Genomic DNA, 112106 nt, shown 5'->3' on the forward strand with positions numbered 1-112106 from the left:
AGGTGCGGTCGTTCGTCGGCGCGTACTTCGATTCCGCTGGGAACCAAATCTCCACCGTCGAAGTGGTTTACGAAGAATCCGGTTCGATGAGATCGTGGACTAACGGCGAGCTGGTTGACCCGGCGGCCCTTAACTGTTCCGAACGTGATGAAATCGGTGCAGATTCCTCGAAAGGTCTTGTGTCGACCTCTGCTACAAGCACTCGGGACTTTTGCTGGTATCTCAACAAGTACGCTGAAGGTGAAATCGCGCTCGGCACGTTGGTAGCGGCGGCCGGCGGCGTGACGGCGCTCTTCACGGGGCCAGTTGGTGCAGCGATCGCTGCAGCAGGCGGTCTTAAGGCCGCGTTGGGCGGCATGTATAAGTGGCTTATATCTTTGTGGTGCCTGTAAAGGTAAGCAACGGAAGCATTAGAAGGGCAATCTTATGAATCAGTCGATTCCGCGTCCTCTCCGCATTGCGCTGTGGGTGATTGGCGGCGTGCTCGCCGTCATGGCGGTGGTGATGTTCGCAGTGGTGCAGGCAACAGAACCAGAAAGTTGGTGGATAAGCGTCTGCTTGCTGGTTTCAGCAGGTGTTTGTCTCACAATCGCGGCGGTAAACCCCAAGCGATAAGTGCCACTATTTCTAGCTCCGTCGGGCAAGCGTGTTCGCTCGCCCGACGGAGCGCACCTTGGCGAGATTGCCGAGGCTGAAAGGGTTACCCGCCGTTACTGCCGCTGGCGGCCGGCGATCGCCGAAACTTTGCGAGATACCGGCGCTGCGCCGCGAAGCGCACCCAGCGGGGAAGGTGCGGGTACACCGCGCGCGTGACCCGCATGATCAGGTCAAAGCGTTTTGGATTGTGGGGGAGCGCATAGGCCTCGCGCAGTTCAGGGCTCAGCAGCCCTGCGGTCAGCACGCGAACGAGTGGCATTGACGCCCGCAGCCACCACGGGCCGCCGGTCGGATGCAGCAACTGCTGGGCAACTCGTTGGCTCGCGTCCGTGACGCGCAACGACGCCACGCTCTCGTTCCAGTAGGCAGCGAACGCCGCACGGTCGGCCGGCCACAGCGCGCGCGGAACGCCGAGCGCGGTCGCGATCACGGCGTAGTCGGCGAGCAGGGTTTCGGCATCCACGTCGCGCAGCGGCCCGAACACCAGCTCGCGCACGCGCATGGCGGTGTCGTACAGCGTGGCGGCGACCCACAACTGCAGCTGCGGGTCACGGGCGTTGTAGCTGTCGGCCCGCACTGGACGGTGAGCCGCGCCCACTCGCCGCGCAACCTCGGCAGCCTCAACCGGCGTGCCATAGACGGTGACGTAGAGATACGTGAGGGTGCCGTTCAGGCGATCCAAGGGGCGCCGCGCAAAGTCACTGTGCTCGGCGACCGCCTGCCCCACAGCAGGGTGCGCGATTTGCAACAGGATGGCCGCCCCACCGCCGGCCAACAGAGCGACGTCGGCAGAGACATCCGCAATTCTGAGAGGGGCGGATGCGGGCATGAAGCCAGTTTAGGAGCGTGTAAACACAAGATTTACTGATCTTTCGCCCTGTACAGCCCGCTATCGGAAAACCCACAACGTTAGGCACGGTAAGGTTTTCTATTGGCGCGCGACTCTGGGAGCCGACCAACTTGGCACCGTTTCGCCGCCTTCCCCACTCACCATTACGCGCGGATTGGAATGAGCAGCGTGGATCTATATGAGTACCAGGCCAGAGACGTGTTTGAGTCTTATGGCGTACCAGTACTTGCCGGCCTAATTGCCGACACCCCAGAAGAAGCCAAAGCAGCAGCCGAGAAAATCGGTGGAACCGTTGTAGTCAAGGCTCAGGTCAAGACCGGCGGTCGCGGCAAGGCGGGTGGTGTCAAGGTGGTTCACAACGCCGACGACGCATACGCCGCAGCCGAGCAGATCCTTGGTCTCGACATCAACGGCCACACGGTCAAGCGAGTAATGATTGCTGCCGGTGCTCGCATCGCGCAGGAGTTCTACTTCTCCGTGCTGCTCGACCGAGCAAACCGCTCCTACCTTTCGCTCTGCAGCGTTGAGGGTGGAGTGGAAATCGAGGTGCTTGCTGTTGAGCGCCCCGAGGCTCTCGCCAAGATCGAGATCAACCCGATGCAGGGTATTGACCTCGCCAAGGCCACCGAAATCGCTAAGGCTGCGAACTTCCCGGCCGAACTCGTTGACAAGGTTGCCCCTGTCTTCGTGAAGCTCTACGACGTGTACAAGGGCGAAGACGCAACTCTCGTTGAGGTCAACCCCCTCGTGCTCACCGAAGACGGCCAGATCCTGGCTCTCGACGGCAAGGTATCGCTCGACGAGAACGCTGAGTTCCGTCACCCCAAGCACGCCGCTCTCGAAGATGCTGCAGCGGCTGACCCGCTCGAGGCGAAGGCTAAGGCCAACGACCTCAACTACGTCAAGCTCGACGGTGAAGTCGGTGTCATCGGTAACGGTGCCGGCCTCGTCATGTCGACGCTGGATGTTGTTGCCTACGCTGGCGAAAACCACGGCAACGTGAAGCCCGCCAACTTCCTCGACATCGGTGGTGGAGCCTCCGCTGAGGTCATGGCCGCCGGGCTCGACGTTATTCTCAACGACCCTCAGGTCAAGAGCGTCTTCGTCAACGTCTTCGGTGGAATCACCGCGTGTGACGCTGTTGCTAAGGGAATTGTGGGTGCGCTCGCAGAACTCGGCAGCTCAGCCAACAAGCCTCTCGTTGTCCGCCTCGACGGCAACAAGGTCGAGGAGGGTCGCGCGATTCTCGCCGAAGCGAACCACCCCCTCGTGACGCTAGCCGCATCTATGGACGAGGGCGCCGACAAGGCTGCCGAACTCGCCAACGCCGCGAAGTAAGGAACCGAGCATGTCAATTTTCCTCAACAAGGATTCCAAGGTCATCGTTCAGGGCATCACCGGCGGTGAGGGCACCAAGCACACCGCTCTCATGCTCGCTGCTGGCACCCAGGTCGTTGGCGGCGTCAACGCACGCAAGGCTGGCACGACGGTAGTTCACGGTGACGTTGAGCTGCCCGTGTTTGGCACTGTTGCTGAAGCAATGGAGAAGACGGGAGCGGATGTTTCGATCGCTTTTGTTCCTCCGGCCTTCACCAAGGATGCCGTTGTCGAAGCTATCGACGCTGAGATCCCGCTGCTCGTCATCATCACCGAGGGTGTTCCCGTCGGTGACTCGGCTGAGTTCTGGGCTTACGCGCAGGAGAAGGGCAACAAGACCCGCATCATTGGTCCGAACTGCCCCGGAATCATCACGCCCGGTGAAGCACTCGTCGGCATCACGCCCGCGAACATCACCGGCAAGGGCCCGATCGGTCTCGTCTCCAAGTCGGGAACGCTCACGTACCAGATGATGTACGAACTCCGTGATCTCGGATTCTCGACCGCAATCGGTATCGGTGGCGACCCCATCATCGGCACGACGCACATCGACGCTCTTGAAGCGTTCGAGGCTGACCCCGAGACCAAGGCAATCGTGATGATTGGTGAGATCGGTGGAGACGCTGAAGAGCGTGCCGCTGACTACATCAAGGCTCACGTCACGAAGCCTGTTGTGGGTTACGTTGCTGGCTTCACGGCACCCGAGGGTAAGACCATGGGTCACGCCGGTGCGATCGTTTCTGGCTCCGCCGGAACCGCTCAGGCCAAGAAGGAAGCACTAGAAGCCGCTGGTGTGAAGGTCGGCAAGACGCCGTCTGAAGCTGCCAAGCTCATGCGCGAAATTCTCGAAACTCTGTAGCAAGCAGAGGCTTTAACAGGCACTTCTCGCTACTCCAAGCGCCGCTCATCTTCGTGACGAGCGGCGCTTGTTTCGTTATTGAGAGTTTTCGGATGATGCTGCCGATGCAGCTTTTCTGGTCGCGTAGCTGACTGACAGCGCGACGCTCTGCACGAAACTCAAGGTCAAGACGGTGACGCCCGAGTATGCCGCTATGTAGTAGCTCGGTGGGGTAACGATCGCGCCAAGTAATGGCTCTTCATAGAACCAGATGGTTTGCCCGGCAAACACGCCCAGCACCGCGATCAAGGCTGTCACTAGCCACGATGAAATCAAAAAATAGACTCTCATGCGATGCAGGCTATGTTCCTTTGACTCTTTTGTCGATGCCTCGCGCTAGGCGTGCGGCGCAGGGTCGAGTTCGGGCGCGGGCGTGCGAGTTCCGCTGCGTTGGGCCGCGGCTCCTGCGAGCACGACGAGGCCGATGCCGATCCACTGTACGAATGACGGAATCTGGTGCAGCACGATGAGTCCGACGAGCACTCCGAAAGCTGGTTCGAGCGCCATGAGCGTGCCGAACGCGGTGTGGGTCATCCGGCGCAGCGCCAGCATCTCAAGCCCGAATGGCAGCACGGGGGAGAGTAGTGCAAGGCCGAGCGCGATCGGCAATACGCGCCAGTCGAAGTCGGGAATGACCTGGGGTGCTCCGACGAAGGTCGCCATGAGCGCAGCAATCGGGATGGTCATTGACAGCGAGCTGATGCCCGTGAAGCGATCACCGACCTTTTGCGTGAGCAAGATGTAGCTACCCCAGCCCGCTCCGGCCAGCAGAGCGAAGCCGACGCCGATGAGGTTCGTTTCGCCCTCCCACGGCTCGGTGAGCAGCACAACGCCGACCAGCGCCAGAGCGGGCCAGGCGAGCATCCGCGCGCTACCGCTTCGAATGGCGGCGACGGCGAGCGGTCCCAAGAATTCGATGGCCACAGCGGTGCCGAGCGGGATGTGTTCGAGCGCCGAAAGGAAGGCGACCGACATCACTGCTGTAGCGACACCCAGCCCGAGAATCGGGGCTACGTCTTGACGACGGATGCGACGCACCTGCGGGCGCGCAATCATCAAGAAGATGATGCCGCCAAAGACCAACCGCAGCCACGCGGTTCCGCCGGCGCCGACCTGCTCGATGAGTCCCACCGAGAAAGCCGAGCTCAGCTGGATCATCATCATGGCGGCCACCGCCATCGACCACGCGGGCAGCGGCTCGCGCGTCTCACGCATGAGAAGTCTCCGCTCGGTGTGATGCGCCGACGCCCGGTTCGAGCACGGTCAAGACGAATCGTGTGGGCTCGGGGCTTTGGTTGTTGTAGGTGTGGTCTTCGTCGCCGGGGAACGCCAGCGAATCTCCGGTGCCGAGAACGAAGGTCTCACTGGCGACGGTCATCGTGAGCTCGCCCTCGAGCACGTGCAGTAATTCTTGAGTGCCCGCACTGTGCGCTTCACTCGAATGTGAGTCGCCGGGCATGAACGTCCACTCCCACAGCTCGAGGGCTTCGGGGGTGTTGCTGGAGGCCATCAGGATGCCGCGACCGCCGTGCTCTCCCGTCCAGAGGGCTGCGCCAGCGCCGGCGCGAGTGACTTTCGCCTTCTGGGCTGTAGGCGGTTCTACGAGGGCGGGCAGGCTCACGCCGAGGGCTTCGCTGAGGCGCAGCAGGGTTCCCACGCTGGGGTTGGCCATGCCCTGCTCGACGTTGACGACCATCCGGCGGCTGACTCCGGCATTCTTGGCGAGTTGGTCGAGCGTCAGCTTGCGCGCTTGGCGCTCATTCTTGACGCGGGCGCCGATGGTGCGTGCAAGGAGCTCGGTAGGTTCATCCATAAGTGCAGCATAGTGCACTTATAGTGCACTCCGTCAACGACGGTGCGTCGACGCTGGGATGCCATCAGGCTGCGTCCCCCAAAGAGCGGACAATATGTCACGTTAAGGTAACGCTGATCGGGAGAGACCCCCTGTAAAGGGGTAGAACGCACATATAGTGGCTCGTGGTGAGTGCCCGACCACCAGCTTCGCAAACACGCTCTGATCAGCGTGTGCACGTCAATAAGGCAAGTCCCATTCACAGAAGAATAGGAACATTCGTGAGCATTCGAAGAGTCATATCGGTGGTGGCAACGACAACTCTTGTCGCCACTTCCCTGGTTACCGGCGCCGCACTCGGCGCCACAGCTGCACCAGCATCCATTGGTGGTGGCGGCCAAACTGAATTTACCCCGGGGCGTTACATCGTCACGATGGTGGATCAGGCTGCTGCAACCTACGACGGTGGTGTGCGCGGTTTCGACGCGACAACCCCACCCGATGGCGAGCAGCTGAACCCTCGCCGCCAAGTAGTGCAGGACTACACCGAGTATCTGGAAGAGAAGCAAGAGGATGCTGCGGCATCCGTCGGCGCTGACATCGACTACTCCTACACGCTTGCGACAAACGGCTTCTCGGCCGACCTGACCGCAGCTCAAGCGGCAGAGCTTTCGGCGAACAAACTTGTTGCCTCCATCGTTCCGGATGAGCTGAAGAAGATCACCGCAGCGCAGCGGTCAACTGAATTCCTCGGCCTCGAAGGCGAAGACGGACTCTGGGCCTCCATCGGTGGCGCAGAAACCGCCGGTGAGGGAATCGTAGTCGGCGTGCTCGACACCGGATTCGCTCCCGAAAACCCGGCCTTCGCCGGTGACGCTCTCGGTAGCACGCCGGGTGTAGATCCCTACCGCGATGGTGACTCCATCGTCTTCGAGAAGTCAGACGGCCACACCTTCACGGGTGTCTGCACCGAAGGCGAACAGTTCACCGCCGCTGACTGCACGACCAAGGTCATCAGCGCTCGCTACTTCCTTGACGGCTTCGGCGCCGGCAACCTCGGTGACGCGAGCGTCGGCGAATACGTTTCGCCGCGCGACGGTGATGGCCACGGCTCGCACACCGCGAGCACCGCAGCCGGCAATCTCGAAGTTGACGCCACCGTTGGCGGCAACGCCCTCGGCTACTTCTCTGGTGTTGCCCCCGCCGCCAAGATCGCTGCCTACAAAGTGTGCTGGAGCGGACCAGACCCCACCGATACGACCGACGACGGCTGTGCATCCACTGACCTCTTGGCCGCTATCGACCAGGCTGTCGCTGACGGCGTCGACGTGATCAACTACTCGATCGGTGGAGGCTCTGCCACCAGCACCGTTTCGCCCACCGACCAGGCCTTCCTCGGCGCTGCTGCTGCCGGTGTCTTCGTCGCGGCATCCGCCGGAAACGACGGCCCGGGAGCTACGACGTTGGATAACGCGTCCCCTTGGATCACTACGGTCGCCGCCAGCACCATCCCGAACTACGAAGCCACCGTCACCCTCGGTGACGGCCAAGAGTTCCCTGGTGCCTCGATCACGGTTGACCTCGACCCTGCCTCAGAACCGCTGACAGGTGAACTCGTCTACGCTGCGGATGTCGCTCTCGAGGGCGTCGTTGACCCCGACCTGTGCCTCGCTGACACCCTCGACCCGGCTCTCGTTGAGGGCAAGATCGTGGTCTGTGACCGCGGAGTCATCGCTCGCGTCGACAAGTCGGCCGAGGTTGCTCGCGCCGGTGGCATCGGCTCGGTTCTCGTGAACGTTACGCCGAGCTCGACTGACCTCGACACTCACGTGATCCCGACCATCCACTTGGATGCTCAGTACCGCGATGCCGTTGTTGCCTACGCCTCAACCGAAGGCGCCACGGCGACCTTCACCCCGGGCAACGAAACCGCGTACCAGCCACCGACACCTCAGGTTGCTGGCTTCTCGTCGCGCGGTCCCGTCGAAGCTGACGGTAGCGACATCATCAAACCCGACGTGTCGGCTCCCGGTGTCGGTATTCTCGCGGCGAGTGCCAACGCTGAAGGCGCCGAGCCCACGTTCGCGCTTCTCTCGGGTACTTCAATGTCGTCGCCGCACGTTGCCGGTCTCGCCGCCCTGTACCTCGGGGAGCGCCCCAACGCGACACCCGCCGAGATCAAATCGGCGTTCATGACGACCGCATACGACACCGTGGATGCCGACGGAAACCCCGTCACGGACCCCTTCACTCAGGGCGCGGGCCATGTTGACCCCACCAAGTTCTTCGAACCTGGGTTGCTCTACCTGAATGACATCAACGACTGGCTGTCCTACATTGAGGGCGCTGGCTACGACGTGCTCGACCCCGCGGTCGAAGCGATCGATCCCAGCAATCTCAACCTGGCATCCATCGGTATCGGTTCGCTGACGGCTCCCGAAACGATTACTCGTACCGTGACCTCCAGCCAGGCGGGCACGTTCGAGGCATCCATCTCGGTTCCCGGCATCGACGCCACCGTCTCGCCCTCCACGCTGACCTTCGGCGCGGCAGGCGAAACTCAGAGCTACGAAGTGACAATCAGCCGAACGGATGCTCCGCTCGACCAGTTCACGACCGGTGCTCTCACGTGGACCAGCGGCGACACTGTCGTGCACAGCCCCGTGGCCGTGCGTCCGGTCACTATCGAAGCGCCCGCGGTCGCTAGCGGAACCGGAACCTACGGTGCCGTCGAAGTGACGGTCACGCCCGGAGGAGACGGCGACATCCCGCTAACCTCGACCGGGCTCACCGCTGGTGTCTTCTATGAAGACCCCACGGGCACCGAAACCGATCACTCGGGATCTGGTGTTGCCGGAGATGAGTTCCAGTACGCGGCAACCGTGCCCGAAGGCACGACCTACGCGCGCTTCGATCTCGACTCTATCGACGACACCGCAGACCTCGACCTCGTCGTGTACCTGCTCGATGATGCCGGCACGCCGACCGCAGGGTGGCAGTCGGCCACGGGGGCTGCAGACGAGCAAGTCAACCTTGCTGATCCAGCTCCGGGTAACTATCTCGTGCTCGCCTCTGTCTATGCGGCCAATCCCTCCACCGCCTTCGATGTGCGAACCTTCGCCGTTGTTCCGGGTGCCGGAGAGCCGTTGGGGCTCGATCCCGCGGTGTTGTCGGGTGTTCAGGGTGAAGCTGTGAGCTACACCGCATCGTGGGAGGGGCTGGCCCCCTTTACGAACTACCTCGGGCTGGTGAGCTACGGCGACACGGGTGCGACCACCGCAGTCGAGGTCGTGACGCAGGAAGATGTTCTACCGGGAACACCCGTAAACGCCGTCCTGCCCACGATCTCCGGCAAGCCTCTTGTCGGTAAGAAGCTCACGGCTGACCCCGGCGAGTGGGATGTCGACGGGCTGAAGTTCAGCTACCAGTGGCAGGCGAACGGCGAGAACATCGCCGGCGCCGACAAGCGCAAGTACAAGGTCACAGCGGCTGACGAGGGCAAGGCGATTACCGTCGTTGTCACCGCCAGCAAGAAGGACCTGCCGAGCGCGAGCGCAACCTCCGAGGCCGTGATGATCAACTACAGCTCGAGCGTGAAGCTGTCAGTGAGTAAACACATTGCGTTCTCGTGGAACACCGTGAGCACCACCATCCGCGTCGCTACAGGCGAGGATGCTGCCGCGACCGGAACGGTCAAGGTAACCGTCGACGGCAAGAAGGTCGACACCATCACGCTCGACGAGTCGGACAACGGAAAGGTGACGGTGAAGCTGCCGAAGCTTGATCGTGGCCTGCACCAGGTTCGCGCGGAGTTCACTCCGGCCAGCGACAATGTCACGGGCTCAAAGAGCAGTAACGACTGGGTCTGGATCGTCTTCTAGGCGGCACCCACTCAGCAACTAACCCACGACAACAACGGCTGGTCACCTCCCCACGGGTGGCCAGCCGTTGTTGTGTTAAGTGCGCTGTGGCCGGGGACTAGTCGTCGAGGGGGCGGCGCACGACGGGCGGTGGCCAGGCGGTGAAGCCGAGCTCGCGAGAGATGTTGCGCGCGGTCTCGCGGAGCACGTTCAGCACGTTGTCTTCTGGCGGCCATTCGCTCGACGGCATCACGACCGCGACGGCGGCGATGACGCTGCCATTGCGGTCAGCGATCGGTGCCGCGATAGACGATTCGCCGAGAACGGCCTCGTCTTCCTCCGTGGCAATGCCGCGATCGGCAATCTGGGCAAACTGCAGAGTGAGTTTGGAGGGGTCGGTGATGGTGTCCCCGGTGAGGCTACGCAGGGGGGTCTCAAAAAGCTGGTCCGCAGCATCCGCGTTGTAGGTCAGCAAGATTTTGCCGAGGGCTGAGGCGTGCACGGGAATCGAGAGCCCGGTTTCGGGCATTTGCTCGCTGCCATCGGGCCGGCTGTTGTGGTGGATGACGATGACTTCGTCAAACAGCTCAGCACCCAAGCGAACGGCGAGCCCCGTGCGCCGCGAAAGTTCTTGGGTCCAGCGCATGGCTCGCGCCCGTACGTCGAGGGTGTCGAGGTACACGTTCGAGAGTTTGAGTAGAGCCGGGCCGAGCATGTAGCGGTTGCCGTTGGGCTCTTTGGCGACCAGGCCGTGGGCCTGCAGCGACTTGACGATGCCGTGGACGGTCGAAGGCGGGAGTCCGAGATGGCCAGCGAGCTCGGTGATTCCGAGATGGCGCGCGCCCTGAAGTGATGAGAGCACTTGTGCTGCTCGATCAATCGATTGGATCAACGCTGTTCCCCGTCGGTAGGCCGGTATTCATTATGTCTGCAGTCGGCGTTTACTTTCGCCGCATCGCCGCTTGACAAGATGATAGTGAACGTAGCATATTCGACATTATCGAATAACGTTCCGATATTACGGAATGTGGCGACACCCGGTCGCGTGAATAAATCGAGTTCAAAGGAGAACTAATGGATGAGAACAAGCAGTGGCAGAAGCTAGCTGCAGAGTTTCTAGGAACCGCTTTTCTTGTATTCGTCGGTGTCGGCTCCGTGCCTGCGACCTTCATCCTGAATGGCGACGAGCCCTTCACGATGGCGAGCCTCGGAATCATTTCCTTCGCCTTCGGACTCATCGTTGTCGTCACGGTGTACGTGTTCGGATACATCTCCGGCAACCACATCAACCCGGCCGTCACTTTGGGTCTCGCCGTCTCCGGCAAGTTCCCCTGGCGTGAAGTTCCTGGCTACCTCGTGGCTCAGCTTCTCGGTGCTATCGCCGGTGCCTTCGCAATCGTCGGTGTTCTCGGCCAAGCCGCGGTAGACGCCGGCTTGGGCGTTGCCGCCTTCAACCCAGACACGATCCCCGTCGGCCAGGCATTCTTCGCCGAGTTCATCGGAACGTTCATCCTCGTATTCACCGTCTTCGGCGTTATCCACCGCAAGGCAGCTCCCGGCTTCGCCGGACTCGCGATCGGTTTCGTCGTCTTCGCCGCCATCATTCCTGTTGGCCCGATCACCGGCGCCTCCATCAACCCGGCCCGCACCGCCGGCCCGATGCTCGTTCAGCAGATCATGGGCGGCCAAGTCGCATGGGAGCAGCTGTGGGTTTACCTCGCCGCTGAACTGCTCGCCGGCGTACTCGCAGCCCTCGCGTTCGGCTTCATTTCGAAGACCGCCGCAGACAACACCACCCTCACCGAGGCACTCACGGAAGAGAAGGCCAAGTAATGAAGAAACTGATCAACACCCCCGAGTCGGTACTCGCCGACGCGCTCGCCGGAATCGACGCCGCGCACCCCGAGCTCAAGGTCGACCACGTCAACCGCGTGATCTACCGTGCAGAATCCACCCGCGCCGGCAAGGTCGCTCTGATCTCCGGTGGCGGCTCGGGTCACGAACCGCTACACGGCGGCTTCGTAGGCTTCGGGATGCTCGACGCTGCGTGTGCTGGCGAAGTCTTCACCTCGCCCACCCCCGACCAGATGCAGGAAGCCACCAAGGTCGCTGACTCTGGTGCTGGCGTACTGCACATCGTCAAGAACTACACCGGCGACGTCATGAACTTCGAGATGGCCGCCGAAATGGCGGAAGCCGAAACCGGAGTGAAGGTGGCTTCGATCGTCGTCAACGACGACGTTGCCGTTCAGGACTCGCTCTACACGGCAGGCCGCCGAGGCGTTGGCCTCACCGTTCTGCTTGAGAAGATCGTCGGCGCAGCAGCTGAAGAGGGGCAAGACCTCGCCGCGGTCACCGCACTGGCCCACCGCGTCAATGACTCCGGTCGTTCCATCGGGATGGCTCTCACGAGCTGCACCGTTCCCGCGGCAGGAAAGCCGACCTTCGACCTGCCCGACGACATGATGGAAATAGGCGTCGGCATCCACGGAGAACCCGGTCGCCACCGCGAAAAGCTGGCGGATGCCGCCTCCATCGCCAAGCAACTGGTCGACCCGATCCTTGCCGACATGGACTTCACAGGCTCACCCGCCATTGTGATGATGAACGGTATGGGTGGAACCCCGCAGATCGAGCTGTACATCATGTACAACGAGGTCGCGAAGCTGCTGAAGGCCGCTGGCGTTGAGGTTGTGCGCAACCTCGTCGGTGACTACATCACGAGCCTCGACATGGCTGGCTGCTCGGTCACCATCCTCAAGGCTGACGAAGAAATGTTGAAACTATGGGATGCCCCGGTGAACACCGCCGGGCTCCGCTGGGGAGTCTAAGAACTATGTCTACAAGCACCATCACTCTCGACCAACTGATCGCCTGGCTTTCGCGTTTTCGCGATCTCGTGACCGAGAAGCAGAGCTACCTGACCGAACTTGATTCGGCCATCGGCGACGCTGACCACGGATCGAACATGACCCGCGGAATGAGCGCAGTAATCGAGAAGGTTGGTGCTGCACCCGCGACCGCCGCCGACGAACTGCTCAAGTCAGTAGGAATGACTTTGGTTACCTCCGTCGGCGGCGCGAGCGGCCCCCTCTATGGCACGCTCTTCTTGCGCATGGGCGTCAACGCTGGCCCCGTCACCGAACTCGACGGAGCAGCCTTCGGCACCGCTCTGCGGGCCGGTCTCGACGGCGTCGTGGCGCGCGGCAAGGCCGAAGCGGGCGACAAGACCATGTTCGACGCGCTGTCTCCGGCACTGGATGCGTGGGATGCTGCCGTCGCTGGCGGCGCCGACATCAGTGCTGCGGCATCCGCGGCTTTCGCTGCCGCCGAAAAGGGCCGTCTTGCGACCGAGCCTCTCGTTGCCCGCAAGGGTCGCGCAAGCTACCTCGGAGAACGCAGCGCCGGACACCTCGACCCCGGTGCCACCTCGAGCACGCTGTTGCTCCAGGCGCTCGCCGAAACGGTAGCGAGCTGACCATGATCGGCATTGTGGTGGTGAGCCACAGCCCTGCGCTTGCGCGGGCCGCTGTGGATCTTGCCTTAGAAATGGTGGGGGAGACCCCGCCGCCGATCGCCATTGCGGCCGGTGCCGGTGACGGCATCATCGGTACGGATGCCGTGAAGGTTGCCGAGGCAATCGACGAGGTTGCCAGCGGAGAAGGCGTTCTCGTCTTTATGGATCTCGGGTCTGCGGTGCTCAGCGGCACCATGGCCACCGAGTTCATGACCAAGAGCGACGAAGTTCGACTGACGGATGCTCCCTTCGTTGAGGGTCTCATCGCCGCGATTGTGCTGGCTAACGCTGGTGCTTCGCTCGACGAGGTCGACCGCGAAGCCCGGGGCGCTATGGGCCCGAAGCAGAGCCAGCTCGCCGATCAGGGCGGGGCTGTGCCTGCGGCAGAAAGCGAAAATTCTGCCTCGGATGCTGCGCCTGCGGTAGCCGCTGCGGCATCCGCTGCTGATGGCCCAGCGGCGCTGACCGCGGAAGCCACACTTGTGAACCCCGACGGGCTGCACTCTCGCCCGGCCGCGGCGATCGTTCAGACGCTTGCGGGCATCGACGCGAAAGTGACGATCCGCGACGTGACGACGGGCAAGGGCCCGATTGCCGCGAACAGTTTGATCGGAATCATGTCGCTCGGCGCCAAGAAGGACGAGGTTGTCGCGTTCTCGGCAACCGGCGCCGCAGCCCAGCAGGCAATCGATACGCTGCTGGAGATGACGCGAGACGGCTTCGGCGAACTCGCGAGCTAATAGCGTTCACGCGCTCACTCACAGAAAGCCCGCCGAGATTCGTTCTCGGCGGGCTTTCTTCGTGCGGGAATCTCCGCCGTGAGATCGCCGCTTTGCGGTAGGCCGCAGCGCGCTTGTGGGTGCTGCGGGGTACTCTCGGCAACGACATGAATCGCCAGCTCACTCTCCTCTTCGCCGCCCTTGAGGCGTTGCTCGTTGTCGCTATTGGGATTGCGATTCCGCTGGTTCCGCTGACGCTGCTGTGGGGCATCCACTACGGTCTGGCGATTGACTGGACAGTGTTCTGGCGCACGGCGGTCGACATTTGGCTCGTCGGTCACGGCACCGACATTACCGTCGTGCTCGATCCGGCAGTGGCGAGTTCGGTCGGCCTTGCCGCCGCGAGCACTCCCGTCACGATCACGATGGCGCTCTTGGGCTTTGCCCTGCTCACTCTTCTCTTGGGGGTGCGCGCTGGTCGCCGCGTCGCCGAGACTTCGCATGTGCTGTTGGGCACGCTCGCGTCCCTTGCGACGTTCGGGTTAGCGTCGCTCGTACTGACGCTGTCGGCGCTGCACCCGGTGGCGCGTCCCTCGCTCTGGCAGGGCACTCTATTGCCGACCCTCGTCTTTGCGCTCGGCCTGCTGATCGGCAGCCAGATCGTGTCGGCAAGCAATCCCGTTTCTGGGGGCATCCGTCGCTGGATCTCTGGATGGCCGGCTCACGTGCGCACGATTGTCTCGACCTCCCTGCGCGGCGGCGCCATCGCAGCTGCCGGATTGTTTGCGGTCGCTTCGCTCATCACGACGGCGGCGATTGTCACGTCGTTTGCCGACATCATCACGCTTTACGAAGGGCTTCACACCGAGGTGTTGGGTGGTGTCGCGGTCACGATCGGCCAACTCGCTCTTCTCCCCAACGTCGTCATTTGGGCGGCGTCGTGGCTCGTCGGCCCCGGCTTTGCGATCGGCACCGGCTCTGCGGTCTCACCGCTTGCGACAACCCTCGGGCCTATTCCGGCTATTCCACTGTTGGGCGCCCTGCCCGGCGGAGATTTTGCTTTCGGTTTCGTGGGGCTGCTTGCTCCGATCGTGGTGGGCTTCTTGGTCGCTGCCGTTCTTGGCCCGCGCATCGCTGGCGAACTTCGTCGCCGCGAGCTGGCGATAGTGGCGCTGGGAATCGGTGTCACGGCCGCGGTGATTGTGGGCGGGCTGGCGTGGGCATCCGCGGGTTCAGCGGGTCCTGGCCGTTTGGTGGATGTCGGCCCTCAGCCCTGGATCGTAGCCGCGTGGGCTGCGCTTGAGTTCTCGGTCGCGGCGGGGCTCGGACTCATGGCAGCAGCTCGTCCGGAGCGCGCTGACGATGGGTTCACTGAGCGCTAGGCTGGGTGGGTGCTCACACTCGTTGTCTTGATCTCTGGGGGCGGGTCTAACCTCGCTGCCCTGCTCGAAGCGGCCGAGAGTGCCGACTTTCCCGCTCGTGTCATTGCCGTCGGTGCCGACCGGGCTGCGGACGGTTTTGATCACGCCGAGCACTACGGCATCCCGACCTTCTCGGTGGCGCTGTCAAACTTCGAGAATCGCGACGCGTGGGGCGATGAGCTGCTCGAGCAGATTCAGTTCTGGAACGCCGACCTCGTGGTGCTGAGCGGCTTCATGAAGCTGTTGCCGCCGCGCGTTGTTGAAGCGCTCTCGCCCAACATCATCAACACGCATCCGGCGTACCTTCCCGAGTTCCCGGGAGCGCACGCGGTTCGCGATGCTCTTACGGCGGGGGCAACCCAGACCGGTGCCAGTGTTATCAAGGTCGACAACGGTGTCGATAGCGGTCCGATCATCGTGCAAGAGCGCGTCGCGATCGAGCCGGGGGATACCGAAGAACACCTGCATGCTCGCATCAAGCCGGTGGAACGGCGCTTGCTTGTGCAGACGATCGAAGACATTGCCACCAATCGCATCAACCTAAAGGAACTCTGAATCCCATGAGCGGCCCCCGTCACAATCCTGCCGATTTCCGCGAACGTAATGTCGTTCCGATCCGCCGCGCGCTTATCTCCGTGAGTGATAAGTCGCGACTTCTCGACCTTGCCGGCGCGCTTGCCGACGCGGGCGTCGAACTCGTCTCGACCGGTTCGACTGCGAAGACGATTGCTGAAGCGGGCTACGACGTCACCGAGGTATCGAGCGTTACCGGGTTCCCCGAGTCGCTCGACGGTCGCGTCAAGACGCTGCACCCCGGCGTGCACGCCGGCATTCTGGCTGACCTCCGCCTCGAATCGCACGAAGCTCAGCTCGCTGACCTCGGCATCAAGGCCTTCGACCTCGTGGTCGTGAACCTCTACCCCTTCGTCGAGACCGTCGCTTCGGGTGCCGCTCCCGCCGACATCGTGGAGCAGATCGACATCGGCGGCCCCGCCATGGTGCGCGCTTCGGCCAAGAACCACGCCAACGTCGCCATCGTCACAAGCCCCGACAGCTACGACGAGATCATCGCAGCCGCCGCGGGCGAGGGCACGACCTTCGCGCAACGTTACGCGCTCGCTTCGCAAGCCTTTGCGCACACCGCCGCCTATGACACCGCGGTGTCGCAGTGGTTCATGACCGGCGCTCTGTTGGGCGACGACGCTGCCGCGGCATCCGTTCCCACTACGCCGGCGCACCTCGCCATTGCTGCCGACCAGCTCGCCGTACTCCGCTATGGCGAGAACGCTCACCAAGAAGCAGCCCTCTACGGTGTTGCTGCTCAGCCCGGAATCGCTCAGGCCACGCAGCTCGGTGGCAAAGAGATGTCGTACAACAATTACGTGGATGCCGACGCCGCTTTGCGCGCCGCTTTCGACCACGACACTCCCGCTGTTGCGGTCATCAAGCACGCTAACCCGTGTGGAATCGCCACTGCGGCCAGCATCGCAGAAGCCCACGTGTTGGCGCACGCCTGCGACCCCATCTCGGCCTACGGCGGAGTTATTGCGGCCAACGGAATCATCACGAAGGCTGCAGCAGAGTCGATCGCCCCGATCTTTACCGAAGTTGTCGTTGCTCCCGGCTTCGAGCCTGAAGCACTCGAAATCTTGAAGGCTAAGAAGAACCTGCGCTTGCTGCAGCTGCCCGAGGGCTACGCCCGCGACAGCCGCGAACTGCGCCAGATTTCGGGCGGCATGCTCGTGCAAGAACTCGACGCGCACTTCTCGCCGGCGTCGGCGTGGACGCTCGCTGCGGGCGACGCCGCCGATGCGGAGACTCTTACTGACCTTGAGTTTGCGTGGCGTGCAGTGCGCGCAGTGAAGTCGAACGCTATCTTGCTTGCCGACGGCGGAGCATCCGTGGGTGTCGGTATGGGGCAAGTGAACCGTGTTGACTCGTGCCAGCTCGCAATCTCGCGTGCCGGTGACCGGGCCAAGGGTTCGGTTGCCGCCAGCGACGCGTTCTTCCCCTTTGCTGACGGACTGCAGTTGCTGCTCGATGCCGGTGTTCGGGCCGTCGTTCAGCCTGGTGGCTCCATTCGCGATGAAGAGGTCATTGCGGCAGCGATCGAAGCGGGCGTGACGATGTACTTCACCGGAGAGCGCCACTTCTTCCACTAGAAGTCGGCGTTCGGCAAACGCGGAGATTGCTGCAGATAAGTTTGGGCGCATGATCAGTGTAAGAACGCGTCTCGGCGCAGCTTTTGTTTCTGGACTCGCCGTTGCCGGCACCGTGTACCTCGCAACCGGGTTGGCGTTCTTCACGGCGAACGGTGCCGCGGCCGAGAACCTTCCGGCGATTGCCGAGTACTTCTTGCCGATGGCGCTCGTGCTGTTCGTGTTGTACTCTCTGGCGGCGGCGCTGGAGATCAACCGGTTCTGGTACACCGCTGCGGTCACGGGCCTTGTGCTGGGAATCGCGGCGGCATTCTTCGGAACCGCACTGGGGATCATCGCGACAGGGGCCGAGTGGAACCCCGAGGCAGTGACTTTCATCTTGGCCAGTCTGCTGGGCACCAACCTCATCTTTGTCGTTGCCACCATCATCGCTGCTGTCACGGTTGGTCGTCGTGTCTGGCGAGCAATTGCCCGGCCTGTTCACCAGCCGCCTACCCTCACCGCTCTGGTTCGTGCGCCGTCGTCTCGTATGGCCGACGGCGAGCTCACGCACCGTGACCGTGTTCCCGTCGACGCCGAACTCGCGGATGCTCAGTGGGAAGGCTATGTCGCAGCGCTTCAGGCCAACGGCTTCGAGACCATCGAGGTACCCGCGGCTGATGAGCTTGCCGACTCGGTCTTCATCGAAGACACGGTCGTGATGTTCGGCGAGGTTGCCGTGCTCACGAGCCCCGGCGCCGAAAGCCGCCAGCCCGAGATCGATGCGGTTCGCGTCAGCGTCACCGATTTAGGTCTCGAGCTTCGCGAAATCACCCAGCCAGGCACCCTCGACGGTGGCGACGTTCTCAAGGTCGGGTCCACGGTTTACGTGGGTCGCGGCGGTCGCACGAACGCGGAGGGCATCCGCCAGTTGCGCGCGATCGTAACCCCCCTCGGCTACACCGTGATTGCGGTACCGGTGGAGAAAGTGCTGCACCTCAAGAGTGCCGTCACGGCTCTTCCCGACGGTACTGTCATTGGGTACCCCGATCTCGTCGACAATGTCGACCTCTACGATCGTTTCTTGGCCGTTCCTGAAGCCGAAGGTGCCGCTGTTGTGGTGCTGTCGGACGATGCAGTGCTGATGTCCTCGTCGGCGCCGAAAACGGCGGCGCTCATCGAGGACCTCGGATATCGCGTCGTGACTGTTGACGTGTCAGAGTTTGAGAAGATGGAGGGCTGCGTCACGTGCCTCTCCGTCCGCCTTCGCTGAGTTGAGACTCTGTCAAAAAATTAGCTTCTAACGATTGTGGTTAGGCCGGAGCAGGCATATTCTAAAAGGCTGTCTGCTTCGCGTCAGGTTGACGAATTGCAGCGGTTCACGGTCGCGCCGTAGCGGCCCGCAGTAATCACGATCACCGTTCGCGGTGATCCCTTTTCGTCAAGGAACCACGTTGTCTCACGAGTCTGTCCAGCCCCCGCGCGCTAAAGCCGTGGGTACCTTTGCGGCTATCCGCCGTGTCTACCCGTACGCCAAACCGGCGATGCCCCACATCTATCTCGGCATGGCCGCTGCGCTTGCGGCAGGCATCGTTGCGCTGCTGATCCCACAAGTGCTGCGCTCGCTCGTGGATGGTCCGCTGCAATCGGGGAACTCCGCCGAGATCTGGCCCGCTTTCTTCATCGTGCTGGGGTTGGGAATTCTTGAGGCGGTCATGATTGCGCTGCGCCGCTACTTCGTGCTCACGCCCGGAACCCACGTCGAAGCACGCATGCGCAACACGCTCTACATGACCCTGCAGCACTTGCCGGTGAGCTTCCACGATCGCTGGCCTAGCGGGCAGTTGCTGTCGCGCGCCGTGAGTGACCTGAGCCTTATCCGCCGGTGGCTGTCATTCGGGCTCGTGCTGCTCGTCGTCAACGTGCTCACGATCATCGTGGGGTTGATCTTCCTCGTCAATATCTCCTGGATTCTCGGCGTGATCTTCATCGTCACCTCGATTCCGCTCTGGATCTACGGCTACGTATTCGAAAAGAAGTACTCGATCGTGGCTCGCCGCAGTCAAGACCAGACCGGAGACTTGGCAACAGCCGTTGAAGAATCGGTTCACGGCATCCGTGTTCTCAAGGCATTCGGTCGCGGCAAGCACGCGCTCGTTGGATTCTCGGCTCAGGCCGAGAGCTTGCGCGGCACCGAGATTGAGAAAGCTCGCGCCATCGCAGGCATCTGGTTGTGGCTGTTGCTTGTACCCGACGTCATGTTCGCCCTCGGCCTGCTGGGCGGCGTCTGGCTCGTTGTTGAAGGAAACATCTCGGCCGGCGACCTTGTCGCGTTCTTCGCGACCGCGACCGTATTGCGCTTCCCCGTGGAATCGATCGGCTTCTTGCTCTCGATGACGTTCGACGCGCGTACCGCTGCCGACCGCTTCTTCGAGGTGATGGACTCCGACAACCCCATTACGGATCCGGAGAACCCGGAAACGATCCCGCACAGCGAAGGTCGCCTCGAGTTTTCGAACGTGCACTTTCGCTACCCGGATTCGCCCGCGAACGTTCCCGACCTCGTCAACGGTGTCGACCTCAGCATTGAGCCGGGGGAGACGATGGCTCTTGTCGGTCTCACCGGTTCGGGCAAATCCACCATCACGGCCCTCACGACACGGTTGTACGACGTGACAGAAGGCTCGATCAGTATCGACGGCGTCGACATCCGCAACCTCACTCTGCTGGAGCTGCGTCGTCACCTGGCAATGGCGTTCGAGGATGCCACGCTGTTCTCGTCGAGCGTGCGCGAAAACGTGCTCATGGGGCGCCCCGACTCGAGCGAAGAGCAATTGCGTGAAGCGCTCAGCATTGCGCAGGCCGACTTTGTTTACGACCTACCAAACGGCCTCGACACCCTCGTGGGCGAAGAAGGCTTGAGCCTCTCGGGCGGTCAGCGTCAGCGCCTCGCGCTCGCTCGCGCCGTTGCGGCGAAGCCCGCGGTACTCGTGCTCGACGACCCGCTCTCCGCGCTCGATGTGGACACGGAAGCGCTCGTCGAGGCAGCGTTACGCAAAGTGCTGAGCTCCACCACGGCACTCATCGTTGCTCACCGGCCATCGACCGTGATGCTCGCCGACAGGGTTGCTCTCCTCGAAGATGGCAAGGTCACCGCGGTCGGAAAGCACTCCGACCTGCTCGCGACGAGCGAGCATTACCGTTACGTCATATCCAGTCTCGAAGAAGAAGAACAGGAGGTCAGCTCATGAGCGTGATAGGAACCTCCGGCGAAGAGCGTAACGACTACACCAAGGATGAGAGCCGCCAGATTCGTCAGCGTTCGCTGCGACTGCTCGGCTCGCTGATTGCACCGCTGCGCGCCCGCGTGATTCTCACAATGGTTGTCGTTGTCGTGAGCACCGCCGCTCAAGTTGCGGGGCCCGCACTGATCGCCTTCGGCATCGACCGTGCTCTGCCGGCGCTTATCGACGGCGATGCTCTGCCCCTTGGCCTCACGGTAGGCGCCTACCTGCTCACGGGCATCGTTGGCGCCTCCATGATCGCCTGGTACACCGTGCTCAGCGCACGCGTGAGCCAAGCGATTCTGTTCGACCTGCGCAAGCGCGTGTTCCTGCACACCCAGCGGTTGAGTCTCGAATTCCACGAGAGCTACACCTCAGGCCGCATCATCGCGCGCCAGACCAGCGACCTCGATGCGATTCGCGAACTGCTCGACTCGGGCATCAACCAGCTCGTTCAGGGTGCGCTCTACATGGGGTTCATCGCCATCGCGATGTTCTCGCTCGATTGGGTCAGCGGTGTGATTCTGTTCTGCGCCCTCGTGCCGCTGGGCTTCCTCACCCGCTGGTTCCAGTTGCGGTCGCAATTGCACTTCCGCGAGACGCGCACCACCTCGGCCAAACTGATCGTGCACTTCGTTGAGACCATGACCGGCATCCGTGCGGTCAAAGCCTTCCGCAAGGAAGAGCGCAACCGCGAACAGTTCGGTGGGCTCGTCGAGAACTACCGGGATGCCAACGCCCGCGTCATCCAACTGTTCGGAATCTTCGACCCGGGCCTCGTTCTCATCGGAAACGTCGCCCTCGCAATGATTCTGCTCGTGGGTGGACTGCGGGTGTCGACCGGAGACCTCGCGATCGGTGCCCTGCTCGGTGCGCTGCTGTACGCGCGTCAGTTCTTCGCTCCGGCGCAAGAGATGGCGATGTTCTACAACTCGTACCAGTCGGCGGCTGCCGCGCTCGAGAAGATTTCGGGAGTGCTCGAAGAGCGCCCGACGGTTGCTGACCCCACGACGCCCATCGATCTGCGCAAGGCCAAGGGCACCGTGAAGTTCGACGGCGTGGAGTTCGCCTACAACTCAGAGAAAGTAATTCTGCCGAAGTTCGATCTTGAGCTGCCGGCCGGTCAGACGGTCGCGATGGTGGGAACAACGGGTGCGGGCAAATCTACGCTCGCGAAGCTCATCTCGCGGTTCTACGACCCCAGCCAGGGCACGGTGTCGCTCGACGGCGTTGATCTGCGCAAGCTGCACCCGAAAGACCTGCGCCGCGCGATCGTCATGGTCACACAAGAGGCGTACCTGTTCTCGGGCAACGTGGCCGACAACATCGCCCTCGGTAAGCCCGATGCCACGCGTGATGAGATCGTCGCGGCCGCAAAGGCGGTTGGCGCGCACGAGTTCATCGAAGCGCTACCCAACGGCTACGACACCGACGTGAACAAACGGGGAGGTCGCGTGAGCGCGGGGCAGCGACAACTGCTGTCGTTCGCGCGCGCGTTTATCGCCGATCCCGTGGTGCTGATTCTGGATGAGGCAACCGCGTCGCTCGACATCCCAAGCGAGCGACTCGTGCAGGCCGGTCTTCAAACGCTGCTCGCCGATCGCACCGCTGTCATCATTGCGCACCGTCTCTCGACGGTCGCGATTGCTGACCGCGTGCTCGTGATGGAACATGGTCGCGTGATCGAAGATGGCAGCCCGCAAGAACTCATCTCGGGCTCCGGCAAGTTCGCGCAATTGCACGCGGCCTGGCGTAACTCGCTCGTTTAGGGGTGGTGCCGCGCTAACCGCAGGTTGACGCGGTACCCGCCGTCGGGCATCCATCTCAGCGGCGTTGATTCGGCCTCGTAGTGCACGAGTGCTCGATCTTCGTGACTGACGGGTGGATGCCCGCCCGAACGGATGACGCGCCACCACGCCACCTCGGAGCCGTAGCGAGCCATCACGGTGCCGACAGCGCGCGCGGCTCGCGAGCCGATCGTGGCAGCCACTTCGCCGTACGTCATCACGCGCCCGGGTGGGATGGATTCAACAACCTCGAGCACGCGGCTCACGAAATCGTCGCTGGGAGCGGGCATCGTGAGCGTTCAGTCACCGAGCGTCAGGGTGGCGAGCGAGAGTGCGGGAAAGAAGCAGGGGAGAGGTCACGCTCTAGAGCGTGTACTCACCGAGCTTCTCGCCGTATTGGGTTTCGCCGACAATCTTGAAGCCCACCTTGAGGAAGAACTGCTCGGGGCCATCGTCGCCCTCTTCCCAAATGGCGGTGATGCGGTCGAAGCCGCGACTACGAGCTTCTTCGGCGAGAGCCTTGACCGCGAAGCGGCCGATGCCCTGACCCTGTTCATCACCGGCAACATTGACGCGCCAGATGCAGCTGCGGAACTCTTCTTGAGAAGCGTTGGGGTCGAAATTGCCGCGAACGAAGCCCACGACCTTGTCGCCGTCAACGACAACGCGAGGCCACGAGGTTAGCGGATCGATGAACGCATCCGCGATGGCGTACGAGGGCGGCGTGACGAATTGCTCTTGCCCCCGACGCAGCGAGAGGTTGTTGGCAGCCACGATGGTGCTTGCCGATAATTCTTCAAGTCTTAGCTCACCCATGAGTACAGGCTAACCCGCGGTAGACAGATGCGCCAAGGTATCTCGATGTCGAGATACTTGGGAAAAAGAGTAAACTGGAGGCGGCCACTAACTAAGGAGCAAAGCTTGTCCAAGATCAAGGTAGAAGGCACCGTCGTCGAACTCGACGGCGACGAAATGACGCGAATCATTTGGCAGCGGATCAAGGACACCCTGATCCACCCCTACGTCGACGTTAACCTCGAGTACTACGACCTCGGCATCGAAAGCCGTGACGCAACAGACGACCAGATCACCATCGATGCGGCTCACGCCATCCAGAAGCACGGTGTTGGCGTCAAGTGTGCAACCATCACCCCCGACGAAGCCCGCGTTGAAGAATTCGGCCTCAAGAAGATGTGGCGCAGCCCCAATGGCACCATCCGCAACATCCTTGGTGGCGTTATCTTCCGTGAGCCCATCATCATCTCCAACATCCCGCGACTGGTTCCGGGCTGGAACAAGCCGATCATCATCGGCCGTCACGCCTTCGGCGACCAGTACCGCGCCACCGACTTCCTCTTCAAGGGCAAGGGAAAGCTGACCGTGGAGTTCGCTCCCGAAGACGGCTCCGAGCCGATGAAGTTTGAGGTTTACGACGCCCCCGGCGACGGAATCGCTCAGGTTCAGTACAACCTTGACGACTCGATCGTTGATTTCGCTCGTGCAAGCCTCAACTACGGTCTCTCGCGCAACTACCCCGTGTACCTCTCGACGAAGAACACCATTCTCAAGGCCTACGACGGTCGCTTCAAGGACATCTTCGAAGAGGTGTTCCAGACGGAGTTCAAAGAGAAGTTCGACGCTGCCGGCCTCACCTACGAGCACCGCCTCATCGACGACATGGTCGCCTCGGCCATGAAGTGGGAGGGCGGGTACGTCTGGGCCTGCAAGAACTACGACGGCGATGTTCAGTCCGACACCGTAGCTCAGGGCTTCGGCTCGCTCGGCCTCATGACCTCCGTTCTGGCCACGCCAGACGGAAAGGTTGTTGAAGCAGAGGCTGCCCACGGCACCGTGACGCGTCACTACCGCCAGCACCAGCAGGGCAAGCCCACCTCCACGAACCCGATCGCGTCGATCTTCGCCTGGACGCGTGGATTCGCTCACCGTGGCAAGCTCGACAACAACCAAGAGCTCATCGAGTTCGCGGCAACGCTCGAAGATGTTGTCATCAAGAGCGTCGAAGCCGGTCACATGACCAAGGACCTTGCGCTGCTCGTCGGACCGGACCAGACGTGGGAAACCACCGAAGAGTTCCTCGACACGCTCGACAAGAACCTCGCTGCTCGACTCGCGTAGTCCGCGTAGTCTGCGTAGTCTGCGTCTCACGCGGTAACTGACTGGCGTACGCCACGACGTTCACGAAGGGCCCGAAAGCTTCGGCTTTCGGGCCCTTTGCGTTGGCACACACGCGGGAAAACACCCAGCTCGCTCTGGCTATTCTTGAGCGGCGGGTGCTGTGCGGTGCTCGCTTGTGCACCACGCGGCAGCGTGCCGCGTGGTGCATCGGGAGGAGACAATAGTGACCGTAGTCATGGCCGGATGTGGTGACTTAGGGATCGAAGCAGGGCTCCGCTTTGCAGCGTTGGGGCACTCTGTGCTGGGCCTACGGCGTTCGATCGAGAAGTTGCCGCCCGAGATCACTGGGCAAGCGGTCGATTTGTCTGCGCACGTGCCCACGCTTCCCTCGGACACGAGCATCGTCGTGATTGCGGTCAGTCCCGATCAGCGTACGCGCGAGGGCTATCGCGCGACCTACGTCGACAGTGTGCGGAACATCGCCGCTGCTATCGAGAGAGACTGCGCGGCTGCACCGAGAGTCATCTATGTCTCGTCGACCGCCGTTTATGGTGTCAGCGACGGCTCCTGGGTCGACGAATCTACACCGGCGACGCCGACGACGGAGACAGGGACCGTGTTGCGGGAAGCCGAAGAGTTGTTGCTCGAGAGCGTCGCTAATTCGACGGTTCTTCGCTTGGCAGGCATCTACGGGCCCGGCCGCACCCGACAGATCGACCGCATCCGTGCCGGGGTTGAGACTTCAACGCCCACCCCCTACTTCACCAATCTGATCCATCGGGATGACGCCGCAGCGGCCATCGTGCGCCTCGCGACAATGTCCTCCTCGCCCGCCAGTATCTATATCGGCGTCGATGATGAGCCGGCCGATCAGCGCGAGGTCATCGAGTTTCTCGCTCGCAGTATCGAGCAACCCATTCCGCTCGAACGTGCAGGCGGAACCACCGATGGCAAGGGCAGCGGTAAGCGCTGTCGCAACGCGCTACTGAAAAGCACAGGCTTTTCGTTTACCCATCCGAGTTACCGCGACGGGTATGCGGCAGTGCTCGCGGGGGAAGGCACTCGTCATCGTTGACGTCGCTCGCAGAAAAGGAACTCGTCGCTCTCATCTAACGTTCGGCTAGCACTCGGCCAGTGTTGAGGATCGCTCCCTAGCGTCGAAGCGCAGCACAACTGCGCAACCGTCGACGAATTGGAGACACAATGTCATCTCACAGCCACGCAACAGCAGACCAGCTCGACACCATCCGCTCCATCATGAAGAGCACGCGAATTGCGATGCTGACCACGGTCGCCGCGAGCGGTGCTCTGCACAGCCACCCCATGACGGTTCAGCAGGCTGAGTTCGACGGCGACTGCTGGTTCCTTGCCTCCGACACCGCGGATGCCGTGCAGCAGCTTCAGGCCCACCCTCACGTGAACGTCTCCTACTCGGGCTCCTCGCAGTGGCTGTCGCTCGCCGGCACCGCCGAAGTCGTGCGCGACCAAGCGAAGAAGTCGGAGCTGTGGGGTTCGTTCACCGACGCGTGGTTCGAGGGCGGAGAGACCGACCCCTCGGTCGTCTTAATTCACGTCAAGAGCGAATCGGCTCAGTACTGGGAGAGCCCGGGCAAGGTCGCAACTCTCGTTGGCGTCGTTGCCGCGAAGGTAACCGGAGACGAGCCTCAGACTGGCTCCTCTGAGTCGGTCACGGTCTAACTTTCTCAACCGCACCCGCAAGAAACGAGGATCCGATGAAACGACTGCCCGTATTACGAAACGTTGATCGCCTCGAGGAGGCGGCGTCGCTTGATCCCGCCGTCGAAAAGACGCGCGGCGTCGTCGATGCAATTCTTCGCCCGCGGTGGTTGCGAGATGTACTTCATGGCGTGCCGATGGGGCACCCCGTGCATCCGCTGGGCGTGCATGTTCCCCTCGGAGCGTGGATCTCGGCCGGAGTGCTCGACGCCGTGCCCGGCACCGAACAAGCATCGCGTGCCTTAGTCGGAGTCGGAGTGCTGGGCGCAAGCGGCACGGCCGTCGCTGGCTTTGCCGATTGGTCGCAGCTGGACGAGAAACAGCAGCGCGTGGGCATCGTGCATGCCGCGGTCAATGTCGTGGCCACGGGTCTCTTCGCGGCGTCCTTCGTGCAGCGCTCCCGCGGAAAGCACACGAGCGGCAAAGTGCTGAGCTATGCCGGGCTCGCGATCGCTTCGGGTGGCGGCTACCTTGGTGGGCACCTGACCTATCGGCAGGCCGCGGGCGTCAGTCACGCGCCGGATGTCGAAGCCACCTTCCCCAGCGGCTGGCAGCAGTTAGCGCCCCTCACTGATTTGCCCGAGGGTGCTCTCGAGAAGCGCGTCGTTGCCGGCACCGAAGTTGTGGTCTTCCGTCGGGGTGAGCGGGTCTCGGTGCTCTCCAACACCTGCAGCCATCTCGGGGCCGAGCTTCACGATGGCTACGTCGTCGAGGACGATTCCGCTCCGGGCGGTGCGTGTGTGGAATGCCCCTGGCACCAGAGCGCATTCTCGCTCGACACGGGTGAGGTCATCCACGGTCCGGCGACGAGTCCGCAACCGCGCTTTGAGAGCCGCGTCGTCGACGGCACGGTCGAAATTCGCTTGCCGCGCTAGTCGAACCGAATGCCCTCAGGGGCTGAACTGCGCAGGGCGAGCCCCAGCACAATGATGGCTCCCAGCGGGAAGAGGGCAAAGAACGCCCACCCGCCGGAAAGGTTCGAATCGTGGAGGCGCCGAACAATAATCGCGATTCCCGGGATCGCGGTCAGCAGCACCCAGCCTCCCACTATGAAAGCGAGAGCGACGAGCACCGGCGAATTCGCGGTCGTAGCGTCGCTCCAACTCGCGATGCTCAGAGTGGGATAGACAAGCGAGCCGAAGGGGCCAAAGTTGAACGCATCACTCAGCGGACGACCTACGATCATCAGCGGGGCGACGACTTGAAGGGTCGCAACCACGACGATGTTCACGAGCATCCACCACCAGTATTCGCTGCGACTGGCACGACCGCGCATCCGGAACGATCGATCGAAGAACCGGCGCATCGCCACCCGCATCGACGCTCCGGGCAGCGGGGCGCTCTCGGGGTCTAGCGTGAGCGCTGCCGCGGCGGTGGAGGTCATGCCCTCAGCTTAGGTGAGCGGTTGTCGTTGTGAAAGGGGAGCGATGCCGAGGCCGCCTACGTCGGCGACGCGGGCGCTGGCATGTGCCGCAACTCGTGTCACAACTCGCTCTCAACGCTGTGCGGGCGCTGAGCCTTAAGCGTCGTTTACGCGGCTCACCACGCTCAACCGCGGAGCGCGTGCAGGCGCCGAGCTAGTAGCCCGAGAAATAGTCGGTGTGGATGCGGCGGGTGCCGTGTGCTCGCAACGTCGCCTTCAAGTCGTTGACGAGCGCGGGCGGGCCTGAAAGGTAAGCCCGGCGGTCGGCCAGATCGGGCACGAGTGCGGAGAGAGCATCGCCGTTCAGGCGCCCCTCGCTGCCGAGAACCCAGCCCGCCGGAAGGGCATCGGCGGGCTGCGGCCCGAACACGATGACGCGCACACCGGCCTTGGTGAGAACATCGGTGAAGGGCAGCGGTGCCGAGCTCGAGGTGGCGTAAATGACCACAATGTCACGCTCTTCGTCGTGACGGTGAGCGTGCGCGATCTGGCTCGCAAAGGGCGTCATGCCGATGCCGCCCGCGACGAGCAAGAGCGGCTCGCTCGCTTTACGGGGGAGTACAAAATCGCCCCAGATTCCCGTCGCGTTCACTTGAGAACCCCGCGGCAACGCCACGAGGGCAGCCTTGAAGCTGCTGGATTTCTCGGCGACCGTGAACGTCACCGACAGGGTGGCCCCGGCATCCGGTGCTGACGAGATCGTGAAGTAGCGGCGCACTCCGCGGAAGTCCGGAGAGGAGTGCGGCAGCGACAGCTCGATGTACTGGCCCGCCCGAAAGAGGATCGGGCGGTGCGGGGCAAAAGTGAGTTGCCACGTTCCGGGAGCGATCTCGTCGGTCTCGGTGAGCGACATCCGAATGGTGCGGCGCTGGGTGAACGCGAACGCCACGAGGTTGCCGATGAGCAGCGCCAGCAATGGGTCGCTGTAGAAGTTACCGATCGAGAACGGGATGGCGAAGAGCAGGGCGATGAGCACAGCGAGGCTGAGGCGTTGCCAGCGTCGCGGCGGCAAAGTGAGTGGTTCGCTCAGCATGAAGCCGGCGAAGAAGATCATCTGAGATGACAGGAACGTGAAGCTGAGCGCCTCGGTCAGGTCGCCACCGTTAGCGAGCGTGAGCGCAATGCGGATGCCAGCCGCGACTACCACGAAGGTGAGCCCGAGATCGAGGCGTTGCGTGCGGTAGAGGATGAGGAATGCAGCGATCAGAACGACCGGCTGTAGCCACGGGGTTCCGACCCACCACGTCGGAAAGCCGAGCGGCACAAAGAGGAACACGTACGCGCCCAGTGCCGCTGGGTTGAAGATATGGCGCCCACGGAATGCAAGGAGAAACTTGGATGCCGCGGCGATAGTTGAGGCCAGCGCAATGGCGAGGAGCCCAGCCAGTTGCAGGCTTGGCGCCATGATGAAGAACACGAGCAGCCCCGTGATGAGCGACGATTCGAGGTGCGCTCGCTGACCCACGATGCGGGCGCCGAGCCAACTGGCGCCGTAACTAAACGCGACCGCAACCGGCAAACTGGCGAGCAGCGCGAAGGGGTCAGGCGAGACGAGGCCGACGAACGCGAGCGCGACCGACACGACAGCGAGTACGGCGAGACTGCCGAGCACCAACTTGTACATGGCGACGGCGCCGAGGGTTCGATCGAGCCAACGTTTCATAGAAATACTTCTCCGGTGAGGTATGCCGAGTGCTCGACTCGGCCGGTTGAGTGCATCCGCACCCACTGAAAGTCGAACTCGGCTTCGAGCTCCGCCGGCTCGGCAAAGAACAGTGCTGTGGCGAGGCCGTCGGCCTCAAGGGCAGTGCGGGCGATCGCCCACGTTGCGATAATGCGGTCGGTGGGCAGTCCGGTGCGGGCATCCAGAATGTGGTGCAGCCCGGCCCACGCTCGGCGGTTGGGGGCCGAGGCGCAGATCGCTTCGTTGCTCACCGTCACCACGCCAATCGCTTTGCTGGTGTCGAGCGGATGCTCCAGCGCGACCCGCAATTCGCCAGCGCCGCGATGCAGAATATCTCCGCTCGCATCCACCGTGCTGGTGGTGACTCCGTACTCGGCGAGCACCTCGGCCACGAGATCGACGAGGTAGCCCTTGCCCGCGGCGCCCACATCGAGCACGGCCGGGGTGAGTGTGGTGAGCGCACTGCCGGTCCAGCTGATGGCTTCGCTCCAGTCGGGAACGCGCGTGCGAGTGGAGGCAGGCTGCAGCGAGTAGGTGCGGTCGTAGCCGAGCTCTTCCAGAGCGCGGCCCACGAGCGGACTGAGGGCACCGTTCGTCGCGTCGTAAAGACGACGGTAAAGCTCAAACAGCGGGGGAGCATCCGCCGGAAACGTGTAGGTGCCGGGCGTGCGTGCGATCGCGGCGACGAGGGAGTCGTCGCGAAACCGTGAGTAGGTACGGTCGAACAGCTCGATTCGGTGCGCTACGGCAGCCTCTACGTCAGAGCCGAGGGGCTCCGCGGTGTCGATCTGCCAGGGCGCACCGATGGCATCAAACTGTTTACTCGGCGAGGGCATCAGCCTTGATCGCGTCGACAGCCTTGTTGAAGCCACCGCTCGTGAGCGAGGAACCGGCTACCTTGTCGACGGAAAGCTCGTCGATGTTCTTGCCCACGACTTCGTCGGCAATTCCGTCGATGAACTCGCCCTGAAACTGGATCGAGTTGGGGTTCTCGCCGTAGCCGACGACCGTGACGTCGGTGACGGTGTTGCTTTCGAGGGTGAGGGTGACATCCACCTTCTCGGCGCCGTTGGGGGAGGTGTAATCGCCCGACTCCGTGTAGGTGCCATCGGTGTAATCGGTGCCGGTTCCGGCGTCGGGGACTGTGGCATCCGTTGTGCTGCTGCTCGTGCTCGGCGACGAGCAAGCGGAGAGTGCACCCACGAGGGTGACACCGGCAAAGAGGGCTACGGCGGTCTTGTTGTCGGTGAGGTTACGCATGGGGCTCCCAGAGGTTGTCGAGTGTTCAGTATGCCCGAGTATCCCTGACGAGAAGCTGGAATCTCACGGGTTTCGACGCTCTCAGCGACGATTGCCAGACGCTAGTCGTTGCGCGAGCTGGTGTCGTCGGTGTCGAGAGGATCGCGGGTGGTCGGAACGTTCGTGGGCTGCGCGGTGTCGTCTGCGACAGCTCCTTCTCTCTCAGCCCCTTCTGTCTCGGCGTCGTCGAATTCGGGTGCCGCATCGATAGCCTGCTCGAGTTCGTCGACGAGCAGCGAATGGGGCGCGATGATTCCGCCTCGGTAGCCGGCGCGAGCGATCATGTGAGCCGAAACGGGCGCGGTGATCATCTGGAAGATCAGCAGAAAGAGCAATAGGAGAATCGTTGAGAGCTGGAGGTTCTGCAGGGCGATGGCTAAGAGTACGAACGTGAGTCCCAGAATCTGGGGCTTGGTGGTGGCGTGCAGTCGCGCGATCGCATCGGGAAAGCGTAAGAGCCCCACCCCGGCCGCGGCCGAGAGGAAGCCGCCGAGCAGGAGGAAAATGCCGGTGAGAACGTCGAGGATCGTGTCGAGGGTCATGAGTTGGTCCTCCGCGACACGTAGCGCGCGACCACGACAGAACCGAGAAATGCGGTGGTGGCAAGCACGAGCATCGCCGGCAGGCTGCGGGTGTGACCGTTATAAACCATCTCCGCGCCGAGCGCACAAATGATTGTCGTGAGCAGCATGTCTGAGGCGATCATGCGGTCAAGAATCGAGGGGCCGCGGATGATGCGGTAGAGCGCCAGAAGGGCCGCGAAGAGCAGCATCAGCCCGACGGCGATGAAGACCCATTCGTTCATCGGGTGGCCTCCGTCTCGTGAATGCGGGCAAGGTCATCTTTCGATCCGATGGCGCGAACGATGCGCGCTTCAACGACGAGCACCTTGGTGCGCATCGCTTCAACATCGGCGGCGGTAGTCGTATCGAAAGTGTGGAAGTACAGGATGGCGCGCTCGCGGTCGACCTCAACGACGATCGATCCGGGAACCAATGACATCGCAATCGCGTCCAACGTCATGACGAAATCCGAGCGCGTGCGTAGTTGAACGGCGATAACGGATGATGTGGGAATCGGTCGCGGGTTGAGCGCTTGGAAGGCGACCGTGAATGACGCCACCGTGACATCCACAATGAAGTGCGCAAGAAAGACGAGCGAGTACCAGATGTTCAGTCGCCCCGAGATATCGGCCGGGGGCAGGTAAAGCACTCGAGTGACCAGAATCGCGACGACGAAACCGGTCAGAATGTTCAGCCACGAGAACTGCCCCCAGAGAACAGCCCACAGCACCACGAGACCGAGCAGCAGCGGTAGCTGCTGCCAGACCCGGCTTCGCACCTCGGAGCGCGATGCTCGGTGTTCGGTCACGGGTTGGTTCACGGCGGACGTAGGGGATGCTGCCGCAGAAGTGGGCTGGCTGTCGTGGGCGCTCATTCGAGACCTCCCGGGAAGACGGTATTCACGTAGTACGCCGGGCCGTCAATGTTCTCGCCGGCATTCGCGCTCAGGTCGAAGAGCGGAGTCGCGAACACGGTGAGCGCAACGCTCACGGCAACCATCGCTACCGTCGCGCCGACCATGATGCGCGGCGTCGTGCGTACGGATTCGACCGTGGCTGAGCTGCTGTTTTCGGAGGACATCGCGAGCGGGTTTTCGTAGTCGGCGACCTCTTCGGCGTCACGCCAGAAGATCATGCTCCAGGCACGAGCGAGGGCATACAACGTGAGTAGCGATACGGCCGCACCACAGCCGATGAGCACCCACGCGAGCGTGGAGCCGTTGTTGGCGCCCGCCTCGAACAGGGCGAGCTTGCCGAGGAATCCGGAGAACGGAGGGATACCACCGAGGTTCAGCAGAGGGATGAAGAACAGCACCGCTATGAGGGGACTGGCCTTGAGCATCCCACCCAGTTTGTTGATGCCGGTCGTGCCACCCTGTCGTTCCACGAGCCCGGTGGCCAAGAACAGGGTCGTCTGCACGGTGATGTGGTGGACGATGTAATACGTTGCTGCCGCGAGCCCCGCCGCGGTATCAATGCCAATGCCGAACAGCATGTAGCCGATGTGACTGATGAGCGTGAACGACAGCAGTCGCTTGATGTCGGACTGCGCTACCGCTCCTAGGATTCCGACCACCATGGTGAGCGCGGCCACAATCAGCAGCACAGTATTGAGTTCGCCATCCGGGAAGATGATCATTTCGGTGCGGATGATCGCGTAGACACCGACCTTGGTGAGCAACCCAGCGAAGACGGCCGTGACGGGGGCTGGCGCCATCGGGTAGGAGTCGGGCAGCCAGAAGGAGAGCGGGAAGACGGCCGCCTTGATGCCGAATCCGATGAGCAACATGACGTGCAGCGTGAGTTGGACGTCGGCGGGAAGCTCGGCGAGGCGCACGGTGAGTTGAGCGATGTTGACGGTGCCGGTTGCGCCATAGATCATGGCGATCGCCGCGAGGAAAATGGCGGACGACACCAAACTAACGACGATGTACACCGTGCCCGCGCGGATGCGGGGTTCGGTGCCGCCCAGCGTGATCAGCACGTAGCTAGCCACGAGAAGAATCTCGAAGCTGACATAGAGGTTGAACAGGTCACCCGCCACGAAGGCGTTGAACACGCCGGTCGCCAAGATCAGGTAGGTCGGGTAGTAGATCGAGACGGGGGTTTCTCGGTCTCCGTCGGCAAGACCCTGACCCACGGAGAATACGAGGACGGCCAACAGTACGGCTGCGGACACCACGATCATGAGCGCTGAGAGTCGATCGACCACGAGCACAATGCCGTAGGGCGCGGGCCAGCCGCCGACCTCGACCGCGATCGCTCCGTTGGTGTCGACGGCCACGAGCAGAGCGGCACCGATCGCGAGAACGGCGGTGAGTACGCCGACGGTGATGAGCGTTTGCACCCGGGGGCGCTTTGCTTGGGTGAGAGCTGCTGCCGCACCGAGCAAGGGCAGGAGAACGACGAGGGTGGTGAGGGCGCTCATGCGTCTCCCTCCTTCTTGTCGAGTTCCTGTTGTCGGCGTTCGGCAGCGAGGCTCTCTTGCTCTTCGCGTTCCTCTTGTTTTTTGAGGTCGACGGCGGTGGAGATGGCGGCGGCTGCGCGAGTACCGAATTCGGTGTCATCCCCGTCAACCGGGCGGTCGGTCGTGACCGAGGTGCGGCGGCGGCCCATTGCGAGGTCTTCCGTGTCGTCGTAGACCACGTCGGCATTGGCCAAGCGCCACGAGCGGTAGATCAGTGCAAGCAAGAACGCGGAGACGCCGAACGTGATCACAATCGCCGTCAGGATGAATGCCTGCGGCAAGGGGTCGGCGGTAGCGGCATCCTCACCATAGAACGCAGCGGCGCCGGAGGGGCCCGACACGATGAGGATCAGTAGGTTGGTTGCGTTGCCCACGAGCAAGAAGCCCAAGAGCACGCGGGTCATGCTGCGCTCAAGAAGAAGGTAGACGCCTACCGAGTAGAGCATGACCATGATGATCACGAGGGTGAGAGAGGCGTTCATATGGTGCTTCCGCTCTCGAGAGATTCAGAGGACTCTTCGCGCTGACGATCGATCTCGGCACCCAGACTGCGAAGGACATCGAGCACCATTCCGATGACTACGAGGTACACCCCGATGTCGAAAATGGTCGAGGTGGAGAACTCAACGTGCCCGAGCAGGGGGATGGTCGTTTCGAAGAACGTGGAAGTGAGAGCATCCGCCCCCAGCAACAGTGGCACGGTTGCAGTGCCGGCGGCCAGCACGAGACCGACACCCAGGATACGCCCGGCGTCGAAGGGAGCGGCGGCGCCGAGTTCGTAGCGTCCGCCAGCAAGGTAACGACCGGCCAGCGCGAGACCCGCAACGAGCCCCGCAGCGAAACCGCCGCCGGGGAGGTTGTGGCCGGCGAACAAGAGATAGAGCGAAAGCACGATCAGCGGGTGGAAGAGCAAGCGAATGACAACTTCGAGCAGGATCGACCGATTTTCGGGAGCCAGCTTGCGCCCCGCGAGCAACCACGCGTTGCGAGTGGAGGGGTCTTGAACGCCCGGCACGTACTCGGACGAGACGATCTCGCGCGACGGCTTGAGGCGGGCGCGGATCGTTCCGCGGGCACGGGCCTCTGAGACGCGCGGCAGGTTGTCGGTGCGGCTGCGCAAGAACACGAGGCTCGCAACACCGGTTGCGGCGGCGACGATCACGGAGAGCTCGCCGAGAGTGTCCCAGCCGCGGATGTCGACGAGCACAACGTTCACGACGTTGCGACCGTGACCAATCTCGTACGCGAGGTCGGGCAGCGACGCCGAGATGGGGTCGGCGCTTCGGGCGCCGAGCGCGACGATGGCGACGATGCCCATGAGCAGCCCCACCGAGAGGCCAACGGCAGCACGCAGCACGCGGCGTGAACTGCCGTGGGCCTTGCCGAGGCGAGCGGGCAGACGACGAAGCACCAACACGAAGGCGATGAGAGTGACGGTCTCGACCAGAACTTGAGTGAGAGCGATATCGGGCGCACCGTGGAACGCGAAGAGCGCCGCCATTCCATAGCCAACGACGCCGACGAGAACCGCCGCTTGGAAGCGCTTCTGGGCTGCCACAAGTGCGAGCGCGGCCACGATCATGACGGCACCGATCGCGAGTTGGCCGGCACTATCGAAGAGTCGGATGGAGTCAGGCCAGCTGCGATTGAGCGCGAGCGTGCTGCCTACCGAACCCACCATCACGAGCAGGATCACGGTGAGGTAGAAGGGCAGCGAACCACGCTGCGTGGTCGCCGTCACGCGCAACGCGACGCGGTCGAGCGTGCGCAGCGTGGAGCGATACAACTTGTTCGAGTCGACGATCGCCGGCACGAGCGACTGCAGCGCGAAGACCTGCGTGCGAGCCCAGAACAGCGCCAGACCGACGAGCAGCGTGGCGGCAGAGATGAAGAACGCGGCATCAAAGCCGTGCCAGAGCTTGAGCGAGTAGTCGTAGCCCTCGGAGACGAATTGCGTTGAGTACCCCTCGAGCACGGTTCCGACAGCGCCAAAGAATGGTGCGAGAACCAGGCTGCTGGCGGCGAGAATGGCGGGCGACGACAGGAACCACACGTTCTCATGTAGCGGCCGCACGGTTTCAACACCGTTCTTGCTCGCAAACGCACCCCAGACGAAGCGGGCGCTGTAGGCGACCGTGAGGGTGGAGCCGACGGCGACGCCGGCGATGGCGATCCAGCCGAGCGCTGAGCCCGCGCTCGCGCTCTCGATGAAGCTCGCGAGCACCGACTCTTTGGCCACGAAGCCAGCGGTGAACGGGATGCCCGCCATGGATGCCGTGGCAATAACCGCAATAGTCGTGAGGAAGGGAGCTTCCCGGCCCAGCCCACTGAGCTTGGTGAGGTCACGGGTTCCGACGCGGTGGTCGATGAGGCCAACGACCAAGAACAGGGCCGCTTTGAAGAGGGCGTGGGCAAGAAGCAATGCGACTCCGGCAAGAGCCGCGGTACGCGTGCCAAAACTCACGACCGTGAGCAAGAACCCGAGCTGGCTGACGGTGCCATAGGCAAGCAGAAGTTTGAGGTCGACCTGCGTGAGTGCGCGCCATCCGCCCACCAGCATCGTGAACACACCCAAGCCGAGCAGCAACGGTTGCCAGCCCGGGGTCTGGGCAAAGCCGGGCGCGAGTCTGGCGATGAGGTAGATGCCGGCCTGCACCATCGCGGCCGCGTGCAGGTAGGCGCTCACGGGAGTGGGGGCGGCCATGGCGGAAGGCAGCCAGAACTGGAACGGAACGATCGCCGACTTGCTGAGCGCGCCGACGAGGATCAGCATGATCGCGATCGTGACGGCGGTGCCCTCGGGGGCGAGGGCGATGAGCCGCGCCAAGCTGGCAGTGCCGGTGCGCTCGGCGAGCATCACAAGACCGACGAGCATCACGAGCCCACCGGCGGTCGTGACGATCAGGGCCTGCATCGCAGCAATGCGACTCGCGAGTCGACCGGTGTTGTGGCCGATGAGCAGGAAGGAGAACACCGTCGTGGCTTCCCACAGGATGAAGAGCAAGTAGACGTTGTCGGCAATCACGAGGCCGTACATCGTGCCGGTGAAGGCGAGGAAGACCGCAGCGAAGCGACCAAGGCCCTCTTCGGAAGCGGCGAAGTACTTAATGCAGTAGAGCATCACGAGCGTGCCGACGCCGGTGACGACGAGAGCAAGCAGCCACGAAAGGGTGTCTACACGGAAGCTGAGATCGAGGTTCAGCTGCGAGATCCAGGGGATGCTCTCGGTCGGTGGGGTATCCGCGAGAACAGCGGGAGTCTGCAGCAGGGTGTAGATAAATGCCGCAGCAGGAATGAGAGCCGTGACAAAGAAGACACGAGTGTGCAGGCGACGCGTGAGCGCAGGGATCACCAAGGACACGAGCGCAAACGCTGCGAGCAGCACTATCACGGGGCTCTCCGCTTCGAGCTGGGGCTGGAACCTTGCGGATTCAGTGCAGTTCTCCCTTAGGGGTGCTCGATCTGGTGGTCGAGTGCTGCAGCACAGCCAAGGCGAATGGCGTTGCGACAGAATGGCGAGATGGTCGGTGTCTTCGTCACGAACATTCTACCGGACGGATATCTGGACAGCTCGTGAAGATTCGGCCCCGAATGTGTGGAGCGCTAAGACCACTTCGGCAATCTTCCCTCGATCGCGCCGGAGCGCTCTACAGTCGATGGCATGGCAGAAGTAGTTATCGTCGATTCACCAGAGGCGGCGGGCGAAGTCGCTGCCGACCTCATCGAAGCGCTCGTGCGTCGGACCCCGGATGCCGTACTCGGCCTAGCGACCGGGTCGACGCCCTTAACAACGTGGGCTGCGCTCGCGGCTCGAGCCCTCGACCTCTCTGCTGTGCGGGGATTCGCTCTCGATGAATATGTCGGATTGCCTGCCGGGCATCCCGAAAGCTACCGCTCGGTCATCACGCGCGAAGTCGTTGAACCGCTCGGCTTGACGCCCGAGCTCGTGCAGGTGCCGGCCGAGAGCGGTCCCATCGAAACGGCGGGCGACGACTATGAGCGCGCGATCGTCGCGGCCGGTGGTGTCGACCTGCAGATTCTCGGGATCGGCTCGACGGGGCACATCGGCTTCAACGAACCCGGATCCTCGTTCGCATCACTCACCCGCGTCAAGACCCTGACCCAGCAGACCCGGCTCGACAACGCGCGCTTCTTCGATTCACCCAATGACGTACCTAAGCACTGCATCACGCAGGGACTCGGCACCATCCAACGTGCGGGGCACCTTGTCTTGCTCGCTTTTGGTGAAGCAAAGGCAGCGGCGCTCGCGGGCGCAGTGGAAGGGCCGGTCACGGCTAGCCTGCCGGGATCGGCAATCCAGTTGCACTCCACCGTCACGGTCATTGTGGACGAGGCTGCGGCATCCGAGCTCAAATTCGCCGACTACTACCGCTACTCCTGGGAGAATCGTCTCGATTGGGAACGGCTGCGCTAAGGCTCCCGATTTCGCTAGCAGCGACGCCTCGTGTCGGTACTCCGTGCCATCGTTAGCTCATGACGAACTACGTAGCGCTGCTTCGCGGCATCAATGTGGGCGGCTCGAACGTGATCAGCATGGCGGCGCTAAAGGAGTGCTTTACCGATGCCGGCTTCGCGGACGTGCGCACGTACATTCAGAGCGGCAACGTCGTGTTCACCTCAGACGCGTCGGGCAGCGCCGAGCTTGAAGTCGAAATTGAGCGGATGCTGCGCGAGCGCTTGGGCGCCGCTATCCTCGCTGTCGTGCGCTCCGGCGACGAATTCGCGGCCACCGTCGCGGCGGCCCCGAGCGATCACGGTTCCGCGGAGCTACTGAGCGATGTGCTCTTTCTCAAACGCCCTCTCACCGCAGCGGAAGCGCTCACTCGCGTGCCCGAACTCAACGAACGGGTTGACTCTGTCTCAGCAGGCCCAGGCGCGCTCTACTTTTCGCGCACGGTCATCGACTCAGCGGAATCGCGCATCGACCGCCTGCGCGCTAATCGCCTCTCGAAGCGGATGACGGTGCGCAATTGGCACACGACGCTGAAGCTGCGCGACTTGCTTGAGTAGGAACGCTGACTCGAAATGGGGACTGCTCCGATTGGTGAGAATTAGTTAACCTGTGAACGAGGCCGCGTGGTCAGTTCGAGCAGAAAGAGCGCAATCGTGAAGAGAACCGCCGGGATCGGGATCTCGCTCATTGCTGTGATCGCTTTGGTGGGGTGCAGCCCTAAGGGCATTGATATCAGTCCAGAGGACAGGGCTTTGCAGCCCTGTGTGGGTATCGACAGCGTGACGGTCGAGGAACTCGCTGCGCTTGCCCCGGTGGACTGTGATTGGAGCGAGGTGACCGTGGTGTACCCTGACGGGTTCACCAAGGTTGCGCCATCAATCGGCGTGACGTCCGGATCCAGCTCTGGGGATATCGATCTTGACGAGTCGGTCACTTACTCGATGTGGAACTTGGGGCTCGATGGGGTGATTGCGGCCCGTACTGCGCCACGAGGGGTCACTACGGAATGGTGGGGCAGTGCGCGAGGAATCGAACGTGTTCAGGAGGTCGAAGGCGTCGACATCCCGGCGATCGTTCAGTAGAAACGGGCGATTCAATACACTGCGATCCGACCTAGCGGAAGATAATCGTGCGCGCCCCATCGAGCAGCACGCGATCTTCGGCGAACCACTTCACGGCCTGCGTGAGGGTGCGGCTTTCTTCGTCTTGACCGATCGACCGGAGTTCGCTTGCCGTGCTCGCGTGATCCACGCGCACGACGTTCTGCTCGATGATCGGGCCCTCGTCGAGGTCGCTCGTCACGAAGTGCGCGGTAGCACCGATGAGCTTCACGCCGCGCGCGTGAGCCTGCTTGTAGGGGTTCGCACCCTTGAAGCCGGGCAAGAAAGAGTGGTGGATGTTGATGATCTTGCCGCTCAACTGTTCGCACAGTTCGGGGGAGAGAATCTGCATGTAGCGCGCAAGCACGACGAGTTCGATGTCGTGCTCTTCGACAACTTCGAGGATGCGCTCCTCAAAGGCCAACTTGTGGCCGGGCGTCGTGACCGCGTGCGACTCGAACGGCACCTCATAAAACTCCGCAAGCGAGCCCAAATCGGGGTGGTTGCTCATGATGAGCGGCATCTCGATGGGTAGCTGGCCAGCACGCTGGCGGTAGAGAAGGTCGTTGACGCAGTGTCCGGCCTTGGATGCCAACACGAGGGTGCGCAGCGGACGCCCTACAACGTCGAGCTGCCATTCCATCGCGTACCGCTCGGTCACGGGGGCGAGGGCTTGCACGAAGACTTCGCGCGGAGCATCCGACTCCACTTGAAGGCGCATGAAGAAGCGCCCCGTGTCGTCGCTGGAGAACTGTTGCGACTCGGTGATATTGCCGCCGGCCTCAACGATGGCGCCACTGATGGCGTGAACGATGCCGGGCTTGTCATCACAAGTGAGGGTTACGATCCAGTGCATTGAGGTGGTCACTGATTTAGCGTACCGGTGCTGACGGTAGAGTTAGTCAAACATGAGCACGCCACATACTTCTTCGCCCACCTCCTCTCAGGCTTTTCCGTGGGCGGGTCTCTTCACTCTTTCCGCGCTGATCTTCACTTCGGTCACGAGCGAATGGTTGCCCACCGGTTTGCTGCCGGAGATCGCCGCTGAGTTGTCGGTGTCAGAGTCGCAGGTGGGGTTGCTCATCACGATCTTCGCCGCGACTGTCGTTATCTCTACGGCTCCGCTCGCTGCGCTCACGCGTAATCAGCCCCGCAAGAAGCTCGTCATCATCGTGCTTGTCGTCTTTGTGATCGGCAACCTACTTGCTGCCGTCGCGCCCAACTATGCGGTGCTCGTGATCGCGCGAATCATCGGTGGACTCTCGCACGGACTGTTCTGGGCCGTGGTCGGCGCCTACTCAGCTCACCTCGTTCCCCCTCACCAAGTTGGCCGCGCCGTTGCCGTCACGAGTGCCGGGGCAACTGCCGCCTTCGTGCTCGGAGTCCCCGTGGGCACCGCCCTCGGTCACGCCCTCGGCTGGCGCCTGGCCTTCGTCGTGATCGCGATCATCATCGCGGCCCTCACGATCATGGTCGTGCGGATTCTGCCGCCGGTCGATCACCAGCAGCCCCTCGCCACCGGCGAGATCTCGATCCCGTTGCGCAAAGACCGGTCCGTTCCCGGCGTCATTTACGTGTGCATCTTGGTTGCTCTCGCGATGCTCGGACACAACCTCTTCTATACCTACATCGTTCCGTACCTGATCGGCCCGGCTGGCATCGACACCGGTGCCGTCGCCGGGGTACTGCTGATCTTCGGTGCCGCCGGTGCGTTCGGTCTCGCGCTCGCCGGAATGCTCGTCGACCGGTTCCCGCGCAGCATCCTCCCGGTCACATTAGCGCTGGTCGCGATCTGTGCCGTGCTGCTCGCCATGTTTCCCGCCGAGCCCGCGATCATGTTCACCGTCGTGGTGGTATGGGGAACCGCCTTCGGCGGCGTTCCTGCCATGATGCAAACACGACTGTTGCAGCTAGCTTCCCCGCGTATGCGCGACGTCGGTTCGGCCTACCTCACGACCTCGTTCAACATCGGTATCGGTGGCGGCGCGCTCGTGGGCGGCATCCTGCTCGACAATTACGGAGTCATCTCGTTGCCCTACGTTGACGCTGGCATCCTCGGCGTCGCCGTGGTCTTCGCGATTATTGGTGGCGAACTACTCAGGCGCCGGGATGCTCGGGGCGCGGCAATTCGCGACCAGCAGCCCACACCGCCCGCACCCTAAAGTCGGCGTCGAGCAACACGGCATCGGCGGCGAATCCGGGAGCAAGTGAGCCTAGGTCGCTCTCGCGCCCCATGGCCCGGGCAGGAACAGCGGTGGCCGCGGCAACAGCCTGCGGCACGCTCAAGCCCACTTCGGTGACAGCGCGGCGCACCGCGGCATCCATCGTGAGGGTCGAGCCGGCGATCGAGCCGTTGTCGCTGAGGCGCGCCACACCGTTGGCGACAGTGACGTCGAGCGACCCTAGCTCGTAGTGGCCGTCGCCAGCGCAGGTCGCGGCCATGGCATCGGTTATGAGCGCGACGCGGTGGGGAGCCGAAGCGAAAAGCATGGCGACGACATTCGGATGCACGTGCACGCCGTCATTGATTACTTCGAGCGTCACCTCTGAGGCGGAGAATGCTGCTGCTACCGGACCGGGAGCGCGATGGTGGATTTCGCGCATTCCATTGAACGCGTGAGTGAGAATGCTCGCCCCCGCATCGAACGCCGCACTGGTGTGAGCGTAGGTGGCGGCAGTGTGTCCTACTGCCACGCGAACTCCAGCGGCCACAAAGGTCGCGATGGCCTCGGTGCCGCCAGGTAGCTCTGGCGCCAGCGTGATCTGGCGCAGCGTGCCGTCGGCGGCTGCGAGAAGATGGTCGATTTCGGCAGCGGACGGCGATCGCAGAATGGCGGGGTCGTGAGCGCCGCGGAACTCCTGATCGATGAAGGGCCCCTCAAGGTGGCTGCCCAGAATCAGAGGATCGTGCTGAGCCAGTTCTGCCACCGTTGCAAGACTGGTCAGCAGCTTCCCGGGTGAGGCGCTGATGAGGGAGATGACGGACCGCGTCGTGCCATGGCGGCGGTGCGCCTCAAGCCCCTGAGCGATAGCGGCGGGGCCGTCATCAAAAGCTGCTCCTGCCCCTCCATGCGAGTGGATGTCGATGAAACCCGGGGCGAGATAGTCGCCGCCAGCATCGACAACGTCAGTCGCGGCATCCGCTCGGGAACGCCACGAGTCGCCCGTGCCGGTGGCTGCCACCGTTGCTCCGTCGAAGCCAACCCATGCATCCTGCTGCGAGGCGCCGTCGCTCACGAGGTTTGCGGAGTGAATCAGGCGGGTAAACATGGGGTCCGTTCGACGGGCTGGGAGCGCTCTACCGCGCGCGTTTCGCGCCGCTGGTGTAGTCCAAAGTCTGACAGAAACAGCGGGGCTTTCAAGGGTGCCTTAGACCACTTGGGGTGCAGACCTTTTTCCGCCCCTGCGGAAACCTTGGCACCTCGGGCTGACGTTATCCAGCGTTCAGGCGGTATCTTGGGAGTATCCACCCCTGTCGCAAGGAGATCATCTGTGTCCTCGTTCCTTTCGCCTCTTTCTGAGGTAGACCCCGAGATCGCTGCGGTGCTCGGCCAAGAGCTCGACCGCCAGCGCAATACGCTTGAGATGATCGCGAGTGAGAACTTTGTTCCGCGCGCTGTTCTCGAGGCGCAGGGCTCGGTTCTCACCAACAAGTACGCCGAGGGTTACCCGGGGCGTCGCTACTACGGTGGTTGCGAATTCGTTGACGTTGCAGAGAAGCTCGCTATCGAGCGCGCCAAGAGCCTGTTCGGTTCGGCGTACGCCAACGTTCAGCCTCACTCGGGAGCATCGGCTAACGCTGCAGTGCTGTCGGCTATCGCTCAGCCCGGAGACCGCATCCTCGGCCTCTCGCTTGACCACGGCGGACACCTCACGCACGGCATGCGCTTGAACTTCTCGGGCAAGCTCTACGAAGCTCACGCCTACGGTGTGAACGAAGAGACCGGCGTTCTTGATATGGCGGATGTTCGTGCCAAGGCCCTTGAGGTCAAGCCTCACGTCATCATCGCTGGCTGGTCGGCGTACACCCGCCAGCTCGACTTCGCTGAGTTCCGTTCGATCGCCGACGAGGTTGGAGCCGTGCTCTGGGTCGACATGGCGCACTTTGCCGGACTCGTTGCCGCAGGCCTGCACCCCAACCCCGTTCCCTTTGCGGATGTCGTGTCGTCGACCGTTCACAAGACCATCGGTGGTCCCCGCTCGGGCTTCATCCTCACCAACAACGTTGATATCGCTAAGAAGATCAACTCCAACGTGTTCCCCGGGCAGCAGGGTGGACCGCTCATGCACGTGATCGCCGCCAAGGCGACCGCGTTCATGCTCGCGGCATCCGACGATTTCAAGGATCGTCAGGAGCGCACCCTTCGCGGCGCCAAGATTCTCGCTGAGCGTCTTGTTCGAGACGACATGACCTCGCTTGGCGTAGACGTTCTCACGGGCGGCACTGACGTGCATCTTGTGCTCGTTGACCTGCGCAAGTCGGAGATCAACGGTCAAGAGGGTGAAGACCTGCTGCACGCCGTGGGCATCACCGTGAACCGCAACTCGGTACCCGCTGACCCGCGCCCGCCCATGACCACCTCGGGGTTGCGCATCGGTACGCCGGCGCTCGCCACTCGAGGTTTCGGCGACGTTGAATTCACCGAGGTTGCCGACATCATCGCCGAGGCTCTCAAGCCCGGTGCCGACACGGCCGCGCTCAGCGCCCGCGTTCGCGCGCTCGCCGACGCCTTCCCGCTCTACGACGGTCTCGAAAGCCCCGGTAGCTGGGCCTAAAGAACCCAGAACCGGACTGAAACAGTCTGAAGCTCAAGAGCCCATCACCGTGTGAACACGGAGGTGGGCTCTTTAGCGTTTAATGGAGCTGGCAGTTGTGTAGGTGGCCGATCAGCGCATCGGCCCGATTCGAACGGAAAACGATGACCGCAGTAAAGCTTGATGGTGTCGCTACGGCCACCGCCGTAAAGAACGAACTGCGCGAGCGCGTGGATGCCCTGAAGGCTCGCGGCATCACTCCGGGCCTCGGCACCCTTCTCGTGGGCGATGACCCCGGAAGTCGTTCCTACGTGGCAGGCAAGCACCGCGACTGCGCCGAAGTGGGCATCGAATCTATTCGCGTCGATCTGCCAGCCACGGCATCCGCAGACGATGTTCGGGATGCCATTGTGGCGTTGAACGAGAACCCTGCCGTTACCGGCTACATCATTCAGCTGCCGCTGCCGGCCGGTCTCGATGAGAACGCGATGCTCGAACTCATGGACCCCGCTAAAGATGCGGATGGCCTGCACCCCACTAACCTCGGTCGTCTCGTGCTGGGCGTGGGCACGGAGCTCGATTCGCCACTGCCCTGCACCCCGGCGGGAATCGTCGAAATGTTGGAGCGGTACAACGTGCCCATCGCGGGCAAGCACGTTGTTGTTGTCGGTCGCGGCCTGACAGTCGGTCGGCCGATCGGTCTGCTCCTCACGAACAAGGGACTGGATGCCACCGTCACCCTCACCCATTCCCGCACCACCCAGCTCGAAACTCATGTTCGCCAGGCAGACATCGTGGTTGCCGCAGTCGGTTCCGCCGCGCTAATTCGCCCCGAGTGGATCAAGCCGGGCGCTGCCGTGCTCGATGTCGGAATCACTCGCGTGATCGACGAGGCAACCGGTAAGGGCCGTCTCGTCGGAGACGTCGACCCCGCTGTTGCCGAGATCGCCGGCTACCTTTCGCCGATGCCCGGCGGCGTTGGCCCCATGACGCGCGCGATGCTCGTGAAGAACGTCGTCGACGCTGCCGAACGGCTGTAGCGGTGGCAGACGAGTCAGCGGCGAACCGTGCGTCAGCGGACGCCGCGCAGAAGCCTGCGGCCCCGAAGCTGCAGCACGTGTCGCGACCGCAGGGTGTGCAGCGCAAACCGCGCAAACGTCGCTTTCCGTGGCCCCGCGTGTGGGTCTGGGCAGGCGTGATCGTTGGTGCTGCGTTTGCCGTTGCGCTCGTTCTGAAGCTGGCCGGATAGCTGCTGACTGCCGCTTGCCGCTAGCGGTCGCGCAGAGCGCCCATCGACGGTGACACTGCGGTGACGGTGGGCTGGCCCCACGCGTGTTCGGCGAAGGCTCCATCGAGAGCTACTCGCACGCGAGATGCCGTGTCGGTATCGACGAGAGCGACGGCCACTCCGCTGAAGGGGCGGCCGAGCATCCGCGCGCCTAAAGCACCGGCGGCCAGAGCTGTTTCAACGGCGAGGTCGACCTCTGTGGTCGAGATTCCGTAATCGTCGCGCAGACTCGCGTGCGAGGCATCGAGCAGGGCACCGAGCAGTCGAGGGGTCTCGTCGCGAATGGCGAGAGCCGCGTCGCGCACCCGCTGGTTTTCGGTGACGGTGTGAAGTGTGCGGCGCACTTCGTCATCCGCGATCGCAGTGTCGAGCGCATCGGCGGTGGGAGCGTCGGTGTCAATCACAAGAAGTTCGAGGCCGGCGGTCTGCCAGTCGAGGGGGAGTGGCTCGGGGCGCGTTTCACCCTCCAAACGCACGAGGGCGTGGTCGTCGAGAGCGAAGACGCTCGCGGCGACATCGGGGTGCTCGGCAAGGTGAGCGGTATGCTCGCCGAGGTTCCAGAGATCGCTGAGAGCGAGTGCCAAGGCCGCCTCGAGTGCGGCCGACGAGCCGAGACCAGATCCGACAGGCACGGTGGTGTCGATGAACACGTCGACGCCGGTGAGCGACGCCGCCGTGTCGGATGCCTCCAGCACCTCCTGCACGATACCGAGCGCGATACGACTCCAGCCCTGCACCTCGGTGGAGGCCAGCTCGTCGAGCTCGATTGTGACGAGTTCATCCACGAGGGCACTCGCGATGCGCACGGTGCGGTCGGAGCGAGTGGAAGCCGCCAGCACCGTTCGGCGGTTGATGGCCACCGCGAGTTCGGCATCCGTCTCGGGGCTATCGGCTGTGCCGAGCAGTGTGAGGCGGCCGGGAGCCGACCAGACGCCATCGGCGGGGTGACCGAACACGGCCTCGAAGTCGTAGAGAACGTCATCGCGAATATCTGACATGGGTGCTTCCTTGGTTGTGGCCGGTGCGCCGGTAGGCTGTTGCGGTGAGCACGCCTACAGGAAACCAGTACATCATCACTCGCGCCACTGAGCAGGGCGAAGCGCGAGCGACCATCACCGAACTTGCCGCCTCGTTGCGTGAGTTCAGTATCGGCGGGGTCGATCTTGTGGAGTCCTACGCTGAATCGGCGATGCCGCCCTTCGCTGACGGCATCGTGTTGGTGCCGTGGCCGAACCGCATCGAAGACGGCACGTGGATGCTCGATGGTGAGCCGCAGACTCTCGACATCACGGAGCGCGACCGCAACAACTCCATTCACGGACTGCTGCGCAACATCGGCTACTCGCTGATCGAACGCACGGAAGGCTCGGTCACCCTCGGCGCGACGATCTTCCCGCAGCATGGTTACCCCTTCCACGTGCACACCACCGTGCGCTACGAACTCGTGGAGGGTGGACTGAGCGTCAGCCACACCGCTACCAACCTTTCGGATGCCGCAGCCCCGTATGCGCTCGGAACCCACCCGTTCTTCAAGATCGGTGACACTCCCATTGCGGAATTAACTCTCACGATGACCGCCGCCACTCGCTTCGAATCGAATGAGCGCCTCATCCCGACGGCCGAAGTTGCTGTGCCCGGAACGGACTTTGACTTGAGTGCTGGCCGCCCGGTCGGCGAACTCGACCTCGATATGGCATTCGCCGGCGTCGAGGTTGTCGATGGCATCGCCGCTCGCCTCACTGCGCCTAATGGCAGCGAAGTGCGCGTGACCGTTGACGAGAACTTCGACTTCGTTCAGTTGTTCACGCCGCGCAACTTTCCGACCCTCACCGGCATCGGCCAGGTCGTCGCGATCGAGCCTATGACGGCCGCCCCCAACGCGTTCAACACGGGCCGCGGTCTTTTGTGGCTTGAGCCCGGTGTCGAGTTCGCTGCAACCTGGGGCGTCGAGTTCTCTGCCTAAGGAGTCTGTCGTGAGTTCAGCACCCCGAGCCCGCGATGTGCGCCGGTGGCGACGCTATCTCGCCGCCGAACGCGCCGAAGCGGCCGTCTATCGCGATCTGGCATCCCGCCGCACCGGCGAAGAGCGCGAGATCCTGTTGGCGCTTGCCGCCGCCGAGAAACGCCACGAAGATCACTGGTTGACCTTGCTGGGGGAGCAGGCCGGTCGCCCGCTTCCCACCGACCCGCGAACTCGGATGCTCGGCTTCCTGGCCCGACGGTTTGGCTCTGTCTTTGTGCTCGCCCTTGCCCAGCGCGCCGAGTCACGGTCGCCGTATCTGGATGACGACGACGCGACCGACACAATGGCCGCCGACGAAGCCGTGCACGAGGAAGTCGTTCGCGCGCTCGCAACCCGCGGGCGTCAACGCCTCTCGGGAACGTTCCGCGCCGCCGTGTTCGGAGCAAACGACGGCCTCGTCTCCAACCTCGCCCTCGTGCTCGGCATGAGCGCCGCCGGGCTCCCCAACGCTGTCGTTCTACTTTCCGGTGTAGCTGGGCTCCTCGCCGGAGCCCTCTCGATGGCCGCGGGTGAATACGTCTCCGTGCGCTCCCAGCTTGAACTGGAAGCAGCAGCAGCGCACAGTCCCGTTGCGGTGGACTCGGTCACCCACCTCGACGTAGACGAAAACGAGCTGGCGCTCGTCTACCGCGCTCGCGGCATGAGCACGCACGAAGCCGAGCTGCACGCCGCCGAAGTGCTTGCCGGGCGCACCACGGAAGCCGCGACGGCGACACCGGAACACAATCCGATCGGTTCGGCTCTGGGCGCTGCGGCATCCAGCTTCGGTTTCTTTGCTTCTGGTGCGGTGATCCCCGTGGTGCCGTATCTGATCGGCGCGGAGGGTCTCGTTGCGGTGGTGATCGCAGTGCTACTTGTGGGGCTTGCACTGCTCGTGACCGGCTCCATTGTTGGCTTGTTATCGGGCGCTTCGCCACTCAAGCGGGCGCTTCGTCAATTGGCCATCGGGTATGGAGCCGCTACCGCAACGTACTTACTAGGACTACTATTCGGGGTAACTGTCGGCTAAACCCCGGAGGTCGCAATGGCTGCAGCACTCATCGTTGTCGATGTACAGCAAGGCTTTGACGACGCCGCCTACTGGGGGCCACGCAACAACCCGAACTGTGAATCGAACATCGGGATGCTCATCGGGCACTGGCGCCGTGAAGGCTGGCCCATCGTCTATGTGCGGCACGATTCCGACGACGAGACCTCACCGCTGCATCCGAGTTCTGCGGGCAACGCCTTCAAGGAGCTGCTGTCGGGCACTCCCGATTTGCTCGTAACCAAGAGTGTGAACTCGAGTTTTCATGGCAGCCCCGACCTCAACGAGTGGCTGAAAGCATCCGCTATCGAGTCGATTGTCATCTGCGGAATCACCACCAACCACTGCTGCGAAACCACGGCGCGCGTGGGCGGCAACCTCGGCTATGACGTGACATTTGTGATTGACGCAACGCGCACCTTCGACAGAGATGGCCCCTTTGGGGAAGAAGTCGCTGCCGACGAGCTCTCGCGCATCACGGGCGTAAACCTGCACGATGAGTTTGCGACCGTCGTACTGACTCGCGACCTGGTCGGCCGCGGGTCTCGAGCGGGTCACGGCGGAGTGGTGATCTAGAGCGGTTTTCTTTTGCGCGCTACGCGACCGATTCTCAGTGGTTCGGGCTATCCTCAAAGCAGCTAACGGCATCCGTTTTCGGATGTTGGGCATTTCAGCCAGGCTCGAAAATTGGGGCCACCATGATTGACCATGTTTCTTCTCCCGCCGTAGTAGGTCGCGACGATGTCGTGGTGCACGATGGGCTGCTTGCTCTCAGCAACAGCACCCTCACGCCGCGTGAAGCCGTGCGCGAAGACTTACTGTTTGTGCGCCGTGTGCTCGACGCCGCCGAGATCCCCTTTTTGATGGTGCGTGGTGAAGACGAAACACCCGTACTGGCGATTGATGCCAAGGACCGCAAGGGGCTGCGCCTCGCGCTCATCGCCGCCTGCCAGAACGAACCCTTCTATGTGAAGCCCGCGCGCATCAAGGCCAACGGCAAGCGCCTTGCGTCCGATAAGCGAGACACTCCGGTGCTGGTCGCGGATGGCGTACTCACGCCGGTAATCAAAGCGAAAGCGTTCGTTATTTTTCGACCCCGTGTCGAGCCTGCCGGCCGCCTGCGCTTTGACGAGCCTTTTGGTGTGCGCATCGAACTGTGGGAGTACGTGCGCAACGAGGTTGTTGCTCCGAACCCGAACGCGCTTATGCGCCGCTGGCTGCCAAGTAACGAAGCCATCAACGACACCGTTGAGTTGCACGGTGAAAGCTGGCCAACGCTTCGGGGCATGTTTGACCGGCTTGCCCACGATATCCCGTTCGAAATCGACATCGTCTTCTCGTGGGTCGATGGTGCTGAAGTGGAATGGCAGAAGGCGCGTGCTGCCCGCATGGCTAACTTCGTGGTCGGCGAGGGTGATGATTCCGAGGCGCGCTTTAGGCAGCTGGACGAGCTCAAGTACGCCCTGCGCTCGGTGCACCAGTACGCCCCCTGGATTCGCAACATCTACATCGCCACTGACTCACCGCGCCCCCAGTGGCTAGCCGAGCACCCGCGCGTCACGCTCATGCGCAGCGAAGACTTCTTTGAGCGCCCCGAAGACCTGCCCACGCATAACTCGCACGCGGTTGAAAGCCAGTTGCACAACATCCCGGGAATCAGCGAACACTTTCTGTATTCCAACGACGACATGTTCTTTGGTCGTCACGTGAGCCCCTCAATGTTTTACTCGCCGGGCGGCATCTCCAAGTTCATCGAGGCACGCACCCGTATTGGTCTTGGCGAGAGCAGCCTGCAACGCTCTGGTTTCGAAAATGCGGCGCGTGTTAATCGTCGACTGCTGCAGCAGAAGTTTGGTGCGACCATCACGCGTCACCTCGAGCACGCGGCAACCCCGCTCCGCGTGTCGGTGATGCGAGAGCTCGAAGCAGAGTTTCCCGACGACTTCGCACGCACGAGTGCCAGCGCGTTTCGCCAGGCGACCGACATCTCAGTCACCAACTCGCTGTACCACTATTACGCGCTGCTGAGCGGAAAAGCGATCGTGCAAACGGATGCCACAGTGAAGTACGTCGACACGACATCCATTGAAGGGCTGCGCAAGATGCGGTCGTTGCTGCGCAAGCGCTCGAGCGACTTCTTCTGCCTGAACGATGGCAGCTTCCCCGAGATCTCAGCGGAAGACCGTGCTGCTGCGGTGCGCTCGTTCCTCGATGAGTACTACCCGATTCCGGCGCCGTGGGAGTTGCCCGAAGCCGAGTAGGGTGACGCACTGTAGCCGATCTAGCAGCCCGACCGTCAGTCGAATGAGGTTGGCTAGGCGCTTTGTGGGCTGGGTACGACGTGAGGGTTGAGCGGCGGCGGAATCGTGATTCCTTCACGCTCGAGAATCGCGGCTGTCTCTTCTGGCGTGACATACGAGAGGCTCCCGTAGTCTCCGAGAGGCACGACCGAGTGCATCACTGTTTCGTCGTAGACGTGCACCAGGTTGAATGACTGGGCACCATCCCGACCCCGCGTTCCGCCGACGGGCACGTTGAGGTCTTGCGTGTAGCAGGTGGCTGAGGCGACGGACACGGGGATGCCCGCGAACGTGGCGGTCGTTGAGTAGTGCAGGTGACCGGCGATGATGCTGCGGATGTCGCTGCCGCGGATTACAGCGGCGAGTTCCTTTTGAGAGCGCAGTTCGACCGTCACGGCAAGATCGAGCACGGTGGGCACCGGCGGGTGGTGCATTGCGAGAATGGTGCCGTGGGGTGCCGGGGTAGCGAGTTCGTTCTGCAACCACAGCAGTTGGGCATCCGAAATATCGCCATGATGTTCGCCGGGAACAGTCGAGTCGAGCGCAATGATGCGCAAACCGTTGACGTCGATTACGCGGTCGATGGGCGCGGTGGTGGCGGGTTCATCGAGAAGAGTAGTGGTGAAGGTGCTGCGGTCGTCGTGGTTGCCCATGACCCACACCACTTGTGCTCCGAGGCGATCGGCGACGGGCTCGACGATCTCTCGGAGGGCGCGGTAGGCGTCCGCTTCCCCTTTGTCGGCGAGGTCGCCGGTGACGATGATCGCTTCGGGGCGAGAACCGGATGCCTCCAATTCAGAGAACAATTGCCGCAGCTTGGTCTCGCTGTCGAGGCTGTCATAGAGGCGTCGCCCATCGGCGAGCAGGTGCACGTCGCTGAGGTGTAACACGTAATGGTCGGGTCGAGGATACTGCGACACGTAGCCGGTCATGGGCGTAGTCCAGCACTCGAACATGGATGCGTGGTGAACATCCTGCGGCAAGTTGCGCACCGTCCCCCGGTTTCTGCGGATCGGGGTCGCCCAGCGTGACCCGGTTTGGGGGCGTGCGTGACCGCAGTCGCTCAAGTGAAATTCTGCGTCAGCAGAACCCTACCCAGAGCGCGTCGCGGGCACGGGTGGTCGCTACATATCGTTCGCGCAGCTGGCGTGCTGTGCGTTCATCGTCGGCGGCAGGCGGGTGCTTCGGCGTCCACGGCAGAAGCACCAGTTTGAACTCGAGGCCTTTAGCCCGATTGATCGTTCCAACTTTGACCGCGTCTACTGGCACCCCGGCGTAATCCACAAGGCTCATCGAAGCCAGTCCCGCTTCGGCCAGCAAACGCTGAGCTATGTCGACTTGTCGGTTGGTATCGCACAAGATCGCGATGTCGCCGATTCCGATCTCCGCCGAAACGGCTGCCGAACGGATGTGCTCAACCAATGCTCGGTCGTGCTCGTCCTTTGACGCAAACGTTGCAGAGACGGGAGGGCGTCCGTGGCGCCCCGTGGCACTGACGGCATTGTTGTGACGGTCACTGACTACGACAGAAGAAACGTCATCCTTTCTCCCGCGAGCTCGTCCTGAGATTGCGGTAGGCGAATCATCGATGTCCGCGAAATCGTTGTCTTTGATGAAAGCGGATGCGAACTCTTGGATTTCAATAGTGTTCCGGTAATTCCTGTCGAGGACGACGCCGCGCCCCGATAGGGAAATGCCGGCTTCGCTGAGTACATAACCACCCGGATAGATGCTCTGTTGTCCGTCGCCGATGAGAGTGAAGGCGTCGGGGCCATCGCCCACCAGTGAGTGCAACATTCGAACCATGGACAGGGAGAGGTCCTGTGCTTCGTCGACAACGACCGCAGCGTATTCAGTGAGAGGACGCTCCTGTAACGCCTTCTCCGCAAGAAGAATCTGGTCTTTGAAATCGTGAATCCCAGCGGCCCGCATGAGTTGCTCGTAATCCTGGAACAGTCTCCACACTGCTCGACGGTCTTCGACATTGAGGGGAATCATTCGGCCCGGGCGCGCACAATCTGCATATTGCTCGAACGACGTGAGCCCACGGCCTTTGATGACGGCGTCGACTTCCTCTTTCCAGTATTCGAAACCAGCGACGGGAGCCCGCGCAGAAAGTCGAGTTCGAGAGCTCTCGTCGAGCGCAAACCACGCCTTTTTCAACAGCAAGCCTGCGCGACGCGAGTCTATCTTGAGTCGTACGCCTCGTTCTGAAAGTGCGCGCGACGCGAAAGAGTTGACGCCGACGAAGTCAACCCGATCGGCAGCCTCAGGCGCCAGCCGAGTGAGTAGGTTGCTCATGACAGCGGGGAGCGTCTTTACGAATGTGGTGAATAAGATGCGGCCATGGGGGTGCATGCGTGCGAGGTATGCAGCTCGATGCAAACCGACGACGGTTTTTCCGGTTCCAGCGCTTCCGCGTATGCGAGACGGCCCGTTGAAGCTGCGGCGCACGAGCGTGGCTTGACTGGGGTGGAGAAAAGTCATCCAATCCTCGACCGGTGAAGCGAGTTCCGCAGCGCTGAGGGCTTCCAAAACTTCGTCTTCGCTCAGCAACGCGCCGTCTTCGAGAGCGTGGTTCGGGGCTTCCGAAAGCACCGGCTCAGGAACGGCTTTAATGGTTTGCTCGAGCTGCGGACCTGAGTAGGCGGGGAAGTGCTGCATCGCCGCGAACAGCACTTTCTCGACTTGTGACGGCGTGAGTCTTCGTCCGCGGGCGGCAAGATGTTTGTGAACGTCATGCTCGCCGACGACCTCGACTGGGCCTACCTCGCCAAGCCGCCCTTTGTGCCCGTGCATTACTAGTGCGACGCGCACTTCGCCGGGAGCGAGGCCCACGTCTGCAAATACCGCTTCTGCCGAGTTTGCGACGTCGGCAAGTCGCAGTACATCATCCGTGACGTCATCTTGCCCGCGGTACATCGAGCCCGCTGCAACGCTGAAATCATTCCAGTGCTTCGAATCGATGATCCACACACCTGAAGGGCCGACCACGATGAGGTCGAGCTGCGCGTTCCGCGAACCAGGCCACTTGCGGTCTGCCAGCAGATAGTAGCCGTGAGCGGTTAATGGCGACAGACGCTGTGCGAGCTGACGTTCGGCAACGGCTGCTGCTGCATAGCGACCAGCTTCATCCGCTGCGAGAGTAGCTTCACGCTGATAGCTTGACGCGAGCGCACTCAAACGCTGCGCCTGCTGTTCGGCAGACGATCCCGCTGACATCCTGATCCCCCTATCGGATATCCATATTTTGGCAGTAATTCTCAATTACGGATGTACCGCACCCAGGGGGTCTGAAATAGCGCGGCGGAGAATATCGGTTGCTCTCGGCGCGCTAGTCGCGCCAGCTGTGCTGCGGCACCCAGCCGAGAAGGCGCTCGGCCTTGGCAATCGAGGTTAGTGACGTGTTGACGCCGAGCTCGCCGCGAATGTCGACGCCGGGGAACACTTCCGCCACGAGGTCCGCATTGGGGCGGGTCATTACGGTATCGGCGGCAAAGATGTTGAAGACGTCGTAGCCGGGGCGGGAGGTCTCCAAGGCCAAACGAATGGCGTCGGCTCCGTCACGGGAGTCGATGTAACCCCAGAGGTTCCAGGACCGCAGCCGGGCATCCACATCGAAGCTTGGGAATTCGGCATAGTCGGCAGGCTCCATCACGTTGGAGAACCGCAGCGCGCTGATGCTGAGCGTGGGGTCCCAACGCACAAACTTTTGCGCCATCTCTTCCTCAAGATGCTTCACCATCGAGTAGGTCGATTCGGGGCGGGTTTCGTACTCCTCATCGAGCGGGATGTAGGGCGGGGGAGTCTCGAACGGCAAACCCAAGACGGTCTCGCTCGAGGCGTACGCGATGGTCTTGATGCCGAGTCGTTTGCACGCTTGGAAGACGTTGAAGGTCGCGTTCATGTTGTTGTGGAACGTGGCGGCGTCTGACCAGAGGCCCGGGGCTGGGATCGCGCCGAGGTGAGCGACGGCATCCACGCCGTCGTTGCGATCATTGATGCCGGCGAGAGCATCCACGACCTGTCCGTAGTCGGTGAGGTCAACGTAGGTGAACTGGCTGCGGTCGGGGCCAGCCATATCGAGCACGGTCACCGTGTGGCCTGCGGCACGCAAGCCGGCAACGGTCGCCCGCCCGAGCTTGCCGTTTCCGCCAGTGACGGCGATGCGGAGAGGAGTGGATGACATGGCGAGCTCCTTTGCTGCGGCGCGAATGAATCGTTTTAGGTGGCCGCGCACCATGTTATCTCTATCGCGCGGAATGAAAGATGCTAGCGCACGGGGAACTCGGCGAGCTCCTGCTCCCACGCCGCAACAGCATGCCTGATGTCCTTCGTCGCGATCGTGAGATCCAGGAAGAATTCCCTCTCACTCGTCACGCTCGGAGGCTGTGACTCAAGCCAAAGGAACACACGGATGACAACCGCAGACGGCTCGAAGCTCACGAGACTGAATCCGAGGTTCGGTTCGACGAACTCCCGCGTGGGAAGCAGCTCGCTTTCGCCGCTCAGCTCCATCGGCTCAACAAGCCCGCGGGCGGCCCGCAGAAGCCACGTGCCGAGGTCGCGTGCCTCGTCCACGAGCAGGCAGGGTTCGAGAAAGTTCCACTCTACGGCGCCCCAACGGGCTCGCCCATCGATCAGGAGCCAGTTGGCGTCGTAAGGATCGACCCGTACATCTTCAAACTGGTAAGCCATGGGCTCGATGCTGAGATAGTTCGTTCCGCCAGCATCCCATAACTCCATGGTGAGGAGCCTAATCGTGGCGCGCTTCTAAGAGCGCACAAGAACCGCAAGAAAACGCCTCAAAGGCATTCACGAACGCCTCGAAGGCTGACTAAGATGTGGGCCCGGCCGGGCTCGAACCGGCGACCCGCGGATTAAAAGTCCGATGCTCTACCAACTGAGCTACAGGCCCTACATGTTAAGCGTACCGTGATCTTATGGCCGAAAATTTCCAAAAGCCCACGCAATACTCGACAGACAAGTTTGACACATTTGAGGGCGGACAAGATCCGGCTCAAATAATGCGCGCCGCCCACGATACCGCCCATGCCCTCATTGAGGGTGCACGCAACACGGATGACCCTGCCGTCGTCGACCGTATCGTGGCTTACACCGACAAAAACGGTATCGATGCACTCGCCGAGCTGTGGTCGCGGTCGAGCCCCAGCAGCCTGCCTGGAGCGCTGTGGCGCATCTATCTCTTACGTGCCGTCATCCAACAGGATGCAGTCGGCACGAGCCTGCTCTTCCAGCGCGGTACTGACACACTGACGACGATTGATGCGGCGGTCACGGGCGCAGTAAACCCGACAGGGCCAAACGAAATCAAGACGCTGGCGGATGAGGTGCTGCGCGGTCTGTTCCGTGGCGATTTTGGTGTGGCGCTCGATCGTGCTGCCTCCTTCAGCCGCATTCTGGCTTCAGGTGCAGGAAGTGTCGCTGATGACCAAGAGCTGCTGAACCCGGAACGGGCGAGCGAACTCACCACCCGAGCCGATCGCTACTCGCGAATGGCGACGGAGTTCGCGGCCTGCGCCAAGCTCTTTCGGGCGGGCGCGCTCGACTAGCACGGAGCCGTTCACCTTCGCTGCCCGCGAACACCGCCCTCAAGCTCTCGCTCCAAGGTGGCGTACAGCGAGGCCTTTGCTACACTTTTCTTCGCCGGGCCACAGTAACCCCGGGCTCCAAAATTAGCCGCTGCGAGCGGCCCTGCGTCGTGAGGCGTTCTCTGTGGCCCGGCTTTTTAGTGCCCGCTGGCCGCCTCAGCAACCGAATCCGCCCTCGCCGCCTCGACTACTTTTTGCCGTTCTGCCGGCCCCGCGAGGCAACGCTGAGATTCCGACACATTTCGACCAAACCTTTCTCGCTAGGGCCCCGAATCACCAACCAGTGAATGAAACTGACGAAAACCATCGTCGGCCCCGCATCCACTGACTGAAGATTCGCTGCTGAACCACACGAACTGCGATGAAGGAGCACAGGAACCTGTCATGCTTGTCCTTATGTCTCGTGAAGCTGATGTCGGCGCAACGCCCGAAGAACCGGGTGTGCCTGCCACAAGCCCGCAAGACCTATTAGAGCGTGTCGCCACTGGCGATCAGGCCGCATTTAGCGAACTGTACGACCAACTGGCTCCTCGAGTTTTTGGACTCGTCAAGAGGCTCCTTCGCGACCATTCGCAGTCCGAAGAAGTGACGCAAGAGATCTTCTTGGAGATCTGGCAAACCGCAACCCGATTCGATTCGAATAAGGGTGCAGCGGTGAGCTGGATTCTCACCATGGCTCACCGCCGAACCGTTGACCGTGTACGTGCATCGCAGTCGTCCCGCGACCGCGACGTTCGTATCGGCATCCGTGATCACAACCCGGACTACGATCACGTCTCAGAAACCATTGAAGTCCGACTCGAACACGAAAGGGTAGAGAAGGCCATGTCACGACTGACTGAACTCCAGCGCCAAGCTGTCTCCCTTGCGTACTACGGCGGCTATAGCCACAGTGAGGTGGCGACCATGCTTAAGGTTCCCGTCGGCACTGTCAAAACCCGACTACGTGATGGAATGATCCGCTTACGCGACGAAATGGGGGTGGCATCATGAACAACCGCAACGACGACCTCGCAGCACAGTCTGGCGCCTACGCTCTCAACGCGTTAAGCCCTGAAGAGCGCGAGGCTTTCGAGAAGCACTTGGCTGCTTCCGATGAGACCCGCACCGAGACCACCGAACTCTCCGACACGGCAGTGGCACTCGGAATGGCCATTGACCCGGTCACTCCGCCTCCTGCCCTCAAAGCCAACCTCATGGCGATGATTGCTCAGACGCCGCAATTACCGCGCGAAGCAGATGTCGCTGTGGCGGCCGAGGAATCAAGCACCTCGTCGCCTGCCCCGGCGACTCCCGCGGAGACCAAGGCTCAAGCTCGCTGGTTCACCCGTCCGGCTACCGCTTTGGCGGCTGTCGCTGCCGCAGTGGCGCTCATCGTTGCCGGTGGCGTGGTCGCCGATTCCATCGGTCGCACCTCTCTCGAACAGTCGACGTTTGCTGCTGCACAGGCCGACCAGCTCGCGGCGATCAATGCCGCCAGCGACTCGCAGCGTCTGGTCTCGACGGTCGCGGGGGGAGCCACGGCTACCTTCGTGTGGTCGGGCGAGCTCGCGTCATCCGCTGTAATTGTGGACGGTCTTGAGCCGCTTCCTGCCGACCAGGTTTACGAGCTCTGGTACATCGACGAGTCAGGTGCTCGCCCGGCTGGCCTCATGAGTGCTGCCGAGGACGGCCCAACGTGGCGCGTGCTCGATGGCGAAATGGGTGTCGGAGACATCGTAGGCGTCACGATCGAACCCAAGGGCGGTTCGGATGCACCCACCACCGACCCGATCGTGGTCTTCGAAAGCGCGTAGCGCCGTCTGACGTAATTAATGGAAAAGCCCCCGGCCGATAAGGCGCGGGGGCTTTTTCGTGCCGCGGGATAGCGACAGCGTGCTCGAGCGGTTCGTTACCCGAACTTGCCGGAGACGTAGTCTTCGGTTGCCTGAACGCTGGGGTTCGAGAAGATCGTGGTGGTGTCGTCGTACTCGATGAGCTTGCCGGGGGCACCGGTACCCGCGATGTTGAAGAAGGCGGTTCGGTCGGAGACGCGCGAGGCCTGCTGCATGTTGTGGGTCACGATCACGATCGTGTACTCCTGCTTGAGTTCCTCGATGAGGTCTTCAATGGCGAGGGTGGAGATGGGGTCGAGGGCCGAGCAGGGCTCATCCATCAGCACGACGTCAGGCTTCACGGCGATGGCGCGGGCGATGCAGAGTCGTTGTTGCTGACCACCAGAGAGGCCCGATCCGGGCTTGTCGAGGCGGTCCTTGACCTCGTTCCACAGGTTGGCACCTACGAGCGATGACTCAACGAGATCGTCGGCGTCGTTCTTGGTGATGCGGCTGTTGTTAAGTTTCACTCCGGCCAGCACGTTGTCACGAATCGACATCGTGGGGAAGGGGTTGGGGCGTTGGAACACCATGCCCACCTGGCGACGCACGTTTACGGGGTCGACGCCGGGGCCGTACAGGTTGTTTCCGTCGATGAGAACTTCACCCTCGACGTAGGCGCCCGGGATGACCTCGTGCATGCGGTTGAGAGTGCGGAGGAAGGTCGACTTGCCACAACCGGAGGGGCCGATAAAGGCGGTAACCGTACGGGGCTCAATCGTGAGCGAGACACCTTCTACAGCGCGAAACTTGCTGTAGTAGACGTTGAGATCATTGACTTCAATGCGCTTAGACACGAATTAGGGTTCCTTCGGTTATCGACCGGTTTTGGGGGCGAAGATCTTGGCGATGATGCGGGCAATGAGGTTGAGCGCCATCACGATCAGGATGAGAGTGAGCGCTCCGGCCCACGCCCGATCGATGTACGCCTGAGCATCGGTGCCTTGGGAGATGTACGAGCTGTAGACGAATACCGGCAGGCTTTGCATCCGGTCGCTGAACAGCGAGTAGTTGAAGTTGTTGGTGAAGCCAGCAGCCACAAGGAGGGGTGCGGTCTCGCCGATGACGCGGGCGATGGAAAGCATCACACCGGTGGTGATTCCGGCGATGGATGTCGGCAGCACAACTTTCAGAATCGTCAGCCACTTGGGGACACCGAGGGCGAAAGCGGCCTCGCGCAGCTCGTTGGGTACCAGTCGCAGCATTTCTTCGCTCGAGCGCACGACGACGGGGATCATGAGCACCGACAGGGCGAGGGCTCCGGCGATTCCGACGCGTACACCGGGGCCGAAGAACAGCACGATGAGGGAGTAGGCGAAGAGGCCGGCGACGATCGAGGGGATGCCGGTCATGACATCCACGAAGAAGGTGATGGCCTGGGCGAGACGGCCGCGACCGTATTCGACGAGGTAGATCGAGGTCATGAGTCCGATGGGTACCGAAATCACGGTGGCCGCCAATGTCATCTGCAACGTTCCGACGATGGCGTGAGCTGCACCGCCACCGTCGCCGACGACGTTGCGTAGAGAGAGCGTGAAGAAGTCGAGGTCGAAGCGAGCGGAACCGTTGACGATAACGGTGTAGAGGAGCGAGACAAGCGGCAGCAGCGCCAAAACGAAGGCGAGCGTCACCAGAGTCGTCACGAGACGATCCGTCGCGCGTCGGTGCCCTTCGACGAGGCGCGAGACAGTGACGAGCACGACGCCGTAGAGCACAACTCCACAGAGCACCGCTCCAACGATGTTGAATTCGCTGGCCGGTTGCCCGGCTTGGATGAACAGGAAGATTGCGACGAAGGTAGCGAGGCTGCTCACCAGGATGAGCACGGGTGCCCAGCGGGGCAGCTGGCCGGCGGCGTACGCGTTCTGAATGGGGCGCGCTGGTGTGGTGGTAGTCATCAGTTCGCTCCCGAGAATTCCTTGCGGCGGTTGACGATATAGCGCGCGATCGTATTGACGATCAACGTGATGGCGAAGAGGATGAGGCCGGTCGCGATGAGCACATTGACGTTCAAGCCGTAGGCCTCGGGAAAGCTCAGCGCGATATTCGCCGCGATCGTTGATGGGTTGGTCGAGCTGACGAGGTTGAGAGTGATCACGTTGCTTGCTGACAGCACCATTGCGACGGCCATTGTTTCGCCGAGCGCCCGACCAAGGCCGAGCATTGCGCCTGAGACGATTCCGGCGCGAGCAAAGGGGAGCACAGCCGTTCTCACCATCTCCCATCGAGTTGCCCCGAGGGCGAGGGCTGCCTCTTCGTGCAGCACCGGAGTCTGCAGGAATACTTCGCGACAGATCGCCGTAATGATCGGCAAGATCATAACGGCAAGAACGATGGAGGCGGTGAGGATCGTGCGACCTGTTCCCGAGGCCGGGCCTGCAAAGAAGGGGATCCAGCCGAAGTTGTCGACGAGCCAGGAATAGAAGGGCTGTACCCCAACGGCGAGAACGTTGCCGCCCCAGAGGCCGAAGACGACCGAGGGAACAGCGGCGAGTAGATCAATGATGTAGCCAAGCGTTGCGGCGAGAGGCCGCGGCGCGTAGTGCGAGATGAAGAGAGCAATTCCGATAGCGACGGGAACTGCCATGAGGAGAGCCAAGCCGGCAGACCAGAGCGTGCCAAAGACGAGGGGCCCTACGTAGGACCAGAAGTCGGTTCCTTCAAGAAGCGTGGTTTCCTCGGGGTCTGCGGTGATGCCGGGAACACCTTGGAGAACGAGGAAGGCGGCGACGGCGGCGAGAATCGCAAGGATGAGGGAGCCGGCGGTGAGCGCAGTGCCGGAGAAGAGGCGGTCTCCGGGGCGCTGCTTCGCGCGGATACGGGGGGCCGCAGTCGAGGTCATGTGTCGAGTATCCCTTATCCCTGGCTTGGCTTGTTGAGTCGTGAGGTTGTCGTGGTGGTGTCTAGGCACATGAATTCACGCGACCCAGAGGAAAGTCTGCCCGACCCCGCTGCGGGGAGCAACGGGGTCGGGCAGACTCGGTGTTACTTGATGGCGTCTACCGCAGCTTGTGCCTTTTCGAACAGCGCCGAGGAGATCGGGGCCGAGCCGGCTGCTGCTGCTGCAACATCCTGGCCCTCAGGGCTGATGATGTACGACATGTAGGCCTTCACGAGGTCGACGTCGTCGCTCGAGGCGTACTCGTTGCAGCCGATGAGGTAGCTGATCAGAACGACCGGGTAAACGCCCGAGGCGTCGGATGCGCGGTCGAGCTCTACAGCAAAGTCGGTCTCGCCGCGACCTTCTGCGAAGGGCGAGGCGTCAACGATTGCTGCTGCAGCTTCGGGGGAGTACGGAACGTACTCGTCGCCCACCTTGACGGCGACGGTTCCGAGGTCGCCGGCGCGTGAGGCGTCGGCGTAACCGATCGTTCCCGTTCCGTTGGTGACGGCGTCAACAAGACCCGAGGTCTGAGGAGCAGCCTCGCCACCGAACTCGGTTGGCCAAGTTTCGATTGATCCGACGGTCCAGACCGAGGGAGCGGCAGCCGACAGGTAGTCGGTGAAGTTCGCGGTCGTTCCCGAGTCATCGGCACGGTGTACAGCGGTGATGTCGAGGTCGGGAAGATCTACGCCATCATTCTGCGAAGCGATCGTTTCGTCGTTCCACTTGGTGATGGAGCCGGTGAAGATTCCGGCGATCGTGTCGGCGTCGAGGTTGAGCGAGTCGATGCCGTCGAGGTTGAAGATGATCGCGATCGGCGAGATGTACGCAGGGATCTCAAGGATGCCGGTGCCAGGAACACACGATGCGAAGTTGTCTTCGTCAATTTCTTCGCTCTTGAAGGCACGGTCGGAACCTGCGAAGAGACTGCCGCCACCGATGAACGTGTCGCGTCCACCACCGGAACCGATGGGGTCGTACTCGACCGTAACGTTCTCGTTTGCGGTCTGGAATCCAGCAACCCACGCCTCTTGAGCTGCTTGCTGCGATGATGCGCCGGCGCCAACAAGCGTGCCGGTGAGGTCGGACATGTTCTCGTCGTCGCTGCCGCTGTCGGCTGCTGTTGCGCACGAGGAGAGGAGGATGGTGCCTGCGATAGCAATGGCACCGATGGTGCCAAGACGCTTGAAGTTCACAGTTTTCCCTTCGGGATGTTGATTTCAGGTTTCAGGCCGGTGCGACCCAAATAGAAAACCTAGGCAGCGCAGGTAGCCACCTTTACCCGGTTAGGTGAACGGGAGGTAAACGACCCGTCAACACCGCGAAGAGCTCTCCCGGGATTCCGAGGGAGAAGAGCTACTTGATTGCGCTCACGGCGGCGAGAGCTTTCTCGTAGAGTGCGTCAGAAATCGGTGCCGAACCGGCAGAAGCAGCCGCGGCCTGTTGCCCCTCAGGGCTAATCACGTAGTCGAGATAGCCGCGGATGACGTCCACGCGTTCTTTGTCGACATACTCGTTGCACGCGATGAGGTAGCTAATCAACACGACCGGGTACACGCCATCCGCCGTCGAGGCGCGGTCGATTTCTACCGCGAAGTCAGTCGCTCCACGGCCTTCGCCGAAGGGTGAGACGTCGACAATCGCTGCCGCGGCTTGCGGGGAGTATGGAACGTATTCGTCGCCAACTTTCACGGCAACGGTTCCGAGGTCACCAGCGCGCGAAGCATCGGCGTAACCGATGGTGCCTGTTCCGTTCGTGACGGAATCGACGACGCCGGACGTTTGGGGGGCAGCCTCCCCGCCGTAGTCGAGAGGCCATTTTTCGATTGAACCGACAGTCCACACCGTCGGGGCTGCTGCTGCGAGATAGTCGGTGAAGTTGGCGGTGGTTCCGGAGTCATCCGCACGGTGGACGGCAGTGATGTTGAGACTAGGAAGATCGACGGAGGGATTCTGGTCGACGATGGCCGCGTCATCCCACTGATCAATCTCGCCGGTGAAGATGCCGGCGATCGTGTCGGCGTCGAGGTTGAGCGAGGTGATGCCATCGAGGTTGAAGATGATCGCGATCGGTGAAATATAGGCAGGAATCTCGAGGATGCCGGTGTCGGGAACGCACGAGACGAAGTCGGCTTCAGCGATTTCCTCGACCTTGTAGGCGCGGTCCGAGGCGGCAAACGCGGCACCGCCACCGATGAAGGTGTCGCGCCCTCCGCCCGACCCGATGGGGTCGTATTCGACCGTCGCGGCCACGTTCGCGAGCTGGAAGCCGCGAACCCACGCCTCTTGAGCGGCCTGCTGCGAGGACGCTCCGGCACCGATAATCGTGCCGGAGGGGCCCGAGACGTCACCGACGGGAGCAGGAACGCATCCCGTGAGAGCGAGTGCGCTTGCCATCGCGAGTGCGGTGGCGGTGCCGAGGCGGGTGAACTTCACAGGGATCCCTTCGAGAAACTGACGTGCACGTCATTCTCTCGCGAATTCGGCAGGATTTCACCGCCCGGCAACCTTCGCCGGTCTCAGCGCTCCGGATCCGGCATCAGGATTGGTGCGTTTCCACCGCCACGAGGCGCACTTTCTTGGTGTCGCGCGCAAAATGCAGCACCGAAAAATCTCCCGTGCTGAGCATTGCCGCGGCTCGCAAATTGGCATCCGGTGTGGTGTGCGAAGCTTCGGCGAGAGCGCCCACAATCTGCGGGAGTACGGGACCGTGGCTGCACATCACGATTGACTGCTGCTTCTTGAGGCGCTTGGTGACGAGAGCGGTCACGGCGGCACCGTTGCTGCGGTACGCGTCTTGGCTCAGGTCATCGGTTGCTTTGATCTCAAGCTCGGTGCGTTGCGACAGCGGCGTGATCGTAGCGAGGCAGCGGGCAGCGGTGCTGCTCAGGATGCGGTCGGGGGCGAACGCGGCGATGCTGCCGGCGATCGTGGCGGCCTGGTCTGTTCCGCGATGCATGAGCGGTCGCGTGGCATCCGGCCCGTCCCAGGTCTCCCCGGGAACTGCTTTACCGTGACGCACGGCAATCATTGCGAAGGTTCGAGCGTTGCCGGCCTCGTAGATGGCGGCGAAGCGATCGAGAATGTCGACGTCGTGCTCGTAGCTCACCTTTTTGCGCGCTTTAGAGAGCGAGAGCCATTCCAGTGACGAAATCTCCTCGTTGGGCGTGAACTTGGCACGTTCGAGCGCATGGTCATTCACTTCGGCAGCCCAGTAGTGCACAAACTTCTCGCGACCATTGCCGAGCGTGTAGTGAACCTTGCCGAGTGGAACTCCGAGTTCGACGCTCAGGCCGGTCTCTTCGAAAATCTCGCGTACGGCAGTCTCGGGCAGCATTTCACCGGGATCGAGTTTGCCTTTGGGCAGCGAGACGTCTTTGTGCACGGTGCGGTGCACCAGCAGCACGCGCGGCTTGCCATCGACTACACGCCAGCAGACGATGCCTGCGGCAAGGACCGGTGTGGTCGCCGCGGTCACCGGCGAGCTCCGCCTCGTTTGCGCTGCGTAATTCTCTTCATAAGAACATTCTGTAGGTCTTCAAGCGGTTCGCCGTCCTCTGAACGGCCGTGGCGTACCCAATCGCCTTCAGAATCGAGCCACCACGAGGCGGTGGTGTCGGCAACAGCGCGGTCGAACATGTACTCGAGTTCCTCGATGTGTTCGGGTTCCACGATGCGCACGAGGGCCTCGACGCGGCGGTCGAGATTGCGGTGCATCATGTCGGAGCTGCCGATGAAAACCTGAGGGTCGCCGTTGTTGTGGAACGAGAAAACGCGCGAGTGCTCGAGGTAGCGACCGAGCACCGAACGCACCCGAATGTTCTCGCTGAGCCCCGGAACTCCGGCGCGCAAAGAGCAAATTCCGCGCACCACGATGTCGATCGGAACACCCGCATTGTTGGCGCGGTAGAGAGCGTCGATGATCGCTTCATCCACCATGGAATTCAGCTTGATCCGGATGCCCGAGGGCAGGCCAGCGCGAGCGTTCTTGGCTTCGTTCGCAATCTGCTTTACGAGGCCCTTGCGCAAATGACGCGGAGCCACGAGAAGTCGCTTGAACTTTTTCTCGATGGCATAGCCAGAAAGTTCATTAAAGAGTCGGGTGAGGTCTTTTCCGACCTGGTCGTCGGCCGTCAGCAGCCCGAGGTCTTCATACAGGCGGCTGGTCTTGGGGTTATAGTTTCCCGTGCCGATGTGCGCGTAGTGGCGCAGCTTGCCCTCTTCTTGGCGCACCACGAGCGCGAGCTTGCAGTGCGTCTTGAGCCCGACGAGGCCATAGACCACGTGCACGCCGGCCTTTTCGAGCTTGCGCGCCCACGAGATGTTTGCGGTTTCATCGAAGCGTGCCTTGATTTCCACGAGCGCGAGCACGGCTTTACCGGCCTCGGCAGCGTCAATCAGAGCCTCAACAATGGGGCTGTCACCGCTCGTGCGGTACAGAGTCTGCTTGATCGCCAACACATCCGGGTCGGCGGCAGCCTGCTCCAAGAACGCCTGAACGCTCGTCGAGAACGACTCATAGGGGTGGTGCAGCAGGATATCTTTGCGAGCGATCGCCCGGAAGATATCCGCCCGCTCGTTGCCTTCGGTGGGCATGAGGCTCGGGCTCGTGATGGGTACGTGGCGCGGGTACTTGAGCGCCGGGCGATCGATGCGGGTGAGCTGAAAGAGTCCGCCGAGGTTAAGCGGGGCGGGCAAGCGGTATACCTCTTGCTCGGTGATCTTGAGTTCGCGTACGAGGAGGCCGAGCGTCACGTCATCCATGTCGTCGGTGATCTCGAGACGAATGGGCGGCCCAAACCGGCGGTTCAAGATCTGCTTCTCAAGCGACTTAATCAGGTTTTCGGACTCGTCTTCGTCGACGTTCACATCTTCGTTGCGAGTAACACGGAACTCGTGGTGCGCCAGAATCTCCATGCCGGGGAAGAGCGCATCGAGGTGGTTGGAGATCAGATCTTCGAGCGGGATGTAGCGCAGTTGATCGCTGCCGTCATCCGGCAATTGAATGAACCGCGGCAAGACGCTCGGCACCTTCAGGCGCGCGAACTCTTCCTTCTGTGTCTTCGGGTTGCGCACCCGAATCGACAGGTTGAGCGAGAGCCCCGAAATGTACGGGAACGGATGCGCGGGGTCGACCGCCAGTGGCATGAGCACGGGAAAAATCTGGCTCGAGAAGATCTCGTCAACGCGCTCGCGGTCTTCGGGGCCGAGGTCAGACCACGACTCAATGTGGATGCCTTCAGCATCGAGCGCGGGCTTGACGCTGTTGCGGAACTCGGCTGCGTGGCGCTCTTGCAGCGCGTGAGCCGCAGCGCTCAATTCTTCGAGCACTTCGGCGGGAGGGCGCCCCGTGTTTGTCGGTACGGCGAGCCCAGTGTCGATGCGGCGCTTGAGGCCAGCAACGCGCACCATAAAAAACTCGTCGAGGTTGCTGGCAAAAATGGCCAAGAAATTGGCGCGTTCCAGCAGCGGGAGCGACTCATCCTCGGCAAGTTCGAGCACTCGCTGATTAAACGCAAGCCAACTCAGTTCGCGGTCAAGATAGCGGTCGTAAATTAACGTGCCGTCATCAACGCTCGATGACTCATCGATGTCGTACTCATCGAGAGAATCGGTAGCGGAGCTGGGGTCGGCTATCGCACTGTCGTTGTCCATCTGATCATCCTGCCACTGGGTGATGAACAACTGATTAACTCGCCCCGCAATGGGGAGAAAACTGACGGCGCTTGGTCTAGACCGCGACGCTCTCTGGAAGAGAGTCCGCACCAGCATCGACCGCGCCCACAGCATCCGGGGCGGGAGTAACGGCTTCACGCTTGGGCGCTTTCTCGGCTTCCTCCGCAACGTTGAAGCAGTAGCCCACGTTACGTACGGTGCCGATGAGCGATTCGAGGTCGCCGAGCTTGGCCCGCAAACGTCGAACGTGAACGTCGACGGTGCGGGTGCCTCCGAAGTAGTCGTAGCCCCACACTTCGCTCAGTAGCTGTTCGCGCGTGAACACGTGCCCGGGGTGCGATGCCAAGAAGCGCAGCAACTCGAACTCTTTGAAGGTGAGGTCGAGCGAACGGTCTCGAGCCTTCGCTGAATAGCTTGCTTCGTCGATCACGATTCCGGATGCGCGAATCTTCGATGCCGAACTCTCACCTTCGCGGCGCGCCAGGGCCAAGCGGATGCGGGCATCCACTTCGGCGGGGCCCGCGCCAGCAACGAGGAGGTCGTCGATGTGCCACTGGTGATTGACGGCAGCGAGCCCGCCGTCGGTGACGATCACGAAGAGCGGAACCGAAATGCCGCCGGAATGAAGAACGCCGCACAGCCCTTTGGCTGCGGCAAGATTGGTGGTCGCGTCGACGACGATGAGGTCGGTAGTTGGCGCGGCAACGAGGGTTGCGGGCGCGGCGACGACTACCTCCACCGTGTGACTGAGCAAACCCAGGGCGGGTAATGGATCAGCGTCGGGCGCAGAGCTAAGCATCAAGATGTGTGCCATATGGCCTCCCCACTGCGTAAAAGTGATTCTACCGTGCGACGCCGCGCGCTCGTGACGGCCCCCGAATCGTGCTCTTCTCGCTACGATGGGGCAATGACTTGGCAAAAGTGGAGCGTCGTGCCCGTGTGGGCCTTGAGCCTCGTGGGCGCGGTCATTATCGGCGCGGTAGCTGCGCCCGAGTCACGGGTCACGTGGTTGGCGATTGTCCTCGCGGCCTGCGTCATCTTTACGTTCGTTGTTCAACTGCTCATTCATCGCAAAGAGGGCTTCGTAGCGCGCGCAACCGCCAGCATGGTTGGCGCCCTGGTAGTTGTGGCTGCGGCCACAGCGATTTTCGCTTTCATTTAGTGCTGCTGGGCCGCACAGGGATAGGATTAGTACATGCTTCTCGCACTTGAGCTCTTCTTTGTTGGCCTTTTGGGTCTCGCGACGCTGTCGATCGGCTACGTCTCGGTCGTCGTCGTCTACAACCTCTTTCGCGGCCAGCGCTAACCGCGCGCCATGGTTATTGAGCTCGACGCTTCCGGCCCTGCTGAATTAGCGCCACTCTCGTGGCTCGTTGGCCTCTGGGAGGGCACGGGCATCGTCGACTACAAGATCGGCGACGAAACGCGCAGTGTCGAGTTCGGCCAGCGCATTAGCTTCACCCACGACGGGCTTCCGCACCTCAACTACAACTCGTACACGTGGTTGCTCGACGACGAGCAAACTCCTCATGTGACCGAGACCGGCTATTGGCGCCTTCGCCGTGCCGCCACAGAAGGCGACCCGGGCCCCGGGTTATTGCCGGCGCTGGGGGAGCGCCCCTTCGGTTCCGCCGAAGAAGTGGAGAAACTGCGCACTTCGAACGGTGGCTTCGAGATCGAAGCGTCCATCGTGCATCCGGGTGGCATCAACGAGTTTTACATCGGTGAAGTGACGGGGCCCCGCATCGACCTCGCGACCGACGCCGTCATGCGCACGCAAGGTGCTAAGGAGTACACCGCGGCGACGCGCATGTACGGCCTCGTCGAGAACCACTTGCTCTGGGCGTGGGATATCGCCGCGCTGGGTCAAGATTTGCGCACACACGCATCGGGACGGCTCGCTCGTGTCGAATAGTTTGTTTGCTGCACGCCCCGGTGCGATCGGTGATCCGCCCGAGCACTATGGCAACCCCTTTGGGGAACAGCGCGCGCTCACCGAGGGGCGTTCGGTGGTGGAGCTTGCCGACCGTGCCGTTCTTACCATCACTGGTCCCGACCGGCTGACCTGGCTCGACTCGCTCACCACGCAGTCCCTCATGGGGCTGACTCCCGGCGAGAGCGCCGAAACGCTGTTGCTCAACCCCAATGGCCGCGTCGAGCACGCCATGCGGCTTGTTGACGATGGCGAGTCCCTCTGGTTGCTCATCGACGGAACCCAGCGCGAACCACTTGCGGCCTGGCTCAACCGCATGAAGTTCATGCTGCGCGTAGAGATCGCCGACCGCAGCGATGACTTTGTGACGATCGGCAGCTTTGGCGAAGCGCTCGAGGTTCCCGCCGCCACGTCTCAGAACGTGCCGCTCGTCTGGGTCGATCCGTGGTCGTCCGTTGTGCGCGGCGGCCATCAGTACGCCGCTTCAGCGACGCACCCCGCCGCTACGTGGAATTACCGCGAAACCCTCGTCGCCGTCGATGCCGATCTGTCGGCCTTCGACGCTGCCGGCTCGCTCGCGTTCGACGCCCTGCGCATCGCTGCGTGGCGTCCCCGCTTCAGCTCCGAAGTCGATGACCGCACGATTCCGCACGAACTCGACTGGATGCGCTCCGCCGTGCACCTCAACAAGGGCTGCTACCGCGGGCAAGAGACCGTAGCGAAAGTGCACAATCTCGGGCATCCGCCGCGTCGCCTCGTGATGCTGCACCTCGATGGCTCCGAGGGCGCACTGCCCGAGGTCGGTGCCGAAGTTCGTCTCGGTGAAAAAACCGTCGGCACCGTCACTGCTTCCGCGCGCCACTTCGAACTTGGCCCGATTGCACTGGCCGTCATCAAACGGGGAGTGGATGCCGCAGAAACGTTGGCCGTCACCTCCGACATCGGTGAGATTGCCGCCGCGCAAGAAGTCATTGTTCCCACCGACGCCGGAGCCGAAGCAAACGTGCCCCGCTTGCCCCGCCTCGGAGCCGTTACTCGCGGCTAGCAGCGGCATCCCATCAATCTCGGTACTCTTGAGTTATGACTCACACCCTGATTTTGTTGCGCCACGGCAACTCCGAATGGAACCAAAAGAATCTCTTCACCGGATGGGTGGATGTCGGGCTCACCGAGCAAGGTCGCGGCGAGGCCGCCCGCGCCGGTGAACTGATCGCTGCTTTCGATAAGCAGCCCGACGTTCTCTACACGTCACTGCTCAAGCGTGCGATCCACACCGCCAACATCGCCCTTCAGGTCGCTGACCTCGATTGGCTGCCGGTCAAGCGCTCGTGGCGCCTCAACGAGCGCCACTACGGTGCTCTTCAGGGCAAAGATAAGGCGCAGACTCTCGAAGAGTTTGGCGAAGAGAAGTTTATGACCTGGCGCCGCAGCTTCGATGTGCCGCCGCCCGAGCTCGCGGACGACGCTGAGTACAGCCAAGTGCACGAACGTCGCTATGTTGGTATCGACGGCGAGGTGCCCCGCACCGAGAGCCTCAAGATCGTTATCGATCGCATGCTGCCTTACTGGGAGTCAGACATCACCAAGGATCTTGCCACAGGCAAGACCGTGCTCGTCACCGCTCACGGTAACTCGCTGCGCGCGCTCGTGAAGCACCTCGACGGCATTTCGGATGACGACATCGCGAGCCTCAACATTCCCACGGGTATCCCGTTGGTATACGAGCTCGACGATAACTTCATGCCGGTCAAGCCTGCGTACTACCTCGACCCCGAAGCTGCCGCTGCCGGCGCTGCTGCGGTCGCCTCGCAGGGTAAGAAGTAGCCTTCAGCCGCACGCACCTCTAGCGCACAAAGCCCCGACGAGTTCGAAGCTCGTCGGGGCTTTGTTACGCGTTAACGACTGTTAGTCGTCGGCGGGAATCCAATCGCCGGTGGCCAGGTACTGAACCTTCTTGGCGATCGAGACCGCATGGTCGGCGAAACGCTCGTGGTAGCGCGACGCAAGAGTGGCATCCACTGTGTCGACCGCAGCGCCCTTCCAGGTCTCGCCGAGCACCTTATCGAACACGCTGAGGTGCAGCGCGTCGATCTTGTCGTCGTCGTTGCGAATCTCTTCGGCAACGCGCACGTCTTCATGCTTGAGCAGTTCCACAAGCTTGTTGGCAACTGCGACATCGAGTGCTCCGAGTTCTGCGAACGTTGCTCGCAGCGACTTGGGCACCACCTTGTCGGGGAAGCGGTAACGAGCGAGTTGAGCGATGTGCTCGGCCATGTCACCCATGCGCTCGAGCGATGCGCTGATGCGCAGGGCGCTCACGACGATCCTCAAGTCGCGGGCGACTGGTTGTTGACGAGCGAGGATGTTGATCGCAAGCTCATCGAGTTCGGCCGCCGCTGCATCGATCTCATCATCGTCCGCGATCACTGTCTCGGCGAGTGATACGTCTGATTCGTTAAATGCTTTTGTGGCGTTCTCTATCGAGACCGCCACCAGGCTGGCAATTTCCACGAGGCGGTCTTGCACCTCGCGCAGTTCTTGTTGAAATACTTCGCGCACGCTATCTACGTCCCTTCGATACGGGCATGACGAAGCCCGCACGGCTTAGGCCACCCTGCCTGCGTTAGGTTAACAACAGGTGTTGGCGGCCTGAACTTTATCTGAAGTGAGCACTCGTCGCGAACTTGCGGCAAGCGGATGCTCCAGATGTAACTAATCTAGTCGTTATGGACTCTGCGTGGCTCGTGCCTGCCGCCCTCGCTTTTGGCGTATTTCTTGGCGGCGGTATGTCCTTCATCATTTACGCAGCCGCGAAACGGGGTCAGCGAGCGGCTCATGTAGTCTCTGCTGCCGTTCCGGATGGCGTCGATCAGGTCATTGATGCGCTGGAATCCGCGGGTATCGTCCTCGATCCTTCGAATAACATCATGAAAGCGTCGACGGGCGCCTTAACGTATGGCCTCGTCTGGAATCACGCGCTCGTGCATCCAGAACTTGTCGAGTTTGTTGATCAAGTGCGCCGAACTGGTGAACCAATAGCGCAAGAAGTGCACCTCTCACGCGGGCCTTTTGGTGACGCCAACATTTATCTCTTTGTTCGTGTTGCGCGCCTCGGCACGCGATATGTTTTGCTGTTGGCCGAAGACCGCACCGAGTCCTACCGTCTTGAGGAAGTGCGTCGAGACTTCGTTGCCAACATCAGTCACGAACTCAAGACCCCCATTGGGGCGGTCGGACTACTCGCCGAGGCACTCGTGAGCGCCTCTGATGAACCCGACCAAGTGAAGCGGTTCGCGAAGCGCCTCACTAAAGAGTCGCACCGGCTTGCACGCATCACGCAAGAGATTATTGAGCTGTCGCGGTTGCAATCCGCCGACGGCCTTGCGGAGGCAGAGCTGGTCGATATCGACAATGTGGTTTCGGTTGCGATTGATCAGAATCGTGCTGTCGCTGAATTCAACAAGGTCGTTCTCGCGAGCGGCGGCCCCACGGGGTTCGAAGCCTTTGGCGACGAGACCTTGCTTGTTCTGGCTCTCGACAACCTCATCTCGAACGCTGTGCAGTACTCGCCTGAGAATACGCGGGTGGGTATCGGGGTTCGACATCGCGACGGAGCCATCGAGATTTCGGTCACTGACCAGGGCGTCGGAATCCCCGAGGACGAACTAGACCGCGTCTTTGAACGTTTCTACCGCAGCGATCCTGCTCGAAGCCGTCACACTGGTGGCAGCGGGCTTGGCCTCAGTATCGCAAAGCACGTTGTACAAAATCACGGGGGAGATATTCGTGTGTGGTCGCAGCTGGGCCACGGCTCGACCTTCACGATTCGACTGCCCGAGATCGACCCCGAAGTAACTAACTCAACTGGAGACAAACAATGACCCGCATTCTGATCGTCGAAGACGAAGCGTCGTTGAGTGAGCCTCTCGCATTCTTGCTGGAGCGCGAAGGCTACGAAGCGACTATCGCCGAAGACGGCCTCGCGGGGCTCGCTGAGTTCGACCGCAACGGTGCCGATCTCATCTTGCTCGACCTTATGCTTCCCGGACTAGCCGGCACAGAAGTCTGCCGTGAGATCCGCACGCGCTCTAATGTGCCCATCATCATGCTCACCGCCAAAGACAGCGAAGTGGACATCGTGGTGGGGCTTGAGCTGGGAGCCGACGACTATGTCACGAAGCCATATTCCACTCGGGAGCTCTTGGCACGCATTCGCGCCGTGCTGCGTCGCCGCGCGGAGGACGTAGAAGAGACGGATTCCGTACTGGAAGCGGGTGGAGTGCGGATGGATGTCGAACGCCACACTGTCTCGGTCGACGGAGTCGACGTAACCATGCCGCTGAAGGAATTTGAATTGCTCGAACTGCTGTTGCGCAATGGCGGCAGAGTGCTTACGCGCGGTCAACTCATCGATCGTGTGTGGGGTGCCGACTACTTTGGCGATACCAAGACACTCGATGTTCATATCAAGCGTATCCGCACGAAAATCGAGAAAACACCGTCGCAGCCCAAGCTTCTCGTGACGGTTCGTGGGCTCGGCTACCGCTTTGAGGACTAGGCGGCGAGGGCTCCGCTGGGGCCTCGCAAGCTCGCGTTAGCGTGAGCAGAGGCTATGCGCTGAAAGTGCTGCTATTGCCCGAGAGCACTCTCGGGCGCAAGGTCGGCGTAAATTGCATCGTCGCTCGACATGACTGGGACCAGTAGCTCTTCGCCACTGTCGTTGCCGAACTGGAAGTAGATCGGGAACAACTGGCCCGCACGAACGTCGGCATCGCTGATCACGATCATGTCGCCGTCAACCTCAGTGCCGTAGCTCTTGACTTCGTTGGATGTCACGGGCTTCGAGATGTCTACGCGCTCGCCATCGGCCGACTCGTACTGCAAGCGAAGGCTGCCGCTTGAGGCGGTGGTGTTAATGATTGTGACCATCAGGCTGACAGCGGACTCGTCTTCGTTGCTGATGGCGAGAACGTTGCGCACCTTAACGTCACCAACCTCGGCGCCGATGCCGTCGCTGGGATCGTAGTGGTTCAACGTCGCGGTAGGCGTAATGAACGAACAACCGGCGGTGCCCACGAGGAGGGCTCCGGCGATCAGGGCGGAGGCTGTGGCGCGTGTCGCGCGAGTGCGTACTGTCACAGCTCCATCCTAATAGATAGCCACACGGGGTGGTTTACTTAGGTAACCCTTACCATGGGTTTACTGTGATAAACTGGGTTTTCTTCGAGAGGACCACTATTCATGTTGTTTGAGGTCGGCGAGACTGTCGTTTATCCCCACCACGGTGCTGCAACCATCACCGAGGTTAAGAAGCGCACCATCAAGGGCGAAGAGAAAATTTATCTCAAGCTCAATGTTACTCAGGGTGATCTCACCATCGAAGTCCCCGCAGAGAACGTCGATCTCGTGGGTGTTCGCGACGTTATCGGTCGCGAGGGGCTCGACGCGGTGTTCGACGTGCTTCGCGCGCCGTTCACTGAAGAGCCCACCAACTGGTCGCGCCGCTACAAGGCCAATTTGGAGAAGCTTGCTTCCGGCGACGTCATCAAAGTTTCTGAGGTCGTGCGTGATCTCTGGCGTCGCGATCAAGATCGCGGCCTCTCCGCCGGTGAAAAGCGCATGCTCGCCAAGGCACGTCAGATTCTCATCTCTGAGTTGGCGCTCGCAGAGAAGACTGATGAAGACAAGGCTTCGCTCGTTCTCGATGAGGTTCTTGCGTCTTAGGCCGCAACGCTGACTGTGTATTCACAGGCGAGCATGGGTAGGCTAGTTCGCTACGTCTTTTTGGCGGAGGAGTATTTCCTCGCCCATCGATTTGGAGATACCCGCCTCATATGACCCAACAGATTTCCCCGCGCGTCGCCGTGATTCTTCTCGGTGCCGGAAACGGCACTCGTCTTGGGCGCAACGAACCAAAAGCATTTGTGCACCTCGCGGGCCGCCCCACGCTGAGTCGTGCTCTTGAATCGGTTTTCGGAATGGTGGAGCCGACTCAGGTCATCGTGACCGTCCCCAAGTCGTACGGCCCTATTGCCAAGCAGCTCGCACGCTCCGTACCTGGTGGTCGTGACCGCGAGGCCGTGATTATTGTGGGGGGATCAACCCGCCAAGAGTCGGTTGCGCAAGCGTTGAAGCATCTGGAGCCCAGCATTGACGTGGTGCTTGTCCATGACGCAGCTCGCCCGCTCACGCCCAGTCTGGTGTTTGACTCCGTCGCGGCGGAAGTGCGCGCCTCGGGCGCCGGTGTAGTTCCTGGGCTCCCCGTTGCCGATACGATCAAACGCACGGATGACGCGAGTCGAATCGTCGAGACGGTCGACCGTTCGGTGCTTATGGCGGTGCAAACTCCGCAGGGATTTCCGCGCGAACAACTCGTCTCTGCCCATGAGGCGGCACGCGAGGAACACACCGATGACTCGGCGCTCGTCGCAGCTGCGGGCTTTCCGGTTTCTATCATCGCGGGTGACCCGATGGCCTTCAAGATCACCACCGCGTGGGAGCTGCGCCGCGCCGAGCAGCTCTTCACCGAGTCGGCGGCGACGAGCATCCGCGTGGGCACGGGCACAGACGTGCACGCCTACGACGAGACCAAGGAACTCTGGCTCGCTGGTCTTCACTGGCCAGACGAAATTGGTCTTCGCGGTCACAGCGATGGAGATGTGGTCGCTCACGCCATTTGTGATGCGATGCTGTCGGCGGCGAAGTTGGGCGACCTTGGCAGTGTGTTTGGTACAAGCGACCCCAAGTTCGAAGATGCTCATGGCGATATCTTTTTGCGCGAAACGTTATTCCTCATCCGGGATGCGGGTTTCGAAGTGGGAAACGTCTCCGTTCAGTTGATCGGTAATCACCCGATGGTCTCCCGCCGTAGAGTCGAGGCCGAGGAGTTCCTGAGCGGGATTCTTGGTGCCTCCGTCAGTATTGCGGGTACGACCTCCGATGCACTTGGCTTTACGGGCCGCGGGGAGGGAATGGCTGCGATTGCCACCGCGCTCGTGCACGCCCGCACCGTTGCCGAAGCAGTGCATAACCGGGAATAGCTTGCGTCATGCGTCTCTCGCGCGCATGACATCACTTGTCTCGTTTCGCTGCTTTCGCGGCGGAGTTCCTCTCTCTCACGCTGCCGGTCGCCGCTCGCTGGGGTGCCGGATGTGGAGTTCACGGGCGTTACGGCTGTGATTCTCGTTGAGCGCCGCTGAACGTGAGCCGTAATTTCTTTCCTTGTCACCTTGGTTGATTGCGTGCGAGCCTGATATACCTGTTACTACACGACTGTGAGTCCAATACTCACAAATGTGCAAATGTAGTACCAGGGTCGATGGGGACACGCACCTCACGTCACGCCAGCGGCCCTGACAGGCGCCGACAACGAAGTTGCGGCTGGAGAAAGGTGTGAGATGCAATCTGTTCTGGACACGATAATTTGGGCGGCTGATTCGCCGCCTGTGCCGGCCAGCGACAACCCGATCATTCAGGCCCTCACGTGGGGTGCTACGCACTTCATTGGCCTGTTCAATGCATCGGGTGAAGCTCTCGTTGGTCTCGCAACCGGCATTCTGCCGACGCTGATTGTGCTGCTTACCTTCATGTACGCGATCACCACCTGGGTGGGCGAAGCACGCATGACTCGCGCAGTGCAGTGGTCAGCTCGTTGGGCCATCACTCGCTACACCCTCATGCCCATCATTGCGGTCATCGTCTTGACCAACCCGATGGCGTACTCCTTCGGCATCTATCTACCCGAACGACAGAAGCCGGCGTTCTACGACTCTGCAGTGTCATTTGTGCACCCTGTTACCGCTTTCTTCCCGCACGCTAACGCTGGCGAGATTTTCGTCTGGGCTGGTGTCTCGGCTGGAGTGCTCTCCATCGCTCCCGAAAAGTACCCGCTGCTCGCGCTGCTGTACTTCGGTACCGGCATCGTCGTGATCTTCATTCGTGGAATCGTCACCGAGTGGATCACCAAGCTGCTCATCCGTCGTCAGGGTCTTACGGCCGTATTCGACGAATACGACCGCGAATTTGCCCGTGCAAGCGAGCGTTTCATCGAGGCAAAGTCGACCAAGAAAACCGGATCCTCGGTTTCCACTGAAGGGGCGGTGTGATCATGAGCGAGAACACCTACAGAAACGTATTCGTCAAGCCCGGTAACGGCGGTTGGGGCAAGGGCCTCCTGCTCGAGCCGAGCGCAGAAAAGAACGTGGTTCTCTCGGTAACCGGTGGTGGAATCCACCCGGTCGCAGCGCGGATCGCCGAGCTCACCGGAGCGGAAGCTGTCGACGGCTTCACCAACAGCATTCCCGAAGAGCGCGTTGTCGCCGTCGTAATCAACTGTGGTGGAACCGCCCGCATCGGCGTTTACCCCAAGAAGCGCATGATGACCGTTGACGTCTTCCCCGGAGAGCCCTCGGGGCCCCTCGCGAAGTACATCACCGAGGACGTATTTGTCTCGGCCGTCGGAACCGACAACGTTGAACTCGCCGACGGTGAAGCTGCCTTCGCGACTCACGCGGATGAAGCTGCAGCGGCATCCAGTGCGGCGATCGGCAGCGAGGCTCCCCAGGGCGCCTTCGGAACGAGCAGCGTTCAGCACTTCAGCGCTGAGACGACAACGGGCGGCGGCTTCATCGGCTTCTTCTCGAACACGGCGACGCGCTTTGGTTCGGTCATCGGAAACATCATCAACACGCTGCTCTCGTCCGGTCGACAGACCGTTCAGCTCGTGCTGCAGACGATCCTGCCGTTCATGGCCTATGTGAGCCTCTTGATCGGTTTCGTCACCTACTCGGGACTCTCGGATCTCATTGCGCAGGCCGTGACTCCCTTGGCCTCGAACCCGATCGGACTGATCCTGCTTGGCGTGATCACGGGACTACCATTCCTGTCGCCCATTCTGGGACCAGGCGCGGCGATCGCTCAGGTCGTCGGTGTACTCATGGGTACACAGATCGCCGCTGGAGCACTGCCGGTGCAGTACGCACTGCCGACGCTCTTCGCCATCAACGGTCAGGTCGGTTGTGACTTCGTTCCCGTGGGTCTTGCCCTGGGAGAAGCTAAGCCAGAGACGGTCGCAGTGGGCGTGCCTGCCGTGCTGTTCTCTCGCCTGATCACATCGCCACTGGCAGTCTTGATCGCGTGGGGCGCAAGCTTCGCGCTGATCTAAGCACTACCGCCAGTACAACCACCACACGCAACAGCAGAGAAAAGCGAGACAGCAATGACTACCTACTACCGCAGCGAGGTCACGTCCATCGGAACGGACGCCACCGAAATGTTCGACGGAGGAGTGGTGATCTTCTTCGGAGAACCCTGCCCCGCCGAGCTGGCTGAGGTAAGTGTCGTCCACGCTGTCACGCACCACCACCCGCAGCGCGACCCCCAGCCGGGAGACGTGCTGCGGGTGGGGGACTCTGAAGTCACCATTACGGAGGTTGGCGAGATCGCGGCCAACAACCTCCGCACGCTCGGCCACTTTGTGGTCTACAGCGACCCAGAAGACAGCCAAAAGATTCTCCCCGGCGCCATCCACGCGAAGGGCACGCTCTCGTTGCCCGAGGCTGGCGTCACCATCGAGCTCATCGAAGGTAGTTGACATGGACACCGGTTTCGCACTCCTGCTGATCGCAGCGCTCGTCCTGAGCGTTGTATTTAGCCTCCTTCAACAGCGCACGTACTCGCGTGCCACCAAACGTCTCGGATCGAGCTACCTTGGCGCAAAGGACCACTTCCTGGTCTCCGGTCGCGGTAAGCACTTTCTCCGTGGCGCCATCGTTCTCTTGGTTGTTGATGCCTCAACAACACGCATCGTGGCTGCTGAAGCCATGGTTGGCAGCACAGTTCTCGCGCGGTTCAAGCCGCGCCCCGAACTGATCGGCGACCTCGACACCGCCACGCTTCGCACTAAAGAAAAGATGATGACGGCAGCCGTGGATTACGCCACTAAGCAGTACTGGGTGACGTATAAGCGCAACGTCGCAGCGGCAGCCCGCAAGTAGCGACATCACTCGTTCGGGTGTTTCGGCATCCGACATTGCATCGTCGTTCCCGGCGGGGCATACTAAATACACATACTTGATTAACAAACGCACATAAGTGCACCAACGTGGTTTCAAAGGGGTAGTCATGGGTTACACAAACAAACTGCTTGCGCGTCAGCGTGAGGTCGGTCGTCCCGTTCGCATCGGTCTCGTCGGCGCAGGTCAGATGGGCTCCGGCTTTATCGCCCAGATTGCCCGCCAGAAGGGCGTGGACATCACCGCCGTCGCGGACATCGCTATCGACCGTGCCGTAGGTGCTCTCGCTAACGCCGGCATCACCGACGTTGACCAGTCAGCAGACCTCGAGACGCTCGCCGCCACGATCGAAAACGGCGGCCACGTGGTCGTCAACGACGCTCTTGCTCTTCCGAAGCTCCCCATCGACATGGTCATTGAGTGCTCGGGTGTTCCCGAGATCGCCGCTAAGGTCGCCCTCGCGTCGCTGCTTGGCGGCAAAGATGTCGCCCTCATGACCGTGGAAGCTGACGTTACGGTCGGTCTCCTCCTGGCTCGTATCGCCGCTCAGACCGGCAGCATCTACACGGTCTGCCGTGGCGATGAGCCCGTTGAGTGCCTCAAGCTCGTCGAGTACGTCGAGGACATCGGCCTTGACGTAGTTCTCGCCGGTAAGGGCAAGAACAACCCTCTCAACGAGACGGCTACCCCCAGCAGCCTCGAAGACGAAGCGAAGACCAAGGGGATGAACCCGCGGATGCTGTGCAGCTTCGTCGACGGAACCAAGACCATGATTGAGATGGCTGCCCTCGCTAACGCGGCAGACCTCGAGCTCACGAAGCGCTCGATGCACGGACCGGCCGCAACGGTGCCGACGCTACAGGACATCTTCAAGCCTAGCGAAGACGGCGGAATCCTCGACCGCAGCGGTGTTGTCGACTACGCCACTGGCCCGGTTGCTCCCGGTGTCTTCGTTGTTGCTAAGGCGACCGACCCCGTGGTGCACGAGGAGCTCAGCTACCTCAAGCTCGGTGACGGCCCTTACTTCGCGTTTTACCGTCCGTACCACCTCGCGAGTGTCGAGGCAGTGCTCTCGATCGGTGAGGTCATGATCGACCGCCAGCCGTCGCTTGCTCCGATCGCCTGGAACGCCGACGTTTCTGCCATGGCGAAGCGCGACCTCAAGGTCGGCGAGAAGATCGACGGCATCGGTGGCGAGCACGTCTACGGTGACGCTGTTCCGGCAGCCGAGGCCAAGGCCGGTCGCGAGCTGCCCATCGGTCTGGCATCGGCCGGCACGCTCATCCGCGATGTTGCTAAGGGAACTGCCGTCACGTACGACGACGTGCAGCTCGACGAAACCAAGACCATCGTGATCTTGCGCAAGCTGCAGGATGCCCTTCTGGCCGATGGCCAGTTACAGGTTCCCGCTCTCGCTTCGCTGCTCTCCGCCTAAGAAAGGTGACAACCATGAATACGCAGATCGTTGCGAACCGTGAACTCGCGGCAGCCAGCCTCGCCACCATGTGGAAAATCCGCCGCTTTGAAGAGGCAGTGGAAGACCTCTACGGCCGTGGACTAATGCACGGCACAATGCACCTCTCGATCGGTCAAGAGGCTGTACCGACCGGCGCGTGCCTCGCCCTCAACAAGGACGACTACATCACCTCGACCCACCGCGGCCACGGCCACTGCATCGCCAAGGGCGCCGACATGGAGCGCATGATGGCTGAGCTTCTCGCGAAAGAGACCGGCTACTGCCGCGGTCGCGGCGGTTCGATGCACATTGCGGATACCGCAACCGGAAACCTCGGCGCCAACGGCATCGTGGCTGGTGGCGTTCCGATCGCTACCGGCGCAGCGCTGTCGGCCAAGATGCGCGGTACCAAGCAGGTTGCTGTCAGCTTCCACGGTGACGGTGCGATGGGTGAGGGTGCCTGGCACGAGGGCGTCGTGCTCGCGGCCATGTGGCAGCTTCCCGTAGTGTTCCTGTGCGAAAACAACCTCTACGGCATGTCGATGTCGTCAGAGAAGGCCTTCAATCTCGACCAGCTTTCTGACCGCGCGAAGGGCTACGGCATCCCCGGAGTGACCGTTGACGGCAACGACGTTCAGGCGGTCTATGACGCCACGAAGGAAGCGGTTGACCGGGCTCGAGCCGGTGGGGGACCGACCTTCATTGAAGCCAAGACGTACCGCTGGCGCGGCCACTCCAAGTCGGACAAGAACCTGTACCGCACTCGCGACGAGATTGATGAGTGGCGCGGCAAGGACCCGATTCCGCTGTTTGAGGCGCAGGCTCTCGCCGCCGGTGGCCTCACGCAGGCTGACATCGATGCCGTTCGTGACAACGTACGCACCGAACTTCGCGGTGCTGTACAGCGCGCAAACGCAGCGCCAGACGCGACCGCTGACGACCTTCTTTCCGCCGTCTACGCAAGGTAACGACAATGACTATTGAGACGACCGCGGCACAGACCGCAGCGCCCGCGACGGGCGAAACCGTAACCATGACCTACTCCGAGGCTGTTCGCGACGCTCTGCGTGTTGCTATGGCCAAGGATCCCAACGTTTTCATCATGGGTGAAGACGTCGGAACGTACGGTGGCGCCTTCGGTGTCACCGGCGAGCTCATCAACGAGATCGGCCCCGACCGCGTTCGCGACACCACCATCAGCGAGCTCGGCATCATGGGCGCCGGTGTCGGTGCCGCGATGACGGGCATGCGCCCGATCGTCGAGATTCAGTTCTCTGACTTCACGGCTCAGGCTATGGACCAGATCGCTAACCAGGCAGCGAAGATTCACTTCATGCTCGGTGGCGCAGTGAACGTTCCGATGGTTATCCGCGCGCCGGGTGGTTCGGGAACGGGTGCTGCCGCGCAGCACTCCCAGAGCCTCGAAGCCTGGTTTGTTCACATTCCCGGACTCAAGGTTGTTATGCCAGCAACGGCGGATGACGCCAAGGGCCTGCTGCTCTCGGCCATCGACGACCCCAACCCCGTCATGGTCATCGAGCACAAGCTGCTCTACAAGACCTCGGGCGAGGTTCGCACGGGCGACATCCGCACACCGCTCGGCGTCGCTGCGGTTCCCCGCGAGGGCAAGGACCTCACGATCATCGCCACGGGTGTTGAAGTGAGCCGCGCGCTCGAAGCAGCTGAGATTCTTGCGGCCGACGGCATCGAAGCGACCGTGGTTGACCCGCGCACGCTCAAGCCGCTCGACAGCGACACCATCCTGCGCACCGTCAAGGCCACCGGCCGCGTTCTGCTCGTGCAGGAAGCGGTGCGCACCCTCGGCTTCATGTCTGAAGTGTCTGCCATCATCTCCGAGTCGGATGCCTTCGGCTACCTTCGCGCGCCGATCAAGCGTCTTGCTGGCCTCGACATCCCGATCCCGTACGCTCCCAAGCTCGAGCGTGCTTCGGTGCCGCAGGTCGAAGACATCGTAGCGGCGGCCACTGATCTCGTTCGGAAGTGGTGACATGTCTGAGCTGCCTCTGACAATGCCCAAGATGTCCATGACCATGGAAGAGGGCACCATGGTCGCGTGGCTCAAGCAGGAGGGTGACTCGGTTCGTTCTGGGGAGCCAATCTGTGAGGTCGCGACCGACAAGGTTGACATGGAAGTGGAGTCGCCCTTCGACGGCGTGCTCGCTCGGATCATCGCCCAGCCCGATGAGGTGTACGCGGTGGGCGACACCATCGCTTTCATCACGACAGAGGCCGATGACCTGCTCGGTGGACTTTTTGACGAGCCCGCCGCTGACGCTCCCGCTGCTGCTCCGGCCGCTGCGGAAGTAGCTCCGGCTGCCGTTCCTGCCCCCATCGAGACCGGGTGGATCCCCGCTGTTCCTGCCGCTCGCGGTGCCGCCGCCGAACACGGCGTTGACCTCTCGTCGGTCACGCCGACCGGGCCGGACAACACCGTTCGTTTGTCGGATGTTGAAGCAGCTGCTGCCGGAACCTCCGCGGCGTCTGCTGCTGCTCCGGTCGCGGCTCCCGCTGCACCGGCTGCGCCTGTTGCTCCAGCCGCGGTAGCGCCTGCTGCTCCTGCAGCTACTGCTCCCGCTGCCGCTGCACCGGCCAGAGCTGTCGACCCGGTGGAAGCTCGCCGTCTGCGCACCCGCAAGCAGGTTGCCAAGGTGATGACGGCATCCGCTCTCGTTCCGCAGTTCACCGCCTATGTTGACCTTGACCTGTCAGCGTTGGCTGCCGTGCGCAAAACCACGCTCGGTGGCGCAAGCTGGACCGCACTCTTTGTGCGGGCTCAAGCAATCGCTCTGGCCGAGAACGCTGCGCTCAATGGCACCTGGACTGATGAGGGAGTCGTTGCCAACGAGCACATCGGAATCGCCCTCGCGATCGATTCACCGTCGGGGCTGCTCGCGCCGGTACTGAAGAACTCGCACGAGGGAACGCTTGCTGAACTGGTTGCTGAGATCGCCGGTGTCGTAGACGAGACGCGCAAGGGCACGCTGCCTCCTGCACGCCTCGGTGGCGGAACAAGCGTATTCTCGAACCTGGGCGGATTCGGCGTGGAATCGTTCAACGCACTATTGACCCCACCGCAATCGACGGCTCTGTCGTCGGGCGCCGTCAAGCCGCGCATGCGCGTGTTCGACGACGAGACCTTCGGTGTGCGGTTGAGCTGCACGATCGGTCTCACCGTCGATCACCGTGTAGCGGATGGTGCTGATGCCGCACGCATGCTCGCGACCATCACGAACCTCGTCGCGAATCCGGAGCGTTTGCTCTAGAGTCGCAACCCGCCCGCGGGATACCCCAGCCGCGTCCGTCAAGGGGCGTAGTCCACCACGTCTGAAAAACAGGTACACAATGTCAGAACGCACAGCCACAATCGTTTCCCCCTCGGGTCTTCACGCTCGCCCCGCAGCACTCTTCACGCAGGCGGTTAGCAAGAGCGGCTTGGCGATCACCGTTGCTAAGGATGGCAAGGCTGTGAACGCCGCCAGCATCCTCGCCGTGATTTCGCTCGGTGTCGCTCAGGGTGAAACCGTCACGCTGGCTTCCGACGATGAGGGCGCTGACACGGTGCTCGACGAGCTCGCAGAATTGCTCGCTACCGTCGAATAGTAACCACCACAGAAGGCCCGCACCGATTGGTGCGGGCCTTCTGTGCGTTAACGGGTGGGGACACGGCGAGCGGCGTGAGGACAACGGCTCCGTGGCGAGCCCTGTGCGCTGTTTTGAGAGTCCAATGCGCCCGTCAATGGCCCTGTGACGCTCGAGAGGTTGGTTCGCGCGTCTTCGACACGCACAAAGGCCCCGCTCCTTCCTGGGGGAGCGGGGCCTTTGGCGGCGAGGCTAGACCTGGTTTAGGCCTTAGCTGCTTCTTCGTCGGATGCTGCTGCGGCATCCGCTTCGACCTGAGCGCGAACGATGTCGCGCTTCTTCTCGAGGCGGCTCACCCAGTAGGCGAATCCGAGGGCGAGGACGCCCAATACTGCGATGGTCCAGCCACCGAGGTTCGCGACCCCGAAGAATAGACCGGTGAGGGGGTTGGCTCCGTCGACGAGCGACGAGATGAGCTGCGAACCCTGCGTGTCGGTGAAGCCTGAGGCTTCGGCAATAGCGGTGAACTGCGGTGCGGTTGCGGTCGCGATAAAGAGGCCGATTCCGATCACGATGGCACCACCGATAACCGAGCGAACGATGTTGCCGCGGAAGATCGGAACCATCATGGCCACGATGAATGGCAGGGTTGCGAGGTCCACCAGCGGAAGTACCTGGTTGCCGGCGGGAGCGAGCGCGATGGCGATGAGTACCGTAACAGGGACCAGTACCAGTGAGGTGGCGAGTACGGCGGGCTGGCCTACGGCAATTGCGGTGTCGAGACCGATGTAGAACTTGCGACCGGGGAAACGCTTCTGAACGAACTCGCGAGCGGAATCGGAGACCGGGATGAGGCCTTCCATGAGGATCGAGACCATGCGCGGCAGAAGCAACAGAACGGCAGCGAGGCTGATGGCGAGTACGAGGATCGCGATGGAGTCTTCACGAGGGTTGTCGAAACCGAAGCCGGCGAGACCGATGATGATTCCGAGCACGAGACCCAAGATCATCGATTCACCGAAGACTCCGAAGCGCTTCTCGATGGTCTGCGGGTCTGCCTTCAGGTTGCGGAAGCCGGGGATGCGATCGAAGACCCAGTTGAAGGGGATCGCGAACAGGATGTACGGCGCGCTGGTTCCGTGGGGAAACGAGATGTCGGGGAAGTTGAAGTACTTCTGAATCAGTGGAGCTGAGAGGTCGGCGAGAGCCAGAACGATCACCATGTGTACGGCCGCCGCGGCGATACCGATCCAGAAGTTATTTGTGACGGCTCCGACAAGAGCGCCAACGAGCGCGAAGTGCCAGAAGTTCCACAGGTCAATGTTGAACGTGCGGGTGAGGCCCGACCACAGCAGCACCATGTTGACGAGGATGCCGACAGGAATAATCACCGCCCCGACAGTCGAACCGAAGGCGATGGCCGCACTCGCGGGCCATCCCACATCGAGAACTGTGAGGTTCACCCCGAGGTTGGTTGCGAGAGCTTGAGCGGCAGGACCGACGGTACCCGCCATGAGGCCGATCACGAGGTTGATGCCGATGAAGCCGATACCGATCAGCACGCCGGCGCGCAGCGCTTGGCTGAACTTTTGGCCAAGGATCATACCGAAGATCGTGATGAGGATCGGCAGTGTGACGGAGGCTCCGAGAGCCGTGAGGTAGCTGGTGATATTTGTCAAAATATCTTCAATGATGTTCAACGTTGAACGTCCAATTCTCTGAGGTTTGTCGAGGCTGGGAGATGAGCTCGGCGCAGTGCTGCGCGGGCGCTCGTGAAGATGATGCTCTGGCGGACCGTGCGAGAGGCGCGAGCCGCCGTGTTTCGCGGGTTAGGCGAACTGTTCCTCGATCTCGGCATAGGCCTTATCGAGGCCCATTCCGGTGAGGAAGGGGAGGCCAGCGATGACCGGGATTCCGACGGAATCGGGCACTTGGGTGGTGGCCACGATGAAATCTGCGTCGAGGTTGCCGCGCAGAGTGTCGGCTACTTTGCCCTGCGTAATTGTGGCGTTGAGTCCTTTGGATTCGCAGAAGGTGCGAATCTTGCTGACGACCACGGTGGATGTTGCGACTCCAGTGCCGCAGATAACGAGAATGCGTTTTGTGGCCATTTTCCAATACTCCAATGTATTCGCGGGGCGATAGCGTCGTGACAATTATGCACCTTTGATATACAAATGTGTACACAGCAAGATCTTTTTGACTAACACTGGCGCCCGGAAAGACGAGAAATCATGAGCGAGACCCCGACTTCGGTACCCGTGGTGCCCCGCGCCGACCTCAGTATCGTGGGGCTCGAGGCGAGAACTAGCGGCGAAGTGCTCTCCGCTTTCGCGCAGCAGGCCTTAGCGGTCGGCGCTGTGCGGCCCAGCTACGAAGCGGCACTTCTCAAGCGCGAACTCGCCTTCCCCACTGGTCTACCCACGGTCATCCCGGTAGCAATTCCCCACGCTGATGTCGAGCACGCCATTGAATCAGGGCTCGGAATCGCCACCCTCGCGCATCCCGTCGAATTCGGCGAGATGGGCGGAGCGGACTCGACCGTGGCTGCTCGCGTGGCCGTTCTCATTCTCGTGACCGAACCACATGCGCAAGCTGAAATGTTGTCGCAACTCATCGGGGTCTTCCAGCTCGACGACTGGCACGACACTCTAAGCGCGGCGACAACGCCAAAAGAACTCGCGGCGACATTCGCCGACCTTCTCGCTTCCGCCGCTGGGTAGCGGTTGCACTCGCTAGCGCTGGTTGAGCAGGGCTAGTGCGAGCTCGGAGTCGACGACGAGAACGTCGAACAGTCCGCCGGTGAGGGCTGCATGGGTGCCCTCGACCTTGTGTGCGCCTGCGGCGACGCCCACTACGGTGGGGATGCTGCCGAGTTCGTCAAGGTCGATCGCGATCACACGGTCGTTGACGACCGACTCCACAAGTTTTCCTTCGTGGTCGAAGAAGCGCGTGCAGCAGTCACCCACTGCTCCGGATGCCGCGAAGTCGCTGCGTTCGCTGCGGCTCAGGTTCATCGACTCGATGATTGCGCTTGAGGCGCCCTTGCCCACATTTCCGACTCCGACGATCGCGATTGTGGCGCGGCGGGAAGCGTTGAGCACGCCCGTGATCGATGGCTCCCTGAGGAACGCTTCGCGAGATTCGAGCGATTCGACAACCGCTGGGGCATACAGGCGGCGGTGTTGGGCTCCGAGTTTGGTGGCCAAAAGGCGCACCAAGACGTTACCGTCGCGAGCGGAGTCGACGATGGAAAGCCCGCCCACGAGGGGGAGAATTTCGATGTTCTCGTGGGAGGCGTCATCCGGAATCTCGTCGACAACAGCCTGAACGCTGGAGCCCCAGGAGAGGGCCACCCCGCCATCACGGGGAAGGTTGTCGATGAGCCACTGAGCGCCGAGGGCGCCGACGCGGGAAAGCTGGTTGTCAGAACCCGTGCTGGGGGCGACTCGGCATTCGCGCAGACCATAGCGAGCAACGAGCTGCGCTTCGAGGTCTTGGGCGCGACCGAAGGGGTCGTTGATGCGAATTTCAACAATGCCGTTCTTGCGGGCGTCAGCGAGAACGCGAGACACGTTCGATCGCGAAACGCCGATCTCTTGAGCGACTTCGGCCTGCGATTTGCCCTCGAGGTAATAGAGGGTGGCTGCTTTGACAAGCATGGCTTGGTTGCGTGGACTGGGTATGGGTCCGTCCCTCTCTCGTGCTTCGTTGCTGATTTGCACTCATTCTACGGCCGTTTACACACTCGTGCGCATAACTTCCAGCGTTCTACGAGAGAAGCCCCGCATTGGTAGCGGCGGTCGCTAAACTTGCTTAGTGACTATTCGCCTGTATGACACCCGTAGTGCCAGCCTCGTCGACCTCGAACCTCGCGAACCGGGCAAGGTGGGAATGTACGTGTGCGGTCCCACGGTGCAGTCGGCCCCGCACATCGGTCACTTGCGCTCAGCGCTCGTCTACGACATTTGGCGTCGTTGGCTCACCTACCGCGGTCTCGATGTCACGCTCGTGCGCAACGTCACCGACATCGACGACAAGATCTTGAGCAAAGCAGCGGATGCCGCAGCCGAGGGCTCGACGGAACAGTGGTGGGCTCTGGCCTACCGAATTGAACTCGAATTCACTGCTGGCTACAACGAGCTCGGCATTCTCCCGCCGAGCTATGAGCCGCGCGCGACAGCCAACATCTCCGAAATGCGCGACCTGATTGCGCTGCTCATCGAGCGCGGTCACGCCTATGCCGCCACCGATGGCTCGGGCGATGTCTACTTCGACACCCAGTCGTGGCCCTCCTACGGTGAGCTCACTCGTCAGAAGCTCGACGACATGGTTGCTGCCGCAGACGCCGATCCGCGCGCCAAACGCGATGCGCGCGACTTCGCCCTCTGGAAGGGCAGCAAGCCCACCGAGCCCGCGACGGCATCCTGGTCATCGCCGTGGGGCGATGGTCGCCCCGGCTGGCACATTGAGTGCTCCGCCATGTCGCGCCGCTATTTGGGTGGTGCGTTCGACATCCACGGTGGTGGCCTCGACCTGCGGTTTCCGCACCATGAGAATGAGCTTGCCCAGTCGGCGGCGCTCGGCGATGAGTTTGCACGCCACTGGGTGCACAACGGAATGGTCAACGTCAACGGCCAGAAGATGTCAAAATCACTCGGTAATTCGGTGTTTGCCCGCGACCTTTTGGATGCAGCCCGCCCGATAGTGGTGCGCTATCTGCTCGGTGCTGCACATTACCGCTCCACAATCGACTACACTGACACGTCGCTTGCAGAAGCTGAGGCCGCCTTTGAGCGCCTTGAGGTGTTCATCGAGCGGGCGTCGCGCCGACTGCGTGACACTCGCTTTGATACTGCGAACACCAACGAGGTGCCCGAGGCATTTGGCGAAGCGATGGATGACGACCTTGCGGTGCCGCAAGCGCTCGCGGTAGTGCACGAAACGATTCGTTCGGGCAACGCCGCCCTCGACGATGGGGATCTTGCAACGGTCGCCACGGCGCGTTCGCAAGTGGTCGCTATGGCAGCTGTATTGGGTATCAACCCACTTGATCCACGATGGGGTTCTGATCGTTCAGAACCAGCTGTTGCTGCACTGTCAGCACTGGTTGACACGCTCATTGAGGATCGCAATAAAGCCCGCGCGGCGAAAGATTTCGTTGTCGCGGATCGAATCCGTGATGAACTATCAGCGGCGGGAATCACTCTCGAAGATGACTCGACCGGATCACATTGGAGCTTGCCGTGACTGAGCGGCGCTTCCGACAGGAGCAACACTCGTGAAAAACCCAGGTAACACCCCTCGCGCCGGAGCGGTGCGCAAGAGTCGTAAAGGTCCCCAGGTCGGGTCGGGAGGCCAGGGGCGTCAAGCTCTCGAAGGTCGCAAGCCCACGCCTAAGGCTGAAGACCGCCCCTACCACCCCGCAGGGAAGCGCAAAGCGGCCGCAGAACGCTATGAAGCGGCGGGCGGAACACGGCGCAAGGGCGGAAAGCCGTCCGGAGCTCAGCAGCAGCCTTCGAACCGTGGCGGACAGTCTCGCGTTGCGAAGTCGGCGGATGAGTCGGAGATCGTCACCGGCCGCAACTCCGTGCTTGAGGCCCTGCGTGCCAAGATTCCTGCTCACACTCTCTACATGGCAGCGCGCATCGAGTTCGATGACCGCGTGAAGGAGATCGTGAAGCTCGCTACCGCGCGCGGCATTGCTGTGCTCGAAGTGATGCGTCCAGAACTCGACCGCCTCGCCGGATTCGACTCCGTGCACCAGGGCGTCGCCCTTAAGGTGCCGCCGTACGAGTATGCGCACCCGATGGAGCTTCTCGACAAGGTCGAGTCGCGCGGCCACGTTCCGCTACTTGTCGCTCTCGACGGCATCACTGACCCCCGCAACCTCGGAGCCATCGTGCGTTCGGTTGCCGCGTTTGGCGGCCAGGGTGTCATCGTTCCACAGCGTCGCTCGGTCGGTATGACGGCATCCGCATGGAAGACCTCGGCCGGTGCTGCTGCTCGCACGCCCGTTGCTATGGCGAACAACCTCACGCAAATGATCAAGGAATACAAGAAGCGCGGCGTCTTCGTGCTCGGTCTCGACGGAGACGGCGACCTGTCGCTTCCCTCGTTGCCGCTGGCGAAAGAGCCCGTGCTGATCGTCGTCGGTAGCGAAGGTAAGGGCCTTTCGCGGCTCGTTACCGAGAACTGCGACGCCATTGTCTCGATTCCGATCAGCGCTTCCACCGAGTCGCTCAACGCCGGTATCGCAGCCAGTGTCACGCTCTACGAAATCTCGAAGCTGCGTGCTGCCGCTCGCAAGAAGAAGTAGCACCGTCTTAAGAAGTAGCACTGTCTCAGGCCCAGCCTGAGCTGCACAGCCAAAGAGCCGCTGCCCCCTCGGGGACAGCGGCTCTTCGCGTTTCAGCGAGTGACGCTAGTTGCTGGTGACAGCGTCGAGCGCTGCCGTGATGTCGTTCATCAGATCATCCACGTGCTCAAGGCCGACCGAGAGTCGAACAATGCCAGCGCCGGGCTTCGCCTCGGAGGCGACGGGGCGGTGCGTGAGCGATGCCGGATGCTGCACGAGGGTGTCGATACCGCCCAGCGAGACGGCGTGGGTGATGAGCTTTACTGCCTCCGTGAACTTCGCCGCGGCCTCGTAGCCACCGGCAAGGTCAAGCGCGATGAGCGAACCAGCGCCAGCGGACTGAGTGCCGATAAGGCCAGCGGGGTCCTGGCCGGGTAGGCCGGGGTAGAGAACGCGAGCGAGTGCGGGGTGGCCGTCGAGGCGGCGAGCGAGTTCGCCGGCCGTCTCTTGCTGAGCGCGCACGCGCAGGGGCAGAGTGCGCAGGCCGCGGTGCAGCAGGTACGCCGCGAAGGGGTGAAGGACTCCGCCGGTGAGCGCGCGAACGTTACGCAGGGCCTTGGCGTGCTCTTCGCTCGTGGCGATGACGCCGCCCATCACATCCCCGTGACCGCCGAGGTACTTGGTGGCGCTGTGCAGCACCATTGCGGCTCCGAGTTCAATCGGGCGCTGCAGCACGGGAGTCGCAAAGGTGTTGTCGACAAGAACGGGCACGGCACCTGCGGCGTCAACGACCTTCTTGATGTCGACGAGTTCGAGGGTGGGGTTAGCGGGGGACTCAATGACGATGAGGCCGGTGTTGGGCTGGATGGCGTTGACGATCGAGTCGGCATCGGCCCACGTCACGGTAGTGCCGAGCAGTCCGTTGTCGAGTACGTGGTCGGTTCCGCCGTAGAGCGGTCGAACGCCCACCACGTGCGGTCGACCGGCCGACGCGATGGCAATCAGTACGGCAGAGAGCGCTGCCATTCCGCTGGCAAACGCCACGGCTGCTTCTGCGCCTTCAAGAGCGGCGAGCCCGTCCTCGAAGCGAGCAACGCCGGGCTGCCAGAGTCGCTGGTACACCGCGGAGTGACCGTCGATGATGGGGTTTCCCGTGGCGAGGTTCTCGTAGGAGTCACCGCCGACTTCAACGCTGGGTAGGGGGTTTGTCGTCGAGAGGTCGATAGAGGGAACGTGGGCACCAGATTCCTGCACGCCCTCCATTCCCGCGTGAACAGCAAGGGTTTCGAGATGGATGTCGTGAGGCAGCATGACTAGATAACAACAGAAAGTGCGCCCCTAATCAACTCGCGTTGCAGGTTCTTCACGAAATGTGACATTTTTCGCATAAGCTGCGACGAAGGAGGATCCCGTGACCGAACCCCACAGCTTGCCCATCGACTCTGTTGACCGCGCGATTCTGGCCAGTTTGGCCACCAACGCGCGCCGCTCGGGCTCGGCGCTCGCCGCCGATGCCGGCGTCTCGGAATCCACCGTCTCCCAGCGACTGCGCCGCCTTCACGACGAAGGCTACTTGCGCGGTTTTCACGCCGATATCGATGTCGCCAAGCTCGGAATGAGCGTGCAAGCGCTCATCTCGATCAAGCTCGTCAAGCACGTGCGGGAAGACGTGGATGCGTTCCGGAGTGCCGCGCCCCGCTGGCCTGGCGTCCTTGCCTTCTTTCACACCGGCGGCGGAGACGACTACTTGCTGCACGTCGCGGCGCGCAGTGCGGCAGAGCTCAGAGACTTCATGCTGACCTATCTGGCCAGTCATCCGGCTGTCGCTCATACCGAGACCAATCTCGTGTTTGAGCACGTGACCGGGCGCGGGCTGGAACAACTGCTGTCCGACTAACAGTCGCCGCGGCAATCGCGTCCGGCTAATGGCCGCCGCAGCAATCGCCCGCTGAAAGCAAGCTAGACCTTGAGCCGCCAATCTTCCCCGTCGTCGCCACCGTCGTGATCGGTTTCGCCATCCCCGGGCAGCGTAATCGGCATCGTGAACGCCCCCGTTGGCGGGTTGATCATGGTGGCTTCGTCGCGACGGAACTGCAACACGTTCTCGACATAGCTGCTCACCGCCTCGGCGAGGGGGATGTCGTGGCCGGAATCCTGCGCCAGTTGACGACGGTGGTCGAGCAGCTGGTGGAAGGCTTCGGCGGGCTCGAGCTTGCCGCGCAGTTCTTTGGGGATAGCTCGGATGACCGGCTCGAACACACGCGCCGCCCACTCGTGAGCCAGCATTTCTTCGTCCATGTCTTGCTTGTCGAACGCTGCGCGGTATGAATCCATATCGTTGAGCAAGCGGCGGGCTTGATTCTCCTGGGCGTCGAGCCCGGTGAGGCGCAGCAGGCGGCGAGAGTGGTGTCCGGCATCCACGACTTTCGGCTGGATGCGCACGCGTGTGCCCGAGTCTTCCGTTTTGATCGCGAGTTCTTCAATGTCGAAGCCGAGCGCGTTGAGGCGTTCCACACGCTGGTTGATACGCCAGCGTTCGGAATGATCGAAGCGCTCCGACCCGGTGAGCTCTTTCCAGAGCGTGCGGTATTGGGCGACGATTCCGTTGCTGATTTCTACGGGATCGATGTCTGCTTCGAGACGTCCGCCTGCCTGCAAGTCGAGGAGTTCGCCGGCAATATTGACGCGACCGATCTCGAGGTCGTTCTCGCGCTGGCCGTTGGAGAGCCGGTCGTAGAGCTGGCCGGTTTCGGCATCCACCAGATAGGCGGCAAAGGCGCCAGCATCCCGGCGGAAGAGAGTGTTAGAGAGCGAGACGTCGCCCCAGAAGAAGCCAACGATGTGCAGGCGAACGAGCAATACTGCCAGGGCATCGACGAGGCGTCGGGCGGTCTCGGGGCGCAGGCTCTGCGAATACACCGCGCGGTAGGGGAGCGAAAACTTGAGGTGGCGGGTGACGAGCACCGACTTCAGCTCTTCGCCGTCGGCTGCGGTGCGGTTCGTGACGATCGCGAGCGGATCGACGCACGGCACATCAAGTTTTTGAAGCGTGCGCAGCATCTCATACTCGCGTCTCGCGAGTTCGCTGGACGTCTCCTTGATTGCCACGACGAAGCCGCTGAGGTTGGCGAAGCGCACGAGGTGGCGCGAAATGCCCTTGGGGAGAGTCGCGATCGCATCATCCGGCCACAACTCCAGCGGCAGCGACCAGGGTAAGTCGAGCAGAGCCGGATCGGCGGTTGCCGCGGTGATAGTGACAGAACCAGTCATTCACATGTCCTTAACAAGAAGGAGCCCGCCGAACATCCGAACTGGGTTCGACGTCGACGGGCTCGATCGTAAAGCGAAAGTTAGCTTGCGACTACAGGCTTCTTGGTGAGGCGGAGGCCCGACTCGGTGTCAAACACGTGAACGTGGTTGGGCTCCGGGGTGAGGAACACCTTTTCGCCAGCGTTCGGGTGCGAGCGGCCATCAACGCGAGCAACGATGTCCACGCGCTCCCCGTTAATCTCAGCGTGACCGTAAAGGTAACCGTCAGCACCGAGCTCTTCTACGAGGTCGACGTCGACCGGAAGTCCGCTGCCCGAAGTCGACACGATGACGTCTTCAGGGCGGATACCGATGGTCACGGTCTTAGCGTCGGTTCCACCGAGCGTCTCGGAGTCAACCGCAACAACAGCATCGCCAAATTGCAGACCACCGTCGACGATGTTGACGCTAAAGAGGTTCATGGCGGGGCTACCAATGAAGCCAGCAACGAACACGTTCTGAGGTGATTCGTAGAGGTCGCGAGGAGTACCAACCTGCTGGAGGAGGCCGTCTTTGAGAACGGCGATACGGTCACCCATGGTGAGAGCTTCGGTCTGGTCGTGGGTCACGTAAACCGTGGTCACTCCGAGGCGGCGCTGCAGGCTCGCGATCTGCGTACGTGTCTGCACGCGCAGCTTGGCGTCCAAGTTCGAAAGCGGCTCATCCATGAGGAAGACCTGGGGCTGGCGAACGATAGCGCGACCCATGGCTACACGTTGGCGCTGACCACCCGAGAGCGCCTTGGGCTTGCGGTTGAGGTAGGGCTCGAGGTCGAGCAACTTTGCGGCCTCAAGTACGCGCTCGGCGCGCTCTTCTTTGCTGACGCCGGCGATCTTGAGCGCGAAGCCCATGTTCTCGGCCACCGTCATGTGCGGGTACAGCGCGTAGTTCTGGAAAACCATCGCGATGTCGCGGTCTTTCGGCGGAACATCGGTGACGTCGCGGTCGCCGATAAGGATGCTGCCATCGTTGACCTCTTCGAGGCCGGCGAGCATGCGGAGGCTGGTGGACTTACCGCAACCCGAGGGGCCGACAAGAACGAGGAATTCGCCGTCTTCTACGTGAAGATTCAGCTTGTCTACAGCCGGGACCGTTGATCCCGGGTAGAGGCGGGTTGCGTTGTCAAAAGTTACAGACGCCATTGTTCTATTTTTCTCCTTCACCGGCAGGTACGTGCCGGACGATCCGTTGTGATGGACAGCGGTCGAAACCGCGTTGCGTCATTATTGCACCTTTTTGGGGGTCAGCCGACCACATAGTTCGCCCCCGCCGCCTGGCCATCTTGGAATTCAGTTGGGCAATTCCCAGTGATTCCTCCTAGAATTCGACGGGTGCGCCGTCATTTCTGAGCGCGCGACACAGCGATATATACGGCAAATGAGGTTCGATTGAGCAACGGCAACTCCGGCGATAGCCGACTCACCAAAAATGAGCGTCGCGAAGCAGCGCGGGAAAAAGCGCGCATTCAGCGTGACGAGCAGAAGAAGAAGGACCGCCGCACTAAGTGGATCCTTCAGGGCAGCGTCGGTCTCGCACTCGTAGCGATTGTTGCCGTCATCGCATTGGTTTTGGTGAACTCCAACCAGCCGGCTGGTCCGGGCCCACGCAACTTCGCCAGTGACGGCATCCAACTCAATCAGGGCTTCATCGCAACCCCTGCCGAGGCGCAGCCCTCCGATGCAGAGCCGACTCCGAACGTTCGCGACGAAGAGTCCGGCGTGCTCGATATCCAGATCTATGTTGACTACTTGTGCCCCATCTGTGGCGCCTTCGAGCAGACCAATGCGGAGTACATTGAGAGCCTTGTCGAGAACGGCGCGGCGACCCTGGAAGTGCATCCGATCACCATTCTCGATCGCCTTGCACAGGGCCAGCGTTATTCCTCGCGCGCCGCGAACGCAGTTGCCTGCGTAGCCGACACCTCACCCAACGACTTCTACAGCTACCACAACCTCTTGTTGTCCGAGGGCGTCCAACCAGAAGAAAACACGGCGGGCCTGGGCGATTCTGACCTCATCGACCTCCTTGATGTGGCCGGAGTAGAAGATTCCGACGTTATTGCTGAATGCATCGACGACGAAACGTTCAAGACCTGGGTCAAGAACTCCACTGCTCGCGCGCTGACCGAAGACATTCCCAACTCTGACGTTGGCCCGGTTACCGGAACCCCCACGGTTCTCGTCAACGGGGTGAAGTACGAGGGGGCAGTAAATGACCTCGCCAGCTTCCAGGCCTTCGTTATTCAGGTCGCTGGAGATAACTTCAACGAGAACTCAACGCCGACCCCGACTCCCACCCCGGAGCCGTAACCGGCGATCACTCTTCGCGAACATCGCCTCGTAGCGCGGTGCAGCTCGCAACGAGACGCTCCTCGCAGCACAAAGGGCCCCCATCCAGTTGGATGGGGGCCCTTCGTGTTGTGCAGAGGAGTGTTGGCTAGCCGAAAGTGTACGAGTACGCTTCAACGCCCTCGCTCACGGTCACCTCCAACGTGCCCTTCTCGATCGAGTCGCCCTTGGGGACGATGGAGTAGGAGTTCGGCGTGCCTGAGACCTTGATGGTCTCCGTCTTGCCGTCGCGCTTCACGGTGATCGTGCCTTCTCCACCGAGAACCATGCGAACTTCACTGGCGGTGTAGTTCAGCTTGATCGAGCTCTCGCCGTTGCGGGGTGTCGCGTTCTGGAACGTGAGTTCCCAGTCGCCCTCGAGGGCGAAGCTGTTGTCGGCAAGCTCCGAGGGGAAGCTGTACGTGTTAGTACCCGACGAGTACTTCTCATCGCCGCCGTAGTTCACTACCTTGCCGAGGCTGAGGTACGTCTCGGGAGTGGTGGTTCCTGCTTCGGGAGTGTCGTCGCTGACCTCAGTTGCTGGGGGCAACTGAACGTCAGGGTTGGCATCCACGAGCAGTTCACGAATGAGCTTCTCAGTGGTCTGGTAGCTACCTTCACCGAACTTGATGTGACGAACAACACCCTCAGCATCGACGAGGTAATGTGCCGGCCAGAAGCGGTTGCGGTAGTTCGTCCAGGTGCTGAGGTTGTTATCGAGAGCAACCGGGTATTCGATCGCGTAGTTCTCGGCGCCAGCCTTGACGTTGGCGGGAACCTTCTCAAAGGCGTACTCGGGGGAGTGGACGCCGATGACGTTCAAACCGAGATCCTTGTAAGCGTCGTACCAGCTGTTGATGTGCGGAACTGCGCGCTGGCAGTTGATGCAGGAGTACGCCCAGAAGTCGATCAAAACGACTTCGCCGCGGAGCTCATCCAGAGTGATTTCTTCGTTGTTCTCGGTGTTGAACCACTCTTGGATGCCCTGGATATCAGGAGCGATACCGCAGCTCTCTAGCTCGGTGCCGCCGTTGCTGCACTGGTCGAGATCCTTGTTCTGCTCGTTGACGAGACCACCCAGGTTGAGCTGTTCTGCAATCTGCTCAGAGTTGCTGAACTGGTCTTGCAAAGCGCTCGTGTAATCAGGAACGAGACGCTGAAGTGCCTGCGGCAGGTTGAAGACGAGGCCGATAGCGAGAGCGATCATGAGAACGCCACCCGTGACGCGAATCTTCTGCTGGTGCTTGCGGAAAGTCTTGACGCGCTCGGCGACGCGGCGGCCGGCGAGAGCGAAGATCAGCAGCGGAAGAGCGGCACCAATAGCGAAGGTGATCGTGAGCACGATGGTCTCGGGCCCAATGCGTCCGGTTGAGCCAGCGACCGTGATAGCCGCCAAAACTGGTCCTGCACAGGGGACGTAGACGGCACCGAGAGCCAGGCCGAGCACGAAGCCGCCCTTGTCTGTTCCGACATTCTTCTGCGGGATCCACGAGAAAGGCTTCTCCAGAATGTGCTGGAACGCGGGAATGATGAGGCCAAGGCCGATCAAGACGAGAACGACGATGCCGGCCCAGCGCAGGAAGTCCTGGGGGAGGTTGAGCAGCGCGAGAATGAGCGAACCGATGAGCGTGAAGACGCTGAACGCGACAACGAGGCCGGCGATAACGAAGTAGGGGCGCCACGGTGAAACCTTGGGGGCGGCATCCTTCTCAGCGGTTGCTGTTGCGGTAGCGCTGTCGCTGATGGCGGCGGCATCGGATGCGGTGGGCATCGTGCGGCGAGCGAAGCGACGCTTTTTGGTTTCCCCTTCGCCGCGGGCGCTCATGGCACCACCCGACAAGAAGATGACCGGCAGAACCGGCAAGATACACGGGGATATACCCGTGATGATGCCTCCTAGGAAGCCGATAAGGGCGAGACTGAGCATGAGGTTCCTCCACAGAACTGTGTGACGCCCGGGAGCCCGGGCGGCTGCACTGAAGTTCGGAACCGTGGCCCGTAAGGGTTGGTCTGAGGTTGCTATGCCGTCTCCGGAGGGCGGTCGCTGGTTGGTGGGGGAGCAGAGGTCTCTCCTCCCTATAGGCAAAAGCCCTCTCAAAAAACTTTGGAAAAGTTCCAAACCCTTTTCGGGGGTGCCCCGAATAGTCCTGTGTAAGCCGGCAGAGAGTCGGCAAGCCGGGTCCATTCGGGGGCCACCAACTTTCATCAAGGAGATTCACATGCGATCCATTAAGCGCAACACCTTCGCCGCCCTCACGTTCGCTGCTGTAGCAATGGTCGGCCTCGCCGGTTGTTCCACCGGTGCAACAGAAGACACCGCAGCACCCGCACCCGAGGAGAGCTCGCCGTCGATGGAGATGGACTACACGGCTGACCTCGTCGGTTCCGGCTGTGCTGCCTACGCCGAGACTGTTCCGGACGGAAGCGGCTCGATCGTCGGAATGGCTCAGGACCCGGTAGCAGTAGCCGCGTCAAACAACCCGCTGCTCACCACGCTCACCGCCGCAGTTTCCGGTGGCCTCAACGCCGATGTCGACCTCGTTGACACGCTCAATGGTTCAGAGTTCACCGTCTTCGCTCCGGTTGACGACGCCTTTGCAGCACTTCCTGCCGAGACCGTAGAGGCCCTCATGCAGCCCGAGAACGCTGAACTGCTCACGAGCATCCTCACGTACCACGTTGTTCCTGGCCAGATCCTTCCGGATGACATTGCTGGCGAGCTCACCACTGTCAACGGTGAAATGGTCACTGTTGCCGGTAGCGGCGACAACATCACCGTCAACGACGCCAACGTCATCTGCGGTGGCGTTCACACGGCCAACGCAACCGTTTACCTCATCGATGGTGTACTCACCCCCGGTGCATAATTTGTAGCAACACTGACGGGGATCCGCGCCTAGCGCGGGTCCCCGTTTTTGCGTTTCCCGGCCCGTGCTTCCGGGGTTGTTGGCAAGAGCATGTGGGGTAGACGAAGGCCCGACGATATTTTCTAAAGTTTTTTGCAGCGCACGTGTCGATTCGGCACGTGCGCTGCGTCATGTCAGTGAAGGGCAGGGAAATCCCCGGCCCCGAAAGGACATGATTATCGTGGAGTACTCGCAGTTCTCATCGTCATGTCCGTTGTCATCGGCCTCTTCGGCCACACTTCACAGATCGGCTAGGGAAACAACATGCAGTACATGATCCTGATTCATTCTGAACCTTTCGATGGCCCAGAACCGGGCACGGACGCCTTCGACGAGATGATGGCGCCGTGGATGGCCTACAACCAGAAACTCATCGATGGCGGCCACTATGTCGCTGCCGATCAGCTCCAGGGCGTCGAGACCGCGACCACGATTCGTCGGGCGTATGGTGCCGGCGACACGATCGTCGATGGACCGTTCGCTGAAACCAAAGAGCACTTCGGCGGCTTCTACATTGTGGAAGCCAAAGATCTGGATGAGGCACTTGCGCTTGCTGCGGAGGTTCCGATTCCGGCCGGCTCGCTCGAGGTTCGCCCGGTGGTGCCCTCGTAGCGTGCCGGATAACTCAGAGGCGGTCACCCGCCTGGCGCGTGAGGAGAGTGGGCATGTGCTCGCTCTTCTCACGCACCGCTTCGGCCTCGACGTTGCCGACGATGCGGTGCAGGATGCGCTGGTTGAGGCTCTGAACTGGGCCGTAGTGCCTGACAACCCCGCGGCCTGGCTTTACACGGTGGCGCGCAATCGCGCGGTCGACCGGGTGCGGCGCGATGCTGCCGCCGCGCGACGTCTTGCGCGGGCAGCCCCCGATCTTGTGGCTGTCGCCGAGCACAACAGCGATGGCTATGGCCCCGATGGTAACGGCGAGGAGGTGCCCGCCATGATCGATGATGCTCACTATTCGGGCGACGAACACCTGCGGTTGCTGCTGCTCTGCTGTCACCCGGCACTGAATCGAGACGCCCAAGTGGCGCTGACCCTCCGGCTCGTCGGCGGCCTCACCACAGCGGAGATTGCGGCCGCATTTTTGCTGCCCGAACAGACGCTTGCGCAGCGGATCGTGCGGGCCAAGCGCAAGATTCGTGATGCGGGCATCCCGCTCAGCATCCCGGAAGACCTCACGTTGCGAGTGGATGCCCTGCTCACCGTGGTGTACCTCATTTTCAACGAGGGCTATCTCTCACGGGGGAGCGCGACCGGCGCCCGAATCGACCTCGTTGAAGAAGCGATTCGCCTCACGATCACCACGCGCGAGCTGCTCCCCGGCAACCCCGAAGTCGAAGGCCTACTGGCGCTGGAGCTCTACGCTCGCGCCCGCCACGACACGCGTTTTCGCGGCGACGAACTTGTTCTTCTTGAGCACCAAGATCGCACCCGCTGGGACGGCGAGCTCATCGAGCAAGCGAACGGGCTCCTGCACAGTGCGCTCGCACGCCGACAGCCGGGGCCGTTCCAGACCCAAGCGGTCATTGCGCGCCACCATGCCACCGCGCGCACTGCCGCTGACACCGACTGGCCGGCCATCGCATCCGCCTATGCCGTGCTGCTGGCCATGACGGGTGGATCGCCCGTGGTGGCACTCAATCGTGCGGTCGCGGTGTCAATGGCCGACGGCCCTGACGCGGGGCTGCGCTTGCTCGCCGAAATCACCGGCCTTGAGAACTATCACCTGTATTGGGCTACTCGTGCCGAGCTGTTGTTACGTGCGGGCGATGCGGATGCCGCGGCGAAAGCCTTCGCCCGAGCGCGCGAACTGGCCACGAATGCCGCCGAACAGCAGCATCTCGATCGGCGTATCGCGCAGCTGCCCGAATAATTCCGCCGGAGTCCCACTCGCCCTGCTGCTACGGCCGTTTCGCCGGAGGCTTGGGCTGCGCGTAGTGGTGCTCGCCGATTGCACCCTTCTCGACGATGTCCCGGATGCGAGCGGCGCGCACTGTTGGTGTTTTGATCCCGGTGAGCCGCGCATAGATCTGAAAGCGCTCACTCTTGGTGAGGCTGGCGTGAAACTCTGCCGAGGCCGGGTTCGCGTCGAGGGCGGCCTGCAGGTCTGGGGGAGTCGTCATGTTCTTCTGGCTGTACGCGGCATCCCAGCGACCGTCGGCCTTGGCGCGCTCGACCTCGGCAAGGCCTCCTGGCCGCATCTGGCCCTCCTCGATGAGTCGCGCAACATGGTCACGATTTACTTGAGACCAGGGGCTGTTTTTGCGGCGCGGGGTGAACGCTTGCAGCGTGTAGTCGTTGTCGAGGCGTGCCATCTGGCCGTCGATCCATCCGAAGCACAGGGCGACGTCGAGGGCTTCGCTCCAGGTGATGCCGGGGGCCTTCGACAGTTTCTTTCGGAGCTTGAGGCGCACGCCGTCGGGTGACGGCTCGTTCTCGAGGTAGTCCGTCCATTCGGCGATGCTGACGTCGAGGATGGGTTTGTCGGCGAAGCTGGCCACGGTCTGGTCCTCCTTGGGTGCTCTACGTTCAAGCATCGCACCATCCACTGACGACTACTCCCGCTCGCTGAACAAAGACTGATTCGTCACTCGGGGTCGCGCAGGCGTTGAATAGGGTCATGCGAGCTACTTACATTTACGGCGCCGGCGATGTCCGTGTCATCACTGCCCCTGACCCGAAGCTCATCGAGAGCACTGACGCGGTCGTTCGCATTACTCGCGCGTGCGTGTGTGGCAGCGATCTGCACCCCTTCCATTCCATGCCGGCGGATGCGGATGCTCGCCCCATCGGTCACGAGTTCATCGGCGTCGTCGAGGAGCTCGGCAAGGATGCCGCCACACTCAAGATCGGCGACTTCGTCATCGCGCCCTTTGCCTACTCCGACGGAACCTGCGAGTTCTGCCTCGAAGGGCTCCAGACTTCGTGCATCCACGGTGGGTACTGGGGCAATGGTGGAATCACCGGCGGCCAGGCCGAAGCCGTGCGCGTGCCCTTCGCCGACGGCACCCTCGTGAAGGTTCCTGGCACCGTCGACGAGTCGCAGTATGCCGACCTCCTCACGCTTTCTGATGTCTACGCCACCGGTTGGCACGCGGCTTACAAGGCTCGCGTGGCTCCCGGCCAGACCGTTACCGTCATCGGCGATGGCGCTGTCGGTCTCCTCGCTGTGCTCTCCGCCAAACAGATGGGTGCCGAGCGCATCATTCTCATGGGCCGCCACAAGGCGCGTACCGACCTTGGCATCCGCTTCGGAGCCACGGATGTCGTCGCCGAGCGCGGCGAAGAGGGTATCGCCCAAGTGCGCGAACTCACCGGCGGCACGGGAAGCCACGCGGTTCTCGAAGCTGTCGGCTTCATGCCCGCCTACGAGCAGGCCCTCGGCGTTGTCCGTGCGGGCGGAGTGATCAGCCGTGTCGGCGTTCCCCAGTATGAGGATGCCCCGGTCGGCCGGCAGAGTCTCTTCGGCAAGAACGTCGGCCTCGTCGGCGGTGTGGCTCCCGCTCGCGCGTACATCGAACAACTGCTCCCCGCCGTGCTCGACGGAACGGTCAACCCGGGGCTGGTCTTCGACCAGACCGTGAAACTCGAGCAGACCCCCGACGGCTACACCGCGATGGACGAGCGCACCGCTCTCAAGGTGATGGTCGACCCGACGTAGCCGTCGCACGGCATCCCATCGCGTTACGGAGAGCGAAGCATCACGATCACAGGAGGTGGATGCCCTGCCCGAATTCAAAGATTGCCCCGTGTACTGTGGTGTCGTCAGCTGGTCGCGCGCTCGCGGAATCCCGGGCAGCACGACCTCCGCCGCAGGTTTAGTGTGTGAGGAAACCCTATGAAGGCAGCATTTCTGTACAGCGCCGGCGACGTGCGAGTGGAAACCGTTGCCGATCCGGTGATCGAGCAGAAGACCGACGCCATCGTTCGGGTGGTACGTGCCTGCGTCTGCGGTTCGGATTTGCACCCGTTCCATACCCGCAAAGCCGGCCCGACGGCTGCTCCGATGGGCCACGAAATGGTCGGAGTTGTCGAAGAAATCGGCTCCGAGGTTTCCCGCGTGAAGCGTGGAGATTTGGTCGTTGCCACCTTCACCTACCAAGACAACACGTGCGTTTACTGCCAAGAGGGGTTCCACACGTCGTGCCGCCACGGCGGTTTCTACAACAAGCCAGAGGTCGGCGGCTTCCAAGCGGAATACGCGCGAGTTCCGCAGGCTGACGGAAGCCTCGTAGCGGTACCGGGCGTCGACGAGAACAGTGAGCTACTCCCGTCACTGCTCGCGCTCTCCGATGTCTACCTCACTGGCTATCACGCCGCGCACATGGGGCGGGTGGGGGCTGGGCAGACCGTCACGGTGATCGGTGACGGTGCCGTGGGGCTGTCGGCTGTGCTGGCCTCCAAGAGGCTTGGTGCCGAGCGGGTCATCCTTATGGGGCGGCATCAGGCGCGCACCGATCTCGGCCGTGAATTTGGAGCAGACGAGATTGTGGCCGAGCGAGGCGAAGAGGGCGTTGCCAAGGTTCGCGAACTCACCCGCGGCGAGGGTAGCCATGTTGTAGTCGAAGCGGTTGGTCATTTTCCGGCGTACCAGCAAGCGCTGGGGTCGGTTCGCGTGGGCGGCACCATTTCGCGCGTTGGTGTTCCGCAGTATTCCGAGGCTCCCATTGGATGGGGGTCACTCTTCAGCCGCAACATCACGCTTACGGGCGGGCCGGCTCCCGTGCGCGCCTATTTCGAGCCAGCGATTTCAGAGGTGCTCGATGGCTCGATTAACCCAGGGCGTGTTTTCGACCGCGTCGTTGGTATCGACGATGTACCGCAGGCCTATAGCGCCATGGACTCCCGCGAAGCGCTCAAGGTAATGATTGCTTTCTCCAGCGCCAATTGATTTCAGGTCAGCGCGACCACAGTTGGAGCGCGCTGATGGCCCGGTTGAGGTACTCATCTCGAACGGTAACGGCGAACCGCACGAACTCAGCACCGCTGGGGCCGTAGAACTCGCCGGGTGACACGAGAACGCCACTATCTGCGAGTTTCATCGCGGTATCGACCCCGTTCTCGCCACGGGTCGCCCAGAGGTACAACCCACTTTCGGAACCGTGAATAGTGAAGCCGGCAGCCTCGACGGCGGAGCGCAGACGCTCGAGTCGGGAACTGTACAGGGCGCGCTGTGCCGCAACGTGGTTATCGTCGGACAGAACCGCGCCAAGTACCTGCTGCACGGGTGCCGGAACGATGAGGCCGAGGTCGCGACGACGTGCTGCAATTTTCGTGATCAGTTCCTCGTCCCCGGCTACCATGCCGGCACGGTATCCGGCCATATTTGACTGCTTGCTGACTGAGTAGGAGACGAGTACCTTGCTCATGTCGTTGCCGACCACGCGCGAGTCCAAGATGGACGGGATTCGCTGCCCATCGACTTCGTTCAGCACGGCGTAGCATTCGTCGCCGACAATTACCGCGCCGAGATCGCGAGCTCGTTCGACGGCACGGCGCAACTCATCAACGGTCAAAGTCTGGCCATCGGGGTTGCGTGGGGAGTTCAGCCAGATAAGTTTGGTTGCCTCCGGCCACTGGGCTGGATCGTCTTCGGCGACAACGCTGGCACCTACGGCAAGAGCCCCGGCTTCGTAGGCAGGATAGGCAAGCGCGGGGCGTACGACAACATCGTCTGGCCCCAGCCCGAGCAGGAAGGGCAACAGGCCCAGTAGCTCTTTGGACCCGATCGTGGGCAGCACCCCTTCGGGAGTGAGAGTGACACCGCGCACGCGATCGAACCAGCGAACCATTGCGTCACGCAGTTCGACGAGACCAACGGTCAAGGGGTAGCCGGGAGCGCCGCCCGCAGCGGCTAACGCATCGACGAAGACTTGCGGAGTCGGGTCGACGGGGGATGCTGTGGCAAGGTCAGCAAAGCCACCGGGCTGGGCGACGGCGCGACGGCGCAGTTCCGCCGAAATGTCTCTCGCCGAAGGAGGGGCAGGATGCAGGGGCGACTCCGCGGCGCTCATGCGTGTACTCCGGAACGCTGAATCGAGAGAGTCGATACCGCCCCGAGGCGTGGTGACCGGGCGCCGGAAAGGCTGAAGAAGGTATCCATGTTTCCTATGGAATCAACCATTCCTATGAAACGTATGGGCGCAGGCGGGCAGGCGGGCGCCGAAGTGCCTCGTCGCGCGGAGAGCGCGTAGGTCAGGCTCCTGCCGCTGTCGCAATCGCTGTGGGGGCGCGGTGCTTCTCTTGGTACTCGAGCATTGCGTCGAGCGTTGCCGTGCGATGTGCCCGGGCCGCTAACTCAATGTCGAGTGGGTCCGCGTGGGAATCGATGAGATCCAGAATGGTGTCGTGCTCGCGAACTGACTGACTGGCTCGGCCCGGAATGAAGCTGAAGGTCGAGTCGCGGAGCACGGTGAGTCGTTTCCAGCCGCGATGAACCAGCTCCAGAATATGCGGGTTCGGGCAGTTTTCGAATAGTACGGAATGAAATTCAAGATTGAGAGCGGTAAACGAGTGCGGGTCAAAGTCGTCGAGCGATTTCCGCATGAGTTCGTTGATGGCGCGAGCACGTTGAACCTGATCGGGGGTGATCGTGGGCGCGCTGAGCGCAGTAGCGGAGCCTTCAACAATGCTGAGGGTCTGCATGGTGAATTGGTATTCAGTTTCGTGAACGAGGGCAACTTGTGCCCCCACGTTGCGTTCGAAGGTGACGAGTCCTTCAGCTTCGAGACGTCTGATTGCTTCTCGTACAGGAACGACGCTAACGTCAAGTTCCGCGGCAATCTGACCTAAGACAAGCCGGTAGCCGGGAACGTATCGACCGTTGTCGATTTGCTCTCTGAGGTAGGCGTAAGCTCGCTCCGACTTGCTTTCACTCACTGGGCGTCTCCGGAGGAGGCCCCCGCCTCCTGCTCGTAGCGGGCCCGCCATGCTGCGTTCATCGGGAACAGCCCATCGACGCTTTCACCATTCTTCACCTGTGCCGCCACAAACATATCTTCGTGTTCCTGAGCGACTGCTTCCTCAGCGATTTCTTCTACAAGGCCAGCCGGGATGACGATAACGCCGTCACCATCACCCACGATGATGTCACCGGGCACGACTGCTGCTCCACCACAACTGATGGCAACATCCGTTTCCCACGGTACATGGCGGCGGCCCAGAACTGAAGGATGCCCGCCCTGGCCGAAGGTGGGGATGTCGAAACCTGCGACCTGTTCAAAGTCGCGGATGCCGCCGTCAGTCACGATTCCCGCAGCACCTCGAGCGAGCGCGCGCAACGCAAGCACATCGCCGACGGTGCCCGTGCCACGCTCACGCCGCGCATCGATCATGATCACTTCACCGGGGTTGACGCTATCGAAGATCTTCTTCTGCGCATTAAAACCTCCGCCGTGCGAGGCAAAGAGGTCGGGCCGATGCGGAACGAAACGTAGTGTTCGTGCGACTCCAACCATGTGGAGGTCAGGTCGTGTGGGATAAGCCCCTTCGACGAAGATGTCGACATAGCCGCGGGCGCGGAGGCGAGCGCTGAGCGTCGCTGTGCCTACGGCGTGCAGCTTGGCGCGCAACGCGGGGGAGAGGCCCTGTGGCTCGTCCGAAGTAAGCCCCGCTGCTTCGGCTGATCCCCACGCCTCTTCGCGTTGAACATCGTCAACGGAAGGCTTTGTGCCGATATCGCTGAATGGCGTGGTTCCTTGAGTGACGGTGGTGGAGAGCCGACCGCTTGTGAGCGAGCCGAGTGCGCCCGGCGCGTCTACTTCAACTTCGACGGTATCGCCGGGCCCAACCACTGACGATCCGGCGGGGGTGCCCGTCAGGATGATGTCGCCAGGGTGCAAGGTCATGTGTTGCGACAGGTCTGCAACGAGTTGTCCGAAGGGGAAGAGCAGAGTGTCGGTGGTGTCATCTTGCACAAGCGTTCCGTTGACCCAGGTTCGGAGGCGAAGTGCATCCGGGTCGATTTCGCGCGCATCGAGCACGCGCGGTCCCAGAGGAGTGAATCCATCTCCGCCTTTGTTGCGTACGTTTGACCCTTTATCGGCAGCGCGAAGGTCGTAGAGTCCGAAATCGTTGGCGGCCGTGACCCCCGCCACATGGCTCCACCCAGCGTCGGCAGAAACCCAGCGCGCTGGTGTTCCGATGATCAGCGCAACCTCTCCCTCGAACGCGAGAAGCTCTGTTCCGGCTGGCCGCTCGATGTGGGCTCCACTCGCTGAGACCGAAGAAGCGGGCTTGAAAAAGTAAGAGGGGGTCTTCGGTGTGCGTCCACGCTGCTCAGCGCGAGAGCGATAGTTTAGGTGTACTGCGATAATCTTGCTGCCCGGGCGAAGTTCAAACGTGGTCATCGGCATCCTTGTTCATCGAGGTAATGGCTGTTCTCAGTGGTGTCGGCATCACGGGGCGCTGCCGTTAGTAACTTGCACGGCCAGTTGCGGTCGTAGCGGGCATAAATTTCTCTGCAAGTTGTTCGGATCCCCGAGCAAGCAGCGACACATCGGCTCCCACGAATACAAAACTTGCACCGCTAGCCAGATAGTCTTCCGCCACTGTGGGGTCGAAGGCGTTGACTCCTACGGGCTTTCCTGCCTTGGCTCCGGCCTCGATGCATCGTTTCACTGCCGCGACTACGGTCGGATGGCTTTGTTCGCCGAGCTTGCCCATCGACGCAGCGAGGTCGGATGGGCCAACGAATATCGCGTCGACCCCGTCAACGGCCACGATGGAATCGACATTCTCCACGGCAGTTGCTGACTCGATTTGAACCGTAAGGGAGACCGTGTCGTGAGCGGTGGCAAGGTAGTCGTCTACGCGATTCCAGCGTGCCGCCCGCGCAAGCGCACTCCCGACTCCACGGTTACCGAGAGGGGGATACCGTGTAGCGCTTACTGCGGCCCGAGCTTGTTCAACGGAGTCCACCATCGGGACGATAAGGTTCTGCGCACCGAGATCGAGATGCTGCTTGATGATTGTGCGGTCGTTGGTGCTCACGCGCACAAGCGGGGTGACAGCGTACCCGGCGGAAACCTGAAGCTGTAGTTGAATGCTCTCTAGCGTGTTCGCAGAGTGCTCCGCGTCGATTAGAAGCAGATCAAGGCCGCTCCCGGCCGCGATCTCAGCAGCAACCGGGCTGCCTGAAACAACCCACATGCCGATGAGTGGCCGGTGTGCCGTGTCGAGTTGGCGTGAAAAAGTTGGCGGCAGCGTCATTCGAACTTGCACGTCACGGCCCCCAAGCTTCCGTACTCAGCGTGGATGGTGTCTCCGCGTTCCACCCACAGCGGTCTCGTGAATGAGCCGGCCAGCACGATCTCCCCCGCATCGAGGGTGGTTCCGTGCTGAGCGAGCTTGTTAGCGAGCCAGGCTACTCCCAGTGCTGGGTGCCCGAGAACGGCTGCGGCGACTCCGGACTCTTCGATCGTTTGATTTCGGTAGAGCACGGCAGAAACCCAGCGCAGATCGATCTCAGACGGCTTGACCGGTGTGCCGCCAACAACCATTGCCCCCAGCGCAGCATTGTCGGAGATCGTGTCGACGATTGTCCGTCCTTCCATCTCAATGTGAGAGTTCAAGATCTCCAGCGCAGGCACGACGTAGCTTGTTGCGTCGAGAACATCAAAGATGGTGCACCCGGGGCCCGTGAGGGGTTTCGCGAGCACGAACGCCAGCTCGACTTCGACTCGAACATTGGAGAATGCGTTGAAGTCGACGGTAACCCCCGACTCGAATGTCATGTCATCGAAGATCACACCGTAGTCGGGCTCTGTGATGCCGGTTGCGACCTGCATCACTTTCGATGTCAGGCCAATCTTGTGACCAACGATGCGATGGCCGGCTTGCACGCGCCGCTGAGCCCACGCACTTTGGATGGCGTAGGAATCCTCAACCGTCATATCAAGACCGCGCTGGGTAAGTAGTGGAACGATGGAGTGAGTTTCGTGCGCGTCGACTAGCTCATTTGCGAGCGTCGTAATTTGGTCCGGCGTCAGCATGCTCGGCACCTCCTCGGTCTGTACACCAAATCGTATATCATCTGCTGGCTGGAGTACATGGCGAGGTTATCGAGCGAGAGGGCACACACTTCGAGCGGAGCGGCGTGCGGTAGCGCCGCTGGTTAAATGGCGATGTCGAAGGCCGCTAGGGTTAAAGCAACCCCGACGGCCCCCGACATTCTGCTGGGCCTCCTGTCGGATTCGAACCGACGACCCCCGCTTTACAAGAGCGGTGCTCTAGCCAGCTGAGCTAAGGAGGCTTGGGCCAACGCCCTATTTTAGACATGACTAGCCCTATGCTCCCAACCAGCCCTCGAAGTCGCCGCCGCGCGCTCGCCGGAATCTTCGCCGCAATCGTTGCTGGCGGTCTTGTCGCAGCTCAAAGCCGCATCAACGGAGAGCTCGCCGTGGAGCTTCACGACTCCACGCTCGCGGCGCTCATTTCCTTTGGCTCCGGACTGATCATCCTCACCCTCATCGTGCCATTTGTGCCCACTGCGCGAGCAGGATTTCGTACCCTCCGCACTGAAGTGGGCAGTAAACGACTGCCCTGGTGGTACCTCAGCGGGGGAGCCTTCGGTGCGTTCTTCGTGCTTACCCAGGGTCTCGCCGCTACCGCTCTCGGCGTCGCTCTCTTCACCGTGGCGGTCGTTGCGAGCCAAACCATCAGCTCCGCCGTGATCGACCGGGTGGGTATCGGCAGCCTCCAGAAGCGACCCGTCACGGCATTACGGGTAGCGGCATCCGCCCTCGCAGTGGGGGCAGTAATTTTTTCTGGCCTCGCCGATTTACGCCTCGACGGTCCGTTCTTGCTTGTGTTTCTGCCGCTAGCAGCCGGATTCGGGATCGGGTGGCAGCAAGCCATCAATGGGCACGTACGTCACGTGACGCGTTCGCCGCTCACCGCCACCTACGTCAACTTCATCGTCGGCACGACAGTGCTGGCGATTGCCGCGATCTCCTACGGCTTCGCTGGAGGCTGGCACCATGACTTCCCCAGCGATCCGACGCTCTACATCGGGGGAGCGATCGGAGTCATCTTTATTGCCGTCGCCGCCGTGCTTGTGCCAATCACGGGCGTGTTGTTTTTTGCGCTCGGATCGATTGCAGGTCAGCTGATCGGCGCGCTCGCGCTCGAGGTTTTCTTGCCCACAGATGGCGATGGGGTGGCACCGACCACCGTACTCGGTGTAGTGCTCACCCTCATCGCTGTGGCAATCGCATCACTTTCTAGTCAACAACCACCCAAAATACCTCTCGCGAACTAGTCCTTCTCGTCGAACTCCAACGAAGAGGAGTTCAAGCAGAAACGATCACCGGTAGGCGTTTGGTGGGCATCATCGAAGAGGTGTCCGAGGTGCGAACCACAGGTGGCGCACACCACTTCGGTGCGAACCATACCGAGCGACCGGTCTTCGCGCAGCTCAACAGCATCCGGGTTGATCGCTTCGTAAAAGCTCGGCCAGCCCGATCCAGAATCAAACTTCGTGTCGCTCGCAAACAGCTCAGCGCTGCAGGCGCCACAGCGATACACCCCGGGACGCTTCTCATCAAGAAGTGCACCAGACCATGGCCGGTCGGTGCCGGCCTCGCGGAGCACCGAATACTTGATTCCGAGCTCTTCGCGCCACTGCTCTTCGGTCTTGGTCACCTTGTATGTCATCGTGGTCTCCTTAAGTTGCCAGCTCTCGCTGCTCAATACATTAAACTCGTGGTTGTGCCTAATGATTCCGTGATCGCCAAGTCTTGGGGCGAATTAACAACAACCGAGCTCTACTCGATCATGAAACTGCGCACCGACGTGTTTTTTGTTGAGCAAAAAGTCGACGAGACCGAACTTGACGACCGCGACCAAGAAGACACCACACGGCATTACTGGATTGCTGATGACCTCGGAGTCGCCGCCTACATCCGCGTTCTGCACAACGAAACCGCCGAGTACCGTGATGGCCACTGCGTCATCGGCAGGGTCGTCGTTCGCGAAGATCGCCGGGGCGAAGGTCTCGCGCAGACCATCATGAAACGTATCGTCAACGATTACAGCGATCAGGCGATGTTGCTCCACGCGCAGGAATACATCGTGCCGTTATATGCCAAGTTCGGTTTCGAAGCCTTCGGTGAGCTCTACGAAGAAGCCACCATCATGCACCAATCGATGTACCGCCCTGTGCAGTAATGCGTGGCCTCAACGTCTGCGTGCTCGGCCCCGCCGCGCTCATCATCACAGCGGTCGCCATTGCGCTCACTCCGATAACAAGCAACGCCGCGGTTCCGGATGCCCCGGGCACGGGCCTCCTGCACGCGGACGCTGCCCCCGCGAGCCTTACCGTCGCTGCCGACTCCGACGTCTGCGACGTGACGGATGCCGCGATCACGTGGGGCGTCAAAGAGTCGCTCCGGTCGTACATCAGCGGCACGATCGCCAATGGCGAATGGGCGGTGAGTGACGGCGCCACCTACGACACCCCCAACTTCGGTTGGACGGCAGGTTCCGGCCAGCTCGACGCGGGAGAAGGCACCATCGCGTTCGACGGAACGCTGCGCTTCATGGGGCACGACGGCATTCTCGACACCACCCTCAGCGGCCTCGAGATTGTTTTCGACGCCAGCACGACAGCAACCCTCGTCTTCGACGTGACGGGAACCACTCAAGAAGGTGTACCCGTGGATGCCCAGAACGTCGATTTTGCCACTATTGATGTCTCCGGTATCACTGTCGAAGACGGCACCGCGCTGCTCGCAAACGCCCCCGTCACCCTCACCGAAGCCGGGTCGGAAGCATTTGGAACGTACCCGCCCGATTCTCAATTTGACCCCATCATGGTGAGTTTCAGTGTGACGCCCGAGTGCATGCCCGAACCTCGCCTGCGCGACCCCGTTCTGGCCCGCAACCTCGTTGTGATGGCCTCGGTCATCGCGCTCGTCTGGGGAATCGGAGTCGTGTTCTACGTCAGTCGACGTCGCGGAACCGCACGCGCACGGGGCGCTAAGGCTGGCAACGTCGCAGACTCGCCCGACAGCTCAATGAAGCCTGACAGCTCAACGAAGCCCGACAGCAGCGACAGCTAGGCGAGGCCTATGAACCCGAGGTTGGCGCGTAGATCGCACGCGCGAGCGCATCCAACACCGCTACGGTGCGGGGACCGAAGCTCAAAATTTCGCCGTCATCCATCTCGACAAAGCGCTGATTGATGCCGGCTTCGGTGAGAGCCACCGCGGGACGAGCTTCGAGCAAGCCGCTCACACCGCCGACACTATCGAGACCGCCGGTCATCACCAGAATGAGGTCGGGGTTCGCCGCGACCATGGCCTCGTCCGTCATGGGCCGCATTCCTTCGAGGCCAATCTCGGCCGCGACATCCACGCCACCCAGCGCGTTGATCAGCACATCAGAGCCCGACTCTTGCCCGAAGAGGTAGTACACGCCCGAGGTTCCTCGCACGTAGAGGAACATCATGCGCAAGCGATCACCGGCAGGAACAATCTCGGCGATCTCGGCGACCTTCGCCTCGATCTCCGCACTCAACTGCGCGCCCAACTCGTCGCCGGCGGCGGGGGTGCCGAGCGCGGCCGCGGTTTGGCGAGCAAGGTCAGCGACACCCTCGACTGACGGGTCGGTCTCCACAAAAACCACCGGGATTCCCGCATCAC

The 112106-nt window shown here is 61.9% G+C and carries 112 protein-coding genes and 2 tRNA genes (2 of these 114 running past the window's edge); 63 read left to right on the forward strand and 51 right to left on the reverse strand.

The annotated features are described in order from the left end of the window. Together ACR3YK_RS07975 and ACR3YK_RS07980 are read left to right on the forward strand one after the other, a co-directional pair. Positions 1-392, forward strand: the 3' portion of a protein-coding gene (locus ACR3YK_RS07975; RefSeq protein ID WP_486174370.1) for a hypothetical protein. Its footprint begins 235 nt before the window's first position; the window shows 392 of its 627 coding nt (coding positions 236-627); the start codon falls outside the window, past its left edge; it ends in the stop codon at positions 390-392. 34 nt (positions 393-426) lie between these two features. Continuing rightward, the gene (locus ACR3YK_RS07980) at positions 427-615 is read left to right on the forward strand and encodes a hypothetical protein (RefSeq protein WP_486174371.1); all 189 of its coding nucleotides are present in this window, start codon (positions 427-429) and stop codon (positions 613-615) included. 85 nt (positions 616-700) lie between these two features. Here the strand turns inward: ACR3YK_RS07980 and ACR3YK_RS07985 are convergent, their stop codons facing one another. Then, the gene (locus tag ACR3YK_RS07985; protein ID WP_486174372.1) at positions 701-1486 is read right to left on the reverse strand and encodes an oxygenase MpaB family protein; all 786 of its coding nucleotides are present in this window, start codon (positions 1484-1486) and stop codon (positions 701-703) included. A 189-nt stretch (positions 1487-1675) separates the two neighbouring features. On the opposite strand from ACR3YK_RS07985, the gene sucC reads away from it, so the two are divergent. Both sucC and sucD read left to right on the forward strand, forming a co-directional pair. Continuing rightward, positions 1676-2845: an ADP-forming succinate--CoA ligase subunit beta gene (sucC, locus tag ACR3YK_RS07990; protein WP_100388268.1), complete on the forward strand. Its 1170-nt coding sequence runs from the start codon at positions 1676-1678 to the stop codon at positions 2843-2845. A 10-nt stretch (positions 2846-2855) separates the two neighbouring features. After that, positions 2856-3743, forward strand: coding sequence for a succinate--CoA ligase subunit alpha (gene sucD / locus ACR3YK_RS07995; RefSeq protein WP_100388269.1), 888 nt, complete (start codon positions 2856-2858; stop codon positions 3741-3743). A 75-nt stretch (positions 3744-3818) separates the two neighbouring features. On the opposite strand, the gene ACR3YK_RS08000 is transcribed toward sucD, so the two are convergent. Genes ACR3YK_RS08000 through ACR3YK_RS08010 form a run of 3 tightly spaced genes read right to left on the reverse strand, consistent with a single transcriptional unit; the run spans position 3819 to position 5595 of the window. Beyond that, positions 3819-4073, reverse strand: coding sequence for a hypothetical protein (locus ACR3YK_RS08000; protein ID WP_486174373.1), 255 nt, complete (start codon positions 4071-4073; stop codon positions 3819-3821). A 45-nt stretch (positions 4074-4118) separates the two neighbouring features. Beyond that, entirely contained in the window at positions 4119-4997 is an 879-nt protein-coding gene (locus ACR3YK_RS08005) for an EamA family transporter (protein ID WP_486174374.1), read from the reverse strand. Beyond that, positions 4990-5595: a helix-turn-helix domain-containing protein gene (locus tag ACR3YK_RS08010; RefSeq protein WP_486174375.1), complete on the reverse strand. Its 606-nt coding sequence runs from the start codon at positions 5593-5595 to the stop codon at positions 4990-4992. The genes ACR3YK_RS08005 and ACR3YK_RS08010 overlap by 8 nt, the downstream gene beginning before the upstream one ends. A gap of 260 nt (positions 5596-5855) precedes the next feature. On the opposite strand from ACR3YK_RS08010, the gene ACR3YK_RS08015 reads away from it, so the two are divergent. Next, positions 5856-9455 carry a S8 family serine peptidase gene (locus tag ACR3YK_RS08015; RefSeq protein ID WP_486174376.1) on the forward strand — a complete coding sequence of 1200 codons (3600 nt, stop codon included), beginning with the start codon at positions 5856-5858 and terminating at the stop codon, positions 9453-9455. Positions 9456-9552: 97 nt separating this feature from the next. Here the strand turns inward: ACR3YK_RS08015 and ACR3YK_RS08020 are convergent, their stop codons facing one another. Next, complete coding sequence (locus ACR3YK_RS08020) at positions 9553-10326, reverse strand: IclR family transcriptional regulator (protein WP_486174377.1); 774 nt, start codon at positions 10324-10326, stop codon at positions 9553-9555. 182 nt (positions 10327-10508) lie between these two features. Between ACR3YK_RS08020 and ACR3YK_RS08025 the strand changes: the two genes are divergently transcribed. The 10 genes from ACR3YK_RS08025 to ACR3YK_RS08070 all read left to right on the forward strand — a co-directional run bounded on the left by ACR3YK_RS08025 (position 10509) and on the right by ACR3YK_RS08070 (position 22282). After that, entirely contained in the window at positions 10509-11267 is a 759-nt protein-coding gene (locus tag ACR3YK_RS08025) for an MIP/aquaporin family protein (protein ID WP_486174378.1), read from the forward strand. Further along, complete coding sequence (gene dhaK, locus ACR3YK_RS08030) at positions 11267-12265, forward strand: dihydroxyacetone kinase subunit DhaK (protein WP_486174379.1); 999 nt, start codon at positions 11267-11269, stop codon at positions 12263-12265. The genes ACR3YK_RS08025 and dhaK overlap by 1 nt, the downstream gene beginning before the upstream one ends. 5 nt (positions 12266-12270) lie before the next feature. Then, on the forward strand, positions 12271-12912 hold the full coding sequence (dhaL, locus tag ACR3YK_RS08035) for a dihydroxyacetone kinase subunit DhaL (RefSeq protein ID WP_486174380.1): 642 nt from the start codon (positions 12271-12273) through the stop codon (positions 12910-12912). Positions 12913-12914: 2 nt separating this feature from the next. Beyond that, entirely contained in the window at positions 12915-13691 is a 777-nt protein-coding gene (gene dhaM, locus ACR3YK_RS08040; RefSeq protein ID WP_486174381.1) for a dihydroxyacetone kinase phosphoryl donor subunit DhaM, read from the forward strand. Positions 13692-13837: 146 nt separating this feature from the next. After that, complete coding sequence (locus tag ACR3YK_RS08045; protein ID WP_486174382.1) at positions 13838-15052, forward strand: cell division protein PerM; 1215 nt, start codon at positions 13838-13840, stop codon at positions 15050-15052. 9 nt (positions 15053-15061) lie between these two features. Further along, positions 15062-15646 (forward strand): phosphoribosylglycinamide formyltransferase, encoded by a 585-nt coding sequence (purN, locus tag ACR3YK_RS08050; protein WP_486174383.1) that lies wholly within the window; start codon positions 15062-15064, stop codon positions 15644-15646. Positions 15647-15651: 5 nt separating this feature from the next. Further along, positions 15652-17253 (forward strand): bifunctional phosphoribosylaminoimidazolecarboxamide formyltransferase/IMP cyclohydrolase, encoded by a 1602-nt coding sequence (gene purH, locus ACR3YK_RS08055; RefSeq protein ID WP_486174384.1) that lies wholly within the window; start codon positions 15652-15654, stop codon positions 17251-17253. Positions 17254-17302: 49 nt separating this feature from the next. Beyond that, positions 17303-18502 (forward strand): dimethylargininase, encoded by a 1200-nt coding sequence (ddaH, locus tag ACR3YK_RS08060; protein ID WP_486174385.1) that lies wholly within the window; start codon positions 17303-17305, stop codon positions 18500-18502. 271 nt (positions 18503-18773) lie between these two features. Next, complete coding sequence (locus tag ACR3YK_RS08065; protein ID WP_486176395.1) at positions 18774-20480, forward strand: ABC transporter ATP-binding protein; 1707 nt, start codon at positions 18774-18776, stop codon at positions 20478-20480. Beyond that, entirely contained in the window at positions 20477-22282 is a 1806-nt protein-coding gene (locus ACR3YK_RS08070; protein WP_486174386.1) for an ABC transporter ATP-binding protein, read from the forward strand. The genes ACR3YK_RS08065 and ACR3YK_RS08070 overlap by 4 nt, the downstream gene beginning before the upstream one ends. Here the strand turns inward: ACR3YK_RS08070 and ACR3YK_RS08075 are convergent. Continuing rightward, on the reverse strand, positions 22279-22590 hold the full coding sequence (locus tag ACR3YK_RS08075; protein WP_486174387.1) for an MGMT family protein: 312 nt from the start codon (positions 22588-22590) through the stop codon (positions 22279-22281). The two genes, ACR3YK_RS08070 and ACR3YK_RS08075, sit on opposite strands and share 4 nt — an antisense overlap. 73 nt (positions 22591-22663) lie before the next feature. Beyond that, complete coding sequence (locus tag ACR3YK_RS08080) at positions 22664-23116, reverse strand: GNAT family N-acetyltransferase (RefSeq protein ID WP_486174388.1); 453 nt, start codon at positions 23114-23116, stop codon at positions 22664-22666. 105 nt (positions 23117-23221) lie between these two features. Here ACR3YK_RS08080 and ACR3YK_RS08085 point away from each other — a divergent pair, with 105 nt between their 5' ends. From ACR3YK_RS08085 to ACR3YK_RS08100, 4 genes are all read left to right on the forward strand, one after another. Continuing rightward, a complete protein-coding gene (locus ACR3YK_RS08085; protein ID WP_486174389.1) occupies positions 23222-24436 on the forward strand; it encodes an NADP-dependent isocitrate dehydrogenase in 1215 nt (404 codons plus the stop codon). 223 nt (positions 24437-24659) lie between these two features. After that, on the forward strand, positions 24660-25511 hold the full coding sequence (locus ACR3YK_RS08090; RefSeq protein WP_486174390.1) for an NAD-dependent epimerase/dehydratase family protein: 852 nt from the start codon (positions 24660-24662) through the stop codon (positions 25509-25511). Between the two features lie 128 nt (positions 25512-25639). Continuing rightward, positions 25640-26134, forward strand: a complete 495-nt coding sequence (locus ACR3YK_RS08095; protein WP_486174391.1) for a pyridoxamine 5'-phosphate oxidase family protein — start codon at positions 25640-25642, stop codon at positions 26132-26134. Positions 26135-26169: 35 nt separating this feature from the next. Beyond that, a complete protein-coding gene (locus ACR3YK_RS08100) occupies positions 26170-27048 on the forward strand; it encodes a Rieske (2Fe-2S) protein (RefSeq protein ID WP_486174392.1) in 879 nt (292 codons plus the stop codon). Here the strand turns inward: ACR3YK_RS08100 and ACR3YK_RS08105 are convergent. The 10 genes from ACR3YK_RS08105 to ACR3YK_RS08150 form a co-directional block, all read right to left on the reverse strand. Beyond that, positions 27045-27557, reverse strand: a complete 513-nt coding sequence (locus ACR3YK_RS08105; protein ID WP_486174393.1) for a DUF805 domain-containing protein — start codon at positions 27555-27557, stop codon at positions 27045-27047. The genes ACR3YK_RS08100 and ACR3YK_RS08105 overlap by 4 nt on opposite strands. Positions 27558-27750: 193 nt before the next feature. Next, entirely contained in the window at positions 27751-29259 is a 1509-nt protein-coding gene (locus tag ACR3YK_RS08110) for an FAD-dependent oxidoreductase (RefSeq protein ID WP_486174394.1), read from the reverse strand. Further along, entirely contained in the window at positions 29256-30116 is an 861-nt protein-coding gene (locus ACR3YK_RS08115) for an FAD:protein FMN transferase (protein WP_486174395.1), read from the reverse strand. The genes ACR3YK_RS08110 and ACR3YK_RS08115 overlap by 4 nt, the downstream gene beginning before the upstream one ends. Continuing rightward, on the reverse strand, positions 30100-30540 hold the full coding sequence (locus ACR3YK_RS08120) for an FMN-binding protein (RefSeq protein WP_486174396.1): 441 nt from the start codon (positions 30538-30540) through the stop codon (positions 30100-30102). The genes ACR3YK_RS08115 and ACR3YK_RS08120 overlap by 17 nt, the downstream gene beginning before the upstream one ends. Positions 30541-30641: 101 nt before the next feature. Beyond that, positions 30642-31121 carry a monovalent cation/H(+) antiporter subunit G gene (mnhG, locus tag ACR3YK_RS08125; protein ID WP_486174397.1) on the reverse strand — a complete coding sequence of 160 codons (480 nt, stop codon included), beginning with the start codon at positions 31119-31121 and terminating at the stop codon, positions 30642-30644. Beyond that, entirely contained in the window at positions 31118-31384 is a 267-nt protein-coding gene (locus ACR3YK_RS08130; protein ID WP_100388298.1) for an MrpF/PhaF family protein, read from the reverse strand. The genes mnhG and ACR3YK_RS08130 overlap by 4 nt, the downstream gene beginning before the upstream one ends. Continuing rightward, positions 31381-32016, reverse strand: a complete 636-nt coding sequence (locus ACR3YK_RS08135; protein WP_486174398.1) for a Na+/H+ antiporter subunit E — start codon at positions 32014-32016, stop codon at positions 31381-31383. The genes ACR3YK_RS08130 and ACR3YK_RS08135 overlap by 4 nt, the downstream gene beginning before the upstream one ends. Next, a complete protein-coding gene (locus ACR3YK_RS08140; RefSeq protein ID WP_100388300.1) occupies positions 32013-33569 on the reverse strand; it encodes a Na+/H+ antiporter subunit D in 1557 nt (518 codons plus the stop codon). Before ACR3YK_RS08140 ends, ACR3YK_RS08135 begins: the two co-directional genes overlap by 4 nt. Next, entirely contained in the window at positions 33566-34090 is a 525-nt protein-coding gene (locus ACR3YK_RS08145; RefSeq protein ID WP_486174399.1) for a Na(+)/H(+) antiporter subunit C, read from the reverse strand. The genes ACR3YK_RS08140 and ACR3YK_RS08145 overlap by 4 nt, the downstream gene beginning before the upstream one ends. Next, on the reverse strand, positions 34087-36999 hold the full coding sequence (locus tag ACR3YK_RS08150) for a Na+/H+ antiporter subunit A (RefSeq protein ID WP_486174400.1): 2913 nt from the start codon (positions 36997-36999) through the stop codon (positions 34087-34089). The genes ACR3YK_RS08145 and ACR3YK_RS08150 overlap by 4 nt, the downstream gene beginning before the upstream one ends. Before the next feature lie 270 nt (positions 37000-37269). Between ACR3YK_RS08150 and ACR3YK_RS08155 the strand changes: the two genes are divergently transcribed. From ACR3YK_RS08155 to ACR3YK_RS08165, 3 genes are all read left to right on the forward strand, one after another. Then, a complete protein-coding gene (locus tag ACR3YK_RS08155; protein ID WP_486174401.1) occupies positions 37270-38043 on the forward strand; it encodes a glucosamine-6-phosphate deaminase in 774 nt (257 codons plus the stop codon). 59 nt (positions 38044-38102) lie between these two features. Then, positions 38103-38639: a DUF1697 domain-containing protein gene (locus ACR3YK_RS08160; RefSeq protein ID WP_486174402.1), complete on the forward strand. Its 537-nt coding sequence runs from the start codon at positions 38103-38105 to the stop codon at positions 38637-38639. 96 nt (positions 38640-38735) lie between these two features. After that, entirely contained in the window at positions 38736-39164 is a 429-nt protein-coding gene (locus ACR3YK_RS08165; protein ID WP_486174403.1) for a hypothetical protein, read from the forward strand. 31 nt (positions 39165-39195) lie between these two features. Here the strand turns inward: ACR3YK_RS08165 and purU are convergent, their stop codons facing one another. Further along, positions 39196-40038 (reverse strand): formyltetrahydrofolate deformylase, encoded by an 843-nt coding sequence (purU, locus tag ACR3YK_RS08170; RefSeq protein ID WP_486176396.1) that lies wholly within the window; start codon positions 40036-40038, stop codon positions 39196-39198. Positions 40039-40090: 52 nt separating this feature from the next. On the opposite strand from purU, the gene ACR3YK_RS08175 reads away from it, so the two are divergent. Further along, positions 40091-41344, forward strand: coding sequence for an MFS transporter (locus ACR3YK_RS08175; RefSeq protein WP_486174404.1), 1254 nt, complete (start codon positions 40091-40093; stop codon positions 41342-41344). Here ACR3YK_RS08175 and nagA read toward each other — a convergent pair. Then, complete coding sequence (gene nagA / locus ACR3YK_RS08180) at positions 41280-42452, reverse strand: N-acetylglucosamine-6-phosphate deacetylase (RefSeq protein WP_486174405.1); 1173 nt, start codon at positions 42450-42452, stop codon at positions 41280-41282. The genes ACR3YK_RS08175 and nagA overlap by 65 nt on opposite strands. Before the next feature lie 222 nt (positions 42453-42674). Here nagA and glyA point away from each other — a divergent pair, with 222 nt between their 5' ends. From glyA to ACR3YK_RS08195, 3 genes are all read left to right on the forward strand, one after another. Continuing rightward, positions 42675-43958 (forward strand): serine hydroxymethyltransferase, encoded by a 1284-nt coding sequence (gene glyA, locus ACR3YK_RS08185; RefSeq protein ID WP_486174406.1) that lies wholly within the window; start codon positions 42675-42677, stop codon positions 43956-43958. 143 nt (positions 43959-44101) lie between these two features. Further along, entirely contained in the window at positions 44102-44977 is an 876-nt protein-coding gene (locus ACR3YK_RS08190) for a bifunctional methylenetetrahydrofolate dehydrogenase/methenyltetrahydrofolate cyclohydrolase (RefSeq protein WP_486174407.1), read from the forward strand. A gap of 2 nt (positions 44978-44979) precedes the next feature. Continuing rightward, positions 44980-45186: a hypothetical protein gene (locus ACR3YK_RS08195; protein WP_486174408.1), complete on the forward strand. Its 207-nt coding sequence runs from the start codon at positions 44980-44982 to the stop codon at positions 45184-45186. A 20-nt stretch (positions 45187-45206) separates the two neighbouring features. On the opposite strand, the gene ACR3YK_RS08200 is transcribed toward ACR3YK_RS08195, so the two are convergent. Next, a complete protein-coding gene (locus ACR3YK_RS08200) occupies positions 45207-46223 on the reverse strand; it encodes a galactokinase (protein WP_486174409.1) in 1017 nt (338 codons plus the stop codon). 44 nt (positions 46224-46267) lie between these two features. On the opposite strand from ACR3YK_RS08200, the gene ACR3YK_RS08205 reads away from it, so the two are divergent. The 4 genes from ACR3YK_RS08205 to ACR3YK_RS08220 all read left to right on the forward strand — a co-directional run bounded on the left by ACR3YK_RS08205 (position 46268) and on the right by ACR3YK_RS08220 (position 50536). Continuing rightward, positions 46268-47188 (forward strand): aldose 1-epimerase family protein, encoded by a 921-nt coding sequence (locus ACR3YK_RS08205; RefSeq protein ID WP_486174410.1) that lies wholly within the window; start codon positions 46268-46270, stop codon positions 47186-47188. Between the two features lie 10 nt (positions 47189-47198). Next, positions 47199-48257 carry a VIT1/CCC1 transporter family protein gene (locus ACR3YK_RS08210; RefSeq protein WP_486174411.1) on the forward strand — a complete coding sequence of 353 codons (1059 nt, stop codon included), beginning with the start codon at positions 47199-47201 and terminating at the stop codon, positions 48255-48257. Positions 48258-48272: 15 nt separating this feature from the next. After that, a complete protein-coding gene (locus ACR3YK_RS08215; protein WP_486174412.1) occupies positions 48273-48851 on the forward strand; it encodes a cysteine hydrolase family protein in 579 nt (192 codons plus the stop codon). Positions 48852-48973: 122 nt separating this feature from the next. Then, entirely contained in the window at positions 48974-50536 is a 1563-nt protein-coding gene (locus ACR3YK_RS08220) for a stealth family protein (RefSeq protein ID WP_486174413.1), read from the forward strand. Positions 50537-50589: 53 nt separating this feature from the next. On the opposite strand, the gene ACR3YK_RS08225 is transcribed toward ACR3YK_RS08220, so the two are convergent. The 5 genes from ACR3YK_RS08225 to ACR3YK_RS08245 all read right to left on the reverse strand — a co-directional run bounded on the left by ACR3YK_RS08225 (position 50590) and on the right by ACR3YK_RS08245 (position 55493). Beyond that, positions 50590-51507: a phosphodiesterase gene (locus ACR3YK_RS08225; protein WP_486176397.1), complete on the reverse strand. Its 918-nt coding sequence runs from the start codon at positions 51505-51507 to the stop codon at positions 50590-50592. Between the two features lie 148 nt (positions 51508-51655). Then, positions 51656-53797, reverse strand: coding sequence for a nuclease-related domain-containing DEAD/DEAH box helicase (locus ACR3YK_RS08230; RefSeq protein WP_486174414.1), 2142 nt, complete (start codon positions 53795-53797; stop codon positions 51656-51658). Positions 53798-53909: 112 nt separating this feature from the next. Further along, positions 53910-54764, reverse strand: a complete 855-nt coding sequence (locus ACR3YK_RS08235; protein WP_486174415.1) for an NAD-dependent epimerase/dehydratase family protein — start codon at positions 54762-54764, stop codon at positions 53910-53912. An 83-nt stretch (positions 54765-54847) separates the two neighbouring features. Beyond that, a complete protein-coding gene (locus ACR3YK_RS08240) occupies positions 54848-55321 on the reverse strand; it encodes a WapI family immunity protein (protein ID WP_486174416.1) in 474 nt (157 codons plus the stop codon). A gap of 99 nt (positions 55322-55420) precedes the next feature. After that, positions 55421-55493 (reverse strand) — tRNA-Lys (locus ACR3YK_RS08245). Between the two features lie 25 nt (positions 55494-55518). Here ACR3YK_RS08245 and ACR3YK_RS08250 point away from each other — a divergent pair. From ACR3YK_RS08250 to ACR3YK_RS08260, 3 genes are all read left to right on the forward strand, one after another. Continuing rightward, on the forward strand, positions 55519-56148 hold the full coding sequence (locus ACR3YK_RS08250) for a DNA-directed RNA polymerase subunit beta (RefSeq protein ID WP_486174417.1): 630 nt from the start codon (positions 55519-55521) through the stop codon (positions 56146-56148). Positions 56149-56571: 423 nt separating this feature from the next. After that, on the forward strand, positions 56572-57180 hold the full coding sequence (locus ACR3YK_RS08255) for a sigma-70 family RNA polymerase sigma factor (RefSeq protein WP_189621839.1): 609 nt from the start codon (positions 56572-56574) through the stop codon (positions 57178-57180). Further along, positions 57177-57983 carry an anti-sigma factor gene (locus ACR3YK_RS08260; RefSeq protein ID WP_486174418.1) on the forward strand — a complete coding sequence of 269 codons (807 nt, stop codon included), beginning with the start codon at positions 57177-57179 and terminating at the stop codon, positions 57981-57983. The genes ACR3YK_RS08255 and ACR3YK_RS08260 overlap by 4 nt, the downstream gene beginning before the upstream one ends. Positions 57984-58078: 95 nt before the next feature. Here ACR3YK_RS08260 and pstB read toward each other — a convergent pair whose 3' ends face one another. The 8 genes from pstB to ACR3YK_RS08300 form a co-directional block, all read right to left on the reverse strand. After that, positions 58079-58858: a phosphate ABC transporter ATP-binding protein PstB gene (pstB, locus tag ACR3YK_RS08265; protein WP_486174419.1), complete on the reverse strand. Its 780-nt coding sequence runs from the start codon at positions 58856-58858 to the stop codon at positions 58079-58081. Positions 58859-58876: 18 nt separating this feature from the next. Continuing rightward, a complete protein-coding gene (pstA, locus tag ACR3YK_RS08270) occupies positions 58877-59959 on the reverse strand; it encodes a phosphate ABC transporter permease PstA (RefSeq protein ID WP_486174420.1) in 1083 nt (360 codons plus the stop codon). Next, positions 59959-60903, reverse strand: coding sequence for a phosphate ABC transporter permease subunit PstC (gene pstC / locus ACR3YK_RS08275; RefSeq protein ID WP_486174421.1), 945 nt, complete (start codon positions 60901-60903; stop codon positions 59959-59961). Before pstC ends, pstA begins: the two co-directional genes overlap by 1 nt. Before the next feature lie 143 nt (positions 60904-61046). Next, positions 61047-62141, reverse strand: a complete 1095-nt coding sequence (locus ACR3YK_RS08280; RefSeq protein WP_486174422.1) for a phosphate ABC transporter substrate-binding protein PstS — start codon at positions 62139-62141, stop codon at positions 61047-61049. 160 nt (positions 62142-62301) lie between these two features. Beyond that, positions 62302-63381: a phosphate ABC transporter substrate-binding protein PstS gene (locus ACR3YK_RS08285; RefSeq protein ID WP_486174423.1), complete on the reverse strand. Its 1080-nt coding sequence runs from the start codon at positions 63379-63381 to the stop codon at positions 62302-62304. Between the two features lie 103 nt (positions 63382-63484). After that, entirely contained in the window at positions 63485-64423 is a 939-nt protein-coding gene (locus tag ACR3YK_RS08290) for an NUDIX hydrolase (protein WP_486174424.1), read from the reverse strand. Then, positions 64420-66600, reverse strand: a complete 2181-nt coding sequence (locus ACR3YK_RS08295) for an RNA degradosome polyphosphate kinase (protein ID WP_486174425.1) — start codon at positions 66598-66600, stop codon at positions 64420-64422. The genes ACR3YK_RS08290 and ACR3YK_RS08295 overlap by 4 nt, the downstream gene beginning before the upstream one ends. A 76-nt stretch (positions 66601-66676) precedes the next feature. Continuing rightward, on the reverse strand, positions 66677-67435 hold the full coding sequence (locus ACR3YK_RS08300; protein WP_486174426.1) for a winged helix-turn-helix transcriptional regulator: 759 nt from the start codon (positions 67433-67435) through the stop codon (positions 66677-66679). Between the two features lie 93 nt (positions 67436-67528). On the opposite strand from ACR3YK_RS08300, the gene ACR3YK_RS08305 reads away from it, so the two are divergent. From ACR3YK_RS08305 to ACR3YK_RS08320, 4 genes are all read left to right on the forward strand, one after another. After that, the gene (locus ACR3YK_RS08305; RefSeq protein WP_486174427.1) at positions 67529-67783 is read left to right on the forward strand and encodes a hypothetical protein; all 255 of its coding nucleotides are present in this window, start codon (positions 67529-67531) and stop codon (positions 67781-67783) included. A 153-nt stretch (positions 67784-67936) separates the two neighbouring features. Beyond that, the gene (locus ACR3YK_RS08310) at positions 67937-68536 is read left to right on the forward strand and encodes a nitrobindin family protein (RefSeq protein WP_486174428.1); all 600 of its coding nucleotides are present in this window, start codon (positions 67937-67939) and stop codon (positions 68534-68536) included. Continuing rightward, a complete protein-coding gene (gene ygfZ, locus ACR3YK_RS08315; RefSeq protein ID WP_486174429.1) occupies positions 68526-69599 on the forward strand; it encodes a CAF17-like 4Fe-4S cluster assembly/insertion protein YgfZ in 1074 nt (357 codons plus the stop codon). The genes ACR3YK_RS08310 and ygfZ overlap by 11 nt, the downstream gene beginning before the upstream one ends. A 35-nt stretch (positions 69600-69634) precedes the next feature. Then, positions 69635-70378, forward strand: a complete 744-nt coding sequence (locus tag ACR3YK_RS08320) for a phosphoglyceromutase (RefSeq protein ID WP_486174430.1) — start codon at positions 69635-69637, stop codon at positions 70376-70378. Between the two features lie 81 nt (positions 70379-70459). Here ACR3YK_RS08320 and phoU read toward each other — a convergent pair whose 3' ends face one another. Next, positions 70460-71113, reverse strand: a complete 654-nt coding sequence (gene phoU / locus ACR3YK_RS08325) for a phosphate signaling complex protein PhoU (protein ID WP_486174431.1) — start codon at positions 71111-71113, stop codon at positions 70460-70462. Between the two features lie 167 nt (positions 71114-71280). Here phoU and ACR3YK_RS08330 point away from each other — a divergent pair, with 167 nt between their 5' ends. After that, complete coding sequence (locus ACR3YK_RS08330; RefSeq protein WP_486174432.1) at positions 71281-72435, forward strand: sensor histidine kinase; 1155 nt, start codon at positions 71281-71283, stop codon at positions 72433-72435. After that, on the forward strand, positions 72432-73112 hold the full coding sequence (locus tag ACR3YK_RS08335; protein WP_486174433.1) for a response regulator: 681 nt from the start codon (positions 72432-72434) through the stop codon (positions 73110-73112). The genes ACR3YK_RS08330 and ACR3YK_RS08335 overlap by 4 nt, the downstream gene beginning before the upstream one ends. A gap of 71 nt (positions 73113-73183) precedes the next feature. On the opposite strand, the gene ACR3YK_RS08340 is transcribed toward ACR3YK_RS08335, so the two are convergent. Beyond that, positions 73184-73693 (reverse strand): hypothetical protein, encoded by a 510-nt coding sequence (locus ACR3YK_RS08340; protein ID WP_486174434.1) that lies wholly within the window; start codon positions 73691-73693, stop codon positions 73184-73186. 102 nt (positions 73694-73795) lie between these two features. Here ACR3YK_RS08340 and ACR3YK_RS08345 point away from each other — a divergent pair, with 102 nt between their 5' ends. The 11 genes from ACR3YK_RS08345 (at position 73796) to ACR3YK_RS08395 (ending at position 83644) form a co-directional block, all read left to right on the forward strand. After that, positions 73796-74278 carry a CarD family transcriptional regulator gene (locus ACR3YK_RS08345; protein WP_486174435.1) on the forward strand — a complete coding sequence of 161 codons (483 nt, stop codon included), beginning with the start codon at positions 73796-73798 and terminating at the stop codon, positions 74276-74278. Between the two features lie 110 nt (positions 74279-74388). Further along, positions 74389-75594: a 2-C-methyl-D-erythritol 4-phosphate cytidylyltransferase gene (gene ispD, locus ACR3YK_RS08350; RefSeq protein ID WP_486174436.1), complete on the forward strand. Its 1206-nt coding sequence runs from the start codon at positions 74389-74391 to the stop codon at positions 75592-75594. Between the two features lie 357 nt (positions 75595-75951). Then, positions 75952-76659: a PTS glucitol/sorbitol transporter subunit IIC gene (gene srlA / locus ACR3YK_RS08355; RefSeq protein ID WP_100388341.1), complete on the forward strand. Its 708-nt coding sequence runs from the start codon at positions 75952-75954 to the stop codon at positions 76657-76659. Between the two features lie 2 nt (positions 76660-76661). After that, on the forward strand, positions 76662-77717 hold the full coding sequence (gene srlE, locus ACR3YK_RS08360) for a PTS glucitol/sorbitol transporter subunit IIB (RefSeq protein ID WP_486174437.1): 1056 nt from the start codon (positions 76662-76664) through the stop codon (positions 77715-77717). 54 nt (positions 77718-77771) lie between these two features. Further along, the gene (locus ACR3YK_RS08365) at positions 77772-78146 is read left to right on the forward strand and encodes a PTS glucitol/sorbitol transporter subunit IIA (protein WP_486174438.1); all 375 of its coding nucleotides are present in this window, start codon (positions 77772-77774) and stop codon (positions 78144-78146) included. 1 nt (position 78147) lies between these two features. Then, positions 78148-78549, forward strand: coding sequence for a transcriptional regulator GutM (locus ACR3YK_RS08370; RefSeq protein WP_486174439.1), 402 nt, complete (start codon positions 78148-78150; stop codon positions 78547-78549). Positions 78550-78676: 127 nt separating this feature from the next. Then, on the forward strand, positions 78677-80002 hold the full coding sequence (locus ACR3YK_RS08375) for an NAD(P)H-dependent oxidoreductase (RefSeq protein ID WP_486174440.1): 1326 nt from the start codon (positions 78677-78679) through the stop codon (positions 80000-80002). 14 nt (positions 80003-80016) lie between these two features. Beyond that, the gene (locus tag ACR3YK_RS08380; protein WP_486174441.1) at positions 80017-80991 is read left to right on the forward strand and encodes a thiamine pyrophosphate-dependent dehydrogenase E1 component subunit alpha; all 975 of its coding nucleotides are present in this window, start codon (positions 80017-80019) and stop codon (positions 80989-80991) included. A gap of 5 nt (positions 80992-80996) precedes the next feature. Next, positions 80997-82031: an alpha-ketoacid dehydrogenase subunit beta gene (locus tag ACR3YK_RS08385; RefSeq protein ID WP_486174442.1), complete on the forward strand. Its 1035-nt coding sequence runs from the start codon at positions 80997-80999 to the stop codon at positions 82029-82031. Between the two features lies 1 nt (position 82032). Further along, complete coding sequence (locus ACR3YK_RS08390) at positions 82033-83307, forward strand: dihydrolipoamide acetyltransferase family protein (protein ID WP_486174443.1); 1275 nt, start codon at positions 82033-82035, stop codon at positions 83305-83307. A 79-nt stretch (positions 83308-83386) separates the two neighbouring features. Continuing rightward, positions 83387-83644, forward strand: coding sequence for an HPr family phosphocarrier protein (locus ACR3YK_RS08395; protein ID WP_486174444.1), 258 nt, complete (start codon positions 83387-83389; stop codon positions 83642-83644). A gap of 242 nt (positions 83645-83886) precedes the next feature. Here ACR3YK_RS08395 and ACR3YK_RS08400 read toward each other — a convergent pair whose 3' ends face one another. Beyond that, complete coding sequence (locus tag ACR3YK_RS08400) at positions 83887-85323, reverse strand: PTS galactitol transporter subunit IIC (protein WP_486174445.1); 1437 nt, start codon at positions 85321-85323, stop codon at positions 83887-83889. Positions 85324-85452: 129 nt separating this feature from the next. Next, positions 85453-85734: a PTS sugar transporter subunit IIB gene (locus ACR3YK_RS08405; RefSeq protein ID WP_486174446.1), complete on the reverse strand. Its 282-nt coding sequence runs from the start codon at positions 85732-85734 to the stop codon at positions 85453-85455. 123 nt (positions 85735-85857) lie between these two features. Here ACR3YK_RS08405 and ACR3YK_RS08410 point away from each other — a divergent pair, with 123 nt between their 5' ends. After that, positions 85858-86346: a PTS sugar transporter subunit IIA gene (locus ACR3YK_RS08410; RefSeq protein ID WP_486174447.1), complete on the forward strand. Its 489-nt coding sequence runs from the start codon at positions 85858-85860 to the stop codon at positions 86344-86346. Positions 86347-86358: 12 nt separating this feature from the next. Here ACR3YK_RS08410 and ACR3YK_RS08415 read toward each other — a convergent pair whose 3' ends face one another. Beyond that, positions 86359-87285: a sugar-binding transcriptional regulator gene (locus ACR3YK_RS08415; protein WP_486174448.1), complete on the reverse strand. Its 927-nt coding sequence runs from the start codon at positions 87283-87285 to the stop codon at positions 86359-86361. Between the two features lie 157 nt (positions 87286-87442). On the opposite strand from ACR3YK_RS08415, the gene cysS reads away from it, so the two are divergent. Both cysS and rlmB read left to right on the forward strand, forming a co-directional pair. Further along, complete coding sequence (gene cysS, locus ACR3YK_RS08420; RefSeq protein ID WP_486174449.1) at positions 87443-88873, forward strand: cysteine--tRNA ligase; 1431 nt, start codon at positions 87443-87445, stop codon at positions 88871-88873. Between the two features lie 31 nt (positions 88874-88904). Further along, positions 88905-89942, forward strand: coding sequence for a 23S rRNA (guanosine(2251)-2'-O)-methyltransferase RlmB (gene rlmB, locus ACR3YK_RS08425; RefSeq protein ID WP_486174450.1), 1038 nt, complete (start codon positions 88905-88907; stop codon positions 89940-89942). A 105-nt stretch (positions 89943-90047) separates the two neighbouring features. On the opposite strand, the gene ACR3YK_RS08430 is transcribed toward rlmB, so the two are convergent. After that, the gene (locus ACR3YK_RS08430; RefSeq protein ID WP_486174451.1) at positions 90048-91232 is read right to left on the reverse strand and encodes a trans-sulfuration enzyme family protein; all 1185 of its coding nucleotides are present in this window, start codon (positions 91230-91232) and stop codon (positions 90048-90050) included. 100 nt (positions 91233-91332) lie between these two features. On the opposite strand from ACR3YK_RS08430, the gene ACR3YK_RS08435 reads away from it, so the two are divergent. Further along, entirely contained in the window at positions 91333-91818 is a 486-nt protein-coding gene (locus ACR3YK_RS08435) for an Lrp/AsnC family transcriptional regulator (RefSeq protein ID WP_486174452.1), read from the forward strand. A gap of 62 nt (positions 91819-91880) precedes the next feature. On the opposite strand, the gene ACR3YK_RS08440 is transcribed toward ACR3YK_RS08435, so the two are convergent. Both ACR3YK_RS08440 and ACR3YK_RS08445 read right to left on the reverse strand, forming a co-directional pair. Next, positions 91881-93191 carry a DUF4032 domain-containing protein gene (locus tag ACR3YK_RS08440; RefSeq protein WP_486174453.1) on the reverse strand — a complete coding sequence of 437 codons (1311 nt, stop codon included), beginning with the start codon at positions 93189-93191 and terminating at the stop codon, positions 91881-91883. An 80-nt stretch (positions 93192-93271) separates the two neighbouring features. After that, entirely contained in the window at positions 93272-94372 is a 1101-nt protein-coding gene (locus tag ACR3YK_RS08445; protein WP_486174454.1) for an ABC transporter ATP-binding protein, read from the reverse strand. A gap of 246 nt (positions 94373-94618) precedes the next feature. Here ACR3YK_RS08445 and ACR3YK_RS08450 point away from each other — a divergent pair, with 246 nt between their 5' ends. After that, positions 94619-95539 (forward strand): DsbA family protein, encoded by a 921-nt coding sequence (locus tag ACR3YK_RS08450; protein WP_486174455.1) that lies wholly within the window; start codon positions 94619-94621, stop codon positions 95537-95539. A gap of 127 nt (positions 95540-95666) precedes the next feature. Here the strand turns inward: ACR3YK_RS08450 and ACR3YK_RS08455 are convergent, their stop codons facing one another. Then, positions 95667-97484, reverse strand: coding sequence for a cytochrome c biogenesis protein DipZ (locus ACR3YK_RS08455; RefSeq protein WP_486174456.1), 1818 nt, complete (start codon positions 97482-97484; stop codon positions 95667-95669). Positions 97485-97776: 292 nt separating this feature from the next. On the opposite strand from ACR3YK_RS08455, the gene ACR3YK_RS08460 reads away from it, so the two are divergent. The 3 genes from ACR3YK_RS08460 to ACR3YK_RS08470 all read left to right on the forward strand — a co-directional run bounded on the left by ACR3YK_RS08460 (position 97777) and on the right by ACR3YK_RS08470 (position 100336). Next, positions 97777-98424, forward strand: coding sequence for a fasciclin domain-containing protein (locus ACR3YK_RS08460; protein WP_486174457.1), 648 nt, complete (start codon positions 97777-97779; stop codon positions 98422-98424). Positions 98425-98727: 303 nt separating this feature from the next. Beyond that, positions 98728-99075: a YciI family protein gene (locus ACR3YK_RS08465; RefSeq protein WP_100388370.1), complete on the forward strand. Its 348-nt coding sequence runs from the start codon at positions 98728-98730 to the stop codon at positions 99073-99075. A 55-nt stretch (positions 99076-99130) separates the two neighbouring features. Beyond that, positions 99131-100336: an RNA polymerase sigma factor gene (locus tag ACR3YK_RS08470; protein ID WP_486174458.1), complete on the forward strand. Its 1206-nt coding sequence runs from the start codon at positions 99131-99133 to the stop codon at positions 100334-100336. Between the two features lie 28 nt (positions 100337-100364). Here ACR3YK_RS08470 and ACR3YK_RS08475 read toward each other — a convergent pair whose 3' ends face one another. Next, positions 100365-100964 (reverse strand): YdeI/OmpD-associated family protein, encoded by a 600-nt coding sequence (locus ACR3YK_RS08475; RefSeq protein WP_486174459.1) that lies wholly within the window; start codon positions 100962-100964, stop codon positions 100365-100367. Between the two features lie 119 nt (positions 100965-101083). On the opposite strand from ACR3YK_RS08475, the gene ACR3YK_RS08480 reads away from it, so the two are divergent. Next, positions 101084-102124 carry an alcohol dehydrogenase catalytic domain-containing protein gene (locus ACR3YK_RS08480; protein WP_486174460.1) on the forward strand — a complete coding sequence of 347 codons (1041 nt, stop codon included), beginning with the start codon at positions 101084-101086 and terminating at the stop codon, positions 102122-102124. A 177-nt stretch (positions 102125-102301) separates the two neighbouring features. Beyond that, on the forward strand, positions 102302-103354 hold the full coding sequence (locus ACR3YK_RS08485; RefSeq protein WP_486174461.1) for a zinc-binding dehydrogenase: 1053 nt from the start codon (positions 102302-102304) through the stop codon (positions 103352-103354). 7 nt (positions 103355-103361) lie between these two features. Here ACR3YK_RS08485 and dapC read toward each other — a convergent pair whose 3' ends face one another. From dapC to ACR3YK_RS08515, 6 genes are all read right to left on the reverse strand, one after another. Then, the gene (gene dapC / locus ACR3YK_RS08490) at positions 103362-104477 is read right to left on the reverse strand and encodes a succinyldiaminopimelate transaminase (protein WP_486174462.1); all 1116 of its coding nucleotides are present in this window, start codon (positions 104475-104477) and stop codon (positions 103362-103364) included. A gap of 181 nt (positions 104478-104658) precedes the next feature. Next, positions 104659-105393 (reverse strand): GntR family transcriptional regulator, encoded by a 735-nt coding sequence (locus ACR3YK_RS08495; protein WP_486174463.1) that lies wholly within the window; start codon positions 105391-105393, stop codon positions 104659-104661. Then, complete coding sequence (locus ACR3YK_RS08500) at positions 105339-106811, reverse strand: fumarylacetoacetate hydrolase family protein (protein ID WP_486174464.1); 1473 nt, start codon at positions 106809-106811, stop codon at positions 105339-105341. Before ACR3YK_RS08500 ends, ACR3YK_RS08495 begins: the two co-directional genes overlap by 55 nt. A 64-nt stretch (positions 106812-106875) precedes the next feature. Then, positions 106876-107685, reverse strand: a complete 810-nt coding sequence (locus tag ACR3YK_RS08505; RefSeq protein ID WP_486174465.1) for an HpcH/HpaI aldolase family protein — start codon at positions 107683-107685, stop codon at positions 106876-106878. Then, a complete protein-coding gene (locus ACR3YK_RS08510; protein ID WP_486174466.1) occupies positions 107670-108455 on the reverse strand; it encodes a fumarylacetoacetate hydrolase family protein in 786 nt (261 codons plus the stop codon). The genes ACR3YK_RS08505 and ACR3YK_RS08510 overlap by 16 nt, the downstream gene beginning before the upstream one ends. 186 nt (positions 108456-108641) lie before the next feature. Then, a tRNA-Thr gene (locus ACR3YK_RS08515) sits at positions 108642-108715 on the reverse strand. Between the two features lie 36 nt (positions 108716-108751). Here ACR3YK_RS08515 and ACR3YK_RS08520 point away from each other — a divergent pair. After that, positions 108752-109723, forward strand: coding sequence for a DMT family transporter (locus ACR3YK_RS08520; RefSeq protein WP_486174467.1), 972 nt, complete (start codon positions 108752-108754; stop codon positions 109721-109723). Here ACR3YK_RS08520 and msrB read toward each other — a convergent pair. After that, on the reverse strand, positions 109720-110118 hold the full coding sequence (gene msrB / locus ACR3YK_RS08525) for a peptide-methionine (R)-S-oxide reductase MsrB (protein ID WP_486174468.1): 399 nt from the start codon (positions 110116-110118) through the stop codon (positions 109720-109722). The two genes, ACR3YK_RS08520 and msrB, sit on opposite strands and share 4 nt — an antisense overlap. A gap of 54 nt (positions 110119-110172) precedes the next feature. Here msrB and ACR3YK_RS08530 point away from each other — a divergent pair, with 54 nt between their 5' ends. Both ACR3YK_RS08530 and ACR3YK_RS08535 read left to right on the forward strand, forming a co-directional pair. Next, positions 110173-110631: a GNAT family N-acetyltransferase gene (locus tag ACR3YK_RS08530; protein ID WP_486174469.1), complete on the forward strand. Its 459-nt coding sequence runs from the start codon at positions 110173-110175 to the stop codon at positions 110629-110631. Beyond that, positions 110631-111524 (forward strand): HtaA domain-containing protein, encoded by an 894-nt coding sequence (locus ACR3YK_RS08535; protein ID WP_486174470.1) that lies wholly within the window; start codon positions 110631-110633, stop codon positions 111522-111524. The genes ACR3YK_RS08530 and ACR3YK_RS08535 overlap by 1 nt, the downstream gene beginning before the upstream one ends. Before the next feature lie 7 nt (positions 111525-111531). Here the strand turns inward: ACR3YK_RS08535 and ACR3YK_RS08540 are convergent, their stop codons facing one another. Then, on the reverse strand, positions 111532-112106 hold the 3' portion of the coding sequence (locus ACR3YK_RS08540) for a heme/hemin ABC transporter substrate-binding protein (RefSeq protein ID WP_486174471.1). 532 nt of this gene lie beyond the right edge of the window; the window shows 575 of its 1107 coding nt (coding positions 533-1107); its start codon lies beyond the right edge, outside the window; it ends in the stop codon at positions 111532-111534.

The organism is Salinibacterium sp. 10G20-15, from assembly GCF_057365065.1.

Bases quoted from the DNA above. Each gene is read 5' to 3' on its own strand.
- ACR3YK_RS07980 (WP_486174371.1), top strand. From the start codon at position 427: ATGAATCAGTCGATTCCGCGTCCTCTCCGCATTGCGCTGTGGGTGATT.
- ACR3YK_RS07985 (WP_486174372.1), bottom strand. From the start codon at position 1,486: ATGCCCGCATCCGCCCCTCTCAGAATTGCGGATGTCTCTGCCGACGTC.
- sucD (WP_100388269.1), top strand. From the start codon at position 2,856: ATGTCAATTTTCCTCAACAAGGATTCCAAGGTCATCGTTCAGGGCATC.
- ACR3YK_RS08000 (WP_486174373.1), bottom strand. From the start codon at position 4,073: ATGAGAGTCTATTTTTTGATTTCATCGTGGCTAGTGACAGCCTTGATC.
- ACR3YK_RS08005 (WP_486174374.1), bottom strand. From the start codon at position 4,997: ATGCGTGAGACGCGCGAGCCGCTGCCCGCGTGGTCGATGGCGGTGGCC.
- ACR3YK_RS08010 (WP_486174375.1), bottom strand. From the start codon at position 5,595: ATGGATGAACCTACCGAGCTCCTTGCACGCACCATCGGCGCCCGCGTC.
- ACR3YK_RS08025 (WP_486174378.1), top strand. From the start codon at position 10,509: ATGGATGAGAACAAGCAGTGGCAGAAGCTAGCTGCAGAGTTTCTAGGA.
- dhaK (WP_486174379.1), top strand. From the start codon at position 11,267: ATGAAGAAACTGATCAACACCCCCGAGTCGGTACTCGCCGACGCGCTC.
- dhaL (WP_486174380.1), top strand. From the start codon at position 12,271: ATGTCTACAAGCACCATCACTCTCGACCAACTGATCGCCTGGCTTTCG.
- dhaM (WP_486174381.1), top strand. From the start codon at position 12,915: ATGATCGGCATTGTGGTGGTGAGCCACAGCCCTGCGCTTGCGCGGGCC.
- ACR3YK_RS08045 (WP_486174382.1), top strand. From the start codon at position 13,838: ATGAATCGCCAGCTCACTCTCCTCTTCGCCGCCCTTGAGGCGTTGCTC.
- purH (WP_486174384.1), top strand. From the start codon at position 15,652: ATGAGCGGCCCCCGTCACAATCCTGCCGATTTCCGCGAACGTAATGTC.
- ddaH (WP_486174385.1), top strand. From the start codon at position 17,303: ATGATCAGTGTAAGAACGCGTCTCGGCGCAGCTTTTGTTTCTGGACTC.
- ACR3YK_RS08065 (WP_486176395.1), top strand. From the start codon at position 18,774: ATGCCCCACATCTATCTCGGCATGGCCGCTGCGCTTGCGGCAGGCATC.
- ACR3YK_RS08070 (WP_486174386.1), top strand. From the start codon at position 20,477: ATGAGCGTGATAGGAACCTCCGGCGAAGAGCGTAACGACTACACCAAG.
- ACR3YK_RS08075 (WP_486174387.1), bottom strand. From the start codon at position 22,590: ATGCCCGCTCCCAGCGACGATTTCGTGAGCCGCGTGCTCGAGGTTGTT.
- ACR3YK_RS08080 (WP_486174388.1), bottom strand. From the start codon at position 23,116: ATGGGTGAGCTAAGACTTGAAGAATTATCGGCAAGCACCATCGTGGCT.
- ACR3YK_RS08095 (WP_486174391.1), top strand. From the start codon at position 25,640: ATGTCATCTCACAGCCACGCAACAGCAGACCAGCTCGACACCATCCGC.
- ACR3YK_RS08100 (WP_486174392.1), top strand. From the start codon at position 26,170: ATGAAACGACTGCCCGTATTACGAAACGTTGATCGCCTCGAGGAGGCG.
- ACR3YK_RS08105 (WP_486174393.1), bottom strand. From the start codon at position 27,557: ATGACCTCCACCGCCGCGGCAGCGCTCACGCTAGACCCCGAGAGCGCC.
- ACR3YK_RS08110 (WP_486174394.1), bottom strand. From the start codon at position 29,259: ATGAAACGTTGGCTCGATCGAACCCTCGGCGCCGTCGCCATGTACAAG.
- ACR3YK_RS08115 (WP_486174395.1), bottom strand. From the start codon at position 30,116: ATGCCCTCGCCGAGTAAACAGTTTGATGCCATCGGTGCGCCCTGGCAG.
- ACR3YK_RS08120 (WP_486174396.1), bottom strand. From the start codon at position 30,540: ATGCGTAACCTCACCGACAACAAGACCGCCGTAGCCCTCTTTGCCGGT.
- mnhG (WP_486174397.1), bottom strand. From the start codon at position 31,121: ATGACCCTCGACACGATCCTCGACGTTCTCACCGGCATTTTCCTCCTG.
- ACR3YK_RS08130 (WP_100388298.1), bottom strand. From the start codon at position 31,384: ATGAACGAATGGGTCTTCATCGCCGTCGGGCTGATGCTGCTCTTCGCG.
- ACR3YK_RS08135 (WP_486174398.1), bottom strand. From the start codon at position 32,016: ATGAGCGCCCACGACAGCCAGCCCACTTCTGCGGCAGCATCCCCTACG.
- ACR3YK_RS08140 (WP_100388300.1), bottom strand. From the start codon at position 33,569: ATGAGCGCCCTCACCACCCTCGTCGTTCTCCTGCCCTTGCTCGGTGCG.
- ACR3YK_RS08145 (WP_486174399.1), bottom strand. From the start codon at position 34,090: ATGAACGCCTCTCTCACCCTCGTGATCATCATGGTCATGCTCTACTCG.
- ACR3YK_RS08155 (WP_486174401.1), top strand. From the start codon at position 37,270: ATGGCAGAAGTAGTTATCGTCGATTCACCAGAGGCGGCGGGCGAAGTC.
- ACR3YK_RS08160 (WP_486174402.1), top strand. From the start codon at position 38,103: ATGACGAACTACGTAGCGCTGCTTCGCGGCATCAATGTGGGCGGCTCG.
- purU (WP_486176396.1), bottom strand. From the start codon at position 40,038: ATGCACTGGATCGTAACCCTCACTTGTGATGACAAGCCCGGCATCGTT.
- ACR3YK_RS08175 (WP_486174404.1), top strand. From the start codon at position 40,091: ATGAGCACGCCACATACTTCTTCGCCCACCTCCTCTCAGGCTTTTCCG.
- nagA (WP_486174405.1), bottom strand. From the start codon at position 42,452: ATGTTTACCCGCCTGATTCACTCCGCAAACCTCGTGAGCGACGGCGCC.
- ACR3YK_RS08190 (WP_486174407.1), top strand. From the start codon at position 44,102: ATGACCGCAGTAAAGCTTGATGGTGTCGCTACGGCCACCGCCGTAAAG.
- ACR3YK_RS08200 (WP_486174409.1), bottom strand. From the start codon at position 46,223: ATGTCAGATATTCGCGATGACGTTCTCTACGACTTCGAGGCCGTGTTC.
- ACR3YK_RS08215 (WP_486174412.1), top strand. From the start codon at position 48,273: ATGGCTGCAGCACTCATCGTTGTCGATGTACAGCAAGGCTTTGACGAC.
- ACR3YK_RS08220 (WP_486174413.1), top strand. From the start codon at position 48,974: ATGATTGACCATGTTTCTTCTCCCGCCGTAGTAGGTCGCGACGATGTC.
- ACR3YK_RS08225 (WP_486176397.1), bottom strand. From the start codon at position 51,507: ATGACCGGCTACGTGTCGCAGTATCCTCGACCCGACCATTACGTGTTA.
- ACR3YK_RS08230 (WP_486174414.1), bottom strand. From the start codon at position 53,797: ATGTCAGCGGGATCGTCTGCCGAACAGCAGGCGCAGCGTTTGAGTGCG.
- ACR3YK_RS08235 (WP_486174415.1), bottom strand. From the start codon at position 54,764: ATGTCATCCACTCCTCTCCGCATCGCCGTCACTGGCGGAAACGGCAAG.
- ACR3YK_RS08240 (WP_486174416.1), bottom strand. From the start codon at position 55,321: ATGGAGTTATGGGATGCTGGCGGAACGAACTATCTCAGCATCGAGCCC.
- ACR3YK_RS08250 (WP_486174417.1), top strand. From the start codon at position 55,519: ATGGCCGAAAATTTCCAAAAGCCCACGCAATACTCGACAGACAAGTTT.
- ACR3YK_RS08255 (WP_189621839.1), top strand. From the start codon at position 56,572: ATGCTTGTCCTTATGTCTCGTGAAGCTGATGTCGGCGCAACGCCCGAA.
- ACR3YK_RS08260 (WP_486174418.1), top strand. From the start codon at position 57,177: ATGAACAACCGCAACGACGACCTCGCAGCACAGTCTGGCGCCTACGCT.
- pstA (WP_486174420.1), bottom strand. From the start codon at position 59,959: ATGACTACCACCACACCAGCGCGCCCCATTCAGAACGCGTACGCCGCC.
- pstC (WP_486174421.1), bottom strand. From the start codon at position 60,903: ATGACCTCGACTGCGGCCCCCCGTATCCGCGCGAAGCAGCGCCCCGGA.
- ACR3YK_RS08295 (WP_486174425.1), bottom strand. From the start codon at position 66,600: ATGGACAACGACAGTGCGATAGCCGACCCCAGCTCCGCTACCGATTCT.
- ACR3YK_RS08300 (WP_486174426.1), bottom strand. From the start codon at position 67,435: ATGGCACACATCTTGATGCTTAGCTCTGCGCCCGACGCTGATCCATTA.
- ACR3YK_RS08305 (WP_486174427.1), top strand. From the start codon at position 67,529: ATGACTTGGCAAAAGTGGAGCGTCGTGCCCGTGTGGGCCTTGAGCCTC.
- ACR3YK_RS08310 (WP_486174428.1), top strand. From the start codon at position 67,937: ATGGTTATTGAGCTCGACGCTTCCGGCCCTGCTGAATTAGCGCCACTC.
- ACR3YK_RS08320 (WP_486174430.1), top strand. From the start codon at position 69,635: ATGACTCACACCCTGATTTTGTTGCGCCACGGCAACTCCGAATGGAAC.
- ACR3YK_RS08330 (WP_486174432.1), top strand. From the start codon at position 71,281: ATGGACTCTGCGTGGCTCGTGCCTGCCGCCCTCGCTTTTGGCGTATTT.
- ACR3YK_RS08335 (WP_486174433.1), top strand. From the start codon at position 72,432: ATGACCCGCATTCTGATCGTCGAAGACGAAGCGTCGTTGAGTGAGCCT.
- ACR3YK_RS08345 (WP_486174435.1), top strand. From the start codon at position 73,796: ATGTTGTTTGAGGTCGGCGAGACTGTCGTTTATCCCCACCACGGTGCT.
- ispD (WP_486174436.1), top strand. From the start codon at position 74,389: ATGACCCAACAGATTTCCCCGCGCGTCGCCGTGATTCTTCTCGGTGCC.
- srlA (WP_100388341.1), top strand. From the start codon at position 75,952: ATGCAATCTGTTCTGGACACGATAATTTGGGCGGCTGATTCGCCGCCT.
- srlE (WP_486174437.1), top strand. From the start codon at position 76,662: ATGAGCGAGAACACCTACAGAAACGTATTCGTCAAGCCCGGTAACGGC.
- ACR3YK_RS08365 (WP_486174438.1), top strand. From the start codon at position 77,772: ATGACTACCTACTACCGCAGCGAGGTCACGTCCATCGGAACGGACGCC.
- ACR3YK_RS08370 (WP_486174439.1), top strand. From the start codon at position 78,148: ATGGACACCGGTTTCGCACTCCTGCTGATCGCAGCGCTCGTCCTGAGC.
- ACR3YK_RS08375 (WP_486174440.1), top strand. From the start codon at position 78,677: ATGGGTTACACAAACAAACTGCTTGCGCGTCAGCGTGAGGTCGGTCGT.
- ACR3YK_RS08380 (WP_486174441.1), top strand. From the start codon at position 80,017: ATGAATACGCAGATCGTTGCGAACCGTGAACTCGCGGCAGCCAGCCTC.
- ACR3YK_RS08385 (WP_486174442.1), top strand. From the start codon at position 80,997: ATGACTATTGAGACGACCGCGGCACAGACCGCAGCGCCCGCGACGGGC.
- ACR3YK_RS08390 (WP_486174443.1), top strand. From the start codon at position 82,033: ATGTCTGAGCTGCCTCTGACAATGCCCAAGATGTCCATGACCATGGAA.
- ACR3YK_RS08395 (WP_486174444.1), top strand. From the start codon at position 83,387: ATGTCAGAACGCACAGCCACAATCGTTTCCCCCTCGGGTCTTCACGCT.
- ACR3YK_RS08405 (WP_486174446.1), bottom strand. From the start codon at position 85,734: ATGGCCACAAAACGCATTCTCGTTATCTGCGGCACTGGAGTCGCAACA.
- ACR3YK_RS08410 (WP_486174447.1), top strand. From the start codon at position 85,858: ATGAGCGAGACCCCGACTTCGGTACCCGTGGTGCCCCGCGCCGACCTC.
- ACR3YK_RS08415 (WP_486174448.1), bottom strand. From the start codon at position 87,285: ATGCTTGTCAAAGCAGCCACCCTCTATTACCTCGAGGGCAAATCGCAG.
- ACR3YK_RS08430 (WP_486174451.1), bottom strand. From the start codon at position 91,232: ATGCTGCCTCACGACATCCATCTCGAAACCCTTGCTGTTCACGCGGGA.
- ACR3YK_RS08440 (WP_486174453.1), bottom strand. From the start codon at position 93,191: ATGACTGGTTCTGTCACTATCACCGCGGCAACCGCCGATCCGGCTCTG.
- ACR3YK_RS08445 (WP_486174454.1), bottom strand. From the start codon at position 94,372: ATGGCGTCTGTAACTTTTGACAACGCAACCCGCCTCTACCCGGGATCA.
- ACR3YK_RS08455 (WP_486174456.1), bottom strand. From the start codon at position 97,484: ATGCTCAGTCTCGCCCTTATCGGCTTCCTAGGAGGCATCATCACGGGT.
- ACR3YK_RS08460 (WP_486174457.1), top strand. From the start codon at position 97,777: ATGCGATCCATTAAGCGCAACACCTTCGCCGCCCTCACGTTCGCTGCT.
- ACR3YK_RS08465 (WP_100388370.1), top strand. From the start codon at position 98,728: ATGCAGTACATGATCCTGATTCATTCTGAACCTTTCGATGGCCCAGAA.
- ACR3YK_RS08480 (WP_486174460.1), top strand. From the start codon at position 101,084: ATGCGAGCTACTTACATTTACGGCGCCGGCGATGTCCGTGTCATCACT.
- ACR3YK_RS08485 (WP_486174461.1), top strand. From the start codon at position 102,302: ATGAAGGCAGCATTTCTGTACAGCGCCGGCGACGTGCGAGTGGAAACC.
- dapC (WP_486174462.1), bottom strand. From the start codon at position 104,477: ATGAGCGCCGCGGAGTCGCCCCTGCATCCTGCCCCTCCTTCGGCGAGA.
- ACR3YK_RS08495 (WP_486174463.1), bottom strand. From the start codon at position 105,393: ATGGCGGGCCCGCTACGAGCAGGAGGCGGGGGCCTCCTCCGGAGACGC.
- ACR3YK_RS08500 (WP_486174464.1), bottom strand. From the start codon at position 106,811: ATGACCACGTTTGAACTTCGCCCGGGCAGCAAGATTATCGCAGTACAC.
- ACR3YK_RS08510 (WP_486174466.1), bottom strand. From the start codon at position 108,455: ATGCTGACGCCGGACCAAATTACGACGCTCGCAAATGAGCTAGTCGAC.
- ACR3YK_RS08520 (WP_486174467.1), top strand. From the start codon at position 108,752: ATGCTCCCAACCAGCCCTCGAAGTCGCCGCCGCGCGCTCGCCGGAATC.
- msrB (WP_486174468.1), bottom strand. From the start codon at position 110,118: ATGACATACAAGGTGACCAAGACCGAAGAGCAGTGGCGCGAAGAGCTC.
- ACR3YK_RS08535 (WP_486174470.1), top strand. From the start codon at position 110,631: ATGCGTGGCCTCAACGTCTGCGTGCTCGGCCCCGCCGCGCTCATCATC.